The organism is Micromonospora sonneratiae, from assembly GCF_042679305.1.
Classification (GTDB): Bacteria; Actinomycetota; Actinomycetes; order Mycobacteriales; family Micromonosporaceae; genus Micromonospora_H; species Micromonospora_H sonneratiae.
Genome location: NZ_JBHTMP010000029.1, coordinates 1 through 91,343, shown reverse-complemented (window position 1 = coordinate 91,343; position 91,343 = coordinate 1). Strand labels below are relative to the sequence as shown.

85 protein-coding genes, 1 tRNA gene and 4 pseudogenes are annotated in these 91,343 nt (G+C 67.6%); 49 read left to right on the top strand and 41 right to left on the bottom strand.

What is annotated here, in order from left to right; translation table 11 throughout:
• The 15 genes and pseudogenes from ACFQ4H_RS19535 to ACFQ4H_RS19465 form a co-directional block, all read left to right on the top strand.
• A partial coding sequence (locus ACFQ4H_RS19535) for a type IV secretory system conjugative DNA transfer family protein (protein WP_377572433.1) occupies positions 1-1,801 on the top strand: 1,801 nt, incomplete at its 5' end.
• Between the two features lie 213 nt (positions 1,802-2,014).
• Positions 2,015-2,929 (top strand): replication-relaxation family protein, encoded by a 915-nt coding sequence (locus ACFQ4H_RS19530; protein ID WP_377572432.1) that lies wholly within the window; start codon positions 2,015-2,017, stop codon positions 2,927-2,929.
• Between the two features lie 421 nt (positions 2,930-3,350).
• A complete protein-coding gene (locus tag ACFQ4H_RS19525) occupies positions 3,351-4,103 on the top strand; it encodes a hypothetical protein (protein ID WP_377572431.1) in 753 nt (250 codons plus the stop codon).
• A gap of 127 nt (positions 4,104-4,230) precedes the next feature.
• Entirely contained in the window at positions 4,231-4,614 is a 384-nt protein-coding gene (locus tag ACFQ4H_RS19520; protein WP_377572430.1) for a hypothetical protein, read from the top strand.
• Positions 4,615-4,739: 125 nt separating this feature from the next.
• On the top strand, positions 4,740-5,285 hold the full coding sequence (locus ACFQ4H_RS19515) for a hypothetical protein (RefSeq protein WP_377572429.1): 546 nt from the start codon (positions 4,740-4,742) through the stop codon (positions 5,283-5,285).
• Between the two features lie 82 nt (positions 5,286-5,367).
• The gene (locus tag ACFQ4H_RS19510) at positions 5,368-5,574 is read left to right on the top strand and encodes a hypothetical protein (RefSeq protein WP_377572428.1); all 207 of its coding nucleotides are present in this window, start codon (positions 5,368-5,370) and stop codon (positions 5,572-5,574) included.
• Between the two features lie 158 nt (positions 5,575-5,732).
• A pseudogene (locus tag ACFQ4H_RS19505) lies at positions 5,733-6,889 on the top strand (FAD-dependent monooxygenase).
• 152 nt (positions 6,890-7,041) lie between these two features.
• Positions 7,042-7,392: a histone-like nucleoid-structuring protein Lsr2 gene (locus ACFQ4H_RS19500; protein ID WP_377572427.1), complete on the top strand. Its 351-nt coding sequence runs from the start codon at positions 7,042-7,044 to the stop codon at positions 7,390-7,392.
• 176 nt (positions 7,393-7,568) lie between these two features.
• Positions 7,569-8,510, top strand: coding sequence for a hypothetical protein (locus tag ACFQ4H_RS19495; RefSeq protein ID WP_377572426.1), 942 nt, complete (start codon positions 7,569-7,571; stop codon positions 8,508-8,510).
• A 97-nt stretch (positions 8,511-8,607) separates the two neighbouring features.
• Complete coding sequence (locus tag ACFQ4H_RS19490) at positions 8,608-9,345, top strand: diguanylate cyclase domain-containing protein (RefSeq protein ID WP_377572425.1); 738 nt, start codon at positions 8,608-8,610, stop codon at positions 9,343-9,345.
• A 124-nt stretch (positions 9,346-9,469) separates the two neighbouring features.
• Positions 9,470-9,991 (top strand): hypothetical protein, encoded by a 522-nt coding sequence (locus ACFQ4H_RS19485; protein WP_377572424.1) that lies wholly within the window; start codon positions 9,470-9,472, stop codon positions 9,989-9,991.
• Between the two features lie 135 nt (positions 9,992-10,126).
• Positions 10,127-11,215 (top strand): M23 family metallopeptidase, encoded by a 1,089-nt coding sequence (locus ACFQ4H_RS19480; RefSeq protein ID WP_377572423.1) that lies wholly within the window; start codon positions 10,127-10,129, stop codon positions 11,213-11,215.
• A 379-nt stretch (positions 11,216-11,594) separates the two neighbouring features.
• A complete protein-coding gene (locus ACFQ4H_RS19475; RefSeq protein ID WP_377572422.1) occupies positions 11,595-12,197 on the top strand; it encodes a DUF262 domain-containing protein in 603 nt (200 codons plus the stop codon).
• 395 nt (positions 12,198-12,592) lie between these two features.
• Positions 12,593-13,771, top strand: a complete 1,179-nt coding sequence (locus ACFQ4H_RS19470) for a hypothetical protein (RefSeq protein ID WP_377572421.1) — start codon at positions 12,593-12,595, stop codon at positions 13,769-13,771.
• A gap of 344 nt (positions 13,772-14,115) precedes the next feature.
• Complete coding sequence (locus ACFQ4H_RS19465; RefSeq protein WP_377572420.1) at positions 14,116-14,565, top strand: hypothetical protein; 450 nt, start codon at positions 14,116-14,118, stop codon at positions 14,563-14,565.
• Between the two features lie 73 nt (positions 14,566-14,638).
• Here ACFQ4H_RS19465 and ACFQ4H_RS19460 read toward each other — a convergent pair whose 3' ends face one another.
• Positions 14,639-16,678 (bottom strand): hypothetical protein, encoded by a 2,040-nt coding sequence (locus ACFQ4H_RS19460; protein WP_377572419.1) that lies wholly within the window; start codon positions 16,676-16,678, stop codon positions 14,639-14,641.
• Positions 16,679-16,967: 289 nt separating this feature from the next.
• Positions 16,968-17,105 (bottom strand): hypothetical protein, encoded by a 138-nt coding sequence (locus tag ACFQ4H_RS19455; protein WP_377572418.1) that lies wholly within the window; start codon positions 17,103-17,105, stop codon positions 16,968-16,970.
• Between the two features lie 111 nt (positions 17,106-17,216).
• Between ACFQ4H_RS19455 and ACFQ4H_RS19450 the strand changes: the two genes are divergently transcribed.
• From ACFQ4H_RS19450 to ACFQ4H_RS19415, 8 genes and pseudogenes are all read left to right on the top strand, one after another.
• Positions 17,217-18,035 carry a hypothetical protein gene (locus tag ACFQ4H_RS19450; protein ID WP_377572417.1) on the top strand — a complete coding sequence of 273 codons (819 nt, stop codon included), beginning with the start codon at positions 17,217-17,219 and terminating at the stop codon, positions 18,033-18,035.
• The gene (locus ACFQ4H_RS19445) at positions 18,032-19,150 is read left to right on the top strand and encodes a DNA methyltransferase family protein (RefSeq protein WP_377572416.1); all 1,119 of its coding nucleotides are present in this window, start codon (positions 18,032-18,034) and stop codon (positions 19,148-19,150) included. Before ACFQ4H_RS19450 ends, ACFQ4H_RS19445 begins: the two co-directional genes overlap by 4 nt.
• 242 nt (positions 19,151-19,392) lie before the next feature.
• Positions 19,393-19,917, top strand: coding sequence for a hypothetical protein (locus ACFQ4H_RS19440; protein ID WP_377572415.1), 525 nt, complete (start codon positions 19,393-19,395; stop codon positions 19,915-19,917).
• 142 nt (positions 19,918-20,059) lie between these two features.
• A complete protein-coding gene (locus tag ACFQ4H_RS19435) occupies positions 20,060-20,410 on the top strand; it encodes a hypothetical protein (RefSeq protein WP_377572414.1) in 351 nt (116 codons plus the stop codon).
• Positions 20,411-20,485: 75 nt separating this feature from the next.
• A complete protein-coding gene (locus ACFQ4H_RS19430) occupies positions 20,486-21,409 on the top strand; it encodes a hypothetical protein (RefSeq protein WP_377572413.1) in 924 nt (307 codons plus the stop codon).
• Positions 21,410-21,504: 95 nt separating this feature from the next.
• Positions 21,505-22,704, top strand: a complete 1,200-nt coding sequence (locus tag ACFQ4H_RS19425) for a tyrosine-type recombinase/integrase (RefSeq protein ID WP_377572412.1) — start codon at positions 21,505-21,507, stop codon at positions 22,702-22,704.
• A complete protein-coding gene (locus ACFQ4H_RS19420; RefSeq protein ID WP_377572411.1) occupies positions 22,701-25,004 on the top strand; it encodes a tyrosine-type recombinase/integrase in 2,304 nt (767 codons plus the stop codon). The genes ACFQ4H_RS19425 and ACFQ4H_RS19420 overlap by 4 nt, the downstream gene beginning before the upstream one ends.
• Positions 25,001-25,270, top strand: a pseudogene (locus tag ACFQ4H_RS19415) (DUF6262 family protein); the annotation flags it as partial. The gene ACFQ4H_RS19420 and the pseudogene ACFQ4H_RS19415, both read left to right, overlap by 4 nt.
• 96 nt (positions 25,271-25,366) lie before the next feature.
• Here ACFQ4H_RS19415 and ACFQ4H_RS19410 read toward each other — a convergent pair.
• Positions 25,367-25,927: a hypothetical protein gene (locus ACFQ4H_RS19410; RefSeq protein ID WP_377572410.1), complete on the bottom strand. Its 561-nt coding sequence runs from the start codon at positions 25,925-25,927 to the stop codon at positions 25,367-25,369.
• Between the two features lie 274 nt (positions 25,928-26,201).
• On the opposite strand from ACFQ4H_RS19410, the gene ACFQ4H_RS19405 reads away from it, so the two are divergent.
• The 5 genes from ACFQ4H_RS19405 to ACFQ4H_RS19385 all read left to right on the top strand — a co-directional run bounded on the left by ACFQ4H_RS19405 (position 26,202) and on the right by ACFQ4H_RS19385 (position 31,599).
• Positions 26,202-26,657 carry a DUF4262 domain-containing protein gene (locus ACFQ4H_RS19405; protein ID WP_377572409.1) on the top strand — a complete coding sequence of 152 codons (456 nt, stop codon included), beginning with the start codon at positions 26,202-26,204 and terminating at the stop codon, positions 26,655-26,657.
• 439 nt (positions 26,658-27,096) lie between these two features.
• Entirely contained in the window at positions 27,097-27,747 is a 651-nt protein-coding gene (locus ACFQ4H_RS19400; RefSeq protein ID WP_377572408.1) for a hypothetical protein, read from the top strand.
• Positions 27,748-27,874: 127 nt separating this feature from the next.
• Positions 27,875-28,141, top strand: coding sequence for a hypothetical protein (locus ACFQ4H_RS19395; RefSeq protein ID WP_377572407.1), 267 nt, complete (start codon positions 27,875-27,877; stop codon positions 28,139-28,141).
• A 365-nt stretch (positions 28,142-28,506) separates the two neighbouring features.
• Entirely contained in the window at positions 28,507-29,775 is a 1,269-nt protein-coding gene (locus ACFQ4H_RS19390) for an AAA family ATPase (RefSeq protein WP_377572406.1), read from the top strand.
• A 21-nt stretch (positions 29,776-29,796) separates the two neighbouring features.
• Positions 29,797-31,599, top strand: a complete 1,803-nt coding sequence (locus tag ACFQ4H_RS19385; RefSeq protein WP_377572405.1) for a hypothetical protein — start codon at positions 29,797-29,799, stop codon at positions 31,597-31,599.
• Between the two features lie 965 nt (positions 31,600-32,564).
• Here ACFQ4H_RS19385 and ACFQ4H_RS19380 read toward each other — a convergent pair.
• From ACFQ4H_RS19380 to ACFQ4H_RS19370, 3 genes are read right to left on the bottom strand one after another with little or no spacing between them, the layout of a single operon-like run.
• Complete coding sequence (locus ACFQ4H_RS19380; RefSeq protein WP_377572404.1) at positions 32,565-33,785, bottom strand: glycosyltransferase family protein; 1,221 nt, start codon at positions 33,783-33,785, stop codon at positions 32,565-32,567.
• A complete protein-coding gene (locus ACFQ4H_RS19375; protein ID WP_377572403.1) occupies positions 33,782-34,990 on the bottom strand; it encodes a hypothetical protein in 1,209 nt (402 codons plus the stop codon). Before ACFQ4H_RS19375 ends, ACFQ4H_RS19380 begins: the two co-directional genes overlap by 4 nt.
• 38 nt (positions 34,991-35,028) lie before the next feature.
• Positions 35,029-35,772 carry a phytanoyl-CoA dioxygenase family protein gene (locus ACFQ4H_RS19370; protein WP_377572402.1) on the bottom strand — a complete coding sequence of 248 codons (744 nt, stop codon included), beginning with the start codon at positions 35,770-35,772 and terminating at the stop codon, positions 35,029-35,031.
• A gap of 237 nt (positions 35,773-36,009) precedes the next feature.
• On the opposite strand from ACFQ4H_RS19370, the gene ACFQ4H_RS19365 reads away from it, so the two are divergent.
• The 4 genes from ACFQ4H_RS19365 (at position 36,010) to ACFQ4H_RS19350 (ending at position 39,319) form a co-directional block, all read left to right on the top strand.
• The gene (locus ACFQ4H_RS19365) at positions 36,010-36,759 is read left to right on the top strand and encodes a TauD/TfdA dioxygenase family protein (RefSeq protein WP_377572401.1); all 750 of its coding nucleotides are present in this window, start codon (positions 36,010-36,012) and stop codon (positions 36,757-36,759) included.
• Entirely contained in the window at positions 36,756-37,964 is a 1,209-nt protein-coding gene (locus ACFQ4H_RS19360; RefSeq protein WP_377572400.1) for an aminotransferase class I/II-fold pyridoxal phosphate-dependent enzyme, read from the top strand. Before ACFQ4H_RS19365 ends, ACFQ4H_RS19360 begins: the two co-directional genes overlap by 4 nt.
• Positions 37,965-38,252: 288 nt before the next feature.
• Complete coding sequence (locus tag ACFQ4H_RS19355) at positions 38,253-39,146, top strand: fumarylacetoacetate hydrolase family protein (RefSeq protein WP_377572399.1); 894 nt, start codon at positions 38,253-38,255, stop codon at positions 39,144-39,146.
• The gene (locus ACFQ4H_RS19350) at positions 39,143-39,319 is read left to right on the top strand and encodes a hypothetical protein (RefSeq protein WP_377572398.1); all 177 of its coding nucleotides are present in this window, start codon (positions 39,143-39,145) and stop codon (positions 39,317-39,319) included. The genes ACFQ4H_RS19355 and ACFQ4H_RS19350 overlap by 4 nt, the downstream gene beginning before the upstream one ends.
• A gap of 71 nt (positions 39,320-39,390) precedes the next feature.
• Here the strand turns inward: ACFQ4H_RS19350 and ACFQ4H_RS19345 are convergent, their stop codons facing one another.
• From ACFQ4H_RS19345 to ACFQ4H_RS19290, 12 genes are all read right to left on the bottom strand, one after another.
• Positions 39,391-42,477: a BTAD domain-containing putative transcriptional regulator gene (locus ACFQ4H_RS19345; RefSeq protein WP_377572397.1), complete on the bottom strand. Its 3,087-nt coding sequence runs from the start codon at positions 42,475-42,477 to the stop codon at positions 39,391-39,393.
• Positions 42,478-42,505: 28 nt separating this feature from the next.
• Positions 42,506-42,952 carry a pilus assembly protein TadG-related protein gene (locus ACFQ4H_RS19340; RefSeq protein WP_377572396.1) on the bottom strand — a complete coding sequence of 149 codons (447 nt, stop codon included), beginning with the start codon at positions 42,950-42,952 and terminating at the stop codon, positions 42,506-42,508.
• Positions 42,949-43,419, bottom strand: a complete 471-nt coding sequence (locus ACFQ4H_RS19335; RefSeq protein WP_377572395.1) for a hypothetical protein — start codon at positions 43,417-43,419, stop codon at positions 42,949-42,951. The genes ACFQ4H_RS19340 and ACFQ4H_RS19335 overlap by 4 nt, the downstream gene beginning before the upstream one ends.
• On the bottom strand, positions 43,412-43,858 hold the full coding sequence (locus tag ACFQ4H_RS19330) for a TadE/TadG family type IV pilus assembly protein (RefSeq protein WP_377572394.1): 447 nt from the start codon (positions 43,856-43,858) through the stop codon (positions 43,412-43,414). Before ACFQ4H_RS19330 ends, ACFQ4H_RS19335 begins: the two co-directional genes overlap by 8 nt.
• 3 nt (positions 43,859-43,861) lie before the next feature.
• Positions 43,862-44,062, bottom strand: coding sequence for a hypothetical protein (locus tag ACFQ4H_RS19325; RefSeq protein ID WP_377572393.1), 201 nt, complete (start codon positions 44,060-44,062; stop codon positions 43,862-43,864).
• A 34-nt stretch (positions 44,063-44,096) separates the two neighbouring features.
• The gene (locus tag ACFQ4H_RS19320) at positions 44,097-44,969 is read right to left on the bottom strand and encodes a type II secretion system F family protein (protein ID WP_377572392.1); all 873 of its coding nucleotides are present in this window, start codon (positions 44,967-44,969) and stop codon (positions 44,097-44,099) included.
• Positions 44,966-45,814, bottom strand: a complete 849-nt coding sequence (locus tag ACFQ4H_RS19315) for a type II secretion system F family protein (RefSeq protein WP_377572391.1) — start codon at positions 45,812-45,814, stop codon at positions 44,966-44,968. Before ACFQ4H_RS19315 ends, ACFQ4H_RS19320 begins: the two co-directional genes overlap by 4 nt.
• Positions 45,815-45,816: 2 nt before the next feature.
• Positions 45,817-47,124 (bottom strand): CpaF family protein, encoded by a 1,308-nt coding sequence (locus ACFQ4H_RS19310; RefSeq protein WP_377572390.1) that lies wholly within the window; start codon positions 47,122-47,124, stop codon positions 45,817-45,819.
• Positions 47,121-47,858 (bottom strand): hypothetical protein, encoded by a 738-nt coding sequence (locus ACFQ4H_RS19305; RefSeq protein WP_377572389.1) that lies wholly within the window; start codon positions 47,856-47,858, stop codon positions 47,121-47,123. Before ACFQ4H_RS19305 ends, ACFQ4H_RS19310 begins: the two co-directional genes overlap by 4 nt.
• 4 nt (positions 47,859-47,862) lie before the next feature.
• Positions 47,863-48,546: an SAF domain-containing protein gene (locus ACFQ4H_RS19300; RefSeq protein ID WP_377572388.1), complete on the bottom strand. Its 684-nt coding sequence runs from the start codon at positions 48,544-48,546 to the stop codon at positions 47,863-47,865.
• The gene (locus ACFQ4H_RS19295; protein ID WP_377572387.1) at positions 48,543-49,085 is read right to left on the bottom strand and encodes a hypothetical protein; all 543 of its coding nucleotides are present in this window, start codon (positions 49,083-49,085) and stop codon (positions 48,543-48,545) included. Before ACFQ4H_RS19295 ends, ACFQ4H_RS19300 begins: the two co-directional genes overlap by 4 nt.
• Positions 49,086-49,396: 311 nt before the next feature.
• Entirely contained in the window at positions 49,397-50,116 is a 720-nt protein-coding gene (locus ACFQ4H_RS19290) for a hypothetical protein (RefSeq protein ID WP_377572386.1), read from the bottom strand.
• Positions 50,117-50,744: 628 nt separating this feature from the next.
• Between ACFQ4H_RS19290 and ACFQ4H_RS19285 the strand changes: the two genes are divergently transcribed.
• Complete coding sequence (locus tag ACFQ4H_RS19285) at positions 50,745-51,098, top strand: winged helix-turn-helix transcriptional regulator (RefSeq protein WP_377572385.1); 354 nt, start codon at positions 50,745-50,747, stop codon at positions 51,096-51,098.
• Between the two features lie 388 nt (positions 51,099-51,486).
• Here ACFQ4H_RS19285 and ACFQ4H_RS19280 read toward each other — a convergent pair whose 3' ends face one another.
• The 7 genes from ACFQ4H_RS19280 to ACFQ4H_RS19250 form a co-directional block, all read right to left on the bottom strand.
• Positions 51,487-52,080 carry an Lsr2 family DNA-binding protein gene (locus ACFQ4H_RS19280; RefSeq protein ID WP_377572384.1) on the bottom strand — a complete coding sequence of 198 codons (594 nt, stop codon included), beginning with the start codon at positions 52,078-52,080 and terminating at the stop codon, positions 51,487-51,489.
• A gap of 314 nt (positions 52,081-52,394) precedes the next feature.
• Positions 52,395-52,577: a hypothetical protein gene (locus ACFQ4H_RS19275; protein ID WP_377572383.1), complete on the bottom strand. Its 183-nt coding sequence runs from the start codon at positions 52,575-52,577 to the stop codon at positions 52,395-52,397.
• 369 nt (positions 52,578-52,946) lie between these two features.
• On the bottom strand, positions 52,947-55,100 hold the full coding sequence (locus ACFQ4H_RS19270; RefSeq protein ID WP_377572382.1) for a hypothetical protein: 2,154 nt from the start codon (positions 55,098-55,100) through the stop codon (positions 52,947-52,949).
• A gap of 354 nt (positions 55,101-55,454) precedes the next feature.
• Positions 55,455-55,847 (bottom strand): RyR domain-containing protein, encoded by a 393-nt coding sequence (locus ACFQ4H_RS19265; RefSeq protein WP_377572381.1) that lies wholly within the window; start codon positions 55,845-55,847, stop codon positions 55,455-55,457.
• Between the two features lie 170 nt (positions 55,848-56,017).
• The gene (locus ACFQ4H_RS19260) at positions 56,018-56,668 is read right to left on the bottom strand and encodes a GNAT family N-acetyltransferase (RefSeq protein ID WP_377572380.1); all 651 of its coding nucleotides are present in this window, start codon (positions 56,666-56,668) and stop codon (positions 56,018-56,020) included.
• Positions 56,665-58,194, bottom strand: a complete 1,530-nt coding sequence (locus ACFQ4H_RS19255; RefSeq protein ID WP_377572379.1) for an APC family permease — start codon at positions 58,192-58,194, stop codon at positions 56,665-56,667. The genes ACFQ4H_RS19260 and ACFQ4H_RS19255 overlap by 4 nt, the downstream gene beginning before the upstream one ends.
• Before the next feature lie 53 nt (positions 58,195-58,247).
• A complete protein-coding gene (locus ACFQ4H_RS19250) occupies positions 58,248-58,877 on the bottom strand; it encodes a GPP34 family phosphoprotein (protein WP_377572378.1) in 630 nt (209 codons plus the stop codon).
• A 468-nt stretch (positions 58,878-59,345) separates the two neighbouring features.
• On the opposite strand from ACFQ4H_RS19250, the gene ACFQ4H_RS19245 reads away from it, so the two are divergent.
• From ACFQ4H_RS19245 to ACFQ4H_RS19235, 3 genes are all read left to right on the top strand, one after another.
• Complete coding sequence (locus ACFQ4H_RS19245) at positions 59,346-60,491, top strand: hypothetical protein (protein WP_377572377.1); 1,146 nt, start codon at positions 59,346-59,348, stop codon at positions 60,489-60,491.
• A gap of 311 nt (positions 60,492-60,802) precedes the next feature.
• Entirely contained in the window at positions 60,803-61,432 is a 630-nt protein-coding gene (locus ACFQ4H_RS19240; protein WP_377572376.1) for a phosphotransferase family protein, read from the top strand.
• A gap of 673 nt (positions 61,433-62,105) precedes the next feature.
• Positions 62,106-62,762, top strand: a complete 657-nt coding sequence (locus tag ACFQ4H_RS19235; protein ID WP_377572375.1) for an HAD family hydrolase — start codon at positions 62,106-62,108, stop codon at positions 62,760-62,762.
• On the opposite strand, the gene ACFQ4H_RS19230 is transcribed toward ACFQ4H_RS19235, so the two are convergent.
• Positions 62,759-64,123 carry an XRE family transcriptional regulator gene (locus ACFQ4H_RS19230; protein ID WP_377572374.1) on the bottom strand — a complete coding sequence of 455 codons (1,365 nt, stop codon included), beginning with the start codon at positions 64,121-64,123 and terminating at the stop codon, positions 62,759-62,761. The two genes, ACFQ4H_RS19235 and ACFQ4H_RS19230, sit on opposite strands and share 4 nt — an antisense overlap.
• Before the next feature lie 452 nt (positions 64,124-64,575).
• Between ACFQ4H_RS19230 and amcA the strand changes: the two genes are divergently transcribed.
• Genes amcA through ACFQ4H_RS19180 form a run of 10 tightly spaced genes read left to right on the top strand, consistent with a single transcriptional unit; the run spans position 64,576 to position 73,059 of the window.
• On the top strand, positions 64,576-64,758 hold the full coding sequence (amcA, locus tag ACFQ4H_RS19225) for a multiple cyclophane-containing RiPP AmcA (RefSeq protein ID WP_377572373.1): 183 nt from the start codon (positions 64,576-64,578) through the stop codon (positions 64,756-64,758).
• Complete coding sequence (locus ACFQ4H_RS19220; protein WP_377572372.1) at positions 64,755-65,726, top strand: NAD-dependent epimerase/dehydratase family protein; 972 nt, start codon at positions 64,755-64,757, stop codon at positions 65,724-65,726. The genes amcA and ACFQ4H_RS19220 overlap by 4 nt, the downstream gene beginning before the upstream one ends.
• A 22-nt stretch (positions 65,727-65,748) precedes the next feature.
• Entirely contained in the window at positions 65,749-66,696 is a 948-nt protein-coding gene (locus ACFQ4H_RS19215; protein WP_377572371.1) for a thymidylate synthase, read from the top strand.
• On the top strand, positions 66,693-68,429 hold the full coding sequence (locus ACFQ4H_RS19210) for a carbamoyltransferase family protein (protein ID WP_377572370.1): 1,737 nt from the start codon (positions 66,693-66,695) through the stop codon (positions 68,427-68,429). Before ACFQ4H_RS19215 ends, ACFQ4H_RS19210 begins: the two co-directional genes overlap by 4 nt.
• Positions 68,411-69,457, top strand: coding sequence for a CgeB family protein (locus ACFQ4H_RS19205; RefSeq protein WP_377572369.1), 1,047 nt, complete (start codon positions 68,411-68,413; stop codon positions 69,455-69,457). Before ACFQ4H_RS19210 ends, ACFQ4H_RS19205 begins: the two co-directional genes overlap by 19 nt.
• Positions 69,458-69,508: 51 nt before the next feature.
• The gene (locus ACFQ4H_RS19200; protein WP_377572368.1) at positions 69,509-70,030 is read left to right on the top strand and encodes a P-loop NTPase family protein; all 522 of its coding nucleotides are present in this window, start codon (positions 69,509-69,511) and stop codon (positions 70,028-70,030) included.
• Positions 70,031-70,054: 24 nt separating this feature from the next.
• Positions 70,055-70,870 carry a class I SAM-dependent methyltransferase gene (locus ACFQ4H_RS19195; RefSeq protein WP_377572367.1) on the top strand — a complete coding sequence of 272 codons (816 nt, stop codon included), beginning with the start codon at positions 70,055-70,057 and terminating at the stop codon, positions 70,868-70,870.
• Positions 70,867-71,604 (top strand): phosphotransferase, encoded by a 738-nt coding sequence (locus ACFQ4H_RS19190; RefSeq protein WP_377572366.1) that lies wholly within the window; start codon positions 70,867-70,869, stop codon positions 71,602-71,604. The genes ACFQ4H_RS19195 and ACFQ4H_RS19190 overlap by 4 nt, the downstream gene beginning before the upstream one ends.
• Positions 71,605-71,626: 22 nt before the next feature.
• Positions 71,627-72,277 carry a histidine phosphatase family protein gene (locus tag ACFQ4H_RS19185; protein WP_377572365.1) on the top strand — a complete coding sequence of 217 codons (651 nt, stop codon included), beginning with the start codon at positions 71,627-71,629 and terminating at the stop codon, positions 72,275-72,277.
• On the top strand, positions 72,274-73,059 hold the full coding sequence (locus ACFQ4H_RS19180; protein ID WP_377572364.1) for an aminoglycoside phosphotransferase family protein: 786 nt from the start codon (positions 72,274-72,276) through the stop codon (positions 73,057-73,059). Before ACFQ4H_RS19185 ends, ACFQ4H_RS19180 begins: the two co-directional genes overlap by 4 nt.
• A gap of 297 nt (positions 73,060-73,356) precedes the next feature.
• Here ACFQ4H_RS19180 and ACFQ4H_RS19175 read toward each other — a convergent pair.
• Positions 73,357-73,818 (bottom strand): annotated as a pseudogene (locus ACFQ4H_RS19175) (transposase); the annotation flags it as partial.
• A gap of 50 nt (positions 73,819-73,868) precedes the next feature.
• Between ACFQ4H_RS19175 and ACFQ4H_RS19170 the strand changes: the two are divergent.
• On the top strand, positions 73,869-75,983 hold the full coding sequence (locus tag ACFQ4H_RS19170) for an ISAzo13 family transposase (RefSeq protein WP_377572363.1): 2,115 nt from the start codon (positions 73,869-73,871) through the stop codon (positions 75,981-75,983).
• 8 nt (positions 75,984-75,991) lie between these two features.
• On the opposite strand, the pseudogene ACFQ4H_RS19165 reads toward ACFQ4H_RS19170, so the two are convergent.
• From ACFQ4H_RS19165 to ACFQ4H_RS19140, 6 genes and pseudogenes are all read right to left on the bottom strand, one after another.
• A pseudogene (locus ACFQ4H_RS19165) lies at positions 75,992-76,822 on the bottom strand (IS256 family transposase); the annotation flags it as partial.
• 91 nt (positions 76,823-76,913) lie between these two features.
• Positions 76,914-77,954 (bottom strand): CHAT domain-containing protein, encoded by a 1,041-nt coding sequence (locus tag ACFQ4H_RS19160; protein ID WP_377572362.1) that lies wholly within the window; start codon positions 77,952-77,954, stop codon positions 76,914-76,916.
• Between the two features lie 313 nt (positions 77,955-78,267).
• Positions 78,268-79,107, bottom strand: coding sequence for an IS5 family transposase (locus tag ACFQ4H_RS19155; RefSeq protein ID WP_377572435.1), 840 nt, complete (start codon positions 79,105-79,107; stop codon positions 78,268-78,270).
• Between the two features lie 360 nt (positions 79,108-79,467).
• Positions 79,468-80,250 (bottom strand): hypothetical protein, encoded by a 783-nt coding sequence (locus ACFQ4H_RS19150; protein WP_377572361.1) that lies wholly within the window; start codon positions 80,248-80,250, stop codon positions 79,468-79,470.
• Positions 80,251-80,532: 282 nt separating this feature from the next.
• Positions 80,533-80,703 (bottom strand): hypothetical protein, encoded by a 171-nt coding sequence (locus tag ACFQ4H_RS19145; RefSeq protein WP_377572360.1) that lies wholly within the window; start codon positions 80,701-80,703, stop codon positions 80,533-80,535.
• A gap of 883 nt (positions 80,704-81,586) precedes the next feature.
• Entirely contained in the window at positions 81,587-81,823 is a 237-nt protein-coding gene (locus ACFQ4H_RS19140; protein WP_377572359.1) for a hypothetical protein, read from the bottom strand.
• Positions 81,824-82,315: 492 nt separating this feature from the next.
• Here ACFQ4H_RS19140 and ACFQ4H_RS19135 point away from each other — a divergent pair, with 492 nt between their 5' ends.
• On the top strand, positions 82,316-82,525 hold the full coding sequence (locus ACFQ4H_RS19135; RefSeq protein ID WP_377572358.1) for a helix-turn-helix transcriptional regulator: 210 nt from the start codon (positions 82,316-82,318) through the stop codon (positions 82,523-82,525).
• Between the two features lie 3 nt (positions 82,526-82,528).
• Positions 82,529-83,740: a tyrosine-type recombinase/integrase gene (locus ACFQ4H_RS19130; RefSeq protein ID WP_377572357.1), complete on the top strand. Its 1,212-nt coding sequence runs from the start codon at positions 82,529-82,531 to the stop codon at positions 83,738-83,740.
• A gap of 114 nt (positions 83,741-83,854) precedes the next feature.
• On the opposite strand, the gene ACFQ4H_RS19125 is transcribed toward ACFQ4H_RS19130, so the two are convergent.
• The 8 genes from ACFQ4H_RS19125 to ACFQ4H_RS19090 all read right to left on the bottom strand — a co-directional run.
• Positions 83,855-83,928 (bottom strand) — tRNA-Pro (locus ACFQ4H_RS19125).
• A 254-nt stretch (positions 83,929-84,182) separates the two neighbouring features.
• Entirely contained in the window at positions 84,183-85,580 is a 1,398-nt protein-coding gene (der, locus tag ACFQ4H_RS19120; protein WP_377572434.1) for a ribosome biogenesis GTPase Der, read from the bottom strand.
• Between the two features lie 82 nt (positions 85,581-85,662).
• A complete protein-coding gene (cmk, locus tag ACFQ4H_RS19115; RefSeq protein WP_377572356.1) occupies positions 85,663-86,343 on the bottom strand; it encodes a (d)CMP kinase in 681 nt (226 codons plus the stop codon).
• 238 nt (positions 86,344-86,581) lie between these two features.
• Positions 86,582-87,358, bottom strand: a complete 777-nt coding sequence (locus ACFQ4H_RS19110; RefSeq protein ID WP_377572355.1) for a pseudouridine synthase — start codon at positions 87,356-87,358, stop codon at positions 86,582-86,584.
• A complete protein-coding gene (gene scpB / locus ACFQ4H_RS19105) occupies positions 87,345-88,421 on the bottom strand; it encodes an SMC-Scp complex subunit ScpB (RefSeq protein WP_377572354.1) in 1,077 nt (358 codons plus the stop codon). Before scpB ends, ACFQ4H_RS19110 begins: the two co-directional genes overlap by 14 nt.
• Complete coding sequence (locus ACFQ4H_RS19100; RefSeq protein ID WP_377572353.1) at positions 88,418-89,449, bottom strand: segregation and condensation protein A; 1,032 nt, start codon at positions 89,447-89,449, stop codon at positions 88,418-88,420. Before ACFQ4H_RS19100 ends, scpB begins: the two co-directional genes overlap by 4 nt.
• Positions 89,450-89,494: 45 nt before the next feature.
• Positions 89,495-90,424: a ParA family protein gene (locus ACFQ4H_RS19095; RefSeq protein WP_377572352.1), complete on the bottom strand. Its 930-nt coding sequence runs from the start codon at positions 90,422-90,424 to the stop codon at positions 89,495-89,497.
• Between the two features lie 183 nt (positions 90,425-90,607).
• The coding region (locus tag ACFQ4H_RS19090) for a tyrosine recombinase (RefSeq protein ID WP_377572351.1) at positions 90,608-91,343 on the bottom strand (736 nt) is incomplete at its 5' end.

Genomic DNA, 91,343 nt, shown 5'->3' with positions numbered 1-91,343 from the left:
CGCCGCCGGGCGGCTGCGGCAGGGCAAGACCGCCGTACCCACGGTCAACCTGGCCGGGCCGCTGACCGAGCTGATCGAGATCTTCCTGCCCGGCCGCACCCGCCACCAGAGCAGCGCGGCGCCGGCCAGCCGCCGGGACCCGACCGTCGAGCGGGACGTGCGGGCGATCCTCGACAAGACCTCCCACCAGTTGTGGGAGACCGGCATCCGGTACGCGGTCGCCTCCCGCGCCCACCGGGACGGCACCCTGCCCTACCAGCGGCTGCGCGGTGTCGCCGACGCTGTCGCCTCCTCGTTCGCCGTCTACGCCAGCCGCAACCGGCTCGCCCACCGCACCCGGATGTCTCGCCCCGTCGCCGTCCTGGCCACTCGGCGGCTCGGTCCGGGCTTTCTCACCAGCGCCCCGGAACTTGCGGGGATGGCGGGACTGCCCCGCGACCTCGCCGTGCCCGGCCTGGACCGGGCCCGCGCCAAGTCGATGCCCGTCCCGGTCGCCGTACCCGGCGGTGGGCGGGGACGCAAGGTCCTCGGCGACGCCGAAGTCGGCGGCCACGCCGTCGCCCTGTCCGTGCCGGACGCCCGCTACCACACCCACATGGTCGGCCAGACCGGTTCCGGCAAGACCACTTTGCTCGCCAATTTGATCCTCGACGACATCAAGGCCGGCCGCGGCACCATCGTGCTCGACCCGCACGGCGACCTCGTCCTCGACGTCCTCGACCGGATCCCCGCCACCCTCGCGGACAAGGTGGTGCTGTTCGACCCCGCCCAGCCCAACCCGCCCGCGATGAACCCCCTCGAAGGCGACGACCCGGATCTGGTCGTCGACAACCTCGTCAGCATCTTCGGGTCGATCTTCTCCAAGGCGTGGGGACCCCGGATGGACGACGTGATGAGAGTGTCGTGCCTGACCCTGCTGCGGCACGCCAACGTCACCCTCCAACACATCCCGCCGTTGTTGAACTCGGCCCAGTTCCGGTCGTCGATGACCGTCGACCTCGACGACCCGGACGGGCTGCACGGCTTCTGGCAGTGGTACGACGAACTGTCCCCCGCGCTGCGCTCCCAGGTCATCGGCCCCGTCCTGGCCCGACTACGCGCCTTCCTCCTGCGGGATTTCGTCCGCAAGACCATGCGCTACCCCAAGTCCAGCTTCGACATGGGCAAGATCCTCGACGGCGGGGTCCTGTTGGTGCGGATCCCGAAAGGCGAACTCGGGGAGGACACCAGCCGGCTACTCGGCTCCCTGATCCTGGCCCGGGTGTGGCAGGCCGCCACCGCCCGCGCCAGCATCCCCGCCGACCGGCGCAGGGACTGCTCGATCTATCTCGACGAGGCCCAGAACTTCTTGACCTTGGCCGCGAGTCTGGACACGATGCTGGCCGAGGCCCGCAAGTACCGCCTCGCGATGACCCTCGCGCACCAGGACCTCGCCCAGTTCCCCCGCGAGCTCCTCGCCGCCGTGTCCGCGAACGCCCGCAACAAGATCTTCTTCTCGGTGGCGCCGGAGGACGCGCGGGTCCTGGCCCGGCACACCCTGCCGGAACTCGACGAGCACGACCTAGCCCACCTCGACGCGTACACCGCCGTCGCCCGCCTGGTCGTGGACGGCCGGCAGACCGCCGCGTTCACCATGCGGACCCGGCCGCCGCTACCGGTAGTCGGCGAGGCCACCACGATCCGACAGCAGGCCGCCGAGGCAGTACGTACTCAAGATCCGTCCGCGATCGACGCCCTGGTCAAGCAGCACAGCCAGAAACCGGACGACCGACGCCGCAGAGGCGGCAAAAAGTTGTTCTGACCGATCTATCACCGCGACAGGCGTCGGCTTCCGTAGCGGGATCCGTGTGGGGATCCACTGCCCCTTCCACCTCGATCTCCCATACGAGCTGACAGATGACCGGTAACGGCCTGTCTCTGCCGCACTACGGCCTGCCGTTCGACCACTGTGGTCGAACCCCACTCAGACACCCCTCCGTATGGAGGGCTCTCCTCCCCAAGGGGTAACCCCGTCGTGTCCAGCCGTCTTCCGTCTCGCCCCTCCTCCTCCGACCCGTACCTGCATACCCGTCGTCTCACCTGCCGTGACCGGCTCCTGCTGTCCTGGCTCGCCGAGCACTACCTGCTGTCCACCTGTCAGATCACCAAGGCCCTGTTCCCGTCGGGTCGTAGCGCCCGCCTGCGGCTGACCCTGCTCCACCGCATCCAGGCCGTCGACCGGTTCGTCGACACCGCCGCCGCTGGCTCCACCCAGTACCTGTACGCGCTCGGGCCGCTCGGCCTGCTCCTCAACCGCAACGCCTACCACGACCCCGACAACACGGCGGCGAAGCCACCGCGCAGCAGCCGCGACCGGGCCGACCGCATCATCGGCAGCCGCAAACTGCGCCACCTGCTCGGCGTCAACGACTTCTTCACCGACCTGCTCGCCCACGCCAAAAGCAACCCGCAGGCGCGGCTGGACCGATGGTGGTCCGAGCAGCACGCCACCGACGCCTACGGCGGCGCCGGGGTCCAACCTGACGGCCACGGTGTGTGGACCGTCGGCGACGCCACGGTCGGGTTCTTCCTCGAGCACGACAACGGCACCGAACCCCTCGCAAGGGTGCTGGCCAAGCTGCGCGCCTACGAGCGGGTAACCGCCTTCGGCCCCCGCTACCCAGTCCTGTTCCGGGTGCCGAGCCGAGGCCGGGAACGCAACATCCTCGACGCGCTCGCCGGGACGTCGGCCGCGATGCCGATCGCGACCGCCGTGCACGGCACCGATCCCGCCGGGCGCGTCTGGACACTGACCGGCGACCCCGACCGGCTCCTCCACCTGCACGAGCTCCCCAGCGACCACGGCCCGTACGCGGCCACGAACCCGAACCGGTTCGTCCGCCACGATCCCGAGCCGCCTACCGAACAGGTCGCCCATACGCGTCTCTGACAGACACGCACCACAGCTGTCCAACCACATACCCCGCTGTCAGATCACGGTGATCTGTCAGGAGCCGGCGAGTAGCCGTCCTTGACCGTCGTTCACGTCTGACAGTGCAGTTCAGCGGCCCTTACAGGATCTGCGGCGCTCCCAGCGCTGACAGATCAGGCCGCTACGGTTCTCGGCACCACTTCACCTTTATATATCTCCACCCCGGTAGGTCCCACCTTCGGACCCACTCGCCGCATCCCGGCACCTGACGCCCACCCGCCCCTGCGGCCGGTCGGCCCAGCAGCCCGCGACGAACCCCGAAGGTCGCACCTACCACCTCGCACCACCCGCAACCCACCCACCAGCCGGCACCCACGTACCCAGTGGACCGGCTACCTCCGCGTGCCCACGGCACGCCCAACCCCGAAGGAGAGCCCACATGGCCAAGAAGACGGCCCCCGCGGCCACCCCGACCACCACGGTCACCACGGCCTCCGTGGCCATCCCGGAAGCAGTCGTTCGCACCATGATCGTCTGCGTCTCCGACGAGCTGACCCAGGTGCTCGACAGCACCCGGCAACTCGAACGCCACCTCGGTGTCTCGGGTACGAGCTGCCCCCGGTACTGGGCCTCCCCGGCCATCTACCCGTGGCAGCGCCGCCAGCTCATCGACCTGCGCAAGGCCAAGACCGGACCCCGGTACTGCGCGGGCGGGCCCATCCGCCTGCTCGACCTGGCCGGTATGCGCCACGGTGCCTACGTCGGGGCCTCCGTGCGCCACGCGCACTGGGCCCGCGTCGTCGCGGGAACGAAGGCCGCCACCCCGTGGCCGAACTTCCTGCAGGAGCACCTGTCCGACCCGTCGGCGTATCCGATGGACACCGCGACCGCCGAGTTCAACCGGCAGCCGCGGGTGCAGGCCATGCGCATGTACAACGCCGCCACGTACGGTCCGGGTCATCTCGACTTGGGCGACCTGGAGATGTTCCAGGCCGGTGCCAGCGCGTACGCCAACTACCACGCCCTCTGGGCACTGTGCACCGACGCCTTCCTCACTGAGGCCGGCGACAGGTTGCAACCGGCCAGCGCGTTCTTCGCCGACCGGATCACGTACCTGGAGCGGGCGGCCCGCTACCTGGACTCGCTCGACGCGTCCCAGCGGCTGTTCGCCGTCACCCTGCACCACTCCTGACCACGGACCGGTCGGGCCAGCAGACGACCTCCCCTGAACCCGAAAGGGACCTCGCTGCGGCCCGACCGGTCCCGCCCACGGCAGGACCGAATAGCCACTCCAACCCAACGATGATCGGAGGAACCTCATGGCGGAAATCGTCAACCTGACGCCGCACCCTGTCCAAATCTTTCCGAGTGACACTCCGGATCGAATCGAGCCGGGCAGCGTCACGCCGCTGCGCGTGATCACACCATCCACGCAGCACCAACCGGCGAGGTTGGGGCAACGCGTCGTCGGACCCGACGATCTCGATCTCGGCGTCCCTGTCGAGCGAGTCGCCTTCGGTGCGGCCAACAACGGCGTCCCGCCGTTGCCGCCGCCGGTCGAGGGCACCTACTACCTGGTGTCCCTGGTCGTCGGCCTTGCCGCGTACGACCGCGACGACCTGCTGGTCTGCCACAACACCGTCCGAGACCTGGACGGATCGATCATCGGTGTCCGCGCGTTCGCACGTCCGCACCGCCTCTGACACATCGACAGTACCGCTTGGACCGGTCGGGCCAGCCACACCATCCCTCGCACACAAAGGGACCCGTGTCGCTGCCCGGCCGGCTCCACCCACCAACCTCACGACACCTGAAGGGATGACCGTGCATGCCTGTACGGCTCTGGTTCGACCTGGCCACGGTGCTGCACCTGGCCGAGACCGCGATCAGCACGCGCCAACGGGTCGACATCGACGGCAACGTCGTAACCGACGCTCCGCCCCCGCTGCACCTCATGCGCGACTGCAGCGGCAGCCTCGACGACCGCCTCTATATCGACGGGAACGTCCAGCCGAGCCTGTCCGAGTACAACATCAACGCGGAACCGTTCCGCAGCACGTATCGCGGTCGCCGCTACGGCCACGGCATCACCTGGACCGAGTGGCTCGGCGACCCATTACGCCACCACCACCCGATCCAGGCACGGATCGCGCTACTCGACGACGCCAGGCTGATTGACCTGCTCCGCGCCGGACACGCCGCCGGCTTCGACATGTTCACGCTCGACGCCGAAACCAACACCGGACTGCGGCCGTCGGTCGCCCGACGCCGCGCACGGCGGTCCCGCCGGACGCCCCGGGCTGGGGCATCCCACCAAGCCCGGCCCGCGCAACGGCCGCCCTATACCTCTTCCAGGGGAAGAGATCCCCGGTGATCGTCGACAAGAGCTTCGACGCGGACGAACTAAGTCGCTGCATCCTCACGCGCGTCCACCACATCGACGGCATGTCCTGCGGATGCGGATCCGCCGCGACAGCGTTTTCTACCAGTGCCTGGCCGTCGCCGAGGTCCTGACCCCGCCCCTGACCTGGGCCACCCGCGCCAGCTGTCACCCGAACATACCGGAGTACGCCGACGACGAAGGAACCCTCACCGACGTGGCCGACCGGCTCATCGCCCGCGCCCGCACAATCCTCACCGGGCTGGCGAGCCCCGCCCGCTGACCGCCTCCGGTGCCGGCTGAACCCCGGCCCGCCGGGACTTCTCACCACCGCACTCGCACGACTTGGCCGTTGCCCGGCCGACCCGCGCACATCGCGCACCCCCGGGCACGGCCGTATGGCCGTGCCCGGGTTCCTGCCCTCTCCAGAAGGGAACCCCCATGGAGTCGAACCCTGCTCCGGCCGCCCGCACCGCAGGCGGCGGCATCCGCCGGCTGAACATCGCCGTGATCGGCGGCAGCCTGACCGGCCCCGTGACCGCCCTGCTGTTGCTGCACGCCGGCTTCGACGTCACCGTCTACGAAGCCACGCCAGCGTCCGCCCCGCTGGGCGGCGGGCTCATCGGTCTGGAACACGCCACGCTCGACGTGCTTGACCGCCTCGACATCCCACAGCGCGAGTTCATCGCCTACGACTCGGAAACGATCTTGCAGGTCGCGATTCGCGATCGCCAGCCGGAACAGACCGTCGTGCGCACCTACCCCGGCCGGAACACCACCTGGACCCTGCTGCACCGCGCGTTGGCCGCCCGGGTCCCGGCAGGTGTCCTGCGCAAGGGAATGCGGGTCACTGGCCTCGCCCACCATGCCGGTCGGCCGATCCTGCAGTTCGCCGGCGGGCGCACCGAACCGGCCGACCTGGTCGTGTTCGCCGACGGCCGATCCTCGATCGGCCGCCGAATCCTGGACCCCGGCCGTAAGCTGCACTACGCCGGCTACGTCGCCCACCGCGGCATCGCGACCAGCACCCCGCAGCCCGACCTGCGGGACTTCGTCCGGTTGGAACCCTGCCCCGGCGCGCAGTTCAACATCGCGCCGGTGCCGGGCGGCTGCGACTGGACGTTCTACCTCGGCTGCAGCGAGGCCGAGTCCGAGCAGCGTTTCGGGGCGAAACCCACTCGTCGGGTCTTCGCCCTGCCGCAACACATCAGCCGGCCGCCCGCAGCCACGTTGACGAGCACGCCGACCACCTTCTCCCGCCCGACCACGCGGCGGTCGTGCACGCCACCGCCACCCGCATGGCCGTACCGGTGCTGGACATCGACCCACCCACCCGCATGGTGTGGCCGGTCGGCGACGGGCACGCCGTCCTACTCGGCGACGCCCTCGCCCCGGTACGCCCCCACACCGCCCGGGGCGCCAACAACGGCATCGAACAGGCCGCCGGCCTGGCCGTCGCGCTCACCCAGCACCGCCGCTACAGGGCCGACCTGCCCACCGCCCTGCACGGCTGGCAACGCCGACACCTGCCCACTGCGGTCGCCGCCGTACAGCAGGGCCCGGTCATCGGCGACAAGCTCGGCCTCGGCACCCGATAGACCTCTGTCTCCCATGGCAAGAGCCCCACCGAACCCGCCCGCCCCTTCAGCAATAGCCCCGAAGGCCGCACCGCCCCCGCCGCCCCCGCCGCCGCCGCCGCCGTATCGACCGGAGGCTCTCTTTTGCATCTCTCATCGAAAGGACCGGCCCGATGGCCACCAGAACGATCAGCGTCGTCTACGACGACTTCGACGGATCCACCGAAGACGTTGACACCTACCAGTTCGCCTTCAACGGCGCCCTGTACGAGATCGACCTGTCCCGCCCCAACTTCGACCGGATGGCCGCCGCGTTCCAGCCCTTCATCGCTGCCGCCCGCCGCCTGCCGAAGTCGACGGTGAGAAAGCAGGCCGGGCACGACACCAACACGGAGCGCCACGCTCTCAACGCCGGTATCCGGCAGTGGTGGGCCACGCACTGGCAGGAGCACAACCTGCCCGAGCCCAGAACCCGAGGGGCGATCCCCGCAGCCGTCCGCGACGCCTACAACGGCGCCCACTAGCCCGACGTAGCGCGTACGCGGGCCGCGACACCAGGTCACATAACGACCGCCCTGGATATCGCGGCCCGCATAGGCGGAAGTCCACCCAAACGACTTGATCGCGCCCCGCTTCGAAGCGTGCATAAGTGCACGCCTCGTCCTCACCCCCCGATAGCAGGGGAGAAAGGAACCGTCGCATGACCGACACCAGGAATCCATCCACCCTGGAGCGGGTGCTCACCGCGCTCGCCGAAATCGGCCCGGCCACCGCCGCACACATCGGCCAGTCCATCGGCATCGCCTACCCCACGACCACCCCGAAGCTGCGAGAGCTGGAAAGCACGGGCCACGCCGAGCGAATCCGCACCGAGCAACGCACGACGCTGTGGCAGTTGACCGAAACCGGCAAAGCGGCAGCCGCGTCAGTCGCTGCCGGCAGCGCCAGCATGCAGGCGTCATCCGCTGCCTCGGCGAATGACGACGACCGGACCGAAGGCGAGTCGCAGCAGCCAGCCAACCGTCGCCCGGAGGCGAAACCGGAGCCCGACACCGAAGCACCTGCCGAGGGCCAACCGCCTACCGACCAGCAGACCGGCGACTCGACGGCGGAAACCGGCCAGGCCAGCCCAACGCCGGCGGAAGCGGCAGGCCCAGTCTGGACGGCCGAGCACGCGCCGCAGGCCGAGTTCGACCCGAAACCGACGCCCGAGCTGGCGCCAATTTCCCATCCAAAGGCGTCGAACAGCGGGACCACGCAGGACCAGCCGTCCGGCGATCCGCGCGCCGACGACCGTGTCGGCGAGTTGGAGACCGACTCGACGGCGGTAGCCGAGCACCAGACACCGCCGCTGGCCGAGGAACCTGGAACCAGCACGCAGGAGGGCGACGGCCGTCGGAAGCCGGCCCAGCCCCGACGCCGCAAGGGGGAACTCCGCGACGAGGTGCTGGCGCTGCTGCGACGCAACCCGGGCACCGCCTACAAGGTCGCGGAGATCTGCAAGCTGCTCAACCAGACCCACGACGGCGCCCACGTCAACAAGGCCAGCGCGGGAGCAGTTACGAACGCCCTGTTCAAGCTCGCCATCGCCGGCACCGTCAAGCAAATCGACACCAAGGTCGCCACCTACCAGGCCGAATGACGGCGCCTTCACCCCTGGCAGCCCGGGGGCGGGCGTTTGACGTTGGCGCGCTCACGCCTGCCCCCGGTGCTCCTTCACAGACAAGGAGCGACAACCAGTGTCTCAAACAGCGAACTCCCTCCTCACCGCCGCGGGCGGGCTCCTCGCCGGGCTGGCTGTCGCCGGCCTGTGGGCGCTACGTCTGTGGACCCTGCTGACCCGCGCTCGTACCCGGCTGCGGAAGCTGGACCGCGTTGTCCTGAACGCACACGGCCTGGTCGAGACCCTGCGGGCCGAACGCGACAGGTACCACCGGCAGGCGACCGAGGACGACACCACCGGCCTGCCCAACCGGCGGGCGGCGGTCGAATGGCTGACGCGCACGGTGAAGACCCACGGCGAGGTCGGCGTCATCGTCCTCGACCTCGTCCGGTTCAAGTTAATCAACGACCGGCTCGGGCATCGGGCAGGCAACACCCTGCTGTCCCAGGTAGCCAAGCGCCTCCGCGGTCTGGGGAAGTCCGACGTGTTCGCCGCCCGGCTCTCCGGTGACGAATTCGCCCTGATCGTGCAGGGCGGTCTCGCCAGAACGACTGCGGTCGCCAACCGGGCCTGGTCGGAGATCAGCCAGGTCCCGTTCGCCCTCGACGGCAGGCAGATCGACATCATGGCCAGCGTCGGCTACACGACCACCGACCAAGCCGGCCGTAACCCCGAATCCCTGCTGCACCACGCCGACATCGCCATGTACTGGGCCAAGGCCAACGGCGGCGTGGTGCACGGCTACGCCGAGCACATGGGTCACAGCCCCGTCAGCGGCCGTCCCCGCGACTGGCCGCCACTACACGGCCGCTAACCGTACATCAGCGCTCCACCTGGCGAAGGACCCAAGCTTCGTGCCGGGCTCCCCGAGCCCGGCACACCAGGCCTCACGCAATTTCCCGACCCACACGTCATTTCAAGAACGTAAGGAACCCGTGATGAGCGACAACCCACAGCCCGATCAGCCAACCGAGCCCTTGGAACAGACGATCCGGAACAGCGGGAACGCCTTCTCTCCCGTGCCGCCGCCCCCAGCCTGGCTGACACATGCCGTTGGCCAACTGGCCGCACACATCCCGACCGGGGTAGAGCCGAACGCGGAGGCGGCGGTGCCACTGCGATGGCTGCGGCACCGCTTCCAGGAACAGATCACCAAGCTGGTCATCGAAGGTCATCTCGACATCACGCACGCCAACGAGGTACTCGACGCACTTGAGCTGCCGTTGCTGGCCCGCTACTGGGAGGTCCGGGTCAGCCTACCGGTGTCCATCGAGGTCACCGCCGTCACCGAGGATGACGCCTTCGACGCCGCCGAGGCGGCCATCGAAACTGCGCTGCGCACCGCCGAACTGCCGGCAAGCATCGACTGGGACGCTCGCCAGCGCGACCGAGCCACCCCTGCGGCGTTCGACCCCGACGCCACCTGTTCAACCCCACCGCCCGGCGACACCGACCAGTAACTCGCGCCCACCCTGCCGACGAGTGCTGAGGAATCTGCCATGGCGGTCTCCGCCCGTTCGGTAAACCGGCGTCACTTTCGCCCACCCGCGCCCAGACATCGGGCACTGCCGCGTTGGCAAGCCCTGGAGGTATCCATGAAGGTCCGCTCCCTGGTGTCGCTCATCATCGCCGTCGTCGCCGTGTTCGTGCTCTGCGCGGGTGGGCTGGGTGGCCTGCTCAGCGGCGGTACCGCCGCCGGGGCCTGCCTACCGGTCTACCTCCCGTCAGCGAGTTCTACCGCCGCCAGCCTGCCGAGTATGCCCAGCATCTGGCCGGCGATCGGCAAGTGGGACGGTGAGCAGGTCGCCAACGCGGCAGCGATCGTCACCACCGGCGCCCAGCTCGGGGTACCGGCCCGTGGCTGGGTCATCGCGGTCGCCACCGCGATGCAGGAAAGCACGCTGCGGAACCTGCCCGGCGGCGACCGGGACTCCGTCGGGCTGTTCCAGCAGCGCCCCAGCCAGGGCTGGGGCACCCCGGCGCAGCTCCAGGATCCGGTCTACGCGGCCGGCAAGTTCTACGCCAAGCTGCTCACGATCAGCGGCTGGCAGACCATGCCGTTGACCGAAGCCGCGCAGGCCGTGCAAATCAGCGCCTACCCCGACGCCTACGCCAAGTGGGAGGGCCCGGCAACGGAGCTCGTCGCGGCCATCGCCGAGACCGCTGGTCTACCGGCGGGTGGCCTGGCCGGCTGTGGGGCGGTCGGCCCGTGGACCCAGCCCGTGCTCGCCCCGGTCGGGTCCGGATTCCGCAGCAGCGACCGGCCGGGTCACGACGGCGTCGACCTCAGCGCCCCGCGCGGCACGATGATCCGCGCCGCGTCCGCCGGCACCGTCCGTACCGTCCGCTGCAACGCCGTCTACGCCAGCACCGGCGCGTCGTGGGGATGTGACCGTGACGGCCATCCCGTCCTCACCCGCGGGTGCGGCTGGTACGTCGACATCGACCACCCCGGCGGGCTTCTGACGCGCTACTGCCACATGGACCAACCTCCGATGGTGACGGTCGGCCAGCAGGTCGCCGTCGGACAACCCATCGGCGTCGTCGGCTCCACCGGCCACTCCAGCGGCCCGCACCTGCACTTCGAGGTGCACGTACGCGGCGACGCCAGCGAGGCCGGCGCGATCGACCCGGTGCCCTTCATGGCCGCGCAGGGCGCCCCGCTTCGAACAAGAAGGATGTGAGAAACGATGGAAAACATCGACCACACGCCTGCGCCAGTCATACGGAACACGACTGCCGAAGGGCGGGAACACTCGAACGTGTCGCCCACTACGGCGCACCGGATATCGGGCAGACATGGTCCTGCGCCACGTGTGGAAAGGACTGGTCACGGGTCGGGGAAGTGTTTTGGCCCGCTGACCAGGAAATGCACATCTTGACCCCTCGGGAAGTCGAGTAGATCCACGTGGCCGCACATCAGAAATTGGTCTCGCCACTGGTCCACGGTCCTGCCAGGACACCGCGGAGGAATACCGCACGTGCCGCCGTCTCCCAATACCTGCCGCGAGTGGACCCGCTCAATCCCACCTTTCCCTCATGCCATCACTAGGAAGGAGCAGCGTGACACGTCAAACCCAAGCGCCACTGACGCCACTCCCGACCAGCTTCGCCTTCTGGTCCATCGACGAGTACACGAACCGGATCCGGCGTGGCGAGATGGCCCTCGACACGCCGTACCAGCGTGGCCGTCGCTGGACCGACGACCAGCGCGTCGACCTCATGCGGTCCTGGTTGCAGGGCGTACCCATTCCCGCCGTCGTACTCAACGAGCGCTACGGCGCGGCCTGGCGGGACAACGGTTGCGACGCCCACGTCACCTACGCCGTAGTGGACGGCCGGCAGCGCCTCGAAACCGCCCTTGCCTGGCAGGACGGCGACCTGGCCATCCCCTCCTCATGGCTGCCCGCCGACTGGGTCCGCACCGCACAGGACACCGACGACGGCCCCTATGTCCGCGTCACCGGCCTGCGCTCGCCCCACCGCGTCGCGCGGCTGATGGACCTGCCCTGCGTGCGGGCACGGGTCGACACCGTCGCCGACGAGGCCGCCATCTACCTGCTCATCAACGGCGCCGGGACACCCCACACCGACGCCGACCTCGACCGTGCCGCACGCATCGCCGACACGCGGGCATACCCGCCGTGCAGCGGCCCCACCCGGTAGTGCAGCCACGACACCACCAACAAAGGAGAAATCGCGAGCATGTCCACCGACAACACGGCGAGCCGTTCTGCCGGCACCGCGCCCGGGTCGTCCAACAGCTCCACCGACCTGCGACACCTGCATCCCGACCACATCCGGCTCGGCGACACTGCGGTGTTCGCCCGCAGCTGGGCCTGGGAAACCCGCGAGCAGGACCAGGAGCAGCGCATCCCCGTCGGCTTCGTCGGCACTCTCATCGACCGCTGCAACGGCTGGGCGGTCTTGCGCTGCACCCGCGAGGTCGCCGCCGGCATCGTCGCCGAGCAGGACCGCCTTCGCGACGCGCAACGGCACCGGCTGCGGGAAACCGGGCTGAGCGACGACGCCCTCGTCGCCGTTGACGAGGCGTATCACCGATGTCCTGGGACGGCGACGAGATCGTCGTCGCCGAACAGGCCACCTATGGCGAGGACGGCATCTCCCGCATCGCCCCGGACGAGCACGGCCAGTACATGGTCAACGGCTGGCGCTGGCCCTGGACCGTCGTCGACCCCGCCGACTGCGACCGGATCATCGGCCGGCCGCCGACCGCAGGCGAGCAGCCCGCACTGGTGATGCTGCCGCACAGTGGGCTACGGGTGCCGCACACCCGCCTCGCGGTCACCGCGATCGCGGTGCCGCACGTCGGCCTCGCCGACGCGCTGGCCGCGATACTCCGGCTCGACGACACACTCGTCGGGATCGCGGAAACCGACGGCCGGCAGCCGCTGGTGTACCGGTCGGTGCGGGGCAGCCGATTCGGACGTGAACGGTTGGCCGAGCTCGCCGCCTGCTGCCGGCGGCGCGGCCAACCAGTCACGGTCGACGAGTTCCTGCGGTGTCTGGTCGAGGAGTACGACCTGACGGTGCGCGCGCACCACGCCGCCGGGCGCGGCGACACCCTCGTGCGCCTCACCGACCCAGACGGCCACATCCTCATGATCAAATCCGTGTCCGCGCCCGCCGACGCCCGCGACCGGGCGCACTCGCGAAAGTGCTCGTTCAGTTCGAGGCACCGGCCGACGGCATCGTCTGGGAGATCTGGACTGTTATGGGCTGGTCGTTTCTCGCCAGGGTCCATGGCCGCTGAACAGCCCCATTCCCGATGTCCGTGCCCCCTGCCCAGCGGCGCGGCACGGCCAATCCCCCCAACTCTCGACAGGGAGCAGATCGTGATCGAAACCGAACTTGTCCTCAAGTACTGCGGTCAGCAGATCGACCCGCAGGCACTCACCGACGCCGTCTTCGCGGACACCAGCCAGCCGACCGTGGCCTCGGAGCTGTGGGACGCGATCAACGAACTCCGTAGCACCGAGAGGTCCATCACCGGACTGGTTCCGACCCTCGAGCAGAGCTTGCGGGACGTCAACCAGGTCCTCGCCGCCAAGCACGACGACCGGATTCCTCTCATCGATATGACTGGTGTCCTCCAGGCACGGGGGCCTCGCCTCGACGCGCTACTCGGTCGGCGCGCCGCGCAGATCGACCGCCTGCGGTCCCTCACCCGGCTCTGGGTGGCACAGCACCCCGGTCCGGTAACCAACCCGCCGCACTGAAGTCCCCCGAGAACTACAACTCGACCGGCTGGCAGCTGGGCGGCGGATCCGCACGTCACCGTGCCGTCCCCGCACAAGGTCGCCGCCGCGGCTCTCCCCCTGCACCACCTGCCGTCGTAGCCGCGACGGCTTCATCCGCCCGTTTCATCTGACGCGACCGCCCCGGCCGGGGCACCTGCTGCCACCGGCCGTTGTGCCGGTCCGTGTCAGCGGGATCCACCCCCGGCCGGGGCGTTCGTGTCCGAACAGCGCGCACCGTCGCGCAGGAGAACCCGCATGATCCCGAACCCGAATCCGGCCAGCACCGCCGTGGTACCTGGCCCGCACGAGGCGGTGACCGCCTCGTGGACGACACCATCCTACGGCGAGCAGCCGGCGCCGCCGGCTACCGCCTCGCAACCGACCGGCTGACCGAGGCCACGATCGAGCAGCCCGAACACGTCGCGAACTGGATCGCCGCAGCCGCCCGCCACGTCGCGACAGGCCGGATCCAGCGCCTGCTGAACGACGCCGCGCAGCAACTCCGCGACCGGCTCGTCGGCCGGCCGCCGACGAAGTTCCGCGCCGACGCCGAAGCGCACGCCGCTATGTGCGACCTACTCGCCGAGGACCTGCGTGACCGTAACGGACGCGGCTGGCCCCACCAGGACGGCTATAACGGGTCCCAGCATGATCGGGTGAGTCACGTGCCGTGGCTACTTCAAGTAGGCTGCGCTGCCGTTCAACCAACGTGCACTCATGTCGAGAAGAGCACACTCCTGCGTATCGACAATTCTGCGATTACGCGGAGTTAGGATGACGCGAAACCGTCGAGTGAAAAATGGTCACGGCTCGGTGCTGCGGCTGAATTCTGCTGGGCTGCTGGTGTCAATCGATGAGCAGTACCTCGGCGAGATCACGCAGCATCTCCTGGTCGTTGCCGATACTTCCGAATCGGCCGCCCCGCGTGGGGCGGCCGAGCTCGGCGCGGATATGTGGCAATGCCGGTGCAGCGGCCGAGCCCATCCGTTTCAGGCAGGCCGCGACATGGTTGCCCGTCGCTGGGTTCTGCCGCCATGCCTGAAGCAGGGTGCTCAGCACGACTGGGGTTTCCGGCTCGCCATCGATGTTCCAGATCGCTGCGGCGGCGTGCACGCGATTCCACTCGTAGCTGTCCGTCAATAGTTCGCGCAGGCGGGGAAGCGCAGCCGCGGCTGGCGGACCGATCTGGCCGAGTACCTCGGCGGCCTCCCGAAGCGCGAAGGTGTCGAGCAGCGCAAGAGAGAGCGGCAGGACCTCGTCGCGGTCGCCGCTGACCGCCCAGAGCGTGCTGACAGCCTCGGACCTGGTCCACGTATCGTCGACAGCGACCAACGACCTGATCTCGGCGAGCGCGGGTGCCGCCGCCGGACCGAACGCCCGTAGCGCCGTCAGAGCGGCTTTCACCACGTCCCAGTTCTGCCGCTCGGCGGCGGCGGCGAGTTTCTCGGTGATTGTCGGCAGTGCACTGGGGTCGCCGAGCTTGGCTAGCGCGGACAGGATGCCACGTGGGTTGGACGGCCACTCCTTGGACAGGTCGGCGCTGGTCAGCCGGTCACACAGGCGGGGCACCAACTGATCTGCGGCCTGCGGCAGCGCTCCCGCCGCCGGAACGGCGAGCCAGGCGTCGACGTCGCTGTCCAGCGCCATCAGCAGGCTGGGGAGTGCCCGTACGTCCCCGAGCCGAGCCAAAGCCACCGCCGTCTTCTGGTGCAGCCGGCGCAAATGCCGTCGCGGAGTGGTCCACCCGTCCGGCCCATGGCCGGTGAGTAGGCCGGCCATGGTTTCCCGGGCTGGCTCTGCGATTGCGTAGTGCTTCTCCAGCAGCATTGCCGCTTCAGCGGCGACTTCCAGGTTGGATCCGCCGAGTTGGGCGGCGACCAGCCGGATCAGGGCGCTGTGGTCACCACGCCAGGCTCCGACGAGATCGTCTGCCATCCGGATCGCGTCCAGCCGGACGCCGGGATCAGGACTGCTCAATTGCTCGACCAGCAGGTCGGTGCGCTGCGGAACCCGTGCATTCAGCAGTGCGTGCAGCGTTCGCAACAGATCCGTGGTCAGTGCGTGCCGCCGGTTGATGCGGTCCAGATCCTCGAACGCGGCGGCGACGAACGGCGGCACATCCTCGGCTGGCGGCGCGACGGGCGGTGGCTCTGGCCACGGCTGCTCCGGCGGTGCGGCGTCGGCGATCTCGCGCAACAGCCCGATTACGGCTGGTACGAGATCGTCGCTGATCGCATCCGGAGCGCATCGGGCCTGGTGGATCAACGCAGCGAGCCGGAACTCTGGTTCATTGGCCGGGTCCGCAGCCAGGCCGGCGAGCCACGCTCTCGCGGCCGGAATGATCACCGGGAGTCGTTGGGCCAACGTGACCGTCGTCTGCGTCACCAGAACGCGTTCGAGCAAGCAGAATTCCATCGCCGACCGGTCTTGAAGCAGGCCGAAGGCCCGGCTGACGTCGTCGAGGAGCAGGCCAAGGCCGGGAATGGCAGCCTGGCGCACCCGGCAGGCAGCATCCCCTGCAAGGTCAACGAACGCCTGCCCGTGTGCCCGCAGGAACGCCGCAGCGCCTACATAGTCCGCGTTGACGTAGTCGATCTCGCATCGTCCGACCGCCTCTTCGCCGATGCTGACCAGCAGCGCGACGATCCTGTCACGGTCTGGTGTGCCCGGATCAACGGCAAGCTCAAGCAGGAATGGCAGGCTCGCCGTCGTGCTGGCGTAGACGTCACCCTGGTGGTGAACCTTGCCGTAGAAGTCGCTCAGTGCCAGGCCCCGTTCCTTGGCATCCGGAGAGCGCAGTGCTTCCAGAAGCGCCGGCACCTCTTCGGCTGAACCGTAGGCATGATGCATCGAGGCCCAGTCGACATCGCGAATTCCGCTGAACATGTGCGGCACTATGCCCAGACCCACCGACACTTTCGGCGAGTCGGCCATCGCTGCTCAGTGACGACCTCTCATGCCGCCGACAGTGCTCACGTGTACGAGAGCAACCGCAGGTGCGACCACCGATAGTGACGACGTCCGCCCACCGTTCGACGGAGGTGGGGCCAGTTATGGCCCTCCTGGTGGGGCCACCCATCTCCGTCATAGCCACCCACGAGACCTCGGCCGGCACAGCATCCCCCTCGCGCGACTCGACCGGCCGCCACTGATCGGCGATCCGGCGACCACCGCACTACCGGCCGCACTGGCCGGACGCCACGAGGCCGGCGGCGGTGACGACCCGGCGGCTCGGGCGCAGCACGTCGCCTGCGGCAACCCGCTGCCGCCGGGGCGCCGCCGGCCCCGCCGCCCAGGGCAGTAACTCACCCACTGCGCCGATCGACGGTGGACCGCACCCCAGTCCTCTCTCACCGACGGCCACCCGGCCCGTGCCACGCGCGAGACGCCCGGGTGGCCTTTCGCATGTAAGGAGCCAAACGACATGACGCGTCGACTCTGGTGGCGGGTGGAGGAGATCCTCCCGCTGGCCGAACACGCCGCCGCCACACCCCAGCACCGCAAGACACGCCAGCAGTACCGTGCCGGCTGGCCAGACGTACCCGCACTGATCTGGTCCCGTGAACCCGACGGCGCCTGGCTGTCCTCCAACGGCGTCCCCATCTGGTACGACCGCGACGGCACCGAGCACCGGGCACGGGCCGAAACCTGGACGCACACCGCCACGGGTGCCACCGGCAATCCGACCCCCAGCGATGGCGAGCACGGGTTCCTGCCGCTGCGGGCTACCTACCTCGACGGGCACCGCACCCTGCTCGACCTGCTGCGCTTCGCCCGCGACCACACCGTGCACTGGTTTGGCCTGTGTCCCGACCCCGCCAGCGACGAAACCAACGACCACTACCTGCTGTCGGTCAGCCGGGGCGACGTCATCGCGCCCATGTCGACCTGGAAAACGGCGAACGTCACCTCCGAAACCGTCGGCGGCGGCACCTACCGTGCCATGGTCGCCAACGGTCACACCACGCTCGACGGCGGTGTGCTGTGCCGCTTTCCGCGCGGCGCGGTGCGCCGCATGGCCGACAACCTCAAGCGCCTACAGGCCGGGGACATGCCCGGCGAACATCCCATGCTGCGGTTCGACGACGACGTGGTGGTGGTCGAGTGGGAGCAGGACCGCCGTGCCGGAACTTGGATCATCCGCGAGATGGACCGGGTATCGCCGGACGCGAATGGCTGCTACGCCATCGGCGCCTACCAGTGGCGCTGGACCAACGCGACCCTGGCCGAGGAGCAGCCGTGACCGCCCGCCGCAACCGGCGACGGTCAGGCACTCCCAACCCCGCCGACGACCGGGACTTCCGCCGCGCCCTGCAACGACAGGTTGACGCCTTGGTCGCCACGGTCACGCTCAAAGACCCTCCCAGCGGCCTCGGCCTGACGGCCGAGCGTGAACGGCGGGAACAGGTGGCCGCCGCCTGGCTCTACATGTCCTGCGTCGCCGTCTGGGCCGAGGACCACCAACTCGTCGAGCCGCTGCTGCGCACCGCCCCGCCCGGGATGGTGCGCAACGCGGCGAGCGCGCCGCTGTGGCTCGGCCGCGCCTTCGAAGCCCTCACCCGGCACCCGTCCACCCAGTGGCTTCTGCACCCGGAGTACAACCCGATGCTGTGGGCCGGCGCTCCCAGCGCCACCGCCTGCGACAACCTGATCACGTGGTGGGCCACGCAGGCGCCGTCGTTGGCCTGGCCCGACCAGGACGGCTATCCGCCGTCGATCAGCGGCTGGGTCATCGGCGATCTACTGCAGATCCTGTCCCCGCAGCGGCGGGCCCGACACGCCCTGGTGCAGACACCTCACTACGTCGCCGACTTCATCCTCGACCGCACCCTCCCCCCAGCCGCCGACACCTTCCGAGACGAGCCAGTACTGCGGCTGATCGACCCGACCGCCGGCACCGGCCACTACCTGATCCGCGCGGTCGACTACCTCTGGCAGTGGTACACCACCGGCCGCATGGACTCCCGATCGGTCGATCAGCCACCGATCGCCGACGGACCCGCTCTCCCGCCCGGCGAGGCGATCCGGCGGATCCTCGCCAGTGTCGACGGCGTCGACATCGACCCGCTGACCGCTGCGGTCGCCCGACTGCGGATGACCGTCTACCTCGGACACCTGCTCACGGGTGCCGGGCTGCTTCCGCGTCCGCTGCGCCTGGCCGCCGTCCCCGCCTGGGTCACCCCACGGATCGCGGTGGGCGACTCGCTGCTCATCGGCAAGATCAGCCGCGCCGAGTACGGCCGGCTGCACCCACACCTGGTGGACCTGCCCGGTGCCGCCTTTCCGTTGTCCGACTTCGCGTGGCCAGCAGACCAGGCGGCGACCACGGCACCCGCACGGCCCGGCCGTAGCAGCTGAACGGCTTCACGCCGGACAAGCCCGGCAACGTGATCAACATCGGTCGCCGTCGCGTCCGAGCCGCACCTATCCCGCAAGCAGCGGGCTACCCCGGACACCGGGTTGACGAACGGCTCGCTCGTCCCCCGGGGACGAGCGAGCCCCACGCCTGATCGCCGCGACCCGCATCACCGCAGGCATCCGAACCGGTGTCACGACGGCAGCGCGCCGAAACATCCCCGACCAGCCCAGGAGTGATCCCCATGCAGTCCACCGACCCGCGTGTGGCCGGCTACGCCGACCACATCATGACCGAAATCAACGGAGACATCAGCGAGGGGATGGTGCCACCCGGTGTCGGCAGCTTCGCCGACCTGCACCGCTACCTCGACGCGAACGACTACCTCGAAGACGCCGGCGTACCCCAACACGGCGCCCAGGCGGACCTCGACCTCGCCGTCGCCGTACAGGACGAGGTCAGCCGGCGGCTGAGGATGCCCGGCCGAGCCTTCTGCACCTACGGCCGCTGCACCTTCAGCACTCACGACCACACCAGCACGGCGAGTGAGAACGGCCAGCACCTGGACAGGGAGGTGCCGCTGCGCTGCGCCCACTGTGGCCATCCCGCGCACTACGACACCCGTCTGGCCGACTACCGGCACGACGACCCCGCTGTGCCCGACTGTTTCCTCATCCGCCGAGACGCCGACAGGCACCGCGAGACCTGGGCCGGGCCGGGAGTCGCGTGGGGACGCGCGAAGCCCGCCGACAACCCCTGGACGACTTGATCTCTGCGCAGAGTCGAGCGTCGATCGGTGCGGTCACCATCGCGCGGACCGGACGGCGAGGAGGTCGGCTCCCAGGCCCCGACCGAGACGGCCAAGCGGTGGTGCCCCCACCCCGATCCGGTCGTCGAAAGGATCCATCCCGATGCCGCTCACCACCTCCGACCGCGTGCCCGAGACCGTCACCGACCCGATGCTCTGGCGCATGGCCGTCCGGGTCGCCGCCGATCACCAACCCGACCCGCACCATCCGGGCCGGTGCGCCAACCTGCGCTGCGTCCACGAGTCGTACCCCTGCCCGCCGCTGCGCGACGCGCAGCGGGCACAGCAGGTCGCGACCCGCCCGCACCGGTTCACGCCCGGACGCGCACGCGTCACCGCCGTCGCGCAGAGGTTCGTCGGCTGGTTCCGCCCCACCCGACCCGTACCGGCACCCCCCGCGCCGGTACCACTGCCTCGCCGGCAGCCCATGGCCGCCCTCCGTCTCGCGGCCTGAACGGCCAGCCGATCCCGAAGTGATCAACCACCGGCGGAGGCCCTCCCCCGGTTCGACAAACCCTTTGGAGGCACCTTGAGCTTCTACGCAGAGACAACCCTGGCCGGCTACGCCCGCGCCGCCGTACACCTCAAGTCACGCATGGTCGACTACAGCCGCACGCGCTTCGCCCGGCAGTACCTGGAGGCGTACCTCGACGCCGCGTTCGAGGAAACCGTCGCAACGACAACACCAAAAGTGCTCGCGGCGATAGACAAGCTCGCCCACCAGCCGTGGCAACTCGGCGATCCCTACGTGCTGGCCCCCGAGATGAGCGCGATCGTGGCCGCCGCCGCCGATGCACTCGACCTGACCGGTGACGTCATCCCTGACGACATCGCCCCCAGCGACAGCGGGGTGCTCTTCCTGCCCGAACCGATCTATCACCGTGGACCGCACGGCCAGGTCACGTCGATCGGCGCGGTGACCAGGGCCAGGATGCACAACATCGACACCGGGAACTCCGACTGGTGGATCATCGGCTGGGCGGACCGCAACGACCCGCTCGACCCCTCCGCCGCCCGCCTACGCTCCCAATACACGCAGTACACACGACTCGCGGCGGACTTCGGCCCGTACGTGCTGACCTCATCAGCCCGGCTTCCCGTGGGCAGACCCGTCGAACCCCGTCCAGACCTTGGTGTCTTCGACGACGAGGACATCGAGTGGGAACCGGCCCCGGACGGACGGTTCTGCATCGACGAATCAACCGTCCGGGTCGACACGGTCGCCGCCATCGCCTACGCGTTCTGGGTCATCCAGGCCCAACCCCTCGCGACAGTCGCCGCCCCGCCCCTCGACCGCGCCGCCCGCCGCCGCGCAAATCGAGACAAGGTCGTCCACCAGACCCGCGTCGTCATGCTGCGCCGCCGCAAAACCGTCACCGACCACAACGACGGTGAAGCGAAATGGCACTACCGGGTCCGGTTCTTCGTGAAATTATCCGTAAGGGAATCTTGAGGCTCCGCGACGACGGGTGACAGCGATCCTTGAGGGCATCCGCGATCTGTCGCGTACGGCCATATCTGGAAGTTATCCGTGACAGTTGTCCTGGCGTGAGCACATTCGGGCAGCGGGTGCTGCTACCGGGCGGCGGCGTGACCTGGACGGTGCTGGGAGCCGATGGGCTGCCGCACGAGGCGTACGAGCGGTTCCTTGCGCACCACCGGGTCCTGTCGGCGCCCAACACGGTGCGGGCCTACGCCACCTCGCTGGGGTGCTTAGAGGTCTTCCTGCGGCAGACCGGTCAGCAGTGGGATCGGATCGGCCGCGACGACCTGGCGCGCTTCGTGCACTGGCTGCGCTTCGGCACCACACCGGACGTTGTCGACCTGGCCGGCGGGCGTGAGCCGACGCACGGCGAAGCTACCGTAGGGCTGCGGATGGCGGCGGTGGTCGCCTTCTACGAGTTCATGGCCGAGGAAGGTTTGGGCCCAGCGCTGGTGCTGCATCGCACCGCCCGCAGGCGGATCGGCGCGGGCCAGCCCTACAAGGGCATGCTGCACCACCTATCCTCCCGACGTCCGCAGCGCGCGCCGGTGTTCCGGTTGCGCGGGCGACGCCGGGACCGGCCTCCGGTGCTGACCCCCGTCCAGGTCCAGGCGATCCTGGATGCCTGCGCCTGGTGGGATGCCGCCGCTCTCGTGTGGCGGGGATCGGTGCGCAACCGGTTGCTGTTCGCGCTGCTGGCGGAGACGGGCGTGCGGCTGGGCGAGGCGTTGTGTCTGTTCCATGACGACTTCGTGGCTGGCCGGGGCGACACGCCGTACGTGCTGGTGACGCCGCGGGAGCATCCGCATCAGCAGCGGGTGAAGGGGTGGCGTTCCCGCCGCATCTACGTCTCGGACCGGCTGGAGGCCCTGCACGGGGACTATCTGTGGGACGTCTGCGACCGCGGCGGCGCCGAGGCGGTGGACAACCTGGGCCAATGGTGGCTGTTCGTCAACGTGGACCGGGAACCGCTGTTCGCCGCGATGCGCCCAGAGACCGTCTACGACACCGTGCGGCGCGTCAAGCGCCGGCTGGGCAATCGCATCCCGGCCGGCTTCACGCCGCACTGGCTGCGCCACACGCACGCCACCGCGTTGCTGATGTCCGGGGCACCGCTGCCGCTGGTCCAGCAGCGGATGGGCCACGCCGACGTGCAGACCACCATCAACACCTACGGGTGGGTGACCGAGGACGCGGCGCTGCGGGCGCTGGCCGGGTGGCAGTCCTTCGTCGGTGGCTGGGACGCCGCGCCGGTCGCGCCGTGAGCGCCACCGTCCGGCCGCTGCACCCGGCCGCCGTCACGCTGCCACCGGCGTGTGACCTGCCGCCGCTGCCCCGGTTCGCCCAGTGGGTGGAAGACGAGATGCGGCACCGGCCGGCGCACGCGGACCCGGCCAAGCGCGACAAGCTCGCCGCCGGCACCGATTCTCGATGGTGGGAAATCCCGGCCGGCTGGCCCGCCAGCAGCGGCCTGGTCAAACTCGACGTCGGCGGCACCAGCCGCGCCGAGGACACCTGGCCGACACTGCCGCACGGCGCGCGTCAGGAACTGGCCTGGACGCTGAGCACCGTCTGCGCTGGCGGTGGCGTGGTCAGCCGCATGGTGTTCAACGGCACCGTCGCAGCGGTCAGCTGGGCTCACCGACAGTACGGCTTGGCGTCGTTGGTCGACCTGACGCCGCAACAGTGGGCGCACGCGATCGTGCATCGCCGCGAGCACGAAGGCTGGACCAATCCGGGGCGGCGCCGCTCTGGCACCGCCGAGAAGAGCAGCCTGAACCAGATCGTGCAGTTCCTGGCCCGGCTGCAACGCATGGTCTGGCTGCACTACGCCACCGAGCATTGGTGGCAGGCCGAGATCTGGGATGCCGACATGGACCCCCGCATCCCGCGCCGCCCACACGAGCCGTGGATGTCGAAAGTCAACATGCTGCGGATCAAGCAACCGTGGCTGCGCGAGGCGACCCGGCTGTGGTTGGCCGACGGGATCACCCGGGACCTGATCCGCATCAGCACCGCGGTCGGGCGCCACAACTCCATTTGCAAGCTCGTGGTGTTCCTGACCGAGCGGGGCATCGACGTCGACCTACTGACCGCCGACCGAGCCAGTCTCAACGGCATCGCCCGTGACTTCGCGGTCTTCTGCCGCGACCCGGTCGGCCGGGGCGTGCGCCGCGCCCGCATCGTCGGGGCCCCGGGCGCCAACGCCGTGCTCAACGATGTGGCGCAGCTGTTCGAGTTCGCGGCCGACAACGCCGCCGAGCTCCGCCGTTTCACGGGCGTCGACGCGTGGGGTCGAGTCGGGGCCGAACATACGTCGGCGTTTCGGCGCATGTGCGCCCGCCGTGGTGAGGTCGCCCGCAAACGGGCCCAGATCACCTCCGGCGAGAAGGCATACCGTGACGCGGAGATCGCGACGATCCTGTCCCGCGCCACCGTCCTCGCGCTGCCAGAGTGCGAAACGTTCACCTACACCCATCGCGGCCAGCATTTCACGGTCGCCGGGCTGGGACAGGAACAGGCGTATCGCATGCTGCTGCTGCAGATCAAGACCGGGCGGCGGATGAGCGAACTCGCCCTGATGGACTTCGATCCGCTCCTGCCACTGCTCACCCCGGTCCCGGGGCCGGACGACGCCGACACCGGCGGCCGGCCGGTGGGCGGGGTCGCGTGGCTGCGCTACCAGCAGACGAAGATCGATGGCAGCGCCGACCGGATCGTCGTGGACCAGGAGTGCGTCGATCTCGTCCACGCGCAACAGGACTGGGTGCGGCGCTTCCTGACCGAGCAGGGCAGCCCCGTGCGGCAGCCGCGCTACCTGTTCGTCGCACCCCGGCAGAACCGCCACGGCAACCGGCCCTACCGCCCCGGCCACTACTACGAGGCGCTGGGCCAGTTCGTCGACGCGGCCCGCATCCACGACGAGCGCGACCAGCCGTTGCCGCTGACCCGCACCCACCAGTTCCGCCACACCGTGGCCACCAACTTCGCCAACGCCGGCGTCCCCGTGTACGTGCTGCAACGCTTCCTCGGCCACACCACCCCGACCATGTCGATGCACTACGTGGCCATCCGCGACGAGACCGCCGAACAGGCGTTCCTGAGCCTGGTCAAGATCGGCGCGGACGGCCAGGAGGTGCCGATGGACCGCACCACCATGTATGACCTGCTGCAACTGGACCGCGGCACCGACCGGGTCCTGCCCAACGGGCTGTGCCTGCTGCCACCGGCCCGCCAGTGCGACAAGGGCAACGCCTGCTACACCTGCGGGATGTTCGCCACCGACCGGTCCTTCACCGAGGTGCACCAGGAGACCCTGGAGCGGACCCGGACGCTCATCGCGCACCGGCAGCGCCAGCACGAGCAGCGAACCGGCCGGCCGATGGCCGAATCCAACGTCTGGCTCCGCGAGCGCCTCCAAGAAATCACCGCACTCGAACGCATCATCGAGCGTCTCGGCCAACTCCCCGAAGACCAACACAGCCTCCAAGGCGGCGGCGTCAGCGCCCGCGTCGCGCCAGCAGCACCGGTGCCGATCGAGATCACGCGCAAGCCGCGCCCATGACTGGGACATCACCCGACCGCCAGCAGCGCGTCGACCGGCTCACGGCCGCCGCCAAAGCCCGCACCCAACGCGCCCAGCAGCACGCCGAGAAAACCATCCGGCGCATGCTGCGTGACCGGCAGCCGATCACCTTCCGCGCCGTGCACCGCGAAAGCGGACTGTCGCTGGACTTCCTCTACGGCAACGAAACCGTGCGTTCCCGCATCGAGCACGCGCGCCACGCGGCAAGCCCACGGCCCGTCGGCCAGCCATCGCACGCCAACAGCGACAGCAGCGAGGGCACCGTCATCAGAGTCCTCACCACGCAGCTGCAGGCCGCCAAACGCGCCCACCGAGACGACGTCGACAACCTGCGCCGCCAGCTAGCCATCGCTACCGGTGAAATCCTCCTCCTGCGCGAGCGGATCCGCGCCCTCAACCTCCAGCACGGACCCACGCACGATGCACGAAGCGATGTCGACGAGATTCACCAGCCACCGGCCTCGTGACCTGCCGTCCTGACGCATCACCCGGTTCATCGTGACCACCGGAACGCGGAACACCGCTCGCGGGCGACCCGTGACAGCGAAGGTGACCGCACCATCGGGCAAGTACTCGTGGTCGATCTCGAGCTCGGGTTCGAGGAGCACGAGCGCGATCTCGTGAACCTGCTCCGGGTCGTACTGCCGCGTCCTTGCCGGCGGCGGCAGCCCGCCCGGTGCACCCACGCAAGCTTCACATCGACCTTGACCGCGTCGCCACGAACGTCCCAGGCCCCGCTGGTTGCCGCCGCCCGCCCAGTACGCATCTGAAGAGTCAGCGGCGACAACACCCGCACCGATCATCTCAGCGACCAACGGGCGCACGGCAAGCAGATCCCTATCGCCCGACTCCCAGGCGAGGAAACTGCGGTAGTACCCCTCAGGCGTCTTGTCGTCGTTCATGGCAGCCGTTCTACACCAGCGCCAGTCCGACCAGCACCACGACGAAGTCCCTCGTCGCGGACGCGTACGCGATGTGCCTGACCTGCAAAGAAACCGTTCAAGATCGAAAACCTACAGATAAGTCAAAGGCCACTGGCGTCACCTCCATAACGCTGACGGCCAGCGGTATCGCATCTGGATCCACCGGCACATCAAAGGACCAGACGGCGCCCCGCTGCTCCTCGGCGATGCCGTCTCCATCCTCGCCCGCTGACCACAAAGGAAAGGAAACCCCATGCCATCCGTCGAAGAGGTCCTTCAAAACCAGCAGAGGCACATCGACGAATTCGGGTGGGCGGTGACCGCTGTACTGCCCACCCAGGGGGAAAGCGGCTCCCCGTTCGCCTACACAGTCGGCCTGACCCAGCACGACTTCCCCGAACTGGTCATCGCCGGACTGCATCCCTACATCGCTCACACACTCCTGAACGACATGGCCCGACGCGTCCACGACGGCGCGCAGCGGCTCATCCACGGTCAACAGGTCAACGATTTGCTCGTCGGCTACGACGCGGTCATCGTCGAGGGGCCCGCCACCGAGGCGCTGCATCCCGGCACGGCCTACGCCCGATACGGCGAGGAACGCGTGCGCCTGCAGCAGATCGTGTGGCCGGACCAGCACGGCCGCTTCCCGTGGGATGACGGGTACGAGTACCCCGCGTACGTGCAACCGCTGCTGGGACGCCCGTAACTCAATCCTCGGAATCACGTAGGCAGTCAATGACTCGGCGCTGGGAATTGGTGCCACCGTCAACGGGAGTGCATTGCGCAGCAATTCGCGGTCCCCGCCCGTGGCCGCGCTCATCACCGTCGCAGCGACCACCGCCTTCAACGCTCCTCTCCGCCGCAGCTTCCGCGTCCTCGTCGACCCGAGCCACATCACCTACCTCCGGCGACTCAGTAGCCCCGGGCCCCGACACGTCGACTCCGGTGACCAGCCGTGCCGGCGCGCTCCCGGGTCGGCCGCCAACCGGCGGGCACGCCGCTGCGAACTCCGGCAGAACCCCGCGCCGAGATTCCCAGGTCAATCCGGTGCCACCTTTTCGCATCCGCTGCCCCGACCGCGGGCCCGTCCACCGCTGGGCGGGCCCGCATTCGCGGGCATCGCAACCTCTCAACTGGAGAAAGCCATGCCTCCGTCACAAAGCCCGCTGGTGCGGGTGGCCACGCAGTTCGGCTACGACCTCGACGAAACCTCTCTCCTCACGGATCCGCGCGTCGCCACGACCGACACGCAGGCCGCCCGGCTGTGCGCGGTCCTGATCGAGCAGGTCATCCGCATCACCGACAGCAACCTGCGCTACGCCATCAGCCGGACCCCGGACTACCTCCACGGCGTCGTCGCAGACAGCGTCACCGCGATCGAGCGTTCCTACCGCGCGGTCGCCAGGCTCCTCGCCATGGCGGTCACCAACGGTGCCGCACGGCAACTCGCCCCCGGCGGCACGCACACCGCCGACCCGTCGCTGTGGCGTCCCGGCGTGGTCCGGATCGCCAGCGCCGACGGCGGACCCTACCCCTGCCAGATCGAGCCCCGGGACTGGAACGGGTGGGTCCGGCCCCGGTTCACCCGCGACGTGGCCGCCCAGCTGATAGCTGACCTGAAGCAAGAGTGGCACCGCGGCGGTGAGCACCCTGGTTCTCTTCCTGGCCAGCTACTTGAGGGTGGCGAGGTGCTCCTCCTGCATGACGAGGGCGTCCAGGAGGTCATCTCGGCGGACGACGACGACATGTTCGCCGTGGGCGCCGGTACCTGGATGTGGGAGGAGTGGCCGTATTAGCCCTCCAGGTCACCGCCGAGGCCGCCGCGCTCACGGCCGGCTTCATCCCTGCTGCGGACCGCCCACGGCCGAGCAGCCCATACGATCCCAGCCTGCAACGGATTCTCCACATCGAAGAAGGGACGAGATGTTCAGGATCGTCGCTGTGTCTGTACGCGGACATCGATACCTGGAGGGAGGCCCGAGCGTTCACCCGATCAGCGAGGTACCCGCTGGTGTCGGCACCCGGTTCCTTGACCTCACCGCAGTACAACACCACGTGCGGCGCGAGTACCGAACGCTGTCGGTGATCTGGCGCGTCGAAGTCGTCAACGAACGTGGTGAGGTCGTATCGCGCGGCACGCGTGACGGCCTCAACGGCACCGGCAGCCGCTGGATGTGGCAAACCGCGTAAAGCCTGACCGGCCATCCACGCCACCCATTCCCGGCTCTGCTCGACATCCGGACACTCCGGCGAGCGGCATCAACTCCGCCCGCTCCCACAGCGTCATCCGTAGCTGACCGACGCCCGCTTTCGGCACCGCCACCAGTTGTCCGCCCCGCCCTTTGACGGTGGTTCGGCGCGGCACCAACCCCATTCCCGACCGGGAGGTGGCCGCGCCACAGGCGTGGCCACCTCCTGCCCATTTCCCAGGAGGAACAACAGATGGACTCTTCACCCGCACCAACGCACACCAGCCCCGACGGCGACTTGATCACCGAACCAGGTGGCGGTAGTCGTGTCCCCGCTGCACAGTTCGACGCGTCAGGGGACCGGAGATGACGACACCACCGGCGGGCACGCCCGCCACGCCCAACGGCGCGGCCGGCGGCAGCGGGATCAACGCGGTCAGCGGGCTGCCGAGGCTGCGTGCCGGCGAACTACAGAACCAGGTCCTCGCCGTCCTAGCCCTCACTGGTGTCGCCATGGACGTCAGCGACATCGCCGGAATCCTCGTCGGCCGGTCCTCCGGCGCGATCGGCCAGGCCTGCGACCGGATCGCCGAACGCGGCCACGCCGAACTGCTGCCCGGTTCACCCAAGCAGTACCGCATCACCTCAGCCGGTCTGGCCGAGCACCGGGCACACCCGACGCCGATACCGCCCGCGCTCCAGTCCGCCGCCGGTCGACCCGTGCCCGCCGCCCGGCCGGCGGCCCCCGCTCCACGCCCAGCATCGTCGAACAGCCCGGCAGCCTCGACTCTGCCACCGGCCAAATCCACGACCCGCGCGCCGAAGAAGCCGACCACGGGGCCGGTGCGGCGCCCGAACGGGCAGCTGTACCACCCGCGGCTGCTGGCCAAACGCCCAGACGTCGACGTGCTGCGAGACCTGCGCGCCGCCGACGTCCCCGTGCTGCTGTACGGGCCACCCGGCACCGGCAAGACCTCGTTGATCGAGGCCGCGTTCGGCACCGACCTGTACACGGTGCCCGGCGACGGCGACACCACGGTCGGCGACATCGTCGGGGACTACGTGCCCACCGACAGCGGCGGCTACGAGTTCGTGCCCGGCCCACTACCCCGGGCGATGGAAGCCGGCGGGGTCCTGTTCATCGACGACGCCACCCTGATTCAGCCGAAGGTCCTCGCCGTGGTCTACCCGGCCATGGACGGACGCCGGCAAATCATCCTCAAAGCCGCCGCCGGACGGGTCGTCACCGCCTCCCCCGGCTTCTACATCGTCGCCGGCCACAACCCGGGCGTGCACGGCGCCGTGCTGACCGAAGCCCTCTCCAGCAGGTTCTCCACCCAGGTGAAGGTGTCCTCCGACTACAACCTGGCCGCCGCGCTCGGCGTCGAATCCCGGATGGTCCGCGCCGCCCGCAACCTCGCCACCCAGTACGACAGCGGCGAGATCGGCTGGGCCCCCCAACTGCGGGAACTGCTCGCCTTCAAGCGGATCACCGACGTGCTCGGGGTCGACACCGCCATCGCCAACCTGATCGGTCTCGCCCCGGTCGAGGACCGCGAGGTGGTGCACAAGGCCGTCTGCCAAGCCTTCGGCCTGGCCAAAATCCTGCCCCTCGCCCTCGGCAACCAGCTGTAACTCCCGGAAACGAGGCAACCCATGTCGCTGTCGAAACACCTCAACCCCGACCCCGACGCCACACCCACCCCGCTGCCGGGCGCACGCGCCTGGCTCGGCATGTCGGCCGCGCTCAGCGCACACATCCCACCGATCGCCGGCCGCGAGGACCTGCTCGTCGTCATCGAACCCGGCGCCGGCGGCGGCGCGCCCGCCTGCTTCATCCGCGAACGCGCCACCATCGAAATCGACGGCAAGTACCTCGGCATCGACCCCCGCTCCGTGGACCCACACGACCCCGACGCACGAGAGAAGTACCCCGTGACGTGGGGACTGCTGGTGCACGAGGCCGCTCACTCCCAGCACACCCGCTGGGAGTTCGGGTCCGGACCCGCCCGGGTGGCCGAGGCCGCCGCGCTGCTGGAGGAGTCCCGCATCGAAGCCGCCCAGCTACGCCGCAGGCCCGGCGACCGCCGCTGGCTGCGCGCCGCGGTCACCAGGATCCTGCTCGACGACATCCCCACCACCGACGACCCGTGGGCCGCCGCCGCCAGCGCTGGGCTCGTCCTCGGCCGGGTCGACGCCGGTGTCATCGACCCCGACGAGGCCGAACAGCTGCGCCGCACGGTCGCCCGGATCCTGCGCCCCGCCCTGCTCAACACCCTCACCAGCATCTGGCGCGACGCGCACCAGGTGCCCGACGACGACACCGACGCCATGCTCGCCCTCGGCCGACGCTGGTGCGACGCCCTCGGCGTCGACCCCGACACCCCGCCACCCGCACCGCAACCTGGCCAGGCCGGGCAGGACAGCACGGGACAGGCAGGTACGGGGCAGGGCAGCGGCGGCAGCCCCGCAGGCGGGGGTGCCCTGCGCAACGCGGCCACCTCCGTGATCGGTGCCGTGGCCATCCACGACGCCGAAGCCGCCCAGGCCGCCGCTGCTGCCGCCGCCCGCGCCCAGCAGCGAGCCCAACAACGCAAGGCAGAGGCCGACCAGCAGAAACGGTCCCAGGACGCGGCCAACGCGGTGTTCGACACCGACGCAAGTACGGGTGGCGGAGGTGGTGCGAGCACCAACGGGAACCCGCTGGTCCGCAAGCAACCCCCCAGGCCTCGGACCCGGCAGCCCAGCGACGACGAGCGTGCCGCCGCACGGCAGCTCGCCCGGGCCCTGCGGGAGGCCGCCTACCGGGAACCGACCGACACAGTCACCACCTCGGTGACCCCACCCGGCCGGCTCGTCACCCGCGCCGCGCTCGCCGCCGACGCTCAACGCGCCGCCGGCCAAATCCCCACCTCCGAGCCGTGGCGGCGTACCGAACGCCGCCGCGTACCCCAGCCGCCGATCCACGTCGGCATCGTCGCCGACGTCTCCCCCTCAGTGAAGGCGTTCGCCGGACCGATCGCCTCAGCGACGTGGATCACCGCCCAGGCCACCGCCTGGGCCGGCGGCACCAGCGCCACCGTCACCTTCGGCCAGTACGTCACCGCCGTGACCCGCCCCGGCCAGCCACCGGAAAAGGTCCGACTGTTCGACAAGGAGGGCAACACGCAGGGCTTCCCCCTCGCGGTGGACGCTCTCGACGCCGCCCTCAGCCTGGCCGACCCACGCGGCGGCGCACGGCTGCTCGTCGTGGTCAGCGACGGCGAGTTCACCGCCACCGAGATCACCGACGGTCAGAAACGTCTGGACCGACTGATCCGCGCCGGTTGCGGACTGCTCTGGCTCGGCCCGCCCGACTCCCGGCCGCTGAGCGGCGCCCACACCACCGTCCTCGGCAACCCTGCCGACGCCGGACGCATCATCGCCCGCGCCGCCGCCACCGCATTACGCAACACCTGAACAACACCAGGGACGGCACCGTCCACACCGCCATATGCGGGCAGGGCGGCGCCAACCGTCCCCACGGAACGCTGCGGGCTATTGCCCCTGAGCACCTCGACATCGACATCTGGAAAAGGAGCAGCGACAGGCGTCCCGTCATCACACTGACTGACATCGACTCCCGCAACATCATCACCCTCGCCGTAATGGATTCACATGAGGAAGTGACAACGTACACGTTGCACACCGCCACCATCGACAGCGCGCCGCGAAAGACTGGAGCCCGAATCCTGCCCATCACGCACCCCGGTCCGCGAGACCACTGGAACAGGTAATGCTGGACGGCGGTCAACCATCGGCAGCACATCGGACGATAGAACTGGGCGGGACACTGCGGTGCCCCCGCCCAGCTGAGTAAGAAGCTGCTGCCGTTCTTGCGTTTCACCGCCGCCTTCGTATTCAGCGATGCGTCCGCCCAAAGCTTGCGGAGCTATGTTCGGCTACGCACGCGTCGCCAATGGAAGCCAGGGGCAAGGTCACGGCGTATGGTCGCTCCCCGACCGATCTACCGTGCGATCCCGGCGTATCCCTTGCGCGGGTATGCACCGAGCCAACAGGTGACGGCGGCGGCTGTCTCGCCCAGGTGACTATGACGGATGAACCGGGCTCCACCGGGACGTCCATAGCTGGCCCCACCGCAGCCTGATCTCGCCGGGCATCAAGTAGCGGTCCGTCACGGCCAAGGCTGCTGGCGCTGCCACGTGGAGCTGCGTGCTCATGTCGATGAGAGTGCGTTTTGATAGAGATGTAACGCGATTTGCAAGCCGCAACATGGAACGCGGGTATTGTGTTGGGTAACGGGCAGTCAGTCCGTCCGTGAATCAACCAACCTGCACCAAAGTAATATGGAGCAAGTCGGCTCATAGACGCGAGGCCGGGCGACATATTCTCGGCAGTGGCGTTGGCGTAGCTGGAAGGTCCGGCTATCGCGCGGCATCATCGGGTTCACGCACAAGCGAGAGCACCGTCCTCGCGTTCCAGCGCACACGACCGGGACTGGCCTGCAGCAGTTTTCCAAGGGACCGCGTCGGCCCGAGAAAGTGATTGATTTTTAAGTTCGACGTCTCGATCCGCGCGGTCCCGTCAGGTTCTTGGACCGTGACTTCGCCTAACGATTCCACTTCGGCCTGTAGGATCCACGGTTCGTTGCGGGTCGCATCCTGCGTAAGTGTCTCAAGCAGCGGTGCCATATCCTGCTCAAGCAGTTCGCGGAGAGCAACTACTCCTCGAGCTCCCCAGTTTCGGGTGGTGTCCAGCCCCGCGTACTTCAACATGTAGGCGCGCTCGCCGTCGGGGCGGCGGAGCAGGTCGTTGATGCTGGCTCGCTCGCCGGTCTCCAGAATGACGTGGTTGTCACGGAGGAGCGCGGTGTAAGGGAAAACAGCGCGCTGGGCGTCGTCGAAGTGACGCTTGTAGTCGGGATCGAACGGCAGGGCCATCGCCGCTTTCTGATCGAAGATGGGGATCGGTGGCAGGTCGAACCGAACCTGACCCACCGCTAGCTGGTGGAGGCGGATGCGGAACATGTCCTCGCTCACCAAGCCCGAATAGGAGTGGGCTCTGATGAGGTCGCATTCGTCTTTGGCTGCGTCCGGATCCAGGGCCCAGTAGCGAAAGTCGGGGCTGGTACGCCGAACCTGGTTGGCGAAGTAATGATTCTCATGCGGGCTGGTTGATGATTCGAACAGGTGAAGGATCTTCGCGCCTTCAGGGAATACGGTGTGCAGGTCTGCGGCGAACCGGGCAGATAGGGCGAGGCGCTCGGGCGCAAGAACGCGTTCTAGGGCATCGCATGAGCCCCACCAAGATCCAGGGCATTGGATTTCATAGATGACGCCGTCAATGCTCTCATCGGTGCGCACGAAGAGCGGGATGAGGTGTTCGGGGTCGAGATTCCGCCACTCACCTTCGGGAACCGGGGCGCTCCAGGTGGGGGCAGCCGTTATTTCTTCGGGCAGAGAGTCGGATTGCCACAGGCGAACGAGTGTCTCTTGATAGGAGCGCACGGTCGCCGACAAGTCGTCTGGCGAGAAGATCGGTGGGGGCAGCTCGAATTCCAACGGGCTTACAAAAACGCGAATGCCGATATCGGAGCCGGTACCGGCGGTCATCAGAGAGTCGATTGCTCGGTAGAGCTCGCTCACCTGCGGTAACTCCCATCGGCTTGTCGGTGTCGAACCTCATTGAGAGCCTTGAGGACATCAGCCGGGTCTTCGATGCAGGTCGCTGACTCGCGACAAAGCGCCAAGACACCTTCGACATCTTCGGGGCCAGGATCGGATCCCACCGCATCGAGTACGGATGCGACGGCGGCCCGGCCACTGCCAGGACCGATCAGGATCTCGTGTCGCCGCCCGAGGAGTCGAGCCTCAACGCCGGAGTACACCAAGTCGTTGAGCTCCTCGCTCATTGCCCTAGCCTTGATGATGGCGGCGGCATGCGTCCCGGTTGCCGTGCGGAAGGCGTCGCGACCCACGATCGGAGCATTATCGGTGACACCTCCCCCTAGCGCCTCGGCGTAGGCTGCGCATAAGGGGAGCAGGGCGGCAAGATCGAACGAGGTGCTACCATTCTCGGCTAGGAGGTAGATAAGCTGTTCGAGCGGTATGTTACCGGTCCTCTCACCTACTCCGGTGAACGTACCGCTAATCAAATCGGCCCCGGCTTCTACCGCCGACAGGGCGTTCGCAAGTGCGAGGCCCTTGTCATTATGCCCGTGCCACGCCACAGTCATTGTTGACCCGCGACGACGCAGATCCTTTACGGTGAATGCGACGTGCCGCGCGGCGTCGTCGGGTAAGCAGACGCCCACCGTGTCGTTGAGTACCAGGCAGGATGCGTGCGTGGCGGTGGCGGTCTCGAGCGCGTGTTCCAGGTCTGCTGGGCTGGTGCGGCTCGAGTCTTCGAACGCGACGCGAAAAGCCACACCCAACTGGCGCGCCCGGTCACAGGCGGCCCACAACCGCTGAAGCATGTCAGCGAGGGACCAGTCTTCAACACGTGCCCTGATTGCGCTCGTCGGGATATAGATATCCGCGAGGACCGGGTGGCCCGCACGGTCTTGAACGTCGGCGACGCTCTCGACGTCGCTGATGACAGCGCGCGCCATCACGACGGGCGTAATCGGAAGTCGCTCGCCGCCGGCCGTGCGTACCAAATCGACGCACAGGTCGGCCTCCGTTTTCGAGGCGCACGGAAACCCGACAAAGGAGAACGCAACTCCAATCGACGCGGTCATCCGTAGCAACTCCCTGCGTACGGCCATGTCGGGCCGCCGCGCCCGCACGCTCTGCAACGCGTCGCGGATGTCGTCCTCGACGCCAACGGCGGCCCACTCGGATCTCGCCACAGTCCAGGGGTTGCGCTCGCTCGGTGAGCTGGCGGGTGTCACAGGCTTGCCACGTTCGGGGGAGGAGATGTGAGCCGGTTGAGGCCATGGTGGTCCTCACCCCGCACGACGATGTTGCGGTGGCGCCCGTTGAGGAGCTCGTCGTGGTTGACCCTGACCGCCGGTGTCGTCAGACGGCTGACTACTCCGGTGCGCGGCGCCGCACTCGTATTGATGCCGGACCGGTGGACCAGCTTCTCGGAAAAGATGAAATATTCGCCCGGCTCCAGCACCATCGGCACTGCTTCCGCCTCGTCTGAGGGGCCAGTCACGACGCTTTCCTGGAACGGATCGCCCTGGCCGGCCACTTCGAGGGAGCGTACCTCGTGGTGTGAACCAGGCACGACATGGACACAACCGTTCTTCACCGTCGCCTCCGTAAGGGCGAGCCAGACCGAGACGTTGACCATTGGTTCGAGAGGCCAGTGGTTGAAGTCTTGATGCCAAGCCACGGCGGCGGCGCCGGGAGCCTTGTGCCAGACGTTGGATCTCCAGAGGACAAGATCTGGCCCCAGGAGCGCCGCGACACGGTCCAGGACCGACGGAATCGTGCACAGCTCGAAGACGAGTCGACTGTCCAGATGCCGACAATGCACGCGAGGGCCGACCGCGAGTTGATCGGGCCCCACGACATCGTGTGAGACGGTCGCGGCGAGCTGTTGCGCCTCGTCTGCTCCCATCGCCCGATAGGGACCGAGAAAGCCCTGGTCTTGGTACCTCCGATGTTCCTCATCGTCCAACACATGGGCTCCTATCTGACCTGTCAAGAGCGGGAGCAGGACAAGGCCAGACGCGTAGGCGCCGGCCCGATACATTTTGACCTACCATGGAGTCTGGGCGACCGCTACAGTGTCACCGCCAATCAGTTTTGCGCGCCGGTCCCTTTTGGATGGGTTGACTGTGAACGGATGAGGCAGGGAGGCGAAGCGGACACCATGGGGGCACTTGACAACGCGATCCGTCGAGACTGGAACCGGTGGGTGGGAACAGAACTGACCGGCCTGCGAGTACAGGACCTGGGCCAATGCGACTCTGCGGCGCTACAGCAGCTCGTAACCGCGCGCGGTGTAATCGTGCTGCGTTCGCAAAACCTCGACACCAACTCCTTGATCAAGTTCGCTGCTCTCCTGGGCGACGTCGTCGCCCATCCCATGAAACCGCACGATTTCCACCCCCAAGCGTTCCGTCTGCACAACGACGGCGACTCCACATACGCCGACGGGGACACCTGGCACTCTGACCTGACCTGGATGAAGGCCCCGCCACTGTACTCAGTGCTCATGCTCGACACACTGCCGTCAATCGGCGGGGACACCGCCTTTGTCTCCAATCATGCCTTGTTACAGTCGATGTCCCCTACGTTCCGCGATTTCATCGGTAGACTCAATGCCGTCCACCAACGCACCTGGAATGGCGAAATCCTCGCGGCCGCCCACCCCATGGTGGTGCGACACCCAATCAGCGGCCTGCCTTGTCTCTACGCCAACAGCGGTTACACGACCTCAATCAACGGCTTGCGTGCCTCCGAAAGTGATGCGCTCCTTGCGCATCTACGTATGACCGTTGCCCTCGGCGTCGACTTCCAGTGTCGCGCCGCATGGCAGGAAGGGACTGTCGCTGTATGGGACAACCAAGCCGTCCAGCATCACGCAAGTTGGGACTATCACCCGGACACGCGCTCGGGCTGGAGGGTCACGGTCAAGGCTGCACAGCCCACACCCGCGACATGAACGCAGCACGCGCAGGCTCGACGGTCGCATCCTGCTCCACTACCAACTCCCTGAACGCCAAGATGCACTCAGAGGTAGAGCAGCAACGCAAGCCAAGTCTGACTGCCTTCGAGATCCAAGCACTCAGCGCAGGAATCAACCTCACGGACGGGCACCCTCGGCAAGACCTGACTCCGAGCCAGCGCAAAATCGTGGAGCGACTGCCTCAACTGTTCGACCAGGCCGGCTCGCAGGACTTCAACGAGCTGGAGCGGCGTAGCCAGCGCGCCTTCATGGACGCCGTCGGGCAAGCGTGCGCTCCGGTCGAGTCTGGGCGGGTGCACAGCATTTACGCCAGCAGCGTGGCGACCACCGCAGTCGGGTACGCGATGGCACGCTGCGGAGGAACGATCGCCCTCCTCCATCCGACGTTCGACAACCTCCACGATCTGCTTAGTCGGCACTTGCACGTAGTGCCGCTTGAGGAACCGTACGACGCCGCCGCCGCGCCCGCCGCAGTCGCAGCGCAGGGCGCCACGGCGATTTTCCTCACCACCCCGAACAACCCGACGGGCAGTTACCTGGACGAGAGTCAGCTACAGGACCTGATCACCGGGTGCCTGAAACACGATCTGACACTGTGCCTCGACACGTCCTTCCGCGGGTTCGACCCCCGCGCGCAGTTCGATCACTACGAGCACCTCGAAGGTTCCGGCGTCCGTTACGTCGTGATCGAGGATACTGGGAAGCTCTGGCCCGTCCTCGAGCTCAAGTTGGGTTTCATCGCGGTGAGCAAACACTGGCAAACCGAGTTCGAGCAGGTGCTCTCCGACATCTTGCTAAGCGTCTCTCCTCTGGTGCTGTCCCTGGTCGAAAAGCTTGCCGAAGACGCCGCGAACGGAGGGCTTCAACGATTGCAGGAGCTGATGATTGTCAATCGGACGACAGTCGCCAACGCGGTCGCGGAGATGCCCGGAGTCGTCTGCCCAGACACCGACGCGCGGGTGTCGGTAACGCGCATCCAGTTCCCGAGCGCAGTCGCGGCTGACCGCGTGCACGCCGGATTGCTTGAGCGCGGCATCCACGTACTGCCGTGCGGACCCTTCCATTGGGCGCAGCCGCAAAAGCCCGTCGACACTCTCAGAGTTGCCCTAGCCCGTAATCCCGACGAGGTCGCCCGTGCCATGACTCAGTTGCGGGACGTCTGGACCGAGCTCAGGGCGTAGCCATACAACCACTGGATGGATCTCGCGGCCGCGTCCCGCTCGAAGAACTGCGCATGAGTGAGCACGACGTCGTGGCCGGACTTTCTGAGTGGCGATTGAGAGGCCTTTTTTCGGGCACGTTCAGCAGGCGTCGCGTCTGGCGTTAGCCGGGCCGCCGCAGTCCAAGCAGCGGATCATAGTGCTAACCACAGCCCAGCAGGTCGGACGCTTCCGAGACGGACGGGTCGCGTTCGTAGTCATAGGCCAAAGCCGGCAAAGACATTCGGGCAGTTGACTGAGGAGGCTCGCGTGCGATTCGTGACCTACGAACACCAAGGCACCTCCAGCGTCGGGGCCGTGTTCGACAGTGATGTCGTTGACCTCAATCAGTGGGCGGGCCGCCGTACCGACGGGGCCGACTGGCTTAACGATGTCGCCGATCTACTGGCCGACGCCGAGATGATGCGTGCCGTCACGGTGACCGGGTTGCCGCGGACATCACCTACCGCACAGCTGGTGGACCTCCAGCTGCTCGCCCCTGTGCTCCGGCCGACCAAGGTTATCGGCGTCGGAATGAATTACCGCTCGTTTGCACGCCAGCTTGGTGAACCCGACCCGCAACACCTTTCGGTGTTCCACAAGACCTCATCGGCGTTGAACGCACACCAGCGGGCTGTCGAACGGCCGCTTCATGTTCGGGAGCTCGTACCCGAGGGCGAACTCGCGATCATCATCGGCCGGCGAACGCGGCGAGTCAGTGCCCTAGAAGCATGGGACAGTATCGGCGCACTAAGCTGCGCCAACGACATCAGCGCAAGAGACCTCGAATTCCGCACCAGCCAGTGGACAGCGGGCAAGATGCTGCCGACATCGTGCCCACTCGGTCCATTCGCAGTGACGCCGGACGAGGTCGATCTCGACGCCGGTCTTGATGTCTCTACCTACCTAAACGGCGTCGAGATCCAGCGCGGACGCACCACAGACATGTTCTTTTCGGCGGATGAACTGATTGCTGCGCTATCGTTCCTTGTCGACTTGGAGGTGGGGGATGTTGTGCTGACTGGCACGCCGTCTGATCTCGGCGCGTGTGAACCTCCGGTATTTCTTCAAGATGGCGCAGTCGTAGAGGTTGAGGTCACCCATCTGGGACGACTCACCAACACGGTAAGGGACCTGATGTCGAGCGCCACGCCTCACACGTGAGGCATATCGAGCTTCTGTGTCTCGCCGGTGACCTGCCCTGTGAGTGTCACGGAGAGCACGACGACGTCGAAGATCATCCGCATCTGCGTGGCTCGGCGGACAGCATGCTCCAGCTGCGTGTCGGTCTGCTCTTCGACCGGCTGTACGGCTCGGATGGGGCGAGCCTCCGTTGAAAGGTTTCTAGGCGAGTTGTCCGGTGCCAGATGGTTTCCGTTGGCTCGGCTCGACCCCGGGTATGTGTCGATCATAAGGAGTTCTTGCCATCCCCGCCTACGCGCCGGCCTCGTTGCAGCCGGTTCACCAGCGCGCGTGCCAGAGCGGTCGTCTCGTCGCTGACCTCGGTGTCGATGTCGTCGAGGGAACGGGCGAGCTGGCGTTGCAGGTCGCGGATCGCCGCAGGGTCGTCGAGCTTCGCGTGGGCACGCATGGCTGCCTGGTACAGCGTCTCGGCGTAGGGGCTGTGGCTGATCGCGGTGGTGAGGGCGGCGAGCGCCTCGCCGGGTTGGTCGTCGAGCGCTTCGGCCAGGGCGAGGGTGGCGTCGACGGCCTGCCGTTGCACGGCCTCTCGGTACGGTTCGATCCACTCGTAGCCCTTGCCGTTGGCGAGGGGTCCTCGGTAGGTGTTGACGGCGCGGCGCAGGGCGGCGATACGGTCGGTGGGGCTCGTGGCGCGGTTCGCCTCGTCAAGGGCGTCGCTCATCCGCCACAGGTCCACGTCGACTGCCTCCCGGTGCAGGATGTAGCGCCGGTCGGGGTGGGACAGGTAGGTGGCGGAGCCGCCGGTGCGCTTGAGGACTCGGCGCAGGTTGTAGACGTAGGTGTGCAGCCGGTGGGGTGCCTTGCTGGTCGTGGCTTCGGGTAGCAGGTCTTCCAGGATCGCCTCTTGGCTCGCGACACCTCCCCGAGCTGTCAGGTAGACCAGCAGTTCGAGCGCCTTGCCGCGCAATGGCTGTGTCGTGTCGATGTCTACGACGCGGGCGTCCCCGAGCACCTGGACGTCGACCCGCCCGGTCCCGGCGTCTTCGCCGTCGTCTTGTCGCGCGGCGTCGTCCTCGCCGGCTTCGACTTGGTCGTCCTGGGTTGGCGGTTCGACTGTCGCCGATTCGGTGGCGGGTTCGTCCACGGCGGTAGCGGCGGTGGACAGTTCGCGGTTCGGCTCGGTCGGATCGGACGGCGGGACCGTCTCTTCGTCGCTGTGGGGCGTTTCGCTGCTGCTTGCGGCTGTCTCAGCGTCGGGCTGGGGGTCGGCTGTGGGCAGTGGTGCGCGCTCCGCGGGAGCCGGTGGCTGGGGCTCGCCGGTGTGGGACTCGGCGAGGACCCGAAGTAGGTCGGTGGCCTCGGCCGGGTCGATGACGGTGAGGCGTCGGACGTCGGCGGGATGGCGGCCGTGCCGATTCGCGTCGCCTTCGGCGGGGCTGGTGGATCCGTCCTGGGCGACGACGACGGTGTCGCCGTCGGGCCAGGAGCCGAGCAGGACGCCGTGGATGTCGAGCCGTTGCCCTTGGGTGAGCAGCGCGGCGATGCGGGCGCGCTCATGGGCTGCGGTGGTATCGGCGATGAGCACCATCGGCGGTAGGGGCTCGGCCATGGGGTCCAGGTTCCGCAGGCCGGCGATGGTGTCGACCTCGTAGTCGAAGCACACCCGGGTGCGGTGCAGGGTCTGTTCCTCCAGCAGTGTCAGGGCGTCGGTGAGCCCGCCGGTGACGGTCAGGCGTGGGGTGTCCGGCACGGTGACTGCGGCGGCCCCCAACAGCGTCGCGAGGGTGCCGGAGGGGATGACGACGTAGCTGCGGCCGTTGGGTTCGTCCAGCCCACCGGCGGCGAGGGCGGACACCAGGAAGCCCCGGGCAGCGGCTTCGGCGCCGGGGCCGGTCAGCCCCAGTCCGGCGGGTGGCCACACCTCGATCACCGGGCTGGTGAGCGCGGGCGTAACCGGTTGCGGAACGTCTGTCAGGACGTTGTCGGGTTCGTCGTCGGCTGTGTCTGTCTCGTTCGTGTCGGGATCCGCAATGAGTTTGTCGAGCGGGGTGTCGGGAATCGTCTCTGGGGTCGGTGTCCTCACTGGCTTGGGCAGGCCGCGACGGATCCGGGTGACCACGTCCGGCATCGGCTCGACGGTCGGATCATCTAGGCGTAGCTGCGGTGTGGGTTGCCTGGGGGTGTAGCGGCGACGGCGGTGCGCCCAGACGAGAGCGACGGCTGCGAGGATCGCGGCGACGAGCCCGAGGTCGAGCCAGCTGCCGGTTCCGAGTGAGACACCGGGCGACGGTTCGGGTCGCGGCGTGGGAGTCTGCTGTTCTTCGGCAGGTGTGTCCGGGCTGGCCGCCGGCCCGGCAGAGGCGGTCGGCGACGGGGCGGGCTCCGCCACGCCGTCGTCGACATGGTGGGGCGACGGCGTGCTGGAGTTGGGCGACGGACTTTTGGGTTTCTCTGATGGTGGCGGGGTGGGTGCTGGCGCGGGGGTGTTCGGCGCTGGCTTTTCGGGCCCCATTGTGTCGGGGGCGGCGGGCCGTGGTGGTGTGCCGGCGGGTGGTGTGGCGTCGTCGGGCAGTTCCAGGGTCCAGCCTGGGTAGATCAGGTTCGGGTTGGTGAGTGTTCCGCCGACATCGTGGAAGTGGGTGCCTCGGTTCAGGGCGAAGATTTCTGGCCAGCGGTTGGGGTCGCCGAGCCATTCCTTGGCGATTTCCGACAGGGTGTCTCCGCGCTTCACCTGGCAGGTGTAGGTCTGCCCGGATGCGACGAGGGTCAGATCGCCAGCCACCAGCCGGACTGGCACCGGATCTCCCGTGCCCGTCCGCTTCGGCGTCAGTGCTGTTGTCTGCTGGCCTGGTGCTTCGTGAATGCCCGTGGCCGCCGACCGGGCGGTAGTGGTGGTTGAAACGGTGGTCGCTGCGGTCGCGGCAGCGACAGTGGTGCTTGTGCTGTGACCGGTCGCTTCGGCGGCCCGGGTCAGGGTCGGTGCGGCCTGGGCTGCGGTGGCGAGGACACCGCCGGTGATGGCGGCTACCAGGAGTGCGGCGAGTCCTCGTGCTGGTGCGATGGCTTTGGGCTGCGGTAGGCGGATGCCCGCCACCGCCTCGAAGATCTCCACGATCAGTGACCAGATGAATGCCGCCCAGGCCACCCAGAGCAGGCACACCACAATGTTGCCGAGCATGATGTCGGTCAGTGGTGACGTCAGGGCGGTGCCGATGTCCTGCCAGGTGGGGACATGGCGGGGCAGCGGCCAGCCGATGTAGTGGACGAGCGCGTACGGCACTCCGGCGGTGAGTATGACCAGGAGCGTGAGTCCGGCCAGCCGTCGGGCCGTGGCGGCGAGGAATGCGATCACTGGGACTCCCGGTCGGAGATAGGTGGGGTCAAATGGGTGCAGTGACGCCGGTCAGGGGGGTGGCGGTCGCGGTCGCGGACACCGGCAGGCTGGTGATGCCGACGAGCGTGAGTAGTTGGGTTTGTCGGGTGCTGGTGATGGTGACGGTGACGGTGGTGGTGGAGGCGGACGCGGTGACCTGCCCTTCGACACCGGCTTGCTGGGCGAAGGCCTTTGCTGCTGCGGCGGCCTGGGCGGGCTGGAGTTGGATGGCGCCGGTGGTCCGGTATATGTCGAGGTCGATTTCGCGGGCGCCTGCGCGGGCGGCGGCCTGGGCGAGGTCGAGCAGCCGGACCTTGTCGGACATGCCGAGGCCGAGGTCGAGGACGAGGCCGGCGAGGATCAGAACGATGAGGACGCCGACGGTCGTCCACGGGGTGATCTGGCCACGGTCGTCCCGCTGAATCTGCTGTAGGCGGGTGCGTAGTCGCCTCATGGCATCGACCCGATGTAGCGGTCAATGGGCTGCGATGCGGTGCCCGATAACGTCACGGCACCGGGTAGGCCCAGCCCGAACAGGTCTTCCAGGTGCACGGTGCAGACCACGGTGACGGAGACCTGACCGCCCGGGGCCATGCCGCCGGTGTTCACGGTGGTGGTGTGGGGTTGGCAGGTCATGTTCCGGCTCTGCAGGGTCGCGGCGGCGGTCTCCTTCCCGCCGGCGACGGCTCCGGCTGGGGTGCGGGCGAGCGATGCCTGGCGGGCGGCGGCTGCTGCGGCGGCGTGCACGTCGCTGTTGGCCGAGGCCAGTCGCAGGCAGGCGATGATGGCCAGCGCGGCGAGGACCATCAGCGGCACGTAGGTCAGCGCGATCTCGGTGCTCACCGAGCCCTCGTCGTCTCGCAGCCTGGCCAAATGGCGGGCGAGCCGGCGTTTAGGGTTGGATGGCGTGGCCCTACTCATCGGCGGCCTTCCCTGGTGCGGCGAGTCCCTGTGTGTCGGGGCGGAACCGTTCGACCGGTGCGGTCACCGTCGTTGACACGCGGAGAGACAGAAACGGTACGACCCGCGGTGCGGTGGCCCTGATGTGGACGGTGGCGGTGTCGGCCGTGCGGGTCACGTTGATCTGCCGGTTGCTGACGAGGCTGCCGGCGATTTGGCTGAGGATGGCGTTGGCGTCTGCCTGTCCGGCTGCGACGGTGCCGCCTTCGACCCGGGTCGTCTGCAGCGCGTGGTTGGCGGCGTGCTGGACGGCGAGTTGGGCCACGCCCCAGGTCGCGAACTGCACACCGAGCAGTACGAGCAGCATGAGCAGCGGGGTGTAGAGCACCATTTCGGTGGTAACCGAGCCGCGGTCACCGGCGAGGCGGTGTCGACGTCGGCGTGGGCGTACGTCGGTCATCGTTTACAGGTTGATGCCGGTGATCTTCGTGATGATCTTGGATTGGAAGATCGCGTACACGCCGACGACGAGTATGACCAGGAACGCGATCCACAGCACTTTCTCGGTGGTTTCGGAGCCGCGGTCGCCGCTGTCACGTAGGCGGCGGATCCGGTCGGTCAGGGTGAGGCGGACCAGGGTCAGTAGGGCGAGTGCTCTGGGCACGACGGGTACTCCTTCTGTATGGATTCGGTCAGGTTTAGAACGTGTCGATGGCGGCGACCGCCGGATAGAGGAGGAACAGCATGTAGCCGACCGCCAGGAGCATCACCGGCATGCTCATGCGTTCCGTCGCGCTGTTGGCCTTGGCTTCCAGGGCGTTGGCCTGGTGGGCGCGCATGGTGGCGGCGCGGATGCTCAGTGAAGTGCGGATCCGGGCGCCCTCGGCTCCGGCGAGGCTCATGGTCGCGGCCAACTCCTGCAGCTCGATGACTCCGGTCTCCTCGCCGAGTTGGCCGAGGGACTGCCAGGGCGGTACCCGCAGCAGCCGGGAGGTCGCCACCGCGCGATTCAGGCAGGCGGCGGCCCAGCCGCTGGTGTCCGAGCAGGCATCGTCGAGGGCCTGTTCCAGTCCGGCGCCGCCGGCCAGGGAGATGACGACCAGGTCGAGCACGGCCGACAAGGCGTGGCGGAGCTCGTCGCGGCGCCGCTCGGCTTCGGCGTGCACGGTGGTCTCGGCCAGCCACCATCCACCGACACCACCGGCCAGCGACGCCCACAGTGGGATGCCGCTGCCGAAGGCCGTACCACCTGCCGCGAGCAGCGCAATCACGACCGGCGGGAGCAGGAGTCCGGCCAGGACGGCGAGGGTTTGGTCGGCCAGGTGCGTGGCGGCGGGCCGTTCCAGCACGGCGAGGTCCGCCCGGGTGCGGGCAAACGGCATCCCGAGCGCCTTCCACGGGATGGACAGGACCTGGGTACGCCACGGCAGCGGGGCGGTGGCCGGGGCGGGCGGGCGGCGTAGGGCGTCGAGTGCCTGCGCGAGGGACGGCCGCGTGGGGACCATGCCGGTTACGATGAGCAGTAGCCCGAGACCGGCTGCGGCTCCCGCGAGCAGGACGCTACCGCTCATGTCGACGTCCTGTCAGGGCTGGCGCCGCTGAGGATGCGGGGTGGTTGGGGGATCCGCGAGGCACGGGCCAGCCACCAGAAGCCACCGGCGAATATGCCGCCGACCAGCAGCAGGACCATCTGCCCGGTGACTGTGCTGTATGGGGCGAGAAAGCCTCGGTTGAGCAGGATCAGGCCGGCGACCATGACCACGCAGGTGCCGGTGATGACCCGCGCCGCTGTCCGGGTCGTGGCTCGGGTCGTGGCGACCCGCATCCGGATCTGGGCCTGTTCCCGGGCGGTGGCGGCCAGGCTCGTCAGACTCTCGGTGAGCTGACCGCCGTGGTAGCCGGCGGCCTGCTGCAAAGCGCGCACTACCAGGTCCGCGGTCGGATCGGCCAACTCGTCGGCAAAGGCGCGCAGGGCGTCGGACAGCCGCGCCCCGGTACGGACGGCGTCGGCCAAACGCTGCACTTGGGCGCGGATCGGCAACGGGGTGACCGGTGCGGTCACGGTGATCGCCTGCTCCAGCCCAGCCGCCGAGGACAGGGTGTCGCGCAGCAGTTCGGCCCACGTGGCGATAGCCTCGATCCGCGCGAGGGACCGCCGGTGGTCCCGATCGGGCCCGAGTACACGGGGCAGGGTCCAGACTCCGGCGGCGGTGAGCAGGGCCGCTACCGGCCAGCGGGTCAGCACAGCGGCGGCCAGCCCGCCCGTGACGGCGGCCAAGAGACGGGTTCGGTCGGCCGACGTCCAGGCCCAGCGGGTTCGGCCGGACGGTGCGGGGCCGGGAGGACGGCGACGCAGCCCGTCGAGGATCAGGATCAGGCCGGCGGCGCAGGCGAGACCGAGCAGGATTGCCCGCATGGCTACCACCGGTCCTTACTGAGGAGGTCCGGGTCCAGGCCGGCGGCCACCAGGTCTTCGAGGGTGTCCGCGCGCATCGGCGCTGCTGGCACTGCGCGGCCGTCTCGAGCCGGCCGGTAGATCTCGTTGCTGGGTACCTGCGTGCCGTCCGTTTCGAGGACCTGCCTGATCGAGGACACCACCCGGGTGCCGTCGGTCGCGGTCGACAAATGGATGACGAAGTCGACGGCCTGGCCGATGAGCATGTTCGCCGCGTCGAATGGATACCGCTCCGGGGCTTGCATGACGTAGGTCGCCAGCCGGGTCAGTGCCTGTTTCGATGAGCTGGCGTGCAGGGTGCACATGCTGCCGTCGTTGCCCTGGCTCATCGCCATCAGCATTGGAACAGCCTCGGCGCCCCGGGACTCGCCGACGATGACCCGGTCAGGACGCATTCGCAGCCCCCACCGCACCATCGTGGCCATGTCTATTCCGCCGACACCTTCGAGGTTGGGCTCGCGCTGCTGCAGCGCCGTGCAGTTGGGGTGCTGGTCGGTATCCTCGTCCAACCCCAGTTCGTAGGCGTCCTCAACTGTGACGATGCGCTCTAGCGGGCTCATCGCCCCGGCAGCGGCCCGCAACAGGGTTGTCTTGCCCGCACCGGTACCACCGCTGATGACCAGGTTCTTTCTGGCGCGGACCATCGCAGCGATAAGCTCCCGCAAGCCGAGGGTCATCTCGCCCCGGTGCACCAGGTCATCGAGGGTGACCTTCCGCAGCACATTGCGACGGATCGACAAACTGGGCCGTTTGCTGACCGCCATGACCGCGAAGAGTCGCTGCCCACCAGGCAGCCGAAGTGACAGCCCCGGCGAGCCCCGGTCGAAACGCCGCTCCTCCTGCCCGCTCCTTGCGGCGGCGACCCGCACCAGCTCGACCAGATCCTCGTCCGAGGCAGCCACCGGCGCCACCCGTTGTACCCGGCCGCCGGTCGTACGGATCCACACGTTGTCACAGCCGTTGACGAAGACATCCTCGATCTCGGGATCGTCAATCAGCATCTGCAACCCACCGAGGCCGGTGAAGCTGTCCCGCAGCGCACGGGCGACCGCCGCCTCCATCTGCGGGGACAGTGGTGTCCGCCCGGCGGCGATGTCCGTCTGCGCGTGCAGGACGAGCTCTTCGGCAATGAATCGGGCGATGAGCGCGTCCCGTTCCGGCTGCGGCAGGCCCGCACCCTGAACTGCCAGCCGGTCACTGACCCGTGTCCGCAGCCGGGCGACGACCTCCGGCACAGCCGCGACCCCACCCACCCCGGTCGGGGCGGTCACCGCAACGCCCCAAGTTGAGCGGTGTCACGGCGCGTCGCGAACCAGTGCAAGGTGCCGGCCAGATCACGCAAGGCGCGTGCCAGCGGAGTCCGGTGCCACGTCCGACCAGCCAGTCTCCCGCCCAACACGGCAGCTCCACGCTGGTCACGGGGCAACTGCGCCCACACCGGCAGAGCCAGCCGCGCCCCGATCTCCGCCGCCGGGTACAGCCCTCTGCCGGAGACCGCCAACCCGATCCAGCCCCTGTCTACCAGGTTCCGCAGCCACCCAAGGCGAGCATCGAGATGGTCCAGATATTCGGTCGTAGGCGTGGTCACCAGAACCACCGCGTCCGCAGCAGCCACCAACGCCCTCGCCGGGCTTTCCGGGTAGAGCCGTCCCACGTCAGCGACCACCACCGGCGCCACATCCCGCAACGCATCCGCGGAGCCGGCCAACACACCGACCGATCCGGCAGCCACATCCGCCGACCCCGGTGCCACCACCACACCAACACCGAGCGGCAACCGCTGCACATGCGCAGAAAGGACGCCGCCCACGCCGCCATGGCGCGCCGCCGCTGCCAGCGACGCCAACCCCGGCTGCTGTGCCAGGCCGAACCGGGCAGCGGCCACTCCCCCGGACGGATCGGCCTCCAACAGCAGACCCCCGGCCTGTGGCCATCCCGCTGCCAGCCCCACCGCCGCCGTTGACACCCCCGGAGCCCCGGACACCGACGCGCACACGACCAACACGGCACTACCCTTCCGGTCCGAGCTGCACCAGCGACACATCCCCCGGAGCCGAAGCGACCGCCTCCGCCGCGTCGGCGGCCAGCAGCAGAGTCACCAACAGGCTCCCCACCTGATCCGCGCCGGCCTCGACCGACACCACCGTGGCCACACCCCGCCGCACCCCATCAGACCCGCTACTACCCACCGGGCCCGCCGCCTGCCCCACCGTCGCCGGAGGCACCACAAGAACCACAACCCGTGCTCCCGCCGCCAACCCCGCCGGAGCACGACCAGGTTTGACCGGCAACGCGATCACCGCCTGACCAGCCGGCGGCCACGCCACCGGACCCACCTGCGCCGCCGTCAGCAAACTGCCTACCGCCAGCGGCACCACCGCAGTACGGCCCACGACCTGACTACGCTGGTCAGCCGGCAGCAACACCAGCCCAGACACGTTCGACACCCGCACCACCTGCACATCGACATCAGCAATCACCTGACCGGCGGCCACCGACCGCGCAGCAGCCAGGAACGACCGCCCCTCGTTCGCCCGCAGATCCACCTGCCAAAACACGACCACGCTCAGCAGCACCAACAACGCCCCGAGCACGACCCGCCGACCGCTGCGCTGACCAGACCGCCGCGCGGCATCCTTCGACGGCTGTGCCACCGGAACCGGGATCCGAGCACGGTCGACCGTGACGCTCATCGTTGCCCCGTCACGACCGACTGCGACTGCGCCACCGGCAACCCCACCGACGACGACGTCATCAACGACGGCACCGTGCCGCTTCGCCCACCACCAGCCCACGACACCGACCACGTCACCGTCGCCCGGAGCGTGAACTTGTTACCCGGCACGCCCGCAGAACTGGTCCGATACGTGTGACCGCACGGTGACACCGCTCGCGGATCGGTACCCGCACGCCATGGGGTACCCGGCCCGTGGCACACCACATCAGCGGTCCCATCGCCCGGGGTCCACACCACCCGGACCGGCGTCGCGGTCGCGGTCACGCTCATGCCCGGCACCGACGCCGTCGCCGAACGCGCCCCCCACGTCGACCCGTCCACCCACAGCCACACCGGCACCTGGACCATCACCCCCGCAGCCGAAGCGGGATTCCGCCGGATCGCCGGCGCCGGAAGCCGCAGCCGCGACACAGCCACCTGCGCCAACGCCTGCGGATCAGCCACCTGCCCCGCCGCCAGCCACAACGGCGGGCTCGTCGACACACTGCCGTCCACACGGCACACCTGCACATACCAGCCCCCCGCACCCGCACCAGCCGGAGGCGGATCCTGCTGCGGCAAACGCACATAACGGCAAGGCGTACTACCCCCACCACTGCCCGAACCTTCGCCGTTCCCGGCACTGCCATCACCGGTGCTCCCACCGTTACCTGGTGTGCCGGCTACTACGTCGCACTCTTGCGCGCTGGGAAACTCTGAGCAGTCAACCCCGCCGACTCCATCGCCTGCGTGTGCTGGTGCGCTGAGGAGAACCGCGGTGCAAAGACTGGCCGCCGCCAGTATTTGCAGTTTGCTCGCCCAGTGCTTTAGCTGCATGTTCCTACCGCCTGTATGCCGAGGCCGGTTACTTTCCAGCCTTCGCCCGTACTGATGTTCGTGACCGTCGCTCTGGTTAGTCGACGCCCACCGGGCTCGTCGTCGACCGGATCGCCGGAGGTCGTGTAGGTAAGAAACTTCTCGGTGTTGAGGCAATCGATGATGCTTACGGTCATCGGCTGGGCTGCTGGGCTAGCTCGCTCCACCTGCGGAGCTGAGCCAAGCTCGCCCTTGATGACGTGTCCGTCGCGTTTAGTACCCGCGAGCCCTTCTCGGAGCGTCGACAGCGCCCGTTCGCTCGCGTACTTTGCGAGATCCGGCTCGTCAGGGTTCGCGGTCAACCCGGCCTTGGCGTACGCCTGCCACATTCCGCGATACGCCTCCAGTGCTGCAGCTTCGGCTATGGAACGGGAATCCCCTTGAGGTGCCGATAAGGTCGGAGTAGTCGGCGTGGAGCGGTTGCCCGCGTCCCCGCTGTTACATCCGGTCAGGGCAAGGGCAAGAGTCAAAGCAACAAGAACCGGCCTGGTACGAGGCCAAGGCGAGCCGCTCAGGAACTGGAAGCCGCGAAAGCGCGCTTTCCGGCGATGCTCACTGGTAGTTACTTCACTGAGTGCAACACCAGTCTGCTCACGCTCGGCCGACAGCACCACGACACCCCCGTGGAAGTTCCACATCTCAAGGTCTGCAATCACCTCTACACCCAACACCCGCGATTACCGCAACGTGAGTACCAAGAGGTAACTACCCAGCCGTAAGCACCAAAGGGGAACTAAATTTGCGAATAAATGAGACATACACGACACGCACTGTCGGGTTTGCGACACTACGCCCGCCAGCACTAGACACCTAAAATTTTGTGCAATGGCCATTAAGGAGTCGCCACACATGAGCGCCGATTCCAAGGTTCCTCAACCACATGACCTTGCTAGGGAACTCGGCAGGAGGTCGGGCGCGGTCGCGGCTCTTGTAACGCTACGTAACATCGACCGGGCAACCCTGAGCCAGCTAACCAAAGGCGCACATGATGGCGGCATCCTGGACGAAGATCTGAACTGGTTGGCGGCAGTCGGACTCCTCCAACGCGACTCTTCCGGCAGTTGGGACACAGCCAACCCCTCGGCGACCTACCAACTCTCGTCTCTCGGATACGCCCTGGCGAACTCGCTCACCGCCCTCGCCAAGGGATACGCCGCCACAAAGTCACATTCTTCCCCACAAATACAGGCACCCCACTAGATTCGGGCGATCATCCCGGACGATGCGTGAAGTGGGTATTCACGTAGTGCGCTCGCCCCCTACACTCTCCGAAGTAGCCGACCTTGGGGGGAAGGCAGGGTGAACATCTTCCAGACCTACTACGATGCGATCAATCTCTGCGGGCGCCGCTGGACCCTGGAGATCATGACGGCGCTGCAGCAACAGCAGCCAATGCGCTTTACCGATCTACTCCGAGCCATCCAACCAACACCCAGTTCGAAGTCACTGGTCGAAGCCCTACGCCGGCTACACGACCAAGGACTCATCTGCCGACCGGGCGGACCCGACGGCGCGCTGTATCAACTCACGCCAGCCGGCATGCACCTGCTACCGCTCCTCATGGCCTTCCTCGCGGACCTGCAGCGCTGGAGCGAGTCCTACCGCACCGACCAAAAGCCGGCAACCTCGAGCAACGGTAGCCGGAGTCAGTAGTTAGAGCCCGTGCTGGCGTACGTGCCAGCGGCAGTGCCGGAAGCGGCCGCACCAACGCGTGGTCGACATGGGCGTCCACGTCGATCAATAGCACGGCGTGGCTATCAGAGTCGATCGCGATCGTTTGCCCGCGGTCAACCGTGCAGCATGATCGTCTCGATCTGTGTGTCGAGGCAGCTTCCGGCCCGCCCTGGGTCGGTCAACTCGCAGGCGTCACCGTGGAAGTCGCGCAGCAGCAGCATCGGGGAATCACGGGGCCTCCAGGAGTTTTCTAGGCTGTCATGCGGACCTTTCGGTTCGGGCAGCACCGATGGACGCGTTGCGACGGGCAGAGTGATCAGTTACCGCCTTGTTTGGTCTCCAGCTTTGTCAGTTTTGCCGCCATTCCCTACTGGGATCGCGTCATTCGATCGTCTTCCGTGGTTTCGACTTGAATGTTCGCTGCACGCCAGGCGTCGATGACTACTGTCGGGACACGTCCGGTGGGTTTCACTACGTAGCCGTTGTTGGCGGCCCAGAGCCGTACGGCGGCTGCGTCGACAGCGCTTTTCGTGCCGTCTGAACGGAGTGGGACGGATATCGAGGTGGTCGCGGCTCGGTCCAGCGAACGCAGTTTGGCGCGGGCCATGGCTAGCTGCATTTCTAGTTCGGCGACTTCGTCCTCCAATCGCTGCCGCCGCGTATTCTCTTCGGCCTGAACTCGTCGGTTCAGTTCGGTGGCGAGGTTTTGTATTCGCTCGGCGACCCTTCGTGTCTGACCGTTCTCCGACCGCATTGCGCGGAGGAGTAGATGGTCAACGCTTTTAATGACGGTAGCGCTGCCTTTGGGCGGTTGCGGATTTGAAATCGTGCGGATTCCTATCGGCACGGGTGTACGGTCACGCTCGCCCCTGGCGAGTCGCTGCAGCTCTTCCAAATCTTTTGGAGTTTTGATGTCGGGAAGCATGGTCATTTCTGCCGCTGTTGTTCCTTTCTCAAACACTCAGCCTCAATGGCAGCCTCTATCGGGCGGGGCGCGGTTCGGAGGCTCTCGACCGCGTTCCTGACTGAGGTGGTAGCGGCCTGGAGCTACTACGCAGCGTCCCAGGTGGTGGCTGCTGCGATTACCGCACGACTCGCACTGCAATGTACCTTGGCGTTAGGTGAGTAAGTCGCGGCGTGTTGCACCTGGGGCACATACCGCTGCTATCCGTCCCGTGTGCTTGTTGCGAACGCTAGCCAACTCGTGTCAGCTAAACCGGAAGGGGGCCGGCTGGTAGCTCTGTTCGGACAAACGCGACCCTATTATGTTCTCCATCATTTTTCGCTTCTCAATAGGTGGATAAACACGAATCCCATCACAAGCAGCACCACGGCGGCGGTGAGCAACCGACTCAGGCGGAGTCGGATCAGGAACCACGTTTCTGCGGATGCTCCGGCCTTTATCAGCGCTGCGACCAGGAACAGTGTGCCGACAGCAACGGTGAGAGCTTCTGCCATCTCCAACTTCCTCGGATGAAAGTTCCGACCAGGGATATGCGCCCGATGCGTCCGATGTCTTCGAAGGGCGATCTCCCGGCTAGACGTAGACAACAGTGGACGAATGTTGAAAAAGCCGCCCCTGCGGGCGTCAGTCCGCGTGCTATGCGCAGTACGGGAAGCAAGAAGCCCTTCACATCTCGAGCACGCTTATCTCGCTAGGCCTGTTTTTACTGACGTCTGCATTCCGCCCGGTTCGCATCCTGTTCTGTCAACGACCAACCCGTACGGCGCTGCCGGTATCAACACTTCGGCGGCGGATCGAGTGTTTCGTGAGGACACAGGGTTATGTCCTCTGTTTTCCTTGGCGGCCGGCCAGCGGGTGTGCAGTTATGGGCTTTCGCCACCTGTGGTGGTGGTGCCGAGTAGCGCGCGGACTGCTGTGGGCAGGGTGGGTGCGGTGGCGACCAGTTGTGCGTACTCGAAGCCACCGGCGTAGATGCGGCAGCGGTGGTGCTCGATGCGGGCCATGACGGCGTGGTTTTGGTAGTGGTCGGCGAGGCGGCGCATAAGTGTCTCTGGGTTGTCGACTTCGACGTTTGCTGGTGTGGGTTGTTGTGGGACGGCCAGCGGCTGGTGCGGCATGGCGGACGCGAGTTGGTGAAGGAGTGTGGGTAGGTACTTGTTCAGGTTGCTGGTGGCTTGATGCAGCGTGGTGTGGATCGGTGTTTGTACCTCGTTGACGGGGGTGCCGGGTGGGACGGCGTTGAGGAGCCAGCGTTCGCCTTGGACGGACAGTGGCTCGCCGGCGCGGTGCCGGTGGCTTTCTGCGGTGATTTCGGCGGTGAGGCCGAGGCCGAGGATGAGCCGGAGGAGTTGGAGTAGGTCGGTGGAGGGGTTTGGTGGTTGGCTGGTGTGTACGAGCAGGCGTGCTCCTGGTCGGCCGCGACTGGCTTGGTGGAGGTGTTGGATGGCGGGGTCGGCTGCCGGGTCGGATGTGATCACCAGTGCGTCGCGTAGCGTGGAGTCGAGTTCCAGGCCGGTGGCCAGGTCGATCAGTGATGTGTTGGGTGTGTCGAGCAGTTGGGTCCACTTCGCGATCTGGTAGTCGTCTGAGAGTTGTAGAACGGGTGTGCCTGCTGGGGTGGTCGCCACCAGGTGGGTGGTCGGCTTGTCGTCGGGTCGCCAGTTGATGTGCAGGGTCTGCTGGTTCAGGTCGGTGAGGGTGACAACTACTCCGGCGCGGATGTGGGTGATGTCCCTGCAGGTCATGCAGGAGTGGTGTGCGTGTATGCCGGTGCCGCTGCATAGCTCGCAGTCTGGGTCGGGGCGGTCGTCGTGCAGGTTGATGGCGCATCCGCATCGGTTCCACGCTGTGCCGCTGGCGCAGTCTGGACAGCGGCGGGACGGGATTGGCTGGCCCCAGTAGGTCGGCGGCGGTGGTTCCAGGGCTCGTGTCAGGATCGGCACGGTGTGTACGGTGACCTGGCCGGTGGCCTGCGGGTTGAGGATTTCGGTCACGCCGGTTTCGGCTAGTGGGCTGTAGTGCCAGCGGCGGTTACGCCAGATGGCGACCGCGCCGGGCCCGGTTCCGCAGGCCTGTGTGACCTGTCGGGCAACCTCGGTCCAGTCGACGGTCTGCGGCGGGTCTGCGGCGGCCAGGGGTGGGTTGACCCAGTGCGCTGGTGCGGTATGGCGACGGGATCCCGGTGACTGTCTGCGACCGATGCCGATGCCTGATCTGATGGCTTCAGCGGGGTTGGTATGTGTGAGCGCTTCCTGGAGGCTGCAGTGGGTCGGGCTGTCGGCTGGCACCGCTGATTCTGGGGCCTCGTAGCGTATTCCCCACCACAGCAGCGGATTGTCGGGATCTCCGTAGGTGTCACGCCGGTGGTCGACGACGAGGTCTAGGCAGACCTGGTCGGCTACCGCGCACAAACCGGTGAGCAGTTGGTTGAGGTTTGGTGATGCGGGTCCGGTGCGTCCGAGGTAGATCTGCCAGGGCCGGTACTGGGCGGCGTCGGCGACCGCGACGGCTCCGAGCAGCGCTCGAACGGTTTCGGGTAGGTCTGGGTGCCACTGCGGTGGCATGAAGACCAACAGTTCACTGTCCGCGGTGACGGGGGTCTGCGGCATCATCGACTCGAAGACCTCGGCTGCGGCGACTTTGCCGGCAAGTCCACGGACCACGGGCATCAGGTCGGCGGCGTACCTGCCGTTGGGTAGCGGCCGAGGAGCGAGCATGCCGGGCAGGATGTCGACCGAGGCCACCTGGCCCGAGTCGATGTTGGCTACGGTGAGGACGAGTTGCGCTCGGCATACACCGCTGCCGCCGCAGCGGTGGCAACCTTCGCTGACGCTGCCGACGCCGTCGCAGACCTCGCAGTCACGGTAGGGGCCCCGGTCGACGCCGAAGGGCTGGGACCCGTCGATGAGGAACTGGTCACCGCCGTGGCGGCAGTGGCACGACCTCACTACGAAGGTGAGCCCCTGACAGTCGGGGCACACCACGATCGGCGGGCCGGCCGTATCGGGGACGTCCATGTGTGTCTTCGGCCTTTCATGTCAGTGTCTTCGATGGGCTGGTGCGGTTGGGGACAGGACCGCGGGGATAGGCGCGGCCCCGGTAAGCGGTGGGGCTGACGTGGTGGTTGTGTGCAGAGTGGGCCTCAGCGGCTTGTAGCTGCCGGGTCGCCCACATGTGGCAGACGTGCTGCATGGACGGCGAACGGCGGAGGCGACGCTGTCAGGTGAACACACCAGTTCCGGCTGCCGCCGCAGAGGTTTGTAGGCTCGTCCCGCATGTTCACCCGGGCAGTTGGGTACAACTGTTAGCCCACTCCGGGTTCGGTGGAGGCTTTTCGGGGCGTCGCACCTCTGCCAAGGACTCGCCTGTGGCTATCGATCCAGCGTGAGGACGATAACCCGGAACAGTTCATCTTTGGCCTTCTCGTGTTTCGGCAGGTCCTGGTATCCGACCAGGCAGGGGTGTGTCCTCGACTCGTAGCTCTTCTCCGGTCCGTAGGTCCACTTGTCTGCGCGCATCCGCCTGCACCAGTCCTGGTGTATCTGCTCGCAGGTCATTCCTTGGCGGACCGCCCGGACGGTGCGAATCGTCGATTCGCGGTGCGAGGCCGAGGCGTCATCCCATCCGGGCACGGCGTTGTCTCCGGTCGCGGTTTGCAGTGCGCGGATCGCCTCGTGGCAGATTCGCGCCACGTCTACCTCGGAGAGGATCACCCGAATCGCACCGCTGTCGGGCACCGTGGTGGTGTCCAGAGTCGACGTCACACTGTTTCCTTACACGGGTTGGTAGTTGCTGACTGTGAGTTTGGGCCTGCTGGGTCGCTGTTGGCCGGATGTGATGGCTACGGCTGGGCGACAACGGCTGGGTCAACATCGGGAAGGGGCGCCGGTGCCCGGGTGGGATGGGGGGATCGGTTCCCGGGCACCGGCGCCGGCTAGGGAACTCGCCGGGATCGGGGTCCTGGCGGTTGGGGAATGTGGGTTGACGGGGTGGTGGGGTGCCGCCACATGGGCCAGAACGGGGTGTTGTCGGGAAGGGTGAACACCCTGCGTGGGTGGTAGCCGTGGCGGCTGTAAAGGTCACGGCTGCGGGGGCTGCTCGCCTCCAGGTAGGCGGGGATGTCGACTTGGTCGAGATACCGGTGGTGGTGGGTCAGCAGGGCGGTGCCGCGTCCGGTGCCCTGGGCCGCCGGAGCAACGGCGAGCAGGCCAAGGTGGTGGTGCGGTTCGGCGGGGTGGTGGGTGTCGAACAGGGTGTCGAGGTGCCGGAATCGGTTGACGTGGTTGCCGCAGGCGGCGTGGAGACGCTGGTCGTAGTTGTAGGGCGGGATCGTGGGGCCAAGGTGGTGGAACCAGACCGCGACGGCGGACCGGTCATCGAGCAGGTCGACGTGGCCGTAGAAGAGGGCGTGCTCGATGAGGACCTTGAACTGGCCGCGAAGGGCGCTACTTCGCTGGTCGGGTTCGGGGACGAGCCAGGCGGCTGCGGGCAGGTCGTAGAAGGCGTCGGCGATCAGGGTGGCGGTGGTGTCGATGTCGCCCCAGCCGGCGGTGACAATCGGCGGTAGCGGAGTCCTGCTGGTCATCGGAGGGTCTCCTCCTGCCGGGCGGGGACGCTGCGGTAGACGCGGGTCCGACGTGCCGGGGCCGGGCCAACACCGGTGGCTTTGGCACCGAGGCCGATGGCGGCATAGACACTCGGCCGAGTAGCGCGCAGGACGACACCCCAACCGGTCCCCGCCACGCCGATGCTGACAAGCGTCGCCGGTACAGCCCAGGCAAGCCAGTGGCCGGGTGGAACTCCGAGCAGGGTGCCGAAGTTGCGTACCGCCAGGTACAACACGACGGCCAGGGCCAGTAAGGCGACCGCAGGGGCGGTGACACGTCGCCAGGTGTTCTCACCACCGGGGTGGCGGGTGAAGAAGACCGGGACAGCAACCGCGGTGGCGGTGATGAGGAGAAGCACCCCGAGGCCGCCGGAGGTGCCACCCCAGAAGAACAGATGCACCAGGGGGTCCCAGCCACCAAACGCGTACACGGCGATCACCGCGAAGCCGATGCCGGACTGAACGAGGCTGGCGTTACGGGGCGCGTTCCCACGGCGGGTGGTACGCGCCATAACAGCCGGCAGCACCCGTTCCCGGCCCAGAGCGAACATGTATCGGGCGGTCGTGTTATGGAACGAGATCATCGCCGCGACGATGCTGGTCGCGAACAGGGTGTGCCCAACGGTGACGACCGTCGGCCCGAGGTGCCCCTCGGCGAGATTGAAAATCAGCTCGGGGCCATCAGTCTGGGAGCGGGCGACGATCTGGTCCGGACCGGTGGCCACGGTCATCGCCCACGACGCGAACGCGTACAACAGTGCCGTTCCGCCCACGGCGATGTAGGTAGCCGTGGGCACTGTCCGCTGCGGATCTTTCGACTCCTCGGAGAACACCACGGCGGACTCGAACCCGACAAAACCCAGCACCGCCAAGGCCAAGATCGCCCCCACTCCCGGGCCGACAAGGTTGCCTGGTGACAGGGCCGACGTGCTGATCGCGTCTGCGGCGGGATGAGCAAGGTCGGCCACACTGTAGACGACGATGACGGCGACCTCGGCCAACAGCAGCACTGCCAACACGGTTCCGTTGATGTCCACCCGTAGCAGGCCGAGAACAGCGGTCACCGCCCACCCGGCGAGGGCGATCAGCCACCACGCCACCCGGACGTCGAGCCACTGCTCAATCAGCGGCCCGATCGCTGACCCGATCGCTCCGTACAAACCGACCTGCAAAGCGTTGTAGGAGACCAGAGCGACCCACGCCGCGCCGACACCGACCGGGCGTCCGACCCCGCGAGCGATGTAGGCGTAGAAGGCACCCGCGTTGGCCATCCGCCTCGCCATCGCGACGTAGCCGACGGCAAACACGGCCAGGACCACACCGATCAGCAGAAACGCGACCGGGATACCCGTCAGGCCGGTCGTGGCGTAGCCCGTGGTCACCACCCCCGCCACCACCGTCAACGGCGTAGCGGCGGACATCACGAAGAACACGACCGCAGGAACACCAAGCCGGCCCGCGGCGAGCGTGGCCGCCACCGGATCAGACGGCACGGGCACAGACATCAAAAACCCCCTCAACATAATCGACACACCTTGATGATTCGGCGGTAGGGAATTCAGCGGGCGGAGAGAATGGCATCAGCGACCAAAGCCGAGGTGACGTCCACCAACTCGAGCGCAGGCGGCCACAGCCCCGCCGACACCTGGGTCAGATAACGACGTGCCTGCGGCGACGCTCCGTCGAACAGCAACCGGTCCAACCCTGTCGCGACACACAGGCCAGCCAGAAACATGTCCTCATGACTCAACAGCTCCAAGCGACGCAACCGCACCGACAACAGCGCCCACGGCGTAGCGGCGACATTCATGTTCGTCGGCACCCACACTGTTTCCCTCCGCAGCCGGCGGCGCTTCTGCTCCCGCCGCAGGTGTCCACCGCGCGCCAACCGCCGCGCCACGTCCTCAGGCGCACTGCCGGCCAGGAACAACACCCAGGTACGCAGATCGGTCAACTCCGGCCGGGCGACGAGCTGGTCGAACACCGCATGGGCCAGGGCATCAGCAGGGGTACCACAGGCCCGAATCGACAAGCGCCGGCCCTTGACCCACACGTTGCCCCTGAAGACCAGCTCACCCAACAACGCAGCCGCCAAACCCAGCCCAGCAGCCCGGCCAGCCAATCGAGGACGACCCGTCACATCGCTGTAAGCCAACCGGTAGAACTGATCCGCCAGCGCCGCTTCCACGCATCCCCCTTCCTGAAACCGCCCACCACCGCGCCTCGTCGCAAGGACCGCGGAAGGCTCGATCATTGGCCGCCAGCCGCTGACGTCGAAACGGCGGCGCACTGACCTTTGGCTGCCCTAAGGCTGCCGCTACTGACAAGAAGACCGACAACCCACTAAAATTATCGCCAGTCGCGAATATTTTGCTCGCGATACAGGATGATGGCACCACATAGCTTTCGCTACGGTGTGCCCGCCAGCAACTACTTCTCAGCTTTGGAGAGGGATGCTATGGCCGCCCGGCAGCGCATCACACGAATGCAACGGCTCATGAGGCAACGCCGCCTGACTCGTGAGCAGACCTTGGAAGCCCTTAACAGGAAGGCGCAAGCACTTGGGATACGCGACTTCGCACTAAGCCTTCGGCAACTCGACCGGTGGCTAGCTGGCGACGTGGGCACCGAGCCTCGACCGAGTACATGTCGAGTCGTGGAAGCCGAGTTTGGCTACGCTATTGATCACTTACTAGCAACCGATGATGCCAAGCCGCCGAGCTCAGATGATAGCCTGCCGCGCGATCCTCAATCGCTGGACATAGTAGACGCCGCGTCTCGCAGGTCATCGGAGTTCGCCATGTGGGCTGACTCGATTCGGATCGGTGAGCGGCCTCTGACATCGTTACGGGCACGGGTCGCTGCTTTGGCTCACGACTACGTCAACTCCCCTCTAACGCCGGTCTTCCGGGAGCTTGTAAACCTGCGTGACGACCTATTTTCGCTTATCAGAGACCGGCCGGATCCTGCTCGTCTACAGGACATGTATTTCCTCGCAGGCGCCACTTGCGCGATGCTTGCCTATGCCTCGGGCGACCTCGGCTTTCCACACGCAGCCAGAGTCCAAGCACAGGCCGCGTTGGCGTGCGCAGAGAAAGCCGACAACGAGACACTTACAGCGTGGGTGTTGGGCAACCAGGCGATGACCAGTGAGTGGTACGGCAGACCAGAGGAGGGTTTGCGGTTCGCCGCAGAAGCCCTTACCCATGCACAGAAGGCGCAAATACCTGGCACAGTCCTTGTGCGGCTGGCCAGCATCGAGGCTCGCGCATATGGCCGGATGGGTCACACCGCTGCGGCCATAGAAGCCATGGATCGCGCCTCTGCCGCTCGCGACCTAATCGAGGCTCGATACACTGACGAACTGGACGAGCTCGACGAGTTGGGCGGGATCTTGACGTTCGCACTGGCCAAGCAACACTTCTACGACGGTTCCGCCTTCCTGCGGATCGGCAGCCCAGCCGCCGCCGAGCGAACCGCGCTCGCCACAATCAGCGCCTACGCAAGCGGACCATCCACCCAGCGCTCGTACGGTGATGAAGCCCTCGCCTGGGTTGACGTCTCCACTGCCCGCGTTCGCCAGCCCAGCGTTGACCTGGACGGTGCTGCCCAGGCGCTCGATGTCGTCTATAGATTGCCACCGTCGTTGCAGATTCCGGCGCTTCTTCAGCCCTTGTCCGAACTCCGACGTGAACTAGAGTTACCAAGATATCGCGGCTCCGAAATCGCGAAATCAATGCGCGAGACGATCAATGATATACGGGATAACTGCTTCCGCAGCAGTAGCGAGATCACCTCGTGACCACAAATGAACGCGTCCCGAATCGCCCACCTGCCGATCTATTGGGTCTGCTGGACCAGGCGTGTCAACGGGCCGGATATCCGCCAGGCGCAAAGCTCCTCCGCCACTTCGCGAACGCCGTTTACCTCTTGGACGGCGCTCCCGTCGTCGCTCGGATTGGATACGGGGAAGGTGCGACCACCAAGGCGACAACCTCTATTAAGGTGATACGTGGGCTAATCCAGCAGGAATTCCCAACCGTCGCCCCCGCTGATCTCCCCAGCGGCGCTGACCAGCCCATGATTTTCCAATCCTGCAGCCACCCCGTGGTCGTGACCTTCTGGCGCTACTACCCGCAGCCCGCCGGCATCGGCTGGCCGGACACAAGGGCGCTCGGCCATATCGCTTCGCGGCTGCATAAACTACCTATCCCCTCAGTGGATTTACCTCACTACAAACCACTACGATCATTAGCTGCAACGCTCGCCGATCCTGCAGCCCGGCTTGCGGTCACAGATCAAGAGCACGCGTGGTTGACCGTCCGCATCGATGAACTACGCGCGGCCTTCAACCAGCTGGACTTTCCACTCGGGGGCGGCCTCATCCATTCCGACCTCTATGTCGGCAATCTCCTATGGAACACCGATGGTCATCGTAACTCCGTCGTGCTAGGTGACTGGGACTCCGTCTCCATCGGGCCGCGCGAGGTCGACCTAATTCCCACCTATGCGGAGCCCCGCTTCGGCACATCTCCCGCCACGGTGGACCTCTTCGCCCGCGCATACGGCTACGACCTGCGCCTATGGGACGGTTACAATGTTCTCCTCGACATACGTGAGTTGAGCACCCTCACTGCCCTCATTCGCCTCGCCCCAGACGACGTCAGACTCAAAGACGAACTCACGCATAGGCTCCGGCTTCTACTAAGCGGCAACCGCGCCACGCTTTGGCACGGACAGTAGCCACTGTCGCAAGTTAACCTGGCTAGTTGCTACATAGCGCCATCTTCTCTGCCAGCGTAGATCTTGATGCCACAAAGCCCACCCCGTGGTAATCGTTCCACCCGATCATCTGGGCGTGGTGTCATTCTGAAACGTCCATCAGGGCGAGCGACACGGTCGCGGGAACAAAGATGGACGGCAATGGACAGGCGACTGACGTCAGCACCGGCACCCGGGGCCGGCACAACCCGTGACAGGGCACTCCTACGGCCGCTCGACATGCGGCAGTCGGGTGGGGCCTCGGCTCATCCCGCCGGAAGAAGACCCTTCATTTCGGCCTCCTGTAGCTCGCTCGGCACCCGATCGACCGGCCCGCTCAAGCGAGCGCAGAACGAAAGCAAGCGCTCCTACGGAGCGCCCACGCATCGACCTATGGGGCCTGGCGATCAGGACAGCCGCACGGGGAACATACATCCGGTACCACGCGGATCGATCCGCCCGGCCGGGTACGTGGTGGTCCGACGGTGGTGCCTAACGTCCGGGCAACACAACTGTGCCGACTTTTCCGCGAAGCTCCGTCCGTACGTCCTCGCGGTCATCGCTGGCGAGCCGAGCCTGCCTCGTCTGCACCCACCTTCTCCAGGCACGCAGACCCCCGTAGATCACTCTCCGTGCGCGAGGGCACAATCAAGAGGTGATCACGAGCGTGTTCTTCGATGTGGGTGAGACGATCGTTGACGAGTCCCGGGAGTACGGGACCTGGGCGGACTGGATCGGCGTACCGCGCCACACCTTCTCGGCCGTCTTCGGGGCGGTGATCGCTCGCGGCCTCGACTACCGCGAGACGTTTCAGGTGTTCCGGCCGGGGTTCGACCTGGCCGTGGAGCGGCAGCGCCGGACGGCGACGGGACAGCCGGAGTCGTTCACCGAGGAAGACCTGTACCCGGATGCCCGACCGTGCCTGGCCGCGCTGCGCGAGTCAGGGCTGCGCGTCGGCCTGGCCGGTAACCAGACTGCGCGGGCGGAGACGATCCTGCGTGCCCTGGACCTGCCGGTCGACGTGATCGGCACGTCGGACGGCTGGGGTGTGGAGAAGCCGTCCGCGGCGTTCTTCGACCGGGTGGTAGCCGAGGCAGGCTGCCCGGCAGGCCAGGTGCTCTACGTCGGCGACCGGTTGGACAACGACATCCGGCCGGCGCAGGAGGCGGGTATCGCGACCGCCCTGGTCCGTCGCGGCCCGTGGGGGTACATCCTCAACGACAGGGCGATCAGCGACCGCTGCCTGTTCCAGTTTGACTCGCTTGCTGAGCTGCCCGACCTCGTGCGCAAGCACAACGAGTCAGCCGGCTAACTACCCGGAAGAGCCGCCCGGCCGGCGGTGAGAGCGGCGACCCGCTCGTCGAGCCGGGCACCGTGCCGACTGTCACCGAGTACGGGCCGGACGGCGCGGACCCGGTCGAGGCCGGTGCCGTACCAGTCGGTGTGGAGGGCGTCAACGGCCTGGTTGAGGTAGTCGGCGGCCCGGTCGCCGTCACTGCCGTGCGCGGTGGCGAGATCAGCGAGGACAACGCTGCGCTGCTTGGCGCTGGTGCCGATGAGCCCGGCTAGCGCCCGGTCGAGCTGGCCGACGGCTTCGCGGTGGTCGCCGCTGGCGAGGGCGGCGTACCCGGCAAAGGAGTGCAGGCGGCCGTTGTCGTAGAAGTCGAGCCACTCCGGCGGAGTGGAGTCGCCGTCGATCGCCCCCGCCGCCAGATCGATGTGATGGCGGCTGGCGGCTGCCGCCCCGGCTCGCACCTCCACCTCGGAGGCGACGCAGTGCAGCCAGGAGCGGACCATGGGGCTGACGCCATGCCAGGTGTGCTGGAGGGCCGCGTCGATCAGCGGCCGGGCGCTGGCCGGGTCGTGGCCGAAGGCGGGGACGAACGCCATATGACCGAGGACGGCTGCGGCCAAGGCGTGGTCGCCAGCTTCGCGGGTGGCGGCGAGGGCGACGTCGTAGCAGCGTTCGGCGATGGCGGGTTGGCTGAGGTCGAAGAAGGCGAGCCGGGCAGTGAGCAGCGCGGATTCCGCGAGGGCGCTGGCGAGACTGGCGCGGCTGATACCGGCAGCGGCGCGCATGAGCCCGATACCGAGCTGGGTATGCGCATAGGCGGCCTCGTAAAGCGGCCGGGCCGGGCTGGTCCAGTACAGCTCGCGCTGACAGCGCACGATCTGCCGGTACGCGTCGGGGTCGATGGTCTTGCCGTCGGCGTATGCGGCTTCGGGGTCGAGGGACAGCAGTGGCGCGACCAGGGGCAGCATGCTGGCACCGACGAGAGCGCGTAGTACGGACGCGCGGTCCCAACCGTTGCCGTTGTCGTCTCCGGTGAGCATGTCCCACAACCTCCTGAACTCGTGCAGCGTTTCCGCGTCCGGGCGTACGGCCAGCTCGTCGGGGGTGAGCAGGCCGAGGTCACTCGCCGGCTTGCCGAGGATCGCGACGAGGTGCTTGCGGTAGCGCGGGTCCGGCCACCGCTCGCCGATCTCCCAGCGTCGGACGGTGTTGGCGTTGAGCCCGGTGTCGGTTTCGCCGGTTCGGCTCATCTCGGTACGGATGCGTTCGGTGATCTCCTCGTAGGACCAGCCACGTTGGAGTCTCTCCCACGCGAGCCGCCGGTTCGGGGGATAGCGCCGTACCGCCATCGCGTACCTCCGGGCTTCGTCTGTCGACATGGATCACGCTAGCCAGTGGGGTTACGGGTCGTCACTACCTGGTTGCGACTGGACGGGTAGTGGACGGTACCGGTCCACGGCTGTGGACGGTTCACTGATGCCGAGCATCGAACGCTGCCGTTACTCGGTGGCGCCGGTGGTCGCCGACCCGATCGTCAACGGCTGGGGTTCATGGTGGACATATTTATCAGGACCGACCAGATTTCGCCTGCACTGGGCTCCGTCGCCGTGGTGGCGGTCGGCTTCGGTTCCGTGAGGTTGTTTCCTCGCCCGCGTACCGCCATCGGGGCTGCGCGGGCGGGTGACCGGCGGGGTGCTCCCAGGTGCCGCCTCTCCGTGGCGGCCCCGCCATCCTTCCGGCGGGCCCGCCACACCGGCGGACGACCAGGCGAATCCGGTGTCCGCCCTCGTCGTCTCGCCTATGGCCTACGCAGGCCGGAGGTGAGAACGCGATGACGCTCTACCTCTCCCGCAACGCCACGGCGTCGGCGGTCGACGGTTCCACCGGCTCGGCTCGACCGGACGCGCTGATCGTGACCGATCGGATCGTGCTCCCACAGATCGACCCACCCCTGTACACCCACGTCTGGCACCAGCTCTTCGCACGGAACCCGCGAAGGAAGGACCACCGATGATGTCCCGCGTCCTGGTTACCGGCGCGGCCGGGTTCATCGGCTCACACCTGGTCGACGCGCTGTTGGCCAGAGGTATCAGGGTCGCCGGCCTGGATCGCCGCCGGCTCGGCGAGCACGCCCTCGCGGACGAGAACCTGGCAAGGGCCGTCGCCAATCCGCTGTTCACGCCGTACTGCCTGGACCTGGCCACCGACCAGCTCGACGACGCGGTTGCCGGCTGCGACACCGTTTTCCACCTCGCCGCGCGGCCCGGTGTGCGGCAGTCGTGGAGTCGCGAGTTCCTCGACTACACCCAGGCCAACGTGCTGGGCACCCACCGGTTGCTCGATGCCTGCACCCGCCAGGGTGTCCGCCGGCTGATCGTCGCCTCCTCGTCGAGCGTCTACGGCCCGGCCGACCGGCCAAGCCGCGAAGGCGATCCGACCAGCCCGGTCTCCCCGTACGGAGTGAGCAAGCTCGCCGCCGAGCAACTTGGTCTCGCCTACGCCCGGCGGGCCGACAGCCCGCTCAGTGTCGTCGCGTTGCGCTACTTCACTGTGTACGGGCCTCGGCAGCGACCCGACATGGCGATCGGCCGAATCCTGTTCGCCGCCTACACCGGCTTTCCGCTCACCCTGTTCGGCGATGGCAGCCAGCGCCGCGAGTTCACTTACGTCAGCGACGTCGTCTCCGCGACCCTCGCCGCCGCGCACCTCGACGCCCAGGCGGCGGTGCTCAACGTCGGCGGCGGCGCAAGTGTCTCGATGCTCGCGGTGATCGACGAGGTGACCAGGGTCACCGGCCGCCAGGTGCCAGTGAAGGTCGTGACCGCCCAACCGGGCGACGTACCCGCGACTGCGGCCGACCTGACCCGTGCCGGCCGGTTGCTCGGCTACTGGCCCACTGTCGGGCTCCGCGAGGGCCTCGCCCGCCAGGCGGCCTGGCTAGTCGACCTTCCCAGTGAACGGCTCGCGGCCTTCACCTCCTGACCCCCTGTAAAGGAGCCTGCCCATGATCGTGTTGACCGCCGACTCAGCGAGTGAGCTGTTCACCGCCGCCTGCCAGGCTGTGCTGCTCAACGGCCGGATAGCCCGCCCCCGCGACCTTGCCACAACCGAGGTGATCGGCGCGCACCTGTGCCTGACCAACCCCCGGCGGCGGCTCGTCGACGTACCGCCCGTCCGGGTGATCAATCCCGCCTTCGCGGTCGCGGAGGCACTCTGGATCCTCTCCGGCTCTGACTCCCCATGGATCTTCGACTACAACGACAGGCTGCGGAATTACGCGGATGACGGTGTGCTGCGCGGCGCGTACGGGCCACGGCTGCGCCGGTGGGACGGCCGGGTCGACCAGCTCGACGCGGTACGGCGGCAACTCCACGAGGACCCGGAGTCGCGGCGAGGGGTGATCCAGCTCCACGACCCGTCTCGGGATCATCGTGGTTACCGGGACGTGCCCTGCACCCTCGGCTACCGGTTCTTCATCCGGGACGGCCGGTTAATCATGCACACCAGCATGCGCAGTCAGGATCTGTGGCTCGGCTTCCCGTACGACATCTTCACCACCACGCTGATCCAGGAGTTGATGGCCGGCTGGCTCGGTGTCGAGCTGGGCGAGTACCACCACCACGTCGACTCCCTGCACTTGTACGCCGACAACGCGCAGGCAGCCGCCGCCTCCTTGCACGGCACTGCGGGCACGGCGGAACTGGACGCGGTCGCCGTGCCCTGGCCGGGCCTCGATGTCCTCCTCCAGCGCATAATCGCTGGCAACAGCAGCCCCAACGACGGCCCGACGTGGGACGCGTTCGGCCGGACCCTCGCCAGCTACCGCGCCTGGAAGTCGGGTGAGCGCGAACAGGCACGCAAGCTCGTCGCCGACACCCCCGATCCGCTCGGTGGTGCCCTGTCGAGCTGGTACGACCACCTCACCTCAACGGCGCCGGGAGGCCGGCGATGATCGCGCAACGATCCGTACGAGGTGTCGAGGTGGTACTCGGGCTCTGCGCCTACACGCACGACTCGGCCGCGGCGCTCCTGGTCAACGGCCACCTGATCGGCTTCGCTGAGGAGGAACGTCTCGACGGGGTCAAGCACAGCAACGCGTACCCCGCCAACGCCGTCGCCTGGCTTCTGGGCGAAGCCGGGTTGACCGCGAACGAGGTGACGACGGTGGCGTACAACTTCGACGGCCGCCACTACTTGCCAGCGCTCGGCCAGCTTCCGGGGCACCTGGCCCGAGCCACGACTCGCAGCCGGGCGATTCCACGCGCACGCAGCTTCCTCACCGTGCACCGCCGGAACCGGGCGCGCATGCGGGATCTGTCGAGACGGTTCCCGTTCGCCCGGCTCGTCCCCGTACTGCACCACCGCGCACACGCCCTCTATGCCTTTCTCGCCGCCGGCGTGGACGATGCGGCGGTCTTGATCGTGGACAGTCTCGGCGAGCTGCAAACCACCACGATCTGGCACGCCGCACACCGCGATGAGCAGCCCTTTCGGCTGTGTCTGGCCGAGTCCGTCAAGGATCCGGCGTCGCTCGGCTACGCGTACGGCGCCGTGACCGAACACCTCGGCTGGCGGCGCGGAGACGAGGAAGGCACCGTGATGGCGCTGGCCGCCCTCGGTGATCCGGCGCACTTCCATGATCTGATATCTCGCGCAATCCGGCTGACCACGGACGGCTTCACCCTCGACCCGCAACTGTTGCCGCTCCGGGTCCTGTCCAGCCGGTACCGCCGGACGAGCTTGGCTTTCACCGCCGCCACCTGCCCGCCCCGGTCACCGGACGCACCGGTCGAACCGGTGCACGCCGACCTCGCCGCCGCCCTACAGGAACGCACCGAGCAGGTCATGCTGTACCTGGCCGGGCGGGCCACCCGCCTGACCGGCTCGGGCCTGCTCTGTCTCGGCGGTGGCGTCGCGATGAACTGCGTCGCCGCCGGTCAAATCACCCGGGCCGGGATCGTCGACGAGGTCCACATCCCACCCGCGCCGGGAGACTCGGGCACCGCGATCGGGGCCGCCGCAGCAGCCTGGCTCGACGCCACCGGTCGCCCACCGACAGGCATCGGCGGGCGCTGTTACCTCGGCCCGGCGTACCCCGATCTGGCCCTGCCCGTCGAGCCACGGCCCGGACTGACCGTCGCACGGCCGGCCGACCCGGTCCGGCATCTCGCCCAACAGCTCGCAGACGGAGCTATCGTCGGACTCTTCACCGGACCGCTGGAGGCCGGGCCACGTGCGCTGGGCAACCGGTCCATCCTCGCCTCGCCCTTCGCGCCCGAGGTCGTGGACCGGCTAAACAGCACGGTGAAGTTCCGCGAATCGTTCCGTCCGTTCGCTCCGGTGATCCTCGCCGACAAGGTCGCCGACTACGTCCAGCTCCGCCAACCCTCGCCGTTCATGTCCATCGCCGCGCCGGTCACCGACCTGACCCGGACCGACCTGCCCGCGATCGTGCACGGCAACGGCACCGCGCGAGTGCAGACCGTGACTCGTACGCAGCACCCATTCCTCGCGAACGTGCTGGCCGCGTTCGGCGAGATCACCGGACACCCAGTGCTGATCAACACCTCGTTGAACATCAAGGGAAAACCGATCTGCGGTACCCCAGACATGGCCCTGGACTGCCTCGCCGAAACCGGCCTGGACGCCCTGCTCATCGAAGGCTGGTGGGTGACAAAGTGCTGATCGGATACAGCTTTTGGGGATTCCTCGGCCCGGGCGTCGTCGACACCCCCGACGGCGGACGTAGCCACCGCCGCCCCCTGGTCGACGGGCTACGCCAAGCCGGCCACCACATCGTGTTCCTCCAGCCCAACCGCGACCTCTGCGACGCCGGCCTCGACCTCAACAGCAGCTACCAATGGGACGCCGGGATGCCCGACCTCGACATCTTGTTCCTCGAATGGCGCTGGCCCATCCCCGGCCGCAACACCACCCCGTGTGGCCGGCCCGGACACACCTGCGACCTGCACCGCCAAGCCGAACTCGTTGCTCATTACACCCACCGGCTCGGCGCCCCGACGATCCTCTGGGACAAGGACCGGCAGCTCGACCCGACCGACCCGCTCCGCCACACCCGCAACGTCACCATTTGCGAACCGGCCCTGCACCCGAACCCGGGCGCGACGACGCTGCTCTTCCCCATCGCCGACACGATCCTCGACGCTGCCGACCCTGGCGAGCTCGCCGCCCGGCACCGCTCGACGCCGCTGGTCTACGTCGGCAACCAGTACGACCGTGACGACGCATTCGACACCTTCTTCGCCCCCGCCGCTGCGCACCTGCCACACCTGATCGCCGGGAAGTGGACCGACACCCGCCGTTGGCCCAGCCTCAACTTCGTCGGCCGCGTTCCCTTCCCGCAGGTCGCCCAGATCCACGCCAACGCGCTCGCCACAGTGCTACTACTCCCCGAGCGCTACGCCCAAGCCGGCCAGCTCACCCAACGGATCTTCGAAGCCGTCCTCGCCGGGTGCGCACCGCTCCTGCCCACCACCGTCCGAGGCGTCGCCGAACTCGTACCGGCTAGCCTGCACGTCAGGCACGCCACCGACGTACGACACCGGGTCGGCTGGCTCGCCGAGATCGCCGGCACCAGCGACCACGCCGACCTGATCGCCGACTGCCTGCGCCGCCTCGACCCGTTCCGGCTCTCCACCCAGCTCGGCGTGCTCGATCGTCTCCTGCACCATCCGCATCCGGTGTCGTCATGACCCGCCGTGTCCGTCGGACCTCGCCTCGCACCGCCCCTACCCTGGAGAACCATGGACAGGATCGCCATCATCGGCTGCGGCGGCAGCGGCAAGTCGACGATCGCCCGGCAACTCGCCCAGATCCTCGACGCGCCGCTGACCCACCTCGACGCGATCTACTACGACGAGCAGTGGAATCCGTTGCCTCAGGAGGAGTTCGCCGCCAAGCAGGAGAAACTCGTCACCGGCGAGCGCTGGATCATCGAAGGCAACTACGCCGGTACCCTGCCGATCCGGCTGACCGCCGCCGACACCGTGATCTTCCTCGACCTTCCCGCCGCCACCTGCCTCTGGGGCATCGCCCAGCGGCGCCGGCGCTACCGGGGCGGCCAGCACCAGGCCGACGGCGTCTACGACCGGATCACCTGGAACTTCGTCCGCTACATCCTCAGCTACCGACGCACCATGCGACCCCGCGTCCAAAACCTCATCCGCGAGCATGCGCCGCACGTTCGGCTGATCTCGCTCACCAGCCGCCGGCAAGCAAACCGACTAATCGACCGGCTACGACGACAGTCCCAACCAATGACCTGACCCGGACGGGACGGGAGGCGACCGATGCCAGCTAACCCGTTCCTCGATCCCGATCTGGTTCGCGGCAATCTGTACAGGACCGGCGACCGGCTCGCGGAACGCACCCGTGCGCTGCGCGAAGCCAAGGTCGCCGGGCGGGACGCCGCCGAAGTCATCGCCGACCTGCTCGCCCGGCGAATCTCGCCCGGTGCGGTGGTGCTCGACATCGGCTGCGGACGGGGTACCACCACGCTCCGCATCGCCGCCCGCCTCCGCCCGGGGCGCCTCATCGCGGTTGACGCCTCGGTCGCGCTGCTGGACACCCTCCGTACCCGACTGGCCGAGGCCGGAGCGGTCGGCTCGGTAATCGCTGCCAATTTCCACCACATGCCATTGCCGGATGAGGTAGCCAACGCGGCGGTAGCCGCGTTCTGTCTCTATCACTCGCCGACACCGGCCGTCGCGGTCGCCGAGATTTCCCGCTGCCTCCGCCCCGGGGGCGTCGCCGTCCTGGTGACCAAGTCGCTGGACAGCTACACCGAACTCGACCAACTCCTTCAAGCCGCCGACCTCGACCCGGACGCCGCCCGGCGGCCGAGCCTCTACGAAAGCTTCCACAGCGGCAACCTGCTCGGCCTCGCCGCCATCCACCTCACCGTGCTCGACGTCCTGCACGAGCAGCACCTCTTCGAGTTCGCCGACGCCACGCACCTCGCCCGATACCTCGCAACGACCCCGAAGTACCGAATCCACCCGACCGGTGGACCGGCCGACCTCTCCGCGATCCTCCGGGAACGGCTGCCGGCACCGCCCTACCTGACCCGATCCACCGTCAGTTACGCCCTGGCGGCACGGCTATGAACAGCGATCTGTTCATCAAGTGGTACGACGACCCGCAGCGCTGCTCGACAGCGGCGGCCCACCATGACTGGCTCATTGGGCTGAAGTCCGAGGTCCGTCTCCCGCACCTGCTCACGCGGACAAGCCGGCACCTGGCCTTCGAGCGACTACCGGGCAGGACACCCAAGGTGGCCGACCTACCCCGCGTCGCGTCCACGCTCGGCCGGCTGCACGACGCCGCGTACCGGAGAGAGCTGCACTCCGCACGCCTCGACCAACCCCACACCACGTCAACCGGGCTGCTGCTTCCCAGCTTCACCGAACCGCGTCGGGAGGCGCTGCATCGGGCCGCCCGTGTCACCGGCGTAGACCTAGCCGCGCTCGACGCTGTCCTCGACCGGACTGGCCGGCCCGCGGCCTTCTACAAGGACCCAAACGTCCGCAACTACCTCGTTGAAGGAAAAAGCGTCGCCGTCGTCGACTTCGACACTCTCACCCTTGCCCCTTTCGGCTACGACCTGGCCGGCCTGCTCGTCACCGCCTCGATGACATACGGCCGCCTCAACCATCGGACTCTCACGGACTGCATGGACGCCTACGAGTTCGCAATCGCGCCGAACCTCTGCGATCTGGACGAACTGCGCCAGTACGCCGAACTGCACCACCTATTGACGCTCCGGTACCTCGGCACCAACGGATACCGGCACCCGTGGCCCACCGTCCTGCCCTGGCCCGACCCGTTCACACCAACCTGACCGCCCCGAAGGAGCCCTGCCGATGACCCCAACCACCGAACTCGTCATCGCCCGCCACGGCAAAGCCGCCTGCAATGGCACCGGAATCGTCGGCGGCGAACGCGGCTGCACCGGACTGATTGACCGGGGGCGCTACCAGGCCACCCGGCTCGCTGCTCGGCTGGCCGCTGAACACGACGACCGCCCGTACGCCGTCTTCTACTCCACGCCCCGGCGTCGAGTGGTCGAGACCGCCGAAATCATCACTGAGGCACTCCGCCTGCCAGCCACCATCGAGCCGGACCTTCGCGGTCCCGACCATGGCGACGCCGACGGCCGTCCGTGGGCAGACGTCAAGACCGCCTTTCAGGGTCCGCCACAACACAATCCGGACATGCCGTACGCCACCGGCTCCGAAACCTGGAACCAGTACCTCGACCGGGCAACCAGGACCCTGCAAGACATCCTCGCCCGGCACGACGGCGAGAGAATCCTCATCGCCGCCCACGGCGAGACCATCGAGGCGGCCAACCACCTCCTCCTCGCACTCCCCCAGAACGCCTGCCTACGGCTCGGTTTCGTCACCGATCACGCCTCGGTCACCCGATGGCAGCGCCCAACCAACCGGTTCGGCCGCACCATCTGGCAACTCGTCACGCACAACGACACCCGACACCTCGAACCCTGGGCATGAGCAGCAACGACCTCCTCCATCTCTGCCGGCGTCTTCTCGACACCGACGCTGTACCCGTGGCCTGGCACCCGGGCCACGCAGGCACCCAGGTACTCCGTTCCTCGACCGCCGAGCACGGCGAGGTGATTGTCAAACAACACCGCAGCCAGGAACGGCACACGCAGGAGGTACACGCCTACCGGACTTGGGTCCTGGCCCTCGGTGACCGGGCGCCCCGCCTACTCGCGGCAACCGACGATCCGCCCTCGATCGTCGTCACCGCCGTGCCAGGTTTCCCGCTCGACCAGCGAAAACTCGCCCCCGAAGCCGAGCAGGACGCCTACCGGCAGGCAGGGCGATTACTCAAAGCGCTTCACGCTGCCGGACCGCCGAGGTTGGAGCCGGACTGGACAGCCTGGCTGGCCGAACGCGCCGAGTACTGGATCCACCAAGCCGCAGACCACATCACCCCCAACTACCGGGCCGAGGTACGCGCTCAAATGCAAGCGCTCCAGGACCTCGCCCCACTACCGGCCGTGCCGTGCCACCTCGACTTCATGCCCCGAAACATGATCCACGGCGACGACGGCCTCCTTCGCCTGATCGACTTCGAGCACAGTCGCTACGACCTGCCCGCCCGGGACCTCGTACGCCTCGCCACCCGCATCTGGCCCCTACGCCCGGACCTACGCGCGAGCTTCCTTGACGAGTACGGGCAGCTCACCGCGACGGATCATAAGATCCTGGAACATTGCACTCACCTCGACACCCTGACCGAGCTGTGCGCATTCAATCGAAAGTAAGACAAGCCCGACGAGGGGTCCTGAAGCCAGAAGTGGTTGAGGCTCCCAGCATTATCGGACGGCAGCGCGGGGCCGTTGGACCTACAACAGTCAAGACCGAATCCGGGCCGTGTCCCGGCGAGCAGCCTTGTCTAAATTCGAATGCCCTCACGCTCCTAGCCGTCGATGCTGGCTCGCGGCCCCGCGAAGCTCTCCGGCCCCCGAGCTCTCATAGCGATGCCGGAGCCGGAGCCGGTACCTCAGCAACTCCTGAAGGTGTCGGGGCTGTCTCGCTAACGGTGTTTCCGGCGATCTTGGTTAGTAGGTTTCAGCGGCTGGGAAGCGGTCGCTGAAGGTGATGGCGAAGGCGTTCAACGCGGGTTTCCAGCGCATCGTCCATCGGGTTCTGCCTGCGCCGGTGGGGTCCAGGGACCGGGTCACCAGGTACAGACACTTCAACGCGGCCAGCTCGTTCGGGAAGTGGCCGCGGGCCTTCACGGCCCGCCGGTAGCGGGCGTTCAACGACTCGATCGCGTTGGTCGAGCAGATGACCTTGCGGATCTCCAGGTCGTAGTCGAGGAACGGGATGAACTCGGCCCAGGCGTTGTCCCACAGTCGGATCACCGCCGGATACCGGCCGCGCCACTTGTCGGCGAGGTCGTTGAAGGCGGCCCGGGCGGCGTCGGCGTTGACGGCGGTGTAGATCGGCTTGATGTCGCGCTTCAACTCGTCCCAGTACCTGCGGGAGGTAAGGCGGAAGGTGTTGCGGATCAGGTGAAGCTGTCAAGAAACAACTTGTTGCTTTCGGCGTGTGTCCTCGTTGGACTGTCGTGGCGATTCTGGATGGTCTGCGTACTCACCTCGCGGCACGGCTCGACGCATTGCTGCCTCATCTGAACGAGCGGCAGCGGCGGTTGCTGCTCGGGGTCGAGGCCCGGCTGCTCGGTCACGGCGGGATCCGGGTGGTGGCCCGGCTCGCCGGGGTCAGCGAGACCACAGTTCGCCGGGGTGTGTCCGAACTGGAGGCCGGCGCCGATCCCATGCCGGTTGGGCGGGTCCGTCGGGGCGGCGGCGGCCGCAGCCGCGCTGAGGAGCGTGATCTGGGACTGGTGTCGGCGTTGCTCGGGCTGGTTGAGCCGGACGAGCGGGGCGATCCGTGCTCCCCGTTGCGGTGGACGACGAAATCGCTGCGTAACCTGGCCGCCGAACTGGGCCGGCAGGGCCGGACGGTTTCGGTGATGACGGTCGGGCGACTGTTGAAGGCCAACGGGTTCAGCCTGCAGGGCACCGCTAAGACCCTGGAAGGTGATCAGCATCCCGACCGGGACGCCCAGTTCCGTTATCTCAACGATCAGGTCAAAGACCATCAGGCCGCCGGGCAGCCAGTGATCAGCGTGGACGCGAAGAAGAAGGAACAGGTGGGGCTGCTGCCGATGGCGGGGCGGGAGTGGCGGCCGTCCGGACAGCCGGTCCAGGTCGAAGACCACAGCTTCTTCGCCGGCCCACGAGTGGACACCGTCATCCCTTACGGAATCTATGACATGACCACGAACACCGGCTGGGTCAACGTCGGACTCGACCACGACACGGCCGCGTTCGCGGTCGCATCGATCCGGGCCTGGTGGCACGCCAGAGGCCGACTGGACCACCCGAAGGCCACACGCCTGCTGATCACCGCAGACGCTGGAGGGTCGAACAGCTACCGTTACCGGCTCTGGAAGGCCGAACTGGCCGCGTTCGCCTCCGAAGCGGGTCTGACGGTCACGGTCTGCCACTTCCCACCGGGCACTTCGAAGTGGAACAAGATCGAACACCGCCTGTTCTCCCACATCACGACCAACTGGCGAGGCCGCCCGCTGACCAGCCACGAGGTCGTCCTCAACACGATCGCCGCAACCACGACCCGGACCGGGCTGCGGGTCGAGGCCGTCCTCGACCACGGCAGCTACCCGACCGGGGTGGCCGTCAGCCGCGACCAGCTGCAGGCCCTGCCAATCACCCCGCACGCCGAGCACGGCCAGTGGAACTACAGCATCGCCCCCACCGGCGCCAACACCGCGCCACCGCGCGCCGACCAGCGCACCACGGCCCGCACCCAAGCCCTGCAGCTGCTCACCGACCCGAGACTGACCGGCATGAGCACCGCTGACCTGAACGCGCTGCAGGTCCGGCTGGCGCCGGCCCAGGCAGCCCGCAGCGAACAGCACCGCTACGTGCTACGCGGCGGCCGGCGCGTGGCCACCACCGGCCGCAGCCGATCACTGCTCCGCGACGCCGACGAGGTCCTACTCACCGTCCTCTACCTGCGGCAGGTCTGCCCGCAGAAAGTGCTCTGTGACCTGCTCGGAATCAACCCGGTCACGATCGGCCAGGCCATCAGGGCCACCCGGCAACTCCTCGACGAACAGAAAATCACCATCACGCCGACCGTCGTGCGCTACTTCACCCGCGCCGAGGACCTACGCACCTGGATCACCCACGCTGGACCAGCCACACATCCACCCACACTGCCGGCCCGCTACCCCCTGACCGACCCGCGACTGACCGGCATAAACCGCGAAGCGCTGCACACTCTGCTCGAAGAGCTGATCGTCCCCTACGCCGCCGCGATCGAAGAACGCCGCCACCGCCAACGCGGCGGCGACCGGCGCCTGGGCACCCGCGCCGGCGTCTTCCGACAGAAGATCACCGACAGCGACCGGATCCTTGCCACGATCCTCTACCGGCGCCGAGTCTGCAGCCTCAACACCCTCGCCGAACTGTTCGACGTCTGCCGCAGCACCCTCTGGAACGCCATCAACGACGTCCTGCCCATCCTCGGCGACCGACGCATCACCATCGCCCCCGCGCAACATCGGTACGCCACCGCCATCGAGCTGCTTGCATCCGTCGAGCAGCCCGCGAGGGAAACCGACAACGCGGGAAACCAGCAGGTTGTTTCTTGACAGCTTCGGTGGATCACGCAGGTCTGCACCACCGTCTGGGGCCACACGTTCGTCACCACCTCGGGCAGGCCCTTCAACCCATCGCAGACGCAGAAGAACACGTCCTTGACGCCACGGTTGCGCAGGTCGGTGAGCACGCTCATCCAGAACTTCGCGCCTTCACCACCCGTGCCGGCCCACAAGCCGAGGATGTCTTTCTCCCCGTCGAGGGTGACCCCGATCGCGGCGTAGAACGGACGGTTCGCGACCTGCCCGTCACGCACCTTGACCACGATCGCGTCGATGAACACCGCCGCGTAGATGGCGTCCAACGGGCGGTGGGACCAGTCGGTCATCTCCTCGATCACCTTGTCGGTGATCCGCGAGATCGTTTCCTTGCTGACCGAGGCGCCATAGATCTCAGCGAAGTGCGCGCTGATCTCCCCGGTCGTCAGACCTTTGGCATACAGCGACAACACGACCTCGTCAACGCCGGACAGGCGCCGCTGCCGCTTGCGGACGATCTGCGGCTCGAACGTGCCGGCCCGGTCCCGCGGCACGTCGATCTGCACCGGCCCGTTGGCGTCGGTCAGCACAGTCTTCGACCGGGTGCCGTTACGGATGTTGCCCGAACCGGCACCGGCCTGGTCGTGTTTCTCGTAGCCGAGGTGCTCGGTCATCTCCTCGTTCAGCGCGGTCTCCAGGACCGTCTTGGTCAGCTGTTTGAGCAGCCCGTCCGGGCCCGTCAACGACAGTCCTTGTTCCTTCGCGGCCCGCACCAGGTCAGCGGCGGCCTTCGCCTCCGCCGACGGCTCAGGCCGCTTCGTACGTCCGGTCTGCTCGTTCAGTGTCGCGGTCATCACAGCACCCTCCTCACCAGGCACAACGCCCGGCAGGTCAGGCCGGAAACACCGTTAGATCCACACTCCCAAGGTGTCGGCCAGACTGTGGCTAGACGGTAGGCACGGTCACCAGCACAACCTCAGTGGGCTCGATTCCCGGCCGGGTGAGTACCTCTGGTGTACTGCCCTCGCCAGTAAGAAACTCGATCGCAGTTTGTCCCTGCGCAAGCGCGGAGGCCAGCGACTGGCCTCTGGCGACGGCGGTGTAGAACTTGACGGCGAACGCCTTGGCGGCCATGTCGCTGATCTCGTCGACCATAGCCACGACGACCGGCACGGCGTCGAGCAGAGTCTCGGCCCCGTCGAACGACTCGCAGCTGTTGAGTACCAACACCGTCGGTGGAGTGTCTGTCCCCTTCAATAGCCGAGCCAGCATGGCGAAGTCCACATCAATCCCGTCAGGGTTGACGCTGTCCGTGCCATCTAGAAACAGCCCGGCAGATGAGCTGTGACCGGAGAAGTGGACGACATGCGGGCGCTGGTTGTTCAGTGCGTGGAAGAGATCGTCGAAGGTAGCCGCCGGCCATGGTTCGATAGTCACCAGATCACGATGAAGCGTCCCCCGGATGGCTTCGCGTACCTCCCGAACCTCTCGATCGACGCGGAGATGCTCCTCGCCCTCGGGGCTCGCGGTCAAATAGGCCACCCGCAGCGGTTCGGGCTTGGGTGCCGCCGGCTGAAGTGACACCACCGGACGCGCCACTTCCGCGACCCGCCGGGCATGGGCCAACTCCTCGCGGCGGCGGCGCTGATCGTCACGATCACGAGTCCTCCGGAGCGACTCCTCCGCCTGACGCAGCGACTTAGCCACGGCCGCCGCCTTCTTCGTCACCGCTGCCGCCTTCTTTCCGAAGTCGGCGGCCTTCGTCTCGTGCTTGGCGGCATCCTGCTCCGCACGTACAGCCTCACGCGCAAGCCGCTGACCCGTAGCCACCGACGTAGTGCGCCGACCAGCCTGCTCCCGCTTGCGATGCGCGGTGTCGCGGCCCTTTGCCCCAGCGGTCCGCTCCGCGCTTTGCTTCGCGGACAGATCCGCCTCCTCCTTTTGAAGCTTCGCCAACTGGTCACGCAGATAGTCCGGCGTTGGCATCCGCCCCCCTTTCGGTTATTCGGACAAGGTCGGCCCCAGGCCCCCCGAGAGCTCCGGCCATTAGACCGCATGGGTACGACGACCGCACCACTGGCAGGAAGCGCCGCTTCGTCTCTGCCGCCCTCGACACAGCGCCCGTCCTTTGAGGCATAAAACCGTCCAACCTCCCCCGATCACCCGCCCATCGGTACGGAAATGAAGAAGGCCCCGACCCAGCGCGAAACGCTAGTCAGGGCCTTTCCAATGGTGTGCCGCCAGGGACTCGACCCCCGAACCTGCGGATTAAGAGGGCGTTCGATTTGTTCTTGATCTACTAGTATGTGCCTCGCCAGGTGGGTGTGGCTTCGTCCGTTATGCGGCGGCTGACGTTGTCGATCATCGCGATGTGGATCATGGCTTCCGAGCTTGCCGGGTGGGTCTCGTAGTCGCGCACAAGTCGGCGGTGCAGCATCAGCCAGCCCAGCGTTCTTTCTACGACCCATCGCCGTTTGACTACGTGGAAGCCTCTGGTCTCGGTGTTTCTCGGTACAACCTCAGCGTCGATACCGAGAGTGGCGGCGTGTTCGACGAACTTGGTTTTGAAGCCGGCGTCCACCCACGTCTTGGTCACGGTGGGATGGATGGCTTTTACCTGCTCCAAGGCTTGGATCCCGGCGGTGTTCTCGGTCGTGGAGGCGGCCATGACGACGATGGCCAGCAGTAGTCCGAGAGTGTCGGTCACTACGCTGCGTTTACGTCCGACGATCTTCTTGGCCGCGTCGGTTCCTTGCGTGGCGGTCGGCGGGTTCGTGGATGTCTTCACGCTTTGTGTATCGATGACCGCAGCGGTGGGCTGCGCGTCGCGACCGGCCTTCACCCGGGCCAGGGCGGTCAGATCGACGTTGAGCTGGGCGAAGATGCCTTCGTCTCGCCAGGCGGCATAGTAGTAGTACACCGTGGTGTGTGGCGGAAAGTCATGAGGCAGGTATTTCCAGGCGATCCCGGTGCGGTTGACATAGAGGATGGCGTTGAACACCTCCCGGACGTCGGTGCGGGCGGGCTCGCCGGTGGGCCGCCGGTCGATGCGGGCCTGCTGCCAGGCGAGCAGGGTCGGTGCGATCAGCGCCCAACGGGCGTCGGAGATGTCGCTGGGGTAGGCGCGGCGAGCGGTCACGTCCAAGATTTACTCTGGACGGTGCCTCTTGAGCCACAGCCAGGCATAAGCGGTGGTTCTCGATCGGATCTACGTCAGACGGAATCTGAATTGCATTCCACAACGAAACGGAATGCTGCCCGCTTCTCATGGTATGGAGGTATCGCCCCACAGCGGACAAAGCACGCGATTAGAACGGCGAACTAAACCGAAAAATCGGGCATCAAATCATCGAACGCCCCCTAAGAGTCAGACATGATGCTCTCTGTCCGAATTCTGTTCGGCCACGTACGTTCTCATCCGCACCAGCTCCCCGGAATTCGCCGACGTTCCAAGCCCTCAGGCAAAAGCGCGGCGCGGCTGCCGGACCAAGGCAGAAGTTCACTCGTCGCCGGCCACCGTGATTCGGACGGCGACGGGAGCCCCTGCAGCATTAACGTCCAGGTCGACTGGGAAGAACCCGTCGCCGACAGAGGTCATTGCCATCATGATCTGAGCACCACCGATCTCGATGGTGGCGGCCTCGTTCTCGGACGCCCGCACGCTTGCCATGACCTGCCAGTGGTGTGAGTGTGGGCGGAAGTCGAAGGCGAACTTGCGGTCCGGCGTAGCGTTCTTGCGGTCGTTCAGGGCGACCGCCCGCGCGTAGGCGTCTCGTACCGGGAGGTTGAGCCAGCCGTAGCTGTCATCCCCCGGCGTGCCGGTGCGCTGCGCACCGAACTCAGCCGCGACCTGCTCCTCGTCTCTCCCCCAGAACACCACGTCGGCTAAACCGTCGACGGGGTAGTTGTGGACCCACGATCCGAGTGCGTCCGCGTCGGCAAAGACGAACCGGGCGTAGTCGACCCCGATACTGCCGAGCCGACGGGTAGCGACGGCAACGTCCTCACGCAGCCCGATACGGACCTGCGACCAGCCCCACTCCCCCCGCACCACGGTCACCGCTAGCGGCCGATCCGTTGGCACACCGCCGACGGGAACGACCGGCACACCCGTGATCAGGAAGTCGGGATCCCCGTCGGTGATGGCGCGCCGGACTCGGTCTCGATGAGAGATCCGCCTGGGGAACGGGCACAGCGAAGCGTCATAGGTGTGCTCGCGGCAATGCTGGTCGAACAGCCTCCAGAACTCATCGGTGCCGTGGTGCGGAATGTCGTACAGCATCCGGCCGGACTGGCGACCGAATGACCTCGCCGCAGCCTCTGCGTCGGGGCCGACGATCTCGAAGTCGCATGCTGGCAGGTCTTTGGTGCCGTCGACCTCGTCGGGTGACCGGTCTCCGGACCACAACTCCAGGTAACCACCGTCCATCAGGACGAGCTCTCCTGACGGGCACGTCACCTCGCCGAGAAACACGGTTTCTCCCATGATCGAGAGAGTCTAGGCGACGATCGCCCCTTGCCCCCAACCTTGGTCATTGGGCTTCGACATGGCAACGGTGGAGTGTCATCGGTAACGGTTCACGATCGGGTTGCCATGGTGCCGTAGGTCGATGAGGGTGACCTGCCCGAGCCCGGCAGGGGCACTGCAGTGCGGGCCGTGCAGGTCCAGCGATGCCAGATTCGCGGCGATGGCTTGGTCGTCCCCGAAGTAGGTGCCGTCAAGCTCGAAGGACACGCACCTCCCTGTTCCTGCCGGTGGATCGATGTCGTAAGGCTCCGTGACTGGACGTATGCCAGCGAGTTCTTGGCGGAGGCCGCGTCCGTCCAGCCACACCTCAACCACAGTGCGCGAACTCACGGCACCCGCCGCAGCGCTTACCCACTGGTCGGGGCCGAGAAGCTAGCCGTAGTAACCCAGACGCGTAGAGCCGAGCCCATCCAAGACATCGGCTCGGTCGTCGCTCACCACGAAGGTGAGGTCGCCGATGATCTCCGCCTTGACCTGCAGCGTGTACGGCGCAGCAACCCGGGTAGCTGGATGGAGCCCGTGCGCCAGCACGGAGCGAAGCACCTGTGTAGCCAGGTCAGAATCACTTCGATCAGCCCCAAAAAACGGCGGGTCGATCGTACGGACTCGTCAAACTCAACGACCTGGATGTCGGACGTGCTGTATCTCTTCACCGCCACAAAAGCACGTTACTTCCCCGGCAGGCTCTACAGCTTGGTGTGCTGCCCATTCGAGTCATGATCACAGTCCGTCATCACTGACGGCCACTTATCTCCCCGCCAACTGGTCGCTAACAGCCCAGGTGCGTGGGGTGACAGCAGCGGCGAAATCTCGGCCCGCAGGTCGTCCAAGATGATCCACGGCGGCTGCTCACCCTTCCTCACGTTCGGACAGAACGTCATCGCCTCCCGAGGGCCCGCCCAACATCATCTCATTAGGGGCTTTCAAGGCTTTACCGGTCGGCTAATCGGCTGAACCTGCGGCACCCTGCGCACCGCGCGGAAGATGGTCCGCAACCCCCGACCCGCGGGCTTCACCGTCCACGAACACCGCTGGGTTGTGCAACCACCCGGTCCTGGGTCGCCGCGTGCCGCCGGCTGGCCCACGACTACTAACGCCATCCCGTCATCTTCGAAGCGCTCATCCACTGGGCCACCATCAACGCTTGCACCCGCGCCAGACCGAAGTACTCATCGGCGTCGGCCGGATTCATCTCCCACAGCGGCAGGCACGCACCTGGTCCAGGTGGCCTCCATCGGTACACACCGTCGCATCGCCGCAGCCCGGCCGAGGCCCGCACCAGCATAAACCCGGCCAGCACATCGATTTCCGCCACCAACTCGGCCACCCACTCACGGCCTGCGGTGACTCCCGCAGATCCGGCACCGCCGCCGGCACCAACCGAGCACTCCACCTTCGCTGACACAGTCGAAAGGCCAATCGCCGTGCAAACGCCTCAGAATTCTCAAAGTTGTAGCGACCCCACCCAGACGACCCTGGCGAGTGATCCATCCAGCCAGCGGCACTCCTGCCCATCCGCCACTTCCACGAACCCGCAGGATGTCGCACCGCAGACCGGCAGCAGACTTGACTCCTTCGGGCCCCCACGCGTCGATCGACGTCCACCACCAGCGCGACCCGCGACCGCCCTACGCGGCGGCGGCGCCATCAGCCCCCGGTCCCAGTCAGACCGGGAACCTGAGAGGACACCCGACCCGTGCCCGCCCTATCCCCTACCCGGCCCAGGCTCTATGCCGTCAGACATCGCCCCTCACCAGCGGCCTGCCGGCCGTGCCACGCCCCGACCCCAGCCCGGGTCGGCCTACCCGGCAGGTCAACAATGAACGGCCCGACCGCCACCGAGTGGCGGCCAGACCCCCTACTGACCATCGACGACCTCGCCGCCTGGCTGGGCAAACCCAAAAACACCCTCTACGCCTGGCACAGCAGAGGCAAAGGACCCCGCGCCATCCGCGTCGGCAACACCCTGCGCTACCGGCGCAGCGAGGTCGAACGCTGGCTCGACGCCCACACCGACACGGAGCGGTGAGCCATGGCCAGACCCGAACTACCCATCGGCACCTGGGGCAAAATCCGCACCGAGAAACTCGGCCCACACCGGTTCCGCGCCAGAGTCCGGTTCCGCGACTACGACGGCAAGACCCGCGACATCGAAGCCACCGACACCACCAGCCCCGCCGCCGAACGAGCCCTCAAGGTCAAGCTCCGCGACCGCACCACCCCCAACGACGACGAAATCACCCGAGACACCCGCATCAGCAGGCTCGCCGAACTGTGGGTCGAAGAGATCACCGCCGAAGAACGCATCACGCCACAAACCATCCACCGATACCAAACCAGCCTGCGCACCACGATCCTGCCCGCCCTGGGCAACCTCCGCATCCGCGAGGCCAGCGTCGGCCGCCTCGACCGGTTCCTACGCGACACCGCCAAGGACCGCCCGGCTACAGCCAAAGGCGCCAAAGTCGTCCTCGGCCAGATATTCGCGCTGGCCGCACGGCACGGCGCGATACCAACCAACCCCGTCCGCGACACCAGCCGGCTACGCAAACCCCGCCGCAAAGTCGTCGCCCTCACCGACGAACACCTCCAAGCCGTCCGTACGGCAATCCGCGACTGGCAACAACCCGTCCCCGGCAAACCCGGACCACGACACACCGGCGACCTCGCCGACATCATCGACCTCATGCTCGCCACCGGCGCCCGCATCGGCGAGATCCTCGCCCTACGCTGGGACGACCTGAACCTCACCGCTGAACGACCCACCCTCACGATCTGCGGCACACTGGTCTTCGTCAAAGGCCAAGGCTTCTTCCGACAACCCTGGACCAAAAGCGACGCCGGCTACCGGATGCTCGTCCTCCCCCGGTTCGCGGTCAGCATGCTCCTCGCCCGCAAGCTCGTCGCCGCCGACAACCCCCACGACGCGATCTTCGCCTCCCGACGCGGCACCTGGCTATCAGCCAACAACGTCCGCCGCCAGTGGCGCCAGGCCCGCGCCGACACCGACCTCGCCTGGGTCACCCCCCACACCTTCCGCAAAACCGTTGCCACCCTCATCAAAGAGGAGGCAGACACCAAAAGCGCCGCCGCCCAGCTCGGCCACTCCAGCGAAGAGGTCACCGACACCTACTACATCGCCAAACCCGTCCAAGCCCCGGACGTCTCCAACATCCTGGAGCGACTCGGCGCCAACCCAAACGGACAGCACCCACCCGCGACGAACAACGATGCACACCGATGACAAACCTGGTTGCCGCACCCAGTAAACGGGGGGTTTTCGGGGGGAGGTTCAAAACCCTATAGACGAAAGCAAAAGCCCTGACCAGCGTTTCCGCTGGTCAGGGCTTTTTCCATGTCGGGCTGGCCGGATTTGAACCGACGACCCCTTGACCCCCAGTCAAGTGCGCTACCAAACTGCGCTACAGCCCGTGTTATCGCTACTTCAGGGAAGTCCCTGCGGCAGCCGCTACAGCGTAGCGCAGACCGATCATCTCGCGCACACAGGCCTCCCCCGCGTCTCTCGAGGTTGCCCCGTCGCCCTTCCCTGCCGGCGACCACGGCATGAGCACCCACACCACCCCTACGGCATCCTAGGAAGATAGGTGATTCGATTGAGTGTGGGGTACAAACAGCTCGACCGGCGGCGCCCTAGGCTCCGCCGGTCGAGCTGTACGCGAAGAGTGTCAGCCGTGCGCCTTGCCTCGACCGCCCGGGCCGAGCTTCTTACGGGGCCGTACGGACACCTCGACCGGGCTGCCCTCGAAGCCGAACTCCTCACGCAGTTTGCGCTCGACGAAGCGCTGGTAGCCCGCGTCGAGCGGTCCGGTGGTGAAGAGCACGAACCGGGGCGGGCAGGTGCCGGCCTGGGTGGCGAAGAGAATCCGGGGAGCGCGACCGCCACGCACCGGGTGGGGTGTCTCCTGCACCAGGGCGGTGAGCCACTGGTTGAGGTGGCCGGTGGGCACCCGGGTCTCCCAGCTGGCCAGCGCCTTACGCAGCGCCGGTGCCAGTTTGTCGACCGCCCGACCGGTCTTCGCCGAGACGTTGACCCGGATCGCCCACGGGATGCGTCGCAGCTCCCGTTCGATCTCCTTGTCCAGGTAGTAGCGCCGATCGGCGTCCACCAGGTCCCACTTGTTGAAGGCGATCACCAGTGCCCGGCCGGCCTCGGTGACCATGGTCAGGATCCGCTGGTCCTGTTCGCTGATCGGTTCGCTGGCGTCGAGCAGTACGACGGCCACCTCGGCCGCCTCGATGGCTCCGGCGGTACGCAGGCTCGCGTAGTACTCCGTACCGCTGGCCTTGCCCACGCGTTTACGCAGCCCGGCGGTGTCGACAAGCTGCCAGATCTCCCCACCGATCTCCACCAGGCTGTCGACGGGGTCGACGGTGGTGCCGGCTACCGAGTCGACCACCGCCCGGTCCTCGCGGGCCAGGCGGTTGAGCAGGCTCGACTTTCCGACGTTGGGTCGACCGACCAACGCCACCCGGCGTGGCCCGCGCGGGCCACCCTCGATGATCGGCGGGGGCTCGGGCAGCGCCTCCAGGATCGCGTCGAGCAGGTCTCCGGAGCCCCGGCCGTGTAGGGCCGACACCGGGTACGGCTCACCGAGGCCGAGTGACCACAGTGAGGTTGCCTCGATCTCCGTGGCCGCGTTGTCGACCTTGTTGGCGATCAGCAGTACGGGTTTGGCGCTGCGCCGCAGCATCCGTACCGCTGCCTCGTCGACGTCCGTGGCGCCGACGACCGCGTCGACCACGAAGAGCACCACGTCGGCGGTGGCCACGGCGGTCTCGGCCTGCGCGGCGATCGCCTTTGCCCGGTCGCGCGCGTCCGGCTCCCAGCCGCCGGTGTCGACGACGGTGAACCGCCGACCGGACCACTGGGCGTCGTAGGGTACGCGGTCCCGGGTCACCCCGGGTACGTCCTCGACGACCGCCTGTCGCCGGCCGATGATCCGGTTCACCAGTGTCGACTTGCCGACGTTGGGTCGGCCCACGACTGCCACCACCGGCGCCGGGCCGGCTGGTTCATCGTCGGCCAGGTCCCGGTCGTCCAGCTCGATCCAACCGTCTTCCATGCTCATACCGCCGCCCCGTTTCGCTTACCGGCGCCATGAGGCTTCACCACGCCGAACTGTCCCGCCCACCAATATTTACCGATCATGAACCCACCCGACTGTCGAGCAGGCTGCGCAGCTGCGTGACGACCTCGTCGATGCCCAACTCGGTGGTGTCCAGGACGACCGCGTCGTCTGCCTGACGCAGTGGGTCGGCAGTCCGGGTGGAGTCGAACTTGTCCCGGCGGGCCAGGTCGGCGGCGGTCGCGGTCAGGTCGGTGGCGTACTCGGTGCTGCGCCGCTGCGCCCGGGCATCGGCCGAAGCGGTCAGGTAGACCTTCAGCTCGGCGTCGGGGGCCACCACCGAGCCGATGTCACGCCCCTCCACCACGATCCGACCGGCGGTGGCGATGATGTCGCGTTGCATCGCGACCAGCAGTGCCCTAACGGCCGGTACGGCGGACACCGCGGAAACCGCACCCGTGACCTCGGGCCCACGGATCTCCCGGTCGACGATGGTCCCGTCGACGCTCACCGAGTATGCCTGCGGGTCCACGCCGATCTCCAGGTCGGTCTCCCCGGCCACCTTGGCGACCGACTCCGCGTCGTGCGGGTCGACGGCCGAGCGCAGCACCGCCCAGGTGATCGCCCGGTACATGGCACCGGTGTCGAGGTAGCTGGCGTCGACGAGGCTGGCCAGCCGCCGGGAAACGGTGGACTTACCCGAACCGGACGGACCGTCCACGGCCACCACGCAACGTCCGGCCCGCACCTTTTCCGCCACCGTTCCTCCTCAACCACCGAATAGGGCATACCGTAGGTAACAGGCCGCCTGCGTATGAGACGTCCCCGGGCTCGGGCACGCTCCGGCCCGGTTCCCCGCCGTCCATTCTGCCCCGCCGGCCCGACGGCCCCGCGCGCACCATCGGCTACGGCGACCCGTACCACGGTTCCGCTGCGGCGCAGACTGTATCCGCCGGGTAGCCAGGGTCAGTCCAGCGGGCCGGACACCTGCGCCCGGTTCAGTCGCCGACCGCCTTGAACAGCGCGGCGATCTCGGCGTTGGTCAGTCGACGGGTACGGCCGGCTCGTAGGTCTCCGAGCCGGATCGGCCCGATGGAGGTACGGATCAGCCGGGACACCGGGTGGCCCACCTCGTCGAGGAGTCGACGGACGATGTGCTTGCGTCCTTCGTGCAGGGTCAGCTCCACCTGGGCGGTACGTCCCAGGGTGTCCACCACCCGGAACGAGTCCACCTTCGCCGGCCCGTCCTCCAGCTCGACTCCGGCCATCAGCCGTCGCCCGACGTTGCGGGGCAGCGGTCCCGCCACCTCGCACAGGTAGGTCTTCGGCACTCCGTACGACGGGTGCATCAGCCGGTGCGCCAGCGTGCCGTCGTTGGTGAGCAGCAGCAGGCCCTCGCTGTCGGCGTCGAGCCGCCCGACGTGGTAGACCCGCTCCTCCACCCGACCGAGGAAGTCGGCCAGCGCGGAGCGGCCCTTCTCGTCGGCCATGGTCGAGACGACCCCACGGGGCTTGTTCATCGCCAGGTAGACCAGCCGGGTGTCGGTCACCAGCCGTTCGCCGTCGACGTAGATGACCGCCGCGGTCGGGTCGACCTTGTCGCCGAGTTGCGCGACGCGGCCGTCGACGGTGACCCGACGCCGGAAGATCAGGTCTTCGCAGGCGCGCCGGGAGCCGACGCCGGCGGCGGCCAGCACCTTCTGGAGGCGTTCGGCACCAGCGCCGTCCGACGGACCGGACGCCACCCGGTGGACACGGCTCTCATCGCGGGGCATCTACCATCTCTTCCACGTTGTCGGGCAGGAACGGGGCCAACGGCGGCAGTTCGGTGACCGCGTCGAGCCCGAGTTTCTCCAGGAACAGGGTCGTCGTCCGGTAGAGGAACGCACCGCTGTCCGGTTCGGTGCCGCACTCCTCTATCAGGCCGCGCGAGACCAGGGTACGGATGACGCCGTCGCAGTTGACACCCCGGATGGCCGAGATCCTGGATCGGGTCACGGGCTGCTTGTACGCGACCACGGCCAGTGTCTCCAGCGCTGCCTGGGTGAGGCGTACCGTCTGCCCATCCAGGATGAATCGTTCCACGTACCCGGCGTATTCCGGGCGGGTGTAGAGCCGCCAGCCGCCGGCGGCCCGGCGTAGTTCGAAGCCGTGGCCGGCGGCGGTGTAGCCCTGCGCGATCCGGTCGAGGGCTTCGGCGATCCGTTGGGTCGGCTGCTCGAGCACCTGGGCGAGGACGATCTCCGTCACGGGTTCGTCCACCACCAGCAGGATCGCCTCCAGGGCGCCCCGCAGTTCGTCGTCGTCGACCAGCGCCAGGGTCGAGGTCCGGGAACGGGCTGTTCCGGAGTTCTGGGTGTCGGTGCTGGACGGGGCGGCTGGTTCGGGTGTCCGCGCCGAATCTGCCGTCGACAGTTTGCCTGTTACGTCGGGTTCATGCTGGTCCGCCGCCGCCGCGACCGGTGCCACGACCGGCTCGTCATCGGCTGGCTGCACCACGTCGGTTGCCCCAGCTGGGGTCGCCTCCGGAACCGTCCCTGCGGCTGCCGCCTCCCCCGACACCGGTTCGACCGTCGACTTCGGCGCCGCCTCGGGAGTGACGACCGTCTCGTTGGCAGCCGCCGCCCCGGCAACGTCCAGGGTGGTGTCCGCCCCGCCGGCAGCCTCGACGTCCTCCCCCGCCGACGTCGACCCGTCCGGGCCGGAACCCGCAGGCGAATCGGTCGGCCCGTCCGGCTCGGCGGCGGGAGGCGAGTCGGTACGCCGCTCACGGGCCCACGGGGGCACCCAGGCGGCAGCCTGGTCGGCGAGGGAGTCCCCCCGATCGTCGCTGGTCACCTCGGCAACTCCTTCGGCATCGTGTCACCACCGGAATCGGTCGGCGGATCCGGCGACGGGTCGGCGTCAGCGGTGGACGCGGACGCGGCGGGGGCCTCGGGTGAGCCGGCGTACTCGTCGATGTCGAGTTCCGCGCCGCCGCCGTCGGCCGGGCCGGTCCACCGTACGGTCAACTCCCCCAGTGCCTGCAACTGGGCGAATCCCACCAGCCCTTCCCGGTACAGCTCGAGCAGCGCCAGGAACCGGGCCACCACCTCCAGCGTCGACTCACAGTCGGCGCAGAGGGCCTCAAAGCTCGCGGTGCCGAGGTGTCGTAGCCGGTCGCGCAGGATGGCGGCGTGTTCCCGGACACTGACCCGGACCTGGTGGACGTGGTCGATGGAGACCGTCGGCGGCGGCTTGGGGGTCATCGCCTTCACCGCCAGCTTGGCCAGCCGCTCCGGCCCGATGCCGAGCACCAGATCGGGAAGTGCCTCGGCGTACCGGGGCTCCAGCGTGACCGCCCTCGGGTAGCGGCGGGAGCCGACCGCCTCCAGGACGGCGATGTGCGCGGCGGCCTCCTTGAACGCCCGGTACTGCAACAGTCGGGCGAAGAGCAGGTCCCGCGCCTCCAACAGTGCGAGGTCCTCCTCGTTCTCGACCTGGGCGGCGGGCAGCAGCCGGGCGGCCTTCAGGTCGAGCAGGGTCGCGGCGATCACCAGGAACTCACTGGCCTCGTCGAGGTCCCATTTGTCGCCCATCGCCCTGATGTAGGCGATGAACTCGTCGGTGACCTGATGGAGGGCGACCTCGGTGACATCCAGCTTGTGTTTGCCGATGAGCTGCAGCAGCAGGTCGAACGGGCCGGTGAAGTTGGTCAGCCGGACGGTGAACCCGGTGGCTGGCTCAGCCGTCGCGTCCGACGCTACGGCCGCAACGGCTACCGCCGGTCCTCCGGCGTCGTCGGACACCGGCGGATTCGGGCCATCGTCGGCCGCAGCCACAGCGGTGTCCTCCAACGGTGGCGGGTCGACATGGGGGGCGGTCACCTGCTGACCGTAGTCGACAGGTGTCGGGGCGCTGCGCACACCGGGCTACCGGTCGGCCTGCGCGGCGATCACCTCGCGGGCCAACTGCCGGTAGTTGCGGGCACCGGAGGAGGCCGGGTCCAGCGTGGTGATCGGCGCGCCGGCAACGGTGGATTCGGGGAACTTCACCGTCTTGGTGATCACCGTCTGGTAGACCTTGTCGCCGAACGCCTCGACCACGCGTTGCAGCACCTGCCGGCAGTGGGTGGTACGGCTGTCGTACATGGTGGCCAGGATGCCTTCGAGTTCCAGGTCGAAGTTGAGCCGTTCCCGTACCTTGTCGATGGTGTCCAGCAGCAGGGCCACACCACGCAGGCTGAAGAACTCGCACTCCAACGGGATCAGCACACCGTGCGCCACGGTGAGCGCGTTGATGGCCAGCAGGCCCAGCGACGGCTGACAGTCGATGAGGATGTAGTCGTACTCCTTGCGGACCGAACGGAGCACCCGCGCCAGGGCCATCTCCCGGGCGACCTCGTTGACCAGCTGGATCTCCGCAGCGGAGAGGTCGATGTTGGCGGGCAGCAGGTGCAGGCCGGCCACATCGGTCTTGATCAGGACGTCCTCCGCGGTGACGTCGTCCTGCATCAGAAGGTTGTAGACGGACAGGTCCAGGTTGTGCGGGTTGACGCCCAGACCGACCGAGAGCGCGCCCTGCGGGTCGAAGTCGACCAGCAGCACCTTGCGGCCGTACTCGGCCAGGGCCGCGCCCAGGTTGATGGTCGTGGTGGTCTTACCGACGCCACCCTTCTGGTTCGCCATCGCGATGATCCGCGCCGGACCGTGCCGGTCGGTGGGCATCGGATCCGGGATCGGCTTACGGATCGTGTAGGCCGTCGGGTCCGCCGGGCCGAGGTCGGCTCCGAGGTCAAGGGCGGACTGCTGCTCACGCAACGTCGAGGTCCACGCCTCGGCACGGTCACCGTTACCAGCCATGTCCTTGTGCGCCCCCTCCCGACGACTGGCTCGACGTCGGAGCCGATTGGCGTCCTGTGCGGCGCCGCTGCGAACCTCGGTTGCCGCCCCGAGAGGTCCGCGCCGCTGTCGACTTTACGCCACTGCCCACCGCGAGGGTCGACACCGTCTCGGCGTGTCGACACGGCGGAGACACAGGCTAGATTAGCCGGCCCGGTCCAGTGCCCGGGGGTGGGCCGTCACGTAGACCTCCCGCAGCCGGTCCACGGTGACCAGTGTGTAGACCTGGGTGGTGGTCACCGAAGCGTGACCGAGCAGTTCCTGCACCACCCGTACGTCGGCACCGCCGTCGAGCAGGTGCGTGGCGTACGAGTGACGCAGCGTGTGCGGGGAGACCGCGCGCGGCCCGTCGACCGGTAGTTCGGCGCGGACGGCGGCCCGCCGCAGGATCGTCCAGGCGCTCTGCCGGGACAGTACGCCACCGCGGGCGTTGAGGAAGACCGCCGGGGTTCCCCGCCCGGCTGCGGCCAGCACCGGGCGGGCGCGGACCAGGTATGCCTGCAGCGCGGCGACGGCGTGCCCACCGATCGGAACCGCCCGGCTGCGTCCGCCCTTGCCGTGCAGCAGCGCCGTGCCGTCGGTCAGGTCCAGGTCGTCGATCGCCGCGCCGACCGCCTCGGAGATCCGCGCTCCGGTGCCGTACAGGAATTCCAACAGTGCCCGGTCGCGCAGCGGCAGGGGCAGTTCCGGGCCGCTGGCTTCGACCGGCCCCGCCAACTCCAGCAGCCGCGTCACCTCGGTGACGTCCAGGGCGCGGGGTAGTCGGCGCGGCGGTGCCGGTGGTCGGACGTCGCGGCTGGCGTCGTCGACGACGAGTCCCTCCCGGACCGCGAAGCGGTGCAGGCCGCGGATCGCGCTGGCCGCCCGGGCCGCCGACGCC

Excerpts from the sequence above, each read along its gene's own strand:
- ACFQ4H_RS19525 (WP_377572431.1), top strand. The coding sequence starts at position 3,351 with ATGGCCAAGAAGACGGCCCCCGCGGCCACCCCGACCACCACGGTCACC.
- ACFQ4H_RS19520 (WP_377572430.1), top strand. The coding sequence starts at position 4,231 with ATGGCGGAAATCGTCAACCTGACGCCGCACCCTGTCCAAATCTTTCCG.
- ACFQ4H_RS19515 (WP_377572429.1), top strand. The coding sequence starts at position 4,740 with ATGCCTGTACGGCTCTGGTTCGACCTGGCCACGGTGCTGCACCTGGCC.
- ACFQ4H_RS19510 (WP_377572428.1), top strand. The coding sequence starts at position 5,368 with ATGCGGATCCGCCGCGACAGCGTTTTCTACCAGTGCCTGGCCGTCGCC.
- ACFQ4H_RS19500 (WP_377572427.1), top strand. The coding sequence starts at position 7,042 with ATGGCCACCAGAACGATCAGCGTCGTCTACGACGACTTCGACGGATCC.
- ACFQ4H_RS19495 (WP_377572426.1), top strand. The coding sequence starts at position 7,569 with ATGACCGACACCAGGAATCCATCCACCCTGGAGCGGGTGCTCACCGCG.
- ACFQ4H_RS19485 (WP_377572424.1), top strand. The coding sequence starts at position 9,470 with ATGAGCGACAACCCACAGCCCGATCAGCCAACCGAGCCCTTGGAACAG.
- ACFQ4H_RS19480 (WP_377572423.1), top strand. The coding sequence starts at position 10,127 with ATGAAGGTCCGCTCCCTGGTGTCGCTCATCATCGCCGTCGTCGCCGTG.
- ACFQ4H_RS19470 (WP_377572421.1), top strand. The coding sequence starts at position 12,593 with ATGTCCTGGGACGGCGACGAGATCGTCGTCGCCGAACAGGCCACCTAT.
- ACFQ4H_RS19460 (WP_377572419.1), bottom strand. The coding sequence starts at position 16,678 with ATGTTCAGCGGAATTCGCGATGTCGACTGGGCCTCGATGCATCATGCC.
- ACFQ4H_RS19450 (WP_377572417.1), top strand. The coding sequence starts at position 17,217 with ATGACGCGTCGACTCTGGTGGCGGGTGGAGGAGATCCTCCCGCTGGCC.
- ACFQ4H_RS19440 (WP_377572415.1), top strand. The coding sequence starts at position 19,393 with ATGCAGTCCACCGACCCGCGTGTGGCCGGCTACGCCGACCACATCATG.
- ACFQ4H_RS19435 (WP_377572414.1), top strand. The coding sequence starts at position 20,060 with ATGCCGCTCACCACCTCCGACCGCGTGCCCGAGACCGTCACCGACCCG.
- ACFQ4H_RS19410 (WP_377572410.1), bottom strand. The coding sequence starts at position 25,927 with ATGAACGACGACAAGACGCCTGAGGGGTACTACCGCAGTTTCCTCGCC.
- ACFQ4H_RS19405 (WP_377572409.1), top strand. The coding sequence starts at position 26,202 with ATGCCATCCGTCGAAGAGGTCCTTCAAAACCAGCAGAGGCACATCGAC.
- ACFQ4H_RS19400 (WP_377572408.1), top strand. The coding sequence starts at position 27,097 with ATGCCTCCGTCACAAAGCCCGCTGGTGCGGGTGGCCACGCAGTTCGGC.
- ACFQ4H_RS19395 (WP_377572407.1), top strand. The coding sequence starts at position 27,875 with ATGTTCAGGATCGTCGCTGTGTCTGTACGCGGACATCGATACCTGGAG.
- ACFQ4H_RS19390 (WP_377572406.1), top strand. The coding sequence starts at position 28,507 with ATGACGACACCACCGGCGGGCACGCCCGCCACGCCCAACGGCGCGGCC.
- ACFQ4H_RS19385 (WP_377572405.1), top strand. The coding sequence starts at position 29,797 with ATGTCGCTGTCGAAACACCTCAACCCCGACCCCGACGCCACACCCACC.
- ACFQ4H_RS19360 (WP_377572400.1), top strand. The coding sequence starts at position 36,756 with ATGAACGCAGCACGCGCAGGCTCGACGGTCGCATCCTGCTCCACTACC.
- ACFQ4H_RS19340 (WP_377572396.1), bottom strand. The coding sequence starts at position 42,952 with ATGAGGCGACTACGCACCCGCCTACAGCAGATTCAGCGGGACGACCGT.
- ACFQ4H_RS19335 (WP_377572395.1), bottom strand. The coding sequence starts at position 43,419 with ATGAGTAGGGCCACGCCATCCAACCCTAAACGCCGGCTCGCCCGCCAT.
- ACFQ4H_RS19330 (WP_377572394.1), bottom strand. The coding sequence starts at position 43,858 with ATGACCGACGTACGCCCACGCCGACGTCGACACCGCCTCGCCGGTGAC.
- ACFQ4H_RS19320 (WP_377572392.1), bottom strand. The coding sequence starts at position 44,969 with ATGAGCGGTAGCGTCCTGCTCGCGGGAGCCGCAGCCGGTCTCGGGCTA.
- ACFQ4H_RS19315 (WP_377572391.1), bottom strand. The coding sequence starts at position 45,814 with ATGCGGGCAATCCTGCTCGGTCTCGCCTGCGCCGCCGGCCTGATCCTG.
- ACFQ4H_RS19300 (WP_377572388.1), bottom strand. The coding sequence starts at position 48,546 with ATGAGCGTCACGGTCGACCGTGCTCGGATCCCGGTTCCGGTGGCACAG.
- ACFQ4H_RS19275 (WP_377572383.1), bottom strand. The coding sequence starts at position 52,577 with ATGGCAGAAGCTCTCACCGTTGCTGTCGGCACACTGTTCCTGGTCGCA.
- ACFQ4H_RS19270 (WP_377572382.1), bottom strand. The coding sequence starts at position 55,100 with ATGGACGTCCCCGATACGGCCGGCCCGCCGATCGTGGTGTGCCCCGAC.
- ACFQ4H_RS19260 (WP_377572380.1), bottom strand. The coding sequence starts at position 56,668 with ATGACCAGCAGGACTCCGCTACCGCCGATTGTCACCGCCGGCTGGGGC.
- ACFQ4H_RS19255 (WP_377572379.1), bottom strand. The coding sequence starts at position 58,194 with ATGTCTGTGCCCGTGCCGTCTGATCCGGTGGCGGCCACGCTCGCCGCG.
- ACFQ4H_RS19230 (WP_377572374.1), bottom strand. The coding sequence starts at position 64,123 with ATGTCGACAGACGAAGCCCGGAGGTACGCGATGGCGGTACGGCGCTAT.
- amcA (WP_377572373.1), top strand. The coding sequence starts at position 64,576 with ATGACGCTCTACCTCTCCCGCAACGCCACGGCGTCGGCGGTCGACGGT.
- ACFQ4H_RS19220 (WP_377572372.1), top strand. The coding sequence starts at position 64,755 with ATGATGTCCCGCGTCCTGGTTACCGGCGCGGCCGGGTTCATCGGCTCA.
- ACFQ4H_RS19215 (WP_377572371.1), top strand. The coding sequence starts at position 65,749 with ATGATCGTGTTGACCGCCGACTCAGCGAGTGAGCTGTTCACCGCCGCC.
- ACFQ4H_RS19210 (WP_377572370.1), top strand. The coding sequence starts at position 66,693 with ATGATCGCGCAACGATCCGTACGAGGTGTCGAGGTGGTACTCGGGCTC.
- ACFQ4H_RS19200 (WP_377572368.1), top strand. The coding sequence starts at position 69,509 with ATGGACAGGATCGCCATCATCGGCTGCGGCGGCAGCGGCAAGTCGACG.
- ACFQ4H_RS19195 (WP_377572367.1), top strand. The coding sequence starts at position 70,055 with ATGCCAGCTAACCCGTTCCTCGATCCCGATCTGGTTCGCGGCAATCTG.
- ACFQ4H_RS19190 (WP_377572366.1), top strand. The coding sequence starts at position 70,867 with ATGAACAGCGATCTGTTCATCAAGTGGTACGACGACCCGCAGCGCTGC.
- ACFQ4H_RS19185 (WP_377572365.1), top strand. The coding sequence starts at position 71,627 with ATGACCCCAACCACCGAACTCGTCATCGCCCGCCACGGCAAAGCCGCC.
- ACFQ4H_RS19180 (WP_377572364.1), top strand. The coding sequence starts at position 72,274 with ATGAGCAGCAACGACCTCCTCCATCTCTGCCGGCGTCTTCTCGACACC.
- ACFQ4H_RS19160 (WP_377572362.1), bottom strand. The coding sequence starts at position 77,954 with ATGCCAACGCCGGACTATCTGCGTGACCAGTTGGCGAAGCTTCAAAAG.
- ACFQ4H_RS19150 (WP_377572361.1), bottom strand. The coding sequence starts at position 80,250 with ATGCTGTACGACATTCCGCACCACGGCACCGATGAGTTCTGGAGGCTG.
- ACFQ4H_RS19135 (WP_377572358.1), top strand. The coding sequence starts at position 82,316 with ATGAACGGCCCGACCGCCACCGAGTGGCGGCCAGACCCCCTACTGACC.
- ACFQ4H_RS19130 (WP_377572357.1), top strand. The coding sequence starts at position 82,529 with ATGGCCAGACCCGAACTACCCATCGGCACCTGGGGCAAAATCCGCACC.
- der (WP_377572434.1), bottom strand. The coding sequence starts at position 85,580 with ATGGAAGACGGTTGGATCGAGCTGGACGACCGGGACCTGGCCGACGAT.
- ACFQ4H_RS19110 (WP_377572355.1), bottom strand. The coding sequence starts at position 87,358 with ATGCCCCGCGATGAGAGCCGTGTCCACCGGGTGGCGTCCGGTCCGTCG.
- ACFQ4H_RS19095 (WP_377572352.1), bottom strand. The coding sequence starts at position 90,424 with ATGGCTGGTAACGGTGACCGTGCCGAGGCGTGGACCTCGACGTTGCGT.